This window comes from Ruegeria sp. HKCCE4148, assembly GCF_017872495.1.
GTDB lineage: Bacteria > Pseudomonadota > Alphaproteobacteria > Rhodobacterales > Rhodobacteraceae > Ruegeria.
Map to the genome: position 1 here is coordinate 111,823 of NZ_JAEDOS010000004.1, position 113,805 is coordinate 225,627.

Here is a 113,805-nt window from a genome sequence, read left to right on the forward strand (position 1 = left end):
AATGGCTCTGAGTGTTGCAGGTGCGGCGCAGGCGGCGGACATGGGCGCTGTGGATGAACCGATCAAACTGGCGATCAATGAATGGACCGGTCAGCACGTGACCACACATGTGGCGGGTGAGATGCTCAAGGCAGCTGGGTACAACGTCGAATATGTGACAGCGGGTATGATGAACCAGTTCCAGGCGCTGGCCGATGGCGACATCGACGCGACACTGGAAATCTGGTCGTCCAACGTGTCAGACGAATACGCCAAGAAGATCGACGAAGGCACCGTGGTTGAAATCGGTGATTTGGGCTTGGATGCCAAAGAGGGCATTGCGTACCCGGCACACGTGGCGGATCTGTGCCCGGGCCTGCCCGCGTGGGAGGCACTGAAGGATTGTGCGCAGGTTTTCGCAACCGCTGAAACTCTGCCCGGTGGCCGTCTTGTCGACTATCCGGCCGATTGGGGCACACCCGGCGCAGACCGCATGACCGGCCTGGAACTGCCGTTCAAAGCAGTTCCGGCGGGGTCCGAGGGTGCCCTGATCGCCGAACTGCGCGCCTCGACCGAGCGTAAATCACCGCTGCTGATCACCTTCTGGCAGCCGCATTGGGCGATGTCGGCCTACGACGTTCAGTTCGTCGACCTGCCTGCGGGAGAAGAGGCGTGCTTTAATGATCCGGCATGGGGCCCGAACCCCAATGCAGTGAATGACTGCGATTTCTCGCCGTCTCGCATCTTCAAGGCCAGCTGGAGCGGTATGGAAGACAAGTGGCCCGCCGCTTATGAAATCCTGTCAAACTATCAACTGGCGGTCGAAGACCAGCAACCGATGATGGGTGCGATCGACGTTGATGGCGGTCAGGTCGAAGAAGTTGTTGCTGCGTGGATGGCCGAAAACGAAGGCAAGTGGCGTCCGGTTGTTGACGCAGCGACGCAGTGAGCACGTAAGTGACTGACGCGACTATGCCAGCCATTGCCTGCCAGAACCTCTGGCAGGTCTTTGGCCCCGGCGCTGAAAAGGCCCTGACCGACGCGCTGTCTCGGTCAGGGAATGACGCTGATAAGGCCGCCTCCGATCTGCGGGAAAACGGATTCATCCCGGCGGTGCAGGATGCCAATTTCGAGGTCAAAGAAGGCGAACTGTTCGTCATCATGGGCCTGTCAGGCTCGGGTAAATCCACGTTGATCCGTTGTATCTCGCAACTGTTGCCCGGCACGGGAGGCGAGATTCGGGTCGACGGCGCAAATGTCATCGGAGCCTCAAAGAAGGCCTTGACCGAGTTGCGCCGCAAAAAGCTGGGTATGGTGTTCCAGCACTTTGGCCTGTTCCCGCACATGACCGTTGCCGAAAACGTCGCTTATCCGCTGCGCGTGCAAGGCGTGAGCAAAAAGGAACGTCTGGCAAGGGCGCAGGAAGTTATCTCACTCGTCGGTCTGGAAGGGCGCGAAGACAGCTTTCCTCGCCAGCTTTCAGGTGGTCAGCGTCAGCGAGTAGGCATCGCGCGGTCCTTGGCCGTGAACCCCGATATCTGGTTTCTGGACGAGCCATTTTCGGCCCTCGACCCGTTGATCCGTCGCCAGTTGCAGGACGAATTTCTGCGCATTCAGGCGACATTGAAGAAGTCTATCGTCTTCATCACCCACGATATTCAAGAGGCGCTGAAACTCGCTGACCGCATCGCGATCATGCGCGACGGCAAGATCGTTCAGATCGGTACCCCAACTGATATCGTGCTGCGACCGGTTGATGATTATGTGCGCGAGTTTTCCAAGGACGTGGCCAAGGGTCAGCACGCCAAGGTCGCTTCGGTCATGCGGAGCGAGGCGGAATGTGGTCCGGACGATCCCGGCCTGACCACTTCGATGACGCTGGATGCCGCCCTTGCGCATTGCATGGAACTGTACGAGCCCGTGCCGGTGCGGGATGCCAGCGGCAATGTCGTCGGCACGGTTCATCCCTCGGATCTGGCCTCCGCATTGCAGGTGGACGAAGCATGACCGCTGTCACTGATCTTCCGACGCAACACAGCGCGTACCTGACGGCGGGTGCGAAGGCTGCTTTGATCACGGTCATCGTCGGTGCGGTTTGCCTTGCGTTTGAGGGCATCGCCCCGTGGCTGGCCAAATGGCCTGCCGCATGGGAACTGCCTGCAACCCAATGGGTTGGGGCATTTCTTGACTGGTTTCTCAACCTGATCAAACCGGCGATGCGGCTGTTCTCGGACATGATGACCTATCCAATGAACTGGGCGAATTTCGTGTTAGGCAATACGCCATGGCCCATTCTGATCGGGATTGTGACCGCGCTGGGCTGGTATCTGGGCGGAATGCCCATGGCCGCGTTGGGTTTTCTGGGGCTCAGTTTTGTACTGGCGTCCGGCTATTGGGCTGAGAGCATGAATACGCTGGCCCTTGTTGCCGTGTCGGTCCCGGTGGCACTTATTTTGGGGGGTGGTATCGGCATCCTTGCCAATGAAGTGCCGAAGGTTAAAACCTTTGTTCAAGCCGTTCTGGATGTGATGCAGACGGTGCCGACCTTTGCGTATCTGACACCGCTTTTGCTGCTGTTCGGCTTTGGGCCTGTTGTTGGCCTGATCGCCTCGGCCATCTACGCTGCGCCGCCTATGGCGCGCAATGTGATGCTGGGGTTGGAGCGGGTCGAGCCCGAGATCAAAGAAGCCGCCATCATGTCTGGTGGCACTCGGTTCCAGCAATTGTTTCAGGTCGAAATCCCTGCTGCCACAACGCAGATCATGGTCGGTGTGAACCAATGTCTGATGGCCGCCTTGTCGATGGTCATCATTGCCGCCGTTATCGGAGGTTTCAACGATATCGGCTGGGAGGTTCTGCTGACCATGCGCAAGGCGCAGTTCGGTGAATCGCTGATGGCTGGTCTGGTCATCGTGGTCTTTGCCGTGGTGATCGACCGGATGAGCGGCACGCTGGCAACCGAGCGCAAGCGCTATGACAGCCGCGTTGTCTGGGCCATGCTGGGCTTTGCTATTATCTTCACGGCCGCCTTCTGGGCGTGGCTGCCGAACCCGTCCGAACTGACCCTTCTGGACCCCATGGCCGAAGCCGTAGACAGCGGCCTGACGGCGTTTACGCAAAACAATGGCCCCTGGCTGGATGCGCTGAAGAACAATTCGCTGTTCTATGTGCTGCTGCCTTTGCGGATCGGGCTGGATCAGGCAGTTCTGCCTTTCACCTGGGGCTTTCAGTGGACAGCGGGCATGAGCTACGGCCTGTTCACCGTTGGTGCTGTGATTACGCTGCTGATGGCATGGCGTGGGCGGCTGACGGGTGGCTTGATTGTTTTGATCCTGATCGGAATGCTGGAAACCGGCATCGCGAACCTGCCATGGCCTTTTGTCTTGACCGGAGCGGCTGCTCTGGGCTGGGTTGCGGGCGGTTGGCGTCTTGCCGCGCTATGCGTGGGTCTGCTGTGCACCATTCTTGTTTCAGGTCTTTGGGAAAGGGCGCTTCTGTCGCTCTACCTCAGTGGTGCAGCAGTGTTTTCCTGCGCAGTTGTCGGCGGTCTGATCGGCCTTGCCAGCGCGGTATGGGAGCCTGTGTGGAAAGTGGTCCGCCCGATCTGCGATATGCTGCAGACGATTCCATTGTTTGTGTTCCTGATCCCCGTGCTGATGGTGTTCCAGATCGGTGAGTTCTCGGCCTTTCTCGCAATCTGTGCCTACGCCATCGTCCCCATGATCCGCTATACGCGGCATGGGCTGGTCAACACGCCAGAAGAAATGATGGAGGCCGCTGTCTCCAGCGGTGCGACCGAGTGGCAGATCATGCGGGATGTACGTGCACCTTATGCTGCACCGACCATACTGCTGGGGCTGAACCAAACCATCCTTTATGCCTTTGCGATGCTGGTCATCGCGGCGTTGATCGGGACCACCGGCTTGGGTCAGTCGATCTATCTGGCGCTGGGTCAGGCGGATGTCGGGCTGGGAATTTCGGCCGGGGCCGCGATGGCGATTCTGGCACTGATCGCAGACCGCATCGTGCAGGGCTTTGCCGAAGAACGCCGCGCGGCACTTGGCTTGTAACACAGGGCAGGGGCGGCATGTCTGCCCCTGCGCAAAACTTGATTTCGGACAAGGAAGTCGCCGCCATCCTGATCTAGACCGATCCCAATACGTTCGGAGATCACCATGACCGGTTGGGTTCTATTTCTCGCAGCGCTTGTCACGTTCCTTCTCAGCCACGCAATTCCCGTGCGGCCGGCGGTGCGCGGGTGGCTAATCGGAACGCTGGGGCATCGCGGGTATTTTGCAGGGTATTCGATCCTGTCGCTGGCTGTGTTGGTCTGGCTGATCATTGCAGCCGCAAACGCACCTTATGTGGAGGTCATTCCACCGTTTCCAGTATTACGTTGGGTGCCAGTTCTGATCATGCCGGTCGTCTGTTGGCTGGCCCTTGCGGGGCTTGCCATTCAAAATCCGTTCTCGTTTGGCGGGTTAGGCAACCGGACCTTTGACCCAGAGCAGCCCGGTATCCTGCGCACCACCCGCCACCCGGTCCTTGCCGCGTTGATGTTGTGGGCATTGGCACATTTGCTGGCCAATGGCAGCCTGTCACATGTCATCCTGTTTGGCCTGTTTGCCGGTTTCGCAGCCATGGGCATGTCTTTGATCGACCGTCGCAAACTTAGCGAAATGGGGATTGAATGGGTCCGGTTGTCTCGAAATACTGCGCGCTTTTCACTCCGTGCGCCGCGCTCTTGGCCACGTCCCTGGGTATGGATGACCGCACTTGCCGCCTATGCGGTTCTTCTTCACCTGCACGCTCCTGTGATCGGTCTGTCTCCGTTTCCGTAGCTGGGGGAGTGGTCGGATACGCCTGAGCGTGCTATTTGAAATGTCGAAATGAAAAACAAGAGGTCCAAGATGAATCTGGCCTATGTCACCACTACCGATCGCGGCGCCACTGATCGCCTGTTAAGCGCTGTTGCAGAACACCTGCTGGCTTCGGGCGCGAAACTGGCGGGCGTTGTTCAGACCAACACCGAATGCGCGGACAGCAGCAAATGCGATATGGATGTGCGCGTGCTGCCAAAGGGTGAGACCATCCGCATTTCGCAATCTCTAGGAACACAGTCGCGCGGTTGCCGCCTGGACCCCGCAGCGCTGGAACAGGCGGTTGGGTATGTGACTGCTTCGCTTGAAAAAGCACCCCAGTTGCTGATCATCAACAAATTCGGCAAGCACGAATCGGATGGCCGAGGATTCCGCCCTGTGATCGGCGAAGCATTGGCGATGGACATCCCGGTGCTGGTCGGCGTGAACGGGTTGAACGAAGAAAAGTTTCAGGCGTTCGCGGACGGCGCTGCGGAAGCCCTCCCGGCGGACCTAGATGCAATCGAGGCGTGGTTCAACAAGGTTTCAGAACTGCGCACGGCGGCAGAGTAAGGTAGTAAACCCCTAAAAACAGGGTAAAAAAGGCGCCGAAGCGCATTCAGCGCCTTTTTTCGATATTGCAGGGGCTTCAGCCCGGAAAAAACCAGACAGACTTGGACTGCGTCTTACAGGCGGTGATGCTGTCGCGGCTTCAATACCCCTCTGGAAACGAAAATGATCAAGGGCACCGGGAAGTGCTTCGCAACAGTGTAATCAGATCAAACGGTTGGTTCTTAAACCTTGGTTTTTTTCAACCGCGCACAACGCCAACCAACCCGATCACAGCGTGCCAAAAACACACTCTGCACATCTTCACGCTCAGTTGGAAAGATGGTGGGCGACCCTGGAATCGAACCAGGCGTGCGTCTCCGCGAGGGAGTTACAGTCCCCTGCCACACCTTGCGGCCTGTCGCCCACTGTCAGGCGTTGCACCTGACGTGGAGGCGTGATTACTAGCGCACCAAAGGAGCGTCAACAGGAAAATTTCGCTTTGGCGCAGGAAACCGAATTCTCGGCCCGGAGGCCCATAAAATGAAGAAACCCAAATGGGTCGTCGAAAAGGAACAGGCGCGTAAAGCCGCTGCGGCCGAAACCGTCTGGCTGTTCGGCTTGCATGCGGTGCGGGATGCTTTGATGAACCCAAATCGTCAGAAATTGCGCCTGATCGTGACACGTAACGCCCGTGACAAGCTGGCGGAAGCCATTGAGTTTGCTGGGATTGAAGCCGAGATGGTTGATCCACGCAAGTTCACCGCGCCTATTGATGCTGGTTCGGTTCACCAGGGTGCTGCGCTTGAGGTCAAGCCTTTGGATTGGGGCGGTCTGGCCGAAAACTGTATCGGTCGGGAAAACCCGCGCGTCATCCTGCTGGATCGCGTGACCGATCCGCATAACGTCGGGGCGATTCTGCGCTCAGCCGAAGTTTTGGGGGCCAGCGCTGTGATAGGTACGCGGCATCACTCTGCACCTGAAACAGGGGCGCTGGCCAAAACCGCCAGCGGTGCGCTGGAACGCCAACCATATTTGCGGGTGCGCAACCTTGCAGACGCGATCATCGAGCTTCAGGGCATGGGGTTTCTGGTTCTTGGACTGGACGGCGAAGCCGATATGACGATCGAAGGTGCGTTGGTCGAGGGGCATGATCGCCCCGTGGCGCTTGTGCTTGGTGCCGAAGGCCCGGGCTTGCGGCAGAAGACCAAAGAAACCGTCGATCAGTTGGTGAAAATTGACGCAGCAGGCGGGTTTGGGTCACTGAATGTCTCAAACGCGGCGGCAATCGCCTTATATGCATCTCGTTCCTGAGCAAAGGAGAGCGCCATTTCCGGTCCATCCAAAATCGCCACCTGCTGTTATTGCGGCACTCGTGCGGCCCTGGTCCTGAAGGGAAAAGAGCGGCATGAGCTTAGCTGTTCAAGCTGCGGTGCTCCGCTACATGATCTCAAGATGATTCCAAAGCGTAAGGCCGTGAAAGAAAAACAGGCGCGACCTGCCGTGTCTCATATGGTGCATTCAAGGGCAAAACGTAAAAAGAAGAAAAAGAGCGTGTTCTCACGTGTGTTTGACGAAGCCTGGGACGTGATTGAGGATATTTTCGACTAGGCGCCCTTGCGTTGAAACTCGATCACATCCTTGTCAACGGGGCTTCCGTTACCGCCGAAAACTTGCATGTTGATACCTCAAGGCTCCAGATTCTGACGTGGCGATGCTGATCCAACGTTCCATCCTTGGCGCGCTAAGCGCTGTATTCCTTTCTTCTGCCGTTTCCGCGCAGGACAATCCCGTCTATTTCGCCACCGAAGGTGTGGCGATGGCCGGGTATGATCCCGTGACCTACTTCGAAGGCGCGACGCCCGTTATGGGTGCCCCGGAAAACGCTGTGATGTGGAAAGGGGCAAAATGGCATTTTTCATCTGCGGAAAACCGAGAGCGCTTTGAAAGCAACCCCCGGGCCTTTGCTCCGCAGTTTGGCGGGTATTGTTCTTACGCGATGGCCAAAGGGGTTCTGAAAAGCACCGATCCCAATGCGTGGCAGGTGGTCGATGGCCGCCTGTATCTGACGCACTCAAAGCAGATTGAGATGATGTGGCAGCAGGATAGGGCGGAATTCATTGAAATGGCAGAAGAAAACTGGCCGGTGATCTTGTACCACAACTAGGCAAGAATCAGCTAATTGTGAAAAGTCATCACAAAAATGCGCGCCCCCTCTTTTTTTTCACCAACTCATGCCTAAATGTCACAGTGACCGCGGAACGGAACTGCCGCGGGTCATTTCACTGTCCCTCGTTCCAACAACTGGCGCCCAAGCTGTCTTGGGCGCTTTTTTCTTTTGATAACCCTGTTAAGGATAGGGCATGTCAAATTATCCCGATCAGCACCTCAAGACCATTCTGCAACGCACCAAGACGGTTGCCGTTGTAGGAGTGTCGTTGAACCCTGTGCGACCCAGTTTCTACGTGGCGCGCTATCTAACCTTGAAGGGATTTGATGTGATCCCGGTCAATCCAGGCCATGCAGGCAAAGACCTATTCGGTCAGACAGTGCGAGGTAGTCTTTCGGACATAACCGAGCCTGTGGATATGGTGGATATTTTTCGGCGGTCCGAAGCTGTGCCGCCTATCGTTGACGAAGCTCTGGACGTTTTTCCCTCTCTCAGCACGATTTGGATGCAGATCGGGGTTGAACATGCCGAAGCGGAGGCAAAGGCCGAAGCACGGGGCGTTGACGTAGTGATGAACCGCTGTCCCAAGATCGAGTATCAGCGCCTGTTTGGCGAGCTGCGCATGGGCGGATTTTCGACCGGAATCATCTCGTCCAAACTTTAGGGCGTTGCTGGCTGATAGGGTTTCAGCCGGGCCACCTGTTCCTGTCGCCGCTTCTCTAGCACCACGTCGCGCGGCACCCATTCGTAACGGGTGTCCTCGACCAGCGGAGACCAGAACAACACCCCGCCATAGCGCCACGGGTCCAGTACGACACCGTCATACAACGATTCCCCCTTGCGGCTGATGATCGCTGTGGAGTGGTCGATTCTCAGCGGATTATCGGCATTGGCTATGGCGCGATGCATCTCAAGCGTTTGGAAATTTTCCTGCTTCAGACGACGCTCAATGTCCTCGGCCCAGTGCCAGCAGAGCCCGCGTGGGCGCACGCCTTTGTTGACCTTTGCGTTGTGGATCAATGGCGGGTCAGTGATCTGGTATTCATCGACCAGCTGTGCGGTGTAGGCGTAGGCAACCTGCGCCGCTCGTTGGGCTTCTTCGGGATCTATGTCAGGACCCAAACTTTGAATTTCAGTTGCCAGGCGTTGAACCTGGTCCCCGGTCGAGGGCGGTGGCGCAGAGCAGCCCGCGACGATGGCAAGCGTTGCCACAAGCATCAAAACTCGGATCATGTCGCGCCCTCGGCTGCCAATCTGACGTCCAAGTATAGCGGTCCAAACAGCGACGCGGAACCCAGGTGTTACCTCTTAGGGCGGGAAGCCTTTTCCGCGATACCGCTGACGCCCTGACGACGTGCCAGTTCGGTCAGGACATCATCCAGTGCCACGTTCCGCGAGGCCAGCATGACCAGAAGGTGATACAGAACATCAGCCGCCTCAGAGGTCAGCCTGGTTTTGTCATCCTTGACGGCCTCGATGATCGCCTCAACAGCTTCTTCGCCAAACTTCTCTGCACATTTCTCGGGACCTTTGGCCAGCAGCTTGGCTGTCCAACTGGAGTCCGGGTCTGCGTCTTTGCGGGCCTCAATCGTGAAGGCCAGATCGTGCAGGATGCTCATGTTAGCCTCATCGGAATGCGCGCAGCGGCCATGTGTTCCTTGGCTTCGCGGATGGTGTATTCGCCGAAATGAAAGATCGAGGCCGCCAGCACGGCGCTTGCGCCGCCTTTGGTGACACCTTCCACCAGATGGTCCAGATTGCCGACACCTCCGCTGGCGATCACCGGTACATTCACCGCGTCGGAAATGGCGCGGGTCAGGGGCAAGTTGAACCCGGCTTTTGTGCCGTCACGATCCATCGAGGTCAGAAGGATTTCTCCGGCCCCTTTGGCAACAACTGTTTTGGCAAAATCGACCGCATCAATACCGGTAGGCTTTCGCCCACCATGGGTGAAAATTTCCCACTTTCCGGGGCTGACGGTCTTGGCGTCTATGGCGCAAACGATGCATTGACTGCCAAACTGGTCAGCCGCTTCCGCGATCACGTTCGGGTTGGCGACGGCGGCCGAGTTGAAACTGACCTTGTCCGCCCCAGCCAGCAGCAGGGCGCGCACATCTTCCTTGGTGCGTACACCGCCACCCACTGTCAGTGGGACAAAGCACTGCTCAGCCGTGCGCTGCACCACATCAAACATCGTTCCGCGGTTTTCGTGGGTCGCATGGATGTCCAGAAAACATATCTCGTCAGCGCCGGCGGCGTCATAGGCCTTGGCCGATTCCACCGGGTCGCCCGCGTCGCGCAGGCCAACGAAATTCACGCCTTTGACCACGCGGCCATCGGCGACATCAAGACAGGGAATGATCCGGGTTTTCAGCATCTGGGTGTCCTTCGTTGCCGGACCTTTACCGGCAAAGCACCGCTGATGCCAGACTTGTGATTGTGATCCATCGTGAAGCCATGGAAATTAGGGGTGAAATTCATGAAAAGGATTATCGAGATGAAACATCTTCTTCTGGCTTCAATTCTAACATTCGGGGGCGCACTATCCGCCATGGCTGACGACATCATCAAAGTTCAAACAAGTAAATCCGTGGCTGAGGCGCTGGATGCGTTGGAAGCAGCAGTTGGCAATGCCGGGGCCACCGTGTTTGCGCGAATCGACCATGCGGCCGGAGCGGAAAAGGTCGGTACACCCATTCCTGCCAATCAGGTGCTGATTTTCGGTAACCCTGCGCTGGGCACGCCAGCCATGCAGATCGACCCGCGTGCTGGGTTGTTCCTGCCGCTCAAGGTGCAAGCCTATGAGGACGCCAGCGGTCAGGTCTGGCTGGCCTATGAAGACCCCAAGGAAACGATGGATGAGCTGGATGAGGTCGAAAAGTCACCCGTCATCGAAAAGATGCGCGGCGCTTTGGCGAAACTGACTGCCGCTGCCGCGCAGTAGCTCAGTTAAGGGCGCGAATGGCCTCGGCCAGGTCAATCGCGCCATCATACAGCGCCCGACCCGAGATCGCGCCGTCCAGTTCGACACCACAGTCGCGCAGGGCGATCAGGTCTTCCAAAGAGCTGACGCCACCCGACGCAATCACGGGGATAGAAACCGCCTGAGCGAGGGCTGCTGTCGCCTCGATGTTCGGGCCCTGCATCGCGCCATCACGGTTGATGTCAGTATAGATGATTGCGGCCACGCCTGCGTCTTCGAAACTGCGGGCCAGATCGGTGACCTGCACGTCAGTCTCTTCGGCCCAGCCTTTAGTCGCCACCATACCGTTGCGCGCATCAATGCCCACAGCGACTTTGCCGGGAAAAGCTTTCGCCGCTTCGCGCACCAGATCAGGGTTTTCGACCGCAACTGTGCCCAAAATGACCCGCGCCAAACCCTTGCCGATCCATGTTTCGATCGTGGCCATGTCGCGGATACCGCCACCCAACTGAGCGGGCACGTCGCAGGCTTTCAGTATCGCCTCGACCGGGGCGGCGTTAACCGGTTCACCCGCAAACGCGCCGTTCAGATCGACCAGATGAAGCCACTCGCATCCCGCCTCGACAAAGGCGCGGGCCTGTGCGGCAGGGTCTTCATTGAACACGGTGGCCTTGTCCATTTCACCGCGCAGCAGGCGTACGGCATTGCCGTCTTTGAGGTCGATGGCGGGGTAGAGGATCATGTCGGGCGGCCCTATATCTTTGTTACACGCGCGGGATATCGCACAGGCAGGGCAGGGGATGCAACGCGACGCTGGGTCATTCTTGCCCGTCGGTCCTTGGCGGGTCAGACTGCCCTCAAAACAGGGAGAAAATCATGAAGAAATTTACGTTTGCAGCGGGTTTGTCGCTTCTTGCGACCAGTGCTTTGGCAGCAGATCCTGTTGACGGGCTATGGAAGACTGCGCCGGGTGACACGGGTGGTTACCTGCATGTCACGATTTCCGAATGCGGGAGCGCGATTTGCGGCACAATCGACAGCGCCTTTGATGCGGATGGGAACCAGCAGCTGGAATACGAAAATCTGGGTAAACAGATCATCTGGGACATGGTGCCCGAAGGTAGCGGCAGCTATGACAGCGGCAAGATCTGGGCCCCGGACCGCGACAAGACCTACAATTCGAAAATGTCGCTGGACGGGCAGAACAAGCTGACCGTCAAGGGTTGTGTGGCGGGTGGTTTGATCTGTCGCGGCCAAACCTGGACGCGCGTCCAGTAACCCTCAGGGGTTCCAGGTCAGGAAGTTGCCCAGCATACGCAGCCCAACGTCCTGACTTTTCTCGGGGTGGAACTGCATCCCAACCATCGTGTCGCGGCCAATCACGGCCGTGACCTCTTGCCCATAATCAACGTAAGCCAGCCGCTGTGCTGGGTCGCTCACACGAAAATGGTAGGAGTGGACGAAATACGTGTGATCACCGGATTTCACCCCATCGAACACTGGATGATCGCTTTCCAGGACCAGATCATTCCAGCCCATATGGGGGACTTTTAGGGCTGCATCCGAAGGCTCAATTCGGACAACATCACCTGCAACCCAGCCCAAACCATCGGTTTCGCTGTATTCATGGCCCTTGGTGGCCATCAGTTGCATCCCAACGCAGATGCCCAGAAACGGTCGTCCCTTTTGCTCGACTGCCTCGACCATCGCATCATAGATACCTCTGTGTCCCCGCAGCTCGGCGGCACAGGCCGGAAAGGCCCCATCACCCGGCAACACCAAACGATCCGCACGCGCCACGACGTCTGCGTCCGAGGTCACAACAACCTCACCGGCATCCAATTCACGCGCCATGCGCTGAAAAGCCTTCTCGGCCGAGTGCAGATTGCCCGACTCATAATCAATGATCGCAGTCAACATGATACGGACCTGTTCTTCTTCTTGTTCCAAATACGGCGGGGTGAATTGGCCAAAGGCCAAGAGGGGCGGCGCCCCTTACCACCGCCTACAAAGCACCCTTGGTCGATGGAATCGCATCCGCCTTGCGTGGATCGGTTTCGACTGCATCACGCAAAGCGCGCGCGACAGCTTTGAAAGCCGCCTCGGCAATGTGATGGCTGTTGAAGCCGTGCAACTGGTCGATGTGCAGGGTGATGCCGCCATGTGTGCTGAGCGCCTGAAAAAACTCTCGCACAAGCTCTGTGTCGAACGTGCCGATCTTCTGCGTGGGCAAGTCTACATTCCAGATCAGGAACGGACGGCCCGACAAGTCCAGCGCGCAGCGCACTTGTGCGTCGTCCATAGGCAGATGACATTCGCCATAACGGCGGATGCCTTTCTTATCGCCCAGAGCCTGCGTCAGTGCCTGACCCAGCGCGATGCCGGTATCTTCGACCGTGTGATGGTCGTCGATGTGATAATCACCCTTGGCACTGATCGTCATGTCGATCAGCGAGTGGCGCGCCAGCTGATCCAGCATGTGGTCAAAGAAGCCAACACCGGTCTGGTTGTCATAGGTGCCGGTGCCATCCAGATTGACCTGAACCGTGATCTCGGTCTCGGCGGTCTTGCGGCTGATCGAAGCGCTGCGCATGGGCGAATTCCTTTTGCTACAGGCGCGCTTATAGACGGGGTTGGGCTGCCTTATCCAGACCATAGGTGGCATTCAGGCCAAACTGTTGCAGGGGATTGCACCCGGCTGTGCCCCGTGTCAGCTTGCAAGCAACACGAACCGATAGGGTCACACTATGTCCACCTGCGTTTTTATCCAGATCCGCTGCAAACCCGGCACCACTTATAAGGTGGCCGAAGAAATCGCCCTGCGCGAAATTCATTCCGAACTGTATTCCACCAGCGGCGAATATGACCTGCTTCTGAAGCTATATATCCCCGAGACCGAGGATGTGGGCCACTTCATCAACGAACACTTGCTAGTGATCCCTAACATCGAACGCTCGCTGACCACCATGACATTCAAGGCGTTCTAGCCCAGTTCGAACGTCGTCACGCCAAAGATTCGGTCCAGATCGATATCCGGCTGATGGCTGGAATACATCCGGGCGGTTTCAAACACTTTGTCCAGTCCAAGCGCGTCGGCCAAAGCGAAGGCTGATGTGTTGGGCTGTGGCATGTCCACAAAAACCTCATGCTCGTTGTGGTCTTCGGGAATCGCCGTCAGCAGAGCTGCTAACAGAGCCCTTGCAATGTCGGTATTGTCTGCAAACAGCGGACCAACCTTGTATCCGGTGATGCAAGGGCGCAGCGTTGCGTAGCCTTGGATTCTGCCATTGTCGGAATAGACCTTTGATACGTGATTGTAAGCGCTGAGCCAGCTTTCAAGGAACAGATCGCGTGCAGCGGGAAACATGTCGCGGTCATAGGCTTTCAATTCATCTGACGCACTGCTCAGATCCGCTACGCAATCATTCGAAGATGTACCCAGCTTCGCCAGCATCCGCGTTTTTGTTCCGGCAAATCGGTAGTTGTTATACGCGAAGGTAAAGCCGGATTTGCGATAATTTTCCTGCTGCTCGACAACGCCATCCAGACCCATGTTACGACTGCCGCAATGAGCAAGCGCATGTTGCGCTATCTCAAGCCCATGACCATGGTGCCGGAACTCGGGTTTAACGATGTAAAAGCCCAGAAACGCGAAATCGGCGTTGTAATTCACCGCCGAGACCGAGGAAATCATCTCTCCATCCAGAAATCCGCCCAGAAACCCGTCCGGGTCCGTTGGGCGAAAGCACTCGGCGTCGTGTACGCCGGGGTTCCATCCTTCGCGACCGGCCCAATCCACAGCGTGCTGGACTTCGGCAGCAGTGAGTGGGCGAATGATATAATCAGACATCGGGTAATCCTGCATTGCGTAATGCGACCAGAATGGCGCAACGCGCTGCAAAGAACCAGCATGTTCGGATCGGTTGGTATCTGGAGCGGGCGAGGCGATTCGAACGCCCGACCCTAACCTTGGCAAGGTTATGCTCTACCCCTGAGCTACGCCCGCATCAGATACATATGTGGTCCAAAGACCTCTCAATGGAGCGGGCGAGGCGATTCGAACGCCCGACCCTAACCTTGGCAAGGTTATGCTCTACCCCTGAGCTACGCCCGCGCCGTTGAGTGAGGAGGGATGTATAAATTCCCACGCGAGGCTGCAAGCGGAAAAACGCAAAAAAGAGGAAAAATCTTTCGACGGAAATCCGAGCCCAGCTCGTTGAAAATCTAGAGCGTGAAAAAATAAGAGGGGCTGAAGAATGAAAATGGCACGTATAGCTGATATGAAAATGGCGCTGTTGGCCGCGCTGATCATATTGACCACGATGCTATGCGCACGGGTTGAGGACAAGGTGGTCGAGGTCGACCCAGTCCTGATGCGCGCGCCACTGGTCGAAACGCTGGTGTTGGCGGGATAAACCCCGCCTACAGTCAGAGGGCCAGGACCAGATTCGCGATCGCGGTTACCAATATTGCTGTGAACGTCAGCCCCATTCCAAGCTGTCGCAGAATGACGATCTGCGGCGTTCTGCCAAAACCGTATGCGTGCAACAGACGCCCGGCCAACAGCATCAGGCCCAACACGTGTAACGTCAGGCTACCTGCGCCTTGCAACTCTACCATTGCGATCAGCAAAAGGCCGATGGGTGCGTATTCGGCGCAATTGGAATGCGTGCGTATCGCCTTGATCATAAGTTTGCTGCCGCCATCGCCGACCGAAATTTTGTCGCTACGGCGCTGTAGAATCACTTTGACGCTGAGCGCTACGTACAGGATTGCGATCAGGGCCGCGTAGATCGGTGTGATTGCAAGCATGGTCTGTCTCCGTTCCAGCATTGAAAAGGGCCGCACGGTTTCCCGCACGGCCCTTTGAACTTTAGCTGGTTCGACGGCTTATTCCAGTTCGACGAGCAGGTCTTTTGCGTCGATCTGGCCGCCTGGTTGCACGTGAACAGCTTTGACGGTTGCGTCGCGTTCGGCGTGGATGCCGGTTTCCATTTTCATCGCCTCGATGGTCAACAGCATGTCGCCTTCCTTGACCTCTTGTCCCGCAGTTACGGCAACCGTTGCCACGACCCCCGGCATTGGTGCGCCGACGTGATCGGGGTTGCCGGTTTCAGCCTTGGGCCGGGCCTGAGTGCTTGATGTGACCATCCGGTTCGGTACCCGGATGACACGGGGTTGGCCGTTCAGTTCAAAGAACACGCGGACTTCGCCGTTTTCATCGGTCTCGCCAATCGCCTGACAGCGGATCTCCAGCGTCTTGCCCGGGTCAATCTCGGCCGTGATCTCTTCGCTCGGCTCCATGCCGTAGAAGAAGGTGCGTGTAGGCAGAGTTCGGACAGGGCCATAGATCCGATGACGTCCCATGTAGTCCAGGAACACCTTGGGATACATCAGGTAGCCGTTCAGGTCCTCGTCATCGACGTCTTTGCCTTCCAGCTGCTTGGACAGTTCGGCGCGGGTGGCTTCCAGATCAACCGCAGGCACGTCCTTGCCGGGGCGTTCTGTGTTGGGGGCCTCGTCCTTCAGCACCTTCTTGATGATGGTGTCGGGGAACCCACCCGGAGGCTGACCCAGATTGCCACGCATCATGTCCACGACCGAGTCGGGGAAGGCGACGTCAGTTGCCGGGTCCTCGACCTGTTCGCGGGTCATGTTTTGGCTGACCATCATCAGCGCCATGTCGCCAACAACCTTCGACGACGGCGTCACTTTCACGATGTCACCGAACATCTGGTTTACGTCGGCATACATCTGGGCGACCTCGTGCCAGCGCTCTTCCAGACCCAGGCTACGCGCCTGCGCCTTGAGGTTGGTGAACTGACCCCCGGGCATCTCGTGCAGATAGACCTCGGACGCCGGGGCCTGCAGGCTGGATTCGAAGGCCGCATACTGACCGCGAACCGCTTCGAAGTAGTCGCTGATCTCGCGGATTGCCTTGATGTCCAGCCCGGTGTCGCGGTCGGTGTGGCGCAGGGCCTCGACCACGGTGCCCAGCGTTGCCTGTGACGTGTTGCCCGAGAAGCTGTCCATCGCGCAGTCCACGGCGTCCACACCCGCATCGGACGCGGCCAGAATGGTCGCGCTGGCGATACCGGCGGTGTCATGGGTGTGGAAATGGATCGGCAGGCCGACCTCTTCTTTCAGCGCGCGGATCAGGATCTTAGCCGAGGCTGGTTTCAACAGACCCGCCATGTCTTTCAGGCCAAGGATATGCGCACCTGCGTCGCGCAGCTCTTTCGCCATGCCGACATAATACTTCAGGTCGTACTTGGCCCGATCCGGGTCAAGGATGTCGCCCGTGTAGCAAACCGTGCCTTCGCAGATCTTGCCGTTCTCGACGACAGCGTCCATCGCCACACGCATGTTCTCAACCCAGTTCAGCGAGTCGAACACGCGGAAGACATCAATGTTCTTGGACGCCTGGCGTACGAATTCCTGCACCACGTTGTCGGGGTAGTTGGTGTAGCCGACCCCGTTTGCTCCACGCAGAAGCATCTGGGTCATCAGGTTCGGCATCGCTTCGCGCAGGTCGCGCAAACGCTGCCACGGGCATTCCTGCAGGAACCGATAGGCGACGTCGAACGTTGCGCCGCCCCAACATTCTACACTGAACAACTGCGGCAGGTTGGCCGCATAAGTCGGAGCAACCTTGATCATGTCGATCGACCGCATCCGGGTCGCCAGCAGTGACTGATGCCCGTCGCGCATGGTGGTGTCGGTGATCAGCAGTTGACGCTGCGCCTTCATCCAGTCGGCCACAGCCTGCGGGCCCTTTTGCTCCAGCAGGTTGCGGGTGCCCATTTGTGGTTCGGCCTTTTGCGCGGGGGGTTTGGCCTCTTTCAAGTCGGCGCGCGGTTCGGGGCGATCCTTGGTCTCGGGGTGCCCGTTCACCGTAATGTCCGCGATATAGGTCAGAACCTTGGTGCCCCGGTCGCGGCGGCGCTTGAACGCGAACAGATCGGGTGTCGTGTCGATGAACTTGGTGGTGTATTCATTCGACAGGAAAGTTGGGTGTTTCAGCAGGTTGATGACAAAGTCGATATTGGTGCTGACACCGCGAATGCGGAATTCACGCAGGGCGCGGTCCATGCGGGCAATTGCGGCCTCAGGCGTCGGGGCCTTGGCCGTCACCTTGGTCAGCAGCGAGTCGTAATACCGCGTGATCACCCCGCCCGCATAGGCGGTGCCGCCATCCAGACGAATGCCCATGCCGGTGGCCGAGCGATAGGCGGTGATGCGGCCATAGTCGGGGATGAAGTTGTTCTGTGGGTCTTCGGTCGTAATCCGGGTCTGCAGCGCATGGCCGTTCAGATGCACATCCGCCTGGCTGGCAGCGCCGGTGGCTTCGGCCAGGGTCTTGCCTTCAGCGATCAGAATCTGTGCTTGAACGATGTCGATACCGGTGACTTCCTCGGTGACAGTGTGTTCCACCTGCACGCGCGGGTTCACTTCGATGAAGTAGAACTTGCCGGTTTCCATATCCATCAGGAACTCGACAGTGCCCGCGCACTCATAGTTCACATGGGCGCAGATTTTGCGCCCCAGTTCACAGATCTCAGCGCGCTGCTCTTCGGACAGGTATGGGGCAGGGGCGCGTTCGACCACCTTCTGGTTGCGGCGCTGGACCGAGCAGTCACGCTCATAAAGGTGATAAATCTCACCATGCTTGTCGCCCAGTATCTGAACCTCGACGTGGCGGGCGCGGGTGATCATCTTTTCCAGATAGCCCTCACCATTGCCAAAGGCGGCTTCGGCCTCGCGACGGCCTTCCAGCACCTTTTCTTCCAATTCGTCCTCGGACTCAATCGGGCGCATACCCCGACCACCACCGCCCCAGCTGGCCTTGAGCATCAGCGGATAACCGATCTCGGCGGCCTCGGCCCGGATCGCGTCCATGTCATCACCTAACACTTCGGTTGCGGGGATGACCGGAACGCCAGCCTCAATCGCCACACGCCGCGCACTGGCTTTATCGCCCAGAGCGCGCATGGTTTCGGCTTTGGGGCCAATAAAGGTGATCCCGTTCTGCACACAGGCATCCACGAAATCCGGGTTCTCGGACAGCAGGCCATAGCCCGGATGGATCGCGTCCGCGCCACACTCCTTGGCCACGCGGATAATCTCGTCAATGCTCAGATATGCAGCAACCGGGCCCATGCCTTCGCCAATGCGATAGGCCTCATCGGCCTTGAAACGATGCAGGCCAAGCTTGTCCTCTTCGGCAAAGACAGCAACAGTGCGTTTGCCCATCTCGTTCGCTGCGCGCATAACGCGAATGGCAATCTCGCCGCGGTTGGCGATCAGGATCTTGGTGAAGTCTGTCATATTAAGTCCCGGTCTTTATGTGTTTGGGCGTGTTATTGGGCGAACAATACGCGCAGGTATATCCGTTCTTCTGGGTAGAACCGGCATGTTACCGCTCGCAAACGCCCTTTGGCCGCTGTAGCCTTATACGCATGCCGCGCTGCAGCATCAAATTATTAACATCATCTCTCAATTTGAGACAGTGCCGCCAGACCCATCTGACCCATATTTGCGTGCAGATCCTGTCTCAGAACATCGATGACATGCGCGGGGCCGCAAGGGCCAAGTGCCGCCAACCCGTACAAAAAAGCGCGCCCAAGCATGACAAAATCGGCGCCTAGGGAAAGCGCGCGCAGTACATCCAGGCCACTTTCGATACCGCTGTCAAATATTAGCGGTAAATTGGTGGCGTCGCGAATAGCTGGAAGAGCTTCAATGCTGGCCGGGGCTGCGTCAAATTGGCGACCTCCGTGATTCGAGACCCACAGGGCGTCCACACCCACCCGTTCCAGTCTGTCAGAATCTTCGGGACGCAAGATGCCTTTGACCACAAAGCCTCCGTCCCAATGATCGCGCAGCCACGATACATAGTCCAACCCCGGTGATGTCCTCAACAGGTACCCAATATGGGCCGTCGGCGGCAGATCGCCCGGATCTTCGATATACTTGTCCAGAGTGCGCATATGCGGCACGCCATTGCGCAGCATACCCATGGCCCAGGCGGGCTTTGTCGCAATCTGTGCCAGCAAACGCGGCGTCAGCTTTGGTGGCTGCCTCAGGCCCGAGCGGGTTTGTCGTTCCCTGCGTGAGGCTACTGGGACATCCACAGTCAGCACAAGGGTTCGAAACCCGGCCTGATGCGCCCGACCCAACATATCCTTGCGAATGTCTGGGTCGCGCGGCGGGTAAAGCTGAAACCAGGCGTTTGGTCCCAGGTGTGGTGCCAGGTCCTCAGGGCTTTGGCTGGCCACGGTGGACAGGGAATACGGAATCCCTTCCCGCGCGGCTGCCTGAGCCAACAGGCGCTCCGCGTCGGGCCAGACCAACCCCGACATCCCGATCGGCGCGATCCCAAAGGGCAAAGGGTAATCACGGCCCAGTAAGGTCCTCGATGTATCAAATTCCAGTTCGCCGTGCAGGATCGAGGGCGAAAGGCGGACGTCATCCAGCGCCTTTCGATTTCGTATCAGAGTCGTTTCTGCCCCTGTACCGCTTTCGACATATTCCCATACGAAATGCGGCAGGCGGCGGCGCGCGTGACGTTTCAAATCCGGTATGCCGGGAAAGGTGCTGTGCAGGTCCATGCACATTGATCCGACCCGCTGCGTGATTCGGCAAGGGTATTAGGCCGCGTCCGGGTGGGTCTGCTTGCCTTTGGCGAGGGGTCGCTTGACCTGATTCTGGGTTTCGCTGGCTACCTCAACCTGGTTGCGCCCTTTGTCCTTGGCCACATAAAGCGCATCGTCGGCCGCGCGCATCAGATCCTGTGGCATGGTTCCGTGCTTCGGGTAATGCGCCACCCCGACCGAGATGGTGATGCGGGGCAAGGCCTTTTCGCCATAGCGGACGGTGACGGCTTCGACTGCCTGTCTCAGCTGCTCTGCGCGGGTCACAGCGTCTTCGGGGGTGTTGTCGGGTAGGATCAACATAAATTCTTCACCGCCGATGCGGCAGGCCACCTCGTCGCGGTCGCAGCCCTGTTCCAGCGCGGCCCCAACCGCACGCAAGACCATGTCACCTGCGTCGTGCCCATGCGTGTCGTTGAACTTTTTGAAATGATCCACGTCCACGGCGATCAGACTCAGCGCCGCTCCGGTCTTTTGGCTGCGGCTGATCGACTTGCGTAGCGTTTCCGTCAAGTGACGACGATTGAATAGGCCAGTCAGAGGGTCGCGTACCGATTGGTCATGCAATTGATCGCGCATTCTGACGTTGGCAATGGCCATGCTGATCTGCTCGGCGCACAGCTGCGCGAGTTTACGACTTTTGTGAAAACATGCGTCACGCCCGGCAAGCGCCCTAAGATGCAGCAGGCCGACGGTTTCGCCATGCGCGAGGATGGGAAAACAGAAATAGGGTCGCCCATCATGCGGTTCGGCGTGTTCACAGACAAAGTCGATCTCGGATGCGCCGAATTCATAGGTGCGTCCACGCCGCAATCCCCAGCAGCCTTCGGGGTGAATATGCGACTTGTGCGTGCCGCCATTCCAGCTGGCGCAACCGTCCAGAACATCGCGAGAGTTGGAATAGACATAAACGCTGCCCTCTGCCTCGGGCAGGATGTGGGTCATGAAGCGTGACACCATATCGAACAGCTCATCCAGCGATCGACTGGATTGCAGCCATTCATTCAACTCACCCAGCAAGCGTACTTCGCGGGCCAAGCGCAGCTGTTCGTCCATCAATTCCCGCTCTTTCACGGCTCGTTTGCGAAGGTCGCGCACTTGACGCAGGTTGGTGCGGTGGACAATCAGGATCACAGTTGTCAGGGCCAGCAACGCCACTCCGCTGAGGATAGCCAGAGACAAGCGCACCCGAGTGATGAACAGATTCCTTAGGTCCGTGATGTCCGAATAGAATTCGATTGCCCCCAGAAACGTCGCATCTTTGATAATCGGTGTATAGACCTCGGCGACATGACGGCTGTTCAGCCCCTTATTCCCGCGGGGATCGGGGTCAAAGGAGTCAATTTCCGTGATAGGTTTCTCTTCGTGTTTGTAATAAAGGCCGCCGGCGGCAACGACAGACTTAAAGTAAGGTTTTGTGTTCACCGAGCCAACGTCACTGCTGCGGGTCGACCAAAATACGTTGCCTGATGCATCGAACAGTTTGAACCGGTAGATGTCCGAGGTTTCTGGCAACAGATTCAGAAAATCCTGGTCATGCGGGCTGAGCGAATGATCGCGGAATGTCGCCTCCAGACTGCTTAAATTGCTTTCGACCTGACGGCTCAGCCGCACGGCGCTTTTGCGCAGGTCTGCTTCCAGCATGCGATCCACCACCGGTGCCGGGACCGCGTAGATGCCCCAACCGGCTGCTACCGTCAGAACGACCAGCATCAGGCCCGCACCCACCATTTTCAAACGCGATGATCCTGTCGTCGGATTCGTCTGTTCCATCTTTCCCGCTCCCACAGCAATGGGATCAGCATCCGGCCCTGAGTTTGACAGTGGGTTAACTTTTGAGCGGCGATGGTCGTTTCTTTGTTTCGAATTAATGCAAAAAGAAGTGTTAAAAGCCTGTGAACAAGCCGTGAACAAACTCTTTCCCTTCGGGCTGATCCAGCGTAGTTTGGATCCATGAGCAGTTTTGACGAAATGGACGCCTTCGAGGGCGCATCGCTGTCGGCGCGGGCTATGGCTCGGTTTTCAGAGCCGAAAGGCGAGTACAAGAAGGGTCTTAACCCTGCACAGGGAGATGCGGTCGAAAAAGTCGACGGCCCCCTTTTGATATTGGCCGGTGCGGGTACAGGAAAAACAAGGACGTTGATGGCACGTGTTGCGCATCTGATAGAGCAACACGGGGTCAGGGCGAACGAGATTTTAGCAGTGACCTTCACCAACAAGGCCGCGAAAGAGATGCAAGTTCGTTTGGAGAATACTCCTTATTCGGTCCAAGAACCTGTGCGTTGGCTTGGTACTTTTCATTCAATTAGCGCTAAATTGCTTCGACGTCACGCAGAGTTGGTCGATCTTAAATCAAACTTCACTATTTTGGATGCGGACGACCAACTGCGGCTTATAAAGCAGTTGCTGAAAGTGAATAACATTGATGAGAAGCGTTGGCCGCCGCGGCACTTGCTGGGGATTATTGACGATTGGAAGAACCGCGCGCTGACACCGGACAAGGTGCCTTCTGCCGATGCTGGGGCCTACAACAATAAGGGTATCGAGCTTTACGCTCAGTACCAGACGCGCCTGCGACAGTTGAATGCGGTAGATTTCGGCGACCTTCTGCTGCATATGGTCACGATCTTCCAAACCCATCCGGACGTTTTGGAGCAATACCAACGCTGGTTCCGCTACATTCTGGTGGACGAGTATCAGGATACCAACGTCGCCCAATACCTTTGGCTGCGATTGCTGGCCGGTGGGCACAAAAATATATGTTGTGTGGGGGACGACGATCAGTCGATTTACGGCTGGCGCGGGGCCGAAGTGGGCAACATCTTGCGGTTCGAAAAGGATTTCCCGGGCGCTTATGTGGTGCGGCTGGAGCAGAACTACCGCTCGACCCCGCATATTCTAGCAGCTGCATCGAACGTCATTCGAGGCAACGAAAACCGGCTGGGCAAAGAGCTCTGGACCGATGCTGAGGAAGGTCACAAGGTCAACCTGATCGGCCATTGGGATGGCGAGGAAGAGGCCCGCTGGATTGGCGAGGAAATCGACGCAATGCAAGGCGGTACGCGCGGTATCCGCCCGGTGAACCTGGATGAAATCTCCATCCTCGTCCGCGCCTCGCACCAGATGCGCGCGTTCGAAGACCGCTTCCTGACCATTGGTCTGCCTTACAAAGTGATCGGCGGCCCGCGATTCTATGAACGGATGGAGATTCGCGATGCCATGGCCTATTTCCGGCTGGTGATCAGCCCCGAAGACGATCTGGCCTTTGAGCGTATAGTGAACACTCCAAAACGCGGCCTTGGCGACAAGGCGCAGCAGACCATTCAGATGACTGCACGTGAAAACGGTGTTTCTCTGGTTGATGGGGCACGGATCGCCGTCGACAATGGGCTGATCAAGGGGAAGGGTGGCAAAGCCCTGCGCGAGTTGATTGATGGGCTGGCGCGGTGGAACGCGATGACGCGCGGCCCGCGGATCGAGGTAGACGACGACTCGGTGATTGATGACGGATCACCCCTGCGGTTCGGTGCGCCCGAGCATACGCATATCGAACTGGCCCAGATCATCCTCGACGAATCCGGCTACACTGCTCATTGGCAGAACGACAAGACCCCTGAAGCGCCGGGGCGTTTGGAAAACCTTAAGGAACTGGTCAACCAACTGGACAATTTCGAAAACCTTCAGGGGTTTTTGGAACATGTCAGCCTTGTCATGGACAACGAACAGGATTCGGATGGGGCCAAGGTTTCGATCATGACCCTGCACGCCGCCAAGGGGCTCGAATTCCCGGTTGTTTTCCTGCCAGGATGGGAGGACGGGTTGTTCCCCTCACAGCGGTCGATGGACGAATCCGGGCTCAAGGGGCTCGAGGAAGAGCGTCGCCTGGCCTATGTCGGCATCACCCGCGCGGAAGAGGTTTGTACGATTTCCTTTGCCGCCAACCGGCGGGTTTTTGGGCAATGGCAGAACTCCATGCCTTCGCGTTTCATCGACGAATTGCCGGAAGAGCATGTAGAGGTTCTGACTCCTCCCGGCCTCTATGGCGGCGGGCACCAGACAGCGGGAATCGAATCCCGCGCAGCCGAAGCCAATGTCTATAACTCACCGGGCTGGAAACGGATGCAAGCGCGGCAGGGGCAATATGGCACGTCACAACCCCGCGAAAGTCGGAACACGGTGATCGACGCCACCGCCCTGGCCAGCTTTACGCTGGGTGAGCGCGTTTTCCACCAGAAATTCGGCTATGGCGCGATCATCGGTATCGAGGGCGATAAGGTCGAGGTCGATTTCGATAAGGCGGGCACCAAGAAAGTGGTGTCACGATTCCTGACCAACAAAGATGACGTTCCGTTCTAAGGCATCATAATCCTTCAACAAGAACCAGATTGGTCGATGCCGTGGCCTGTCGGATCGTTGCCAGTGCGATGTAGTCGGGGTCATCTTTCCAGGCTTTCGCTGCGGCAAGGTCCGGAAACTCCATCAGCACAATTCCACCTTCCGGCCAATCGCCTTCGATACGTTCGACCGGTTTGGAAGAAACGGTGAGCAAACGGCCGCCGTGGCGATCAAAGATCGGCATGAACCCCGCCAGATAATCCTGATACCCATCCGGGTCGTGGATGTCGATCTGCGCGATGAAATAGGCGGCCATGGCGTCCTCCGGATCAGAAATCAGAGGGCCATCTTACACCAGTGTCAGAAAAACAAAAAACGGCGGTTCCCAGGGAGGAGGAGGGAACCGCCGTCTTGTCAACATCAGAGCAGGGAGGAAGAGAGCCCTGATGTATACGAACCCGGGTTTGAGCCCGGTATGGGGAAGACGCGGCGACGTCAGGGAGGAGGACGACGTCGCCGCGCGCTTTCAACATCAAGGCAGGGAGGAGGAGAGCCTCGATGTATCACGTTCCGGCATCTTGAGGCCGGTATAGGGTGCGGCAACGTCAGGGAGGAGGAAAGACGTTGCCGCTGATTACAGACCCTAATGGGAGGAGGAAGGGCCTGATCTCGGTATCTCTGGTGCGCTTAACGCGCGGTGTTGTCTTCTGCCGCCTGCATTGCGACCCGGCGGATAATCGAACGGTGCAGGCCCAGGTCGGCCAGTTCGCGGTTCGACAGGCTGGACAGTTCATTCACAGTCTGACGGTACATGCGATAGCGTGCAAAGCGGGTCTTGGCGGTTTCGACCAGTGTGCTCAATCCGAACGCCGGTGCGCTCTTGGGGGCTGTATGTGTGCTTGCGATTGCCATTTTCATCATCCGTCTGTCTTGCGTTACCGATGTCATTCGGCGTTTGCTTGAGCCTGAAGATAGGCAAATGCTGCAATTGCACAATGGGTCACTTCATCAATGCTGCTATGCAGCAAATGCATAGATTGGTTTGGTTTTTCCCGACACAGAGATATACACCTTTAAAATATAGGTTTTACCATGGGGTGCCTTTGAAGGCCTGAAAAAGGCGCTGCTGTGGCCTGCCTTTGAATTGAGCGCATTCGGCGCGAATTTGTGCGACTTATATCGTGGACAGCCAGTGCCTGACGTTTCGGTGGATCCCTGGAATGACATTTAGCGAGGTGGCGACGTCTTGATGATTCCGGGTTTCTGGGGTGGAGCGGAACCCAAGCCCCGCTTCCTTGCTTGAGCTGGGTCAGCTTACGGGAATTTATGGGCGGTTCTGGTTTGAGCGGGGAATCGCGGCCTAAATCTCTAGTTTTTTTGAGTTACGATTCGATGTGACGACTGTCCGCAGCGAGCCAAAAAATCCAGCCTAAGCGAAAACTTCAGAAAAAACGGGAAAACGTGGGAAATTTTTTCCATCGAGCATTTGTCTATATATTGATGTTCAAAATTAAAATTTTCTATTTGTAGTGCCTTGGTGGCGAATCTTCCACATTTGGTCATGTCGAAGCCGTGTTTCATGCAACACGGTTGGAAAAATTCCTGTTGATTTCCATGAATTCCCATGGCATCCCTTGTACATCCGATGAGGACGAGGCAGCAGGGGCACCAAACGACCCCGAACCAAAAATACTAATCAGGTTTCATACAGGCATCTCGCTTTCATCAACCAAGAGATCCGGCGCGCGGGCGAGCAGACATCCCCCCAGGTGGCGCGTGCAGCTGGACATCCCGCAAAGCGGGTCAATGCGGCGGGTTGATCAGTGGCAGCAGATCAACTCGCCGTTTTTCATCGGGGGGAACGTGAATTTTGAGGTGGGGCGCAAGCGAAAGGGACAGTCGTCTTGGCGCGCAGGTTTAGAGGTGAAAGCCACCATAAGGTGGATACGAAGGGCAGGGTCTCGATCCCGGCCTCGTTTCGCCGTGTGCTTGAAGCGTCCGATCCCAACTGGCAGCCCGGTGACAATCCAGAGCTTGTGATCGTCTACGGCGACCACCGCCGCAAATACCTTGAATGTTATACGATGCAGGCGATTGACGAGGTTGACGCCAAAATCGACGCTCTGCCACGTGGGTCGATGGAGCGTAAGATGCTGCAACGCATGTTCCACGGTCAGTCCTTCCCGACAAACGTGGATGAAACCGGACGTCTGGTCTTGCCTGCCAAGCTGCGCAACAAGATTGACCTTGAGAATGAGGCCTTCTTTATCGCCGCGGGTGACACCTTCCAGATCTGGAAGCCCGAAACCTACAATGTTGAAGAACTGGCCAAGGCTGAAGAGTGGATGGACGATCTGCCCGACGATTTCGACCCGATGGTCTACCTCGATGGCATCGGGGACGCGTGACGGCATGTCCGGCGCTGTCCCTCCCTCCGATAAACCCCATATCCCTGTTCTGCTGCGCCCACTGCTGGCCGCAGTGTCTCCGGTATCGGGTGTTTGGCTGGATGGCACCTTTGGGGCAGGCGGATATACGCGCGGGTTGCTGGATGCAGGGGCAGACAAGGTGATTGGCGTCGACCGTGATCCGCTGGCCTTTGAAATGGCCGCTGATTGGGCAGGAGAGTATGGCGACCGGTTGGTGATGCAGCCCGGTGTGTTCTCGCGGATGGACGAATACGCGCAGGATCTGGATGGTGTGGTGCTGGATCTTGGTGTGTCTTCGATGCAGCTGGATCAGGCCGAGCGTGGGTTTTCTTTCATGAAAGACGGCCCCTTGGACATGCGCATGAGTCAGGAAGGCGAAAGCGCCGCCGATCTGGTGAATGAGGCGACCGAGGCGCAATTGGCGGATATTCTGTTCCATTTCGGTGAGGAACGCGCGAGCCGTCGGATCGCCAAGGCCATCGTGAAGGCGCGAAGCGAAGAACCAATCACTACGACCCTGCGTTTGGCCGAGATCATCGAGTCCTGCCTGCCGCGCCCCAAGCCCGGGCAATCGCACCCGGCGACACGCAGCTTTCAAGGGCTGCGGATCGCGGTCAATGCCGAATATGAAGAGCTGTTTCAGGGATTGATGGCCGCGGAAAGGGCATTAAAGCCTGGCGGGCAACTGGCCGTTGTGACCTTCCATTCCATCGAGGATCGGATGGTCAAGCGGTTCTTTCAATCCCGCGCGGGTAAGACAGGGCGTGCGAACCGTTACGCGCCTGAAATCGAGCAGGATCAGCCGCAATTCACGCTGAAGACCCGTAAGGCCGTAGGCCCGGATGAGCTGGAATTGCAGGAAAACCCGCGTGCGCGCTCGGCCAAACTGCGCGTGGCAATCCGAACTGAGGCACCGGCAGGGGAAATTGAGGCCCGCGCCATAGGGATGCCGCAACTGGGGGGAAGGGCAAAATGAAGAGTATTTTGTATGTGTTGACCGCTCTGTCCGTTTTTGGATTGGCGCTGTGGGCCTATCAGGAAAACTACCGCACCCAGCAGGTGGTTAAAGAAACGCAGAAACTCCAGCGCGAGATTGGCATGGCACAGGTTCGGCTGGCCGTTTTGAACGCGGAATGGGCCTATCTGAACCGTCCTGACCGACTGCGCGAATTGGCAGATTTGAACTTTGAGCGTCTGGGACTGTTGCCGCTGCGGGCGGAGCAGTTTGGGCGTGCCGATCAGATTGCCTATGCCGAAGACCCCGATCTGCCCATCGTTGATCCGATTGAGTTGCAGGCCATCACTGACATTAAGGCGTTGGGCGAGGTGCAGATTCCATGACACGCACGCCTCTGCGCCCCCTGGCCCGAATTCTTGATGCTCGCGCCCGAGGTGAAAATCCAAAGGCGATTGAACGGGAAAACATCCGCAAACGCCACGAGGATATGAAAGACCGCGCCCGCGCCCGCGCCGAAGGGCGCCTGTTGGTGCTGGGCTTCTTCTTCTTCTGCGCTTTCTCGGTTGTTGGTGCCCGCATGGGTATGCTGGCCACGTCCGAGGCGCAGGAGCCAGTAGCAAGTGCGCCGGGTGCGACCATTGCCATGCAGCGCGCCAATATCGTTGACCGCGAAGGGCGCATCCTGGCAACAAATCTGGACACCTATTCGGTATACGCGCAGCCGCCCCTGATGATCGACCCGATTGCCGCCGCAGATCAGTTGGTGGCAATCTTCCCGGATCTGGACAAAGAGCGTCTGGTCAAGGACTTCACGGGCAAGCGTAAGTTTCTGTGGATTAAAAAACGCATCTCACCCGAACAGAAGCAAGCCGTACACGACATCGGCGATCCGGGCATTCTGTTTGGCCCACGCGAAATGCGCCTTTATCCCAACGGCAAGCTTGCCGCGCATATTCTGGGCGGGTCCGGCTTTGGTCGTGAGGGCGTCAGTGCCGCCGAAGTAATTGGTGTTGCAGGTGTCGAGAAACAGTTCGACGACTATCTGCGTGACCCGGCCAACGGCAACAAGCCGCTGCAATTGTCGCTGGACCTGACCATTCAGGCGGCTGTGGAACAGGTGCTCTATGGCGGTATGAAGATCATGAACGCCAAGGGGGCCTCGGCCGTTCTGATGAACGCACACACGGGTGAGGTTGTCTCAGCCGCGTCGCTGCCCTCGTTTGATCCAAATGACCGCCCGCGCCCGCCGACCTCGGGGTTTGATCCATCAGACAGCCCACTGTTCAACCGCTATGTACAAGGTGTCTATGAACTGGGCTCGGTCTTCAAGATTTTCACTGCAGCGCAGGCCGTGCAACTGGGGCTTGTGAATTCCAATACCATCATCGACACGTCGGGCCCTATGAAGATCGGTCGTTTTCCGATCGGAGAGTTCAACGGCAAGAATTACGGCAAGATCAGCGTTGCGGACGTGATCGTACACAGCTCGAACCGGGGTACGGGCCGTTTGGCGTTGCAGATCGGTGCGCAGCGACAGCAGGATTTCCTGAACACGTTGGGCATGTTCGATCCAACACCGTTTGAAATTGTCGAGGCCAAAGGTGGCGTACCGCTCAAGCCCAAAAAATGGGGTGAACTGAGCACTGTAACCATTTCCTACGGTCATGGTCTGTCGACCAGCCCGATGCATCTGGCGGCCGGTTATGCGGCCATTGCCAATGGCGGGCATTATGTCAGCCCGACCATTCTGCGGAAAAACGGCCCGCAATACGGCCCTCGGGTCATGTCGGAAAACACCGCAAGCCAGGCCCAGAAAATGTTGCGTAAAGTGGTGACAGACGGCACCGCCAGCTTTGCTGAGGTCAAAGGCTATGACGTGGCTGGCAAAACCGGCACAGCGGACAAGCCAAAGCCGCGTGGCGGGTATTACGATGACAAGGTCATAGCGACCTTCGCGACGATCTTTCCGGCCTATGATCCGAAATACGTTCTGATCGTCACATTGGACGAACCTTCGATCCTGGCATATGGCGAAAAGCGCCGCACTGCGGGCTGGACCGCCGTGCCTGTTGCCGCCGAACTTATTGGTCGCGTCGCACCCTTGCTGGGCCTGCGTCCTCGGCTTGAGCCTGAGGCGGGCGCTGCTATAACGCTGACCTCAAACTAGGCTGTCCGGCAAGAGGTGGGTCATGGGCACAAGGACAAAGAAACTCAACCAACTGGCCCTGACCGCGCGCGGGGGCGCAAACCCCGACATCACAGGTTTGGCTGTTGACAGCCGTGAAGTGAAAGACGGCTTCCTGTTCGCGGCCCTTCCCGGCACGCGGGTGCATGGAGGGGAGTTCACCCAATACGCCCTTCGAATGGGAGCATCCGCGATCCTGACAGATGCCGAAGGGGCCCAGATCGCCGAAGCCGAGCTTTCTGAATCAGGCGCGGCACTTATTGTGGTCGAAGACCCGCGTCAGGCGCTGGCCGGTGCAGCCGCGTTGTGGTTTGGAGCACAACCGCAGACCATCGTCGCCGTCACCGGTACCAACGGCAAAACATCTGTTGCCACCTTTGTGCGCCAGATCTGGACTGAGCTGGGCCACGCCGCTGTCAACCTCGGTACGACCGGGGTCGAGGGTGCATGGACCGCACCGCTGGCCCACACCACCCCTGAACCAATCACCCTGCATCGCTGTCTGGCAGAGGCAGCTGAAAATAGTGTGACCCATGCCGCGATGGAAGCATCGTCCCACGGCCTGGAGCAACGCCGCCTGGATGGCGTGCACCTGACAGCCGCAGGGTTTTCAAACTTCACTCAGGACCATCTGGACTATCACGAAACCTTCGAGGCGTATTTTGCCGCCAAGGCTGGGCTGTTCGACCGCGTGTTGCCGCAAGACGGTACAGCGGTGATCAATCTGAGTGACCCTAAGGGCGCGCAGGTCCAGCGGATCGCAAAGTCGCGAGGCCAATCGGTGCTGACCGTTGGTCTTGGCGATGCCGATTTATGCCTAATCAATCAGCGGTTTGACGCCACAGGACAGGACCTGCGCTTTTCCTGGCGAGGCCGAACTTTCCAGACGCGTCTGAATCTGATCGGCGGGTTTCAGGCTGAAAATATCTTGCTGGCCTGCGGATTGGTCATCGCCGCCGGCGACAGCCCTGAGCGGGTTTTTGAAACTCTGCCGCATCTGACGACGGTACGGGGACGGATGCAACTGGCCGCAACACGCGACAACGGCGCAACGGTTTTTGTGGACTACGCGCATACGCCCGATGCGGTGGCTACTGCCCTCAAAGCGCTGCGCCCGCACGTGATGGGGCGTCTGATCGCCATCGTTGGAGCAGGCGGTGATCGCGACGCCACGAAACGCCCTCTGATGGGCAAGGCGGCGGCGAACCATGCTGATGTGGTGTTTATCACCGACGACAACCCACGCAGCGAAGACCCGGCCACTATCCGTGCGGCCGTCATGGCAGGTGCGCTTGAGGCCGCAGGTCAGGCCAGTGTGACCGAAGTCGGCGACCGTGCCGAAGCCATCCTGCGTGGCATCGACGCGTTGCAACCGGGCGATGCGCTGCTGATTGCTGGCAAGGGACACGAAACCGGCCAGATCGTCGGGGATCAGGTTCTGCCTTTTGATGACGTTGAACAGGCCAGTATTTCTGTGGCCGCGCTTGACGGGAGGGTTGCATGACACTCTGGACAGCATCCGAGGCCGTTGAAGCGACAGGCGGTCAGGTCACGCGTGACTGGATCGCAAATGGTGTATCGATCGACACTCGCACCCTTCAGCCCGGCGATCTGTTCGTGGCGCTTAAAGCCGCGCGGGACGGTCATGATTTTGTCGCGCAGGCGTTGGAAAAAGGCGCCGGGGCTGCGCTGGTTTCTCACATTCCCGAAGGTGTCCCCGAAGGAGCACCGTTGCTGGTCGTTGACGACGTGCAGGCAGGTCTCGAAGCCTTGGGGCAGGCGGCCCGTGCGCGAACGGATGCGCGCATAGTGGGTGTCACGGGCAGCGTCGGCAAGACCTCGACCAAAGAAATGCTGGCGAAAATTCTTGAAGCCCAAGGCAAGACCCATGCCAGCGTGGCCAGCTACAACAACCATTGGGGTGTACCGCTGACTTTGGCGCGGATGCCGCGCGATACTGAGTATGCCGTGATTGAGATCGGCATGAACCACCCGGGCGAGATTGCCCCTCTGGCCAAACAGGCCCGTCCGCACGTGGCGTTGGTCACGACTGTCGCGGCGGTGCATCTGGAAGCTTTTGCTTCGGTCGCAGGCATCGCCCATGAAAAAGCGGCGATCTTCGAAGGGTTGGAGCCCGGCGGGGCCGCGATTGTCAATGCAGACATCGAGCACGCTGAAATTCTGCGTCAAAGTGCACGGGACTGCGGGGCGGGGATCGTCGATTTTGGCCGCAAGGCTTCGGATTATCGTTTGACCGATGTGCAGCAAGCGTCCAACGCCGTGAACGCTCAGGCCACTGTTGGTGATCAACTCATCCGCTTTGAGATCAACTCTGCCGGCACCCATTTTGCCATGAACGCGCTTGGGGCTCTGGCGGCCTGCGTGGAGCTGGGTGTCGATCTGGATCAGGCGGTCGCGGGACTGCGAGCGTGGTCGCCGGTCAAGGGGCGCGGCGTACGCGAAAACTTGCCGTTGTCTGGTGGTGGCCAAATCGAACTATTGGACGACAGCTACAACGCCAATCCGACCTCGATGGAGGCCGCGCTGGACGTGTTGGCCGCCTCGCAAGGTACCCGCCGCATCGCGTTTTTGGGCGACATGAAGGAACTGGGCTCGCAGGAAGTGGCGATGCACGCCGAAATGGCGAATGTTGCAGCCATGGAGAAAATAAATCAGGTGCATTGCATCGGCCCCTTGATGCAAGCCCTGCACAAGGCGCTACCCGATGACAAGCGCGGGCTCTGGTTCGAAACCAGTGCTGAGATGGCCGAACACTTGCCCTCATTGATCTGCGATGGCGACACGGTGTTGGCAAAGGGCTCTCTCAGCATGGCGCTGGCTACGATTGTTGACGGTCTGCGCAAAATGGGGCAAGGGAGCGCGCTTGATGGGTGATCGCGCCCAGACGTCGCGTGTGAGAAAGGTATTGTCATGCTGTATTGGTTGACCGCCCTGTCGGACGGAGGGGATTTCTGGAACCTCTTCCGCTATATCACCTTCCGCGCGGGCGGTGCCTTTATGACGGCGCTGATCTTTGGGTTTCTGTTCGGAAAACCCCTGATCAATGTTCTGCGCAAGCGACAGGGCAAAGGTCAACCGATCCGCGATGACGGCCCCGAGGGACATTTTTCCAAGGCAGGCACGCCCACCATGGGTGGGTTGCTGATTGTAGGTGCCCTTGTGACGTCGACCCTGATCTGGGCACGGTGGGACAATCCCTATGTCTGGATGGTGTTGTTTGTGACTTTGGCCTATGCGGCCATCGGGTTCGCGGATGACTACGCCAAGGTGTCGAAGCAGAACACCAAGGGTGTTTCGGGCAAGATGCGTCTGGCGCTGGGCATTATCATTGCGGTTCTGGCCTCGCTCTGGGCATCTTTGCACCATCCCGAGGCGTTGCAGAACCAACTGGCGGTGCCAGTTTTCAAGGACACTCTGGTCAATCTTGGCCTGTTCTATATTCCGTTCGCGGTCGTTGTGATCGTTGGTGCTGCCAATGCAGTAAACCTGACAGACGGCCTGGATGGGCTGGCCATCATGCCCGCAATGATTGCCGCCACGACCCTTGGAATCATTGCCTATGCGGTCGGACGTGTGGACTTTACCGAGTATCTGGACGTGCACTACGTGCCCGGAACCGGTGAGATATTGATCTTTACGGCTGCTTTGTTCGGCGGCGGTTTGGGCTTTTTGTGGTACAACGCACCACCCGCGGCGGTCTTCATGGGTGACACCGGTTCATTGGCTCTAGGTGGTGCACTGGGTGCGATTGCCGTCGCCACCAAGCACGAGCTTGTTCTGGCCGTGGTTGGCGGTCTGTTCGTGGTCGAGGCGTTGAGCGTCATCATTCAGGTCCTCTACTTCAAACGCACCGGCAAGCGGGTTTTCCTCATGGCCCCAATCCATCACCACTATGAGAAAAAAGGCTGGGCTGAACCGACCATCGTCATCCGTTTCTGGATCATCTCGCTGATCCTGGCGATGATCGGACTGGCAACGCTGAAGGTACGGTGAGCAAACGTCGCATTGTGCTGTCAGGCTGTTCAGGAGGCGGTAAATCCACCCTCCTGCAAGAGATGGCGCGGCGCGGCTATGCGACTGTCATAGAATCCGGCCGCCGAGTCGTAATCGCGGAACAGCAGGTCGGTGGAACCGCCTTGCCCTGGTCAAATACCGAAGCGTTTTGCCGGAAAGTCATCGAGACGGCTTTCAACGACATGACCCAAGCCCCGGACGGTTTGGTTCTATTCGACCGATCGGCACTGGACGCCTTGATCTGGTTTGAGCGTACTGACACTGATCTGGACAAAGCCTTGAAAGATCGGATTGTCCGGCTTGACTATGACCGTCAGATTTTTCTGTTCCCGCCATGGCCTGAAATCTATGTGAAAGACAGTCAGCGTAAGCACGATCTGTTTGACGCTCTTGCGGAATATGAGGGTTTGTGCGACCGCTTGCCCAAACTTGGTTTCAAGACCACCCTTGTTCCAAAGCGGCCTGTCGAAGAACGGGCGGATTGGCTTGAGGCACAGCTAGACGAAGGAAATAAGACATGATCCCGGTCAAAGGCTTTTCAGGGCAGAAAGTTGCAGTTCTGGGGCTGGGCCGGTCGGGCTTGGCGACAGCACGCGCCTTGCGTGCTGGCAAGGCTGAGCCTGTGTGCTGGGACGACAACCCGGCAGCTCGTGAAACTGCCGAAGGCGAAGGGTTCACTTGCGCCGATCTGCATAAACACGGCGCGTTTGACGGCATTGCGTCGCTGATCGTCTCACCGGGGATTCCGCATCTTTATCCTGAACCGAACCCTGTGGTGGCCGCAGCTCTGGACGCTGGTGTGCCGGTGGACAACGATATCGGCCTGTTCTTCCGTTCCTTCGCGGGGTCGGAATGGAACAACTACGACACGCCGCCGCGCGTGATTGCGGTGACGGGATCGAACGGGAAATCCACCACAGCGGCGTTGATCCACCACATTCTGACCGAAGCCGGGCGCGAGGCGCAATTGGCAGGCAATATCGGGCGCGGGGTTCTGGATATCGATCCGGGTGGTGACGGTTCGGTCGTGGTGCTGGAACTCAGCAGCTATCAGACCGAGTTGGCCCGTGCGTTGACTCCCGACGTTGCTGTGTTCACCAACCTTTCGCCCGATCATCTGGACCGCCACGGCGGCATGGGCGGCTATTTCGCGGCCAAACGACGCCTGTTTGCCGAAGGCGGGCCAGACCGCGCAATCATTGGCATTGATGAGATCGAAGGTGCGTTTCTGGCCGGGCAACTGGCCGAAGGGCCAACGGATGACCGGGTGATCCGTATCTCGGTTGCGCGCAAACTGACAGGTCCGGGGTGGCAGGTGTTTGCTCGCAAAGGTTTCTTGTCGGAATACCGCAAGGGGCGTCAGGCAGGTTCCATCGACCTGCGCGCGATCAAAGGTCTGCCCGGTGCGCATAACCATCAAAACGCCTGCGCGGCCTACGCCGCCTGCCGGTCGCTGGGACTTGCCCCGCGCGTGATCGAGGATGCGCTGCAGTCCTATCCGGGCCTGCCGCACCGCAGCCAGATCATTGCCGAAGCGGGTGGGGTTACTTACGTCAACGATTCGAAGGCGACCAATATCGACAGTGCCTTGAAGGCGTTGAGCGCGTTCAAGAATATCCGCTGGATTTGCGGTGGACTTGAGAAAGAGGGCGGTATCGCAGCTCTGAACACGGCAGCGGATCAGGTGCGCAAAGCTTACGTGATCGGTCGCGAAGCGGCTGGTTTTGCGATGCAACTGGAAGCGGACGCCCTGGTTTGTACCACGATGGAGGCCGCCGTAGCGCAAGCTATCGAAGACGCGGAAGAGGGTGACACGGTGTTGTTGGCACCGGCGGCTGCCAGTTTCGATCAATATGACAATTTCGAGCGACGCGGCGATGACTTTACCGAACAAGTGCGTAAGCGGCTGACGTAAGGCGACGCTCTGCCGGTTGATCTGGACTTTTCCCAATCAGATTGACACTTTGTGGGAAGTAAGGTTGCGTCACCTTCAGTTCACAAAGAGGTAGAGGATATGTCTGCACGCAAAATTTTCTTCGCCCTTCCTGTCGTTGCGCTGGCCGGAGCCTGCGCCAATAGCGGGGCGAACTATGTCCCGATCATCGACGGGGCGGTAGGGCCTAATTATCAGTCCGATCTGGCCAATTGTCAGGCGCTGGCGCGATCTCAGCCGACGCTCGACAGCAACACTGCAGGCGCCGCTGCCATCGGCGCGGCCGGTGCTGCGGCAACCACTGCAATCATTGACAACAGCGCCAGTGATCTGGGTCGGGCAGCAGCAGCCGGTGCGCTGATCGGTGCTGGTGCAAGCGCGATCAACAACACTCAGAATCAGGAAGTGATCGTGCGAAACTGTATGCGCGGGCGCGGGTATAACGTCGTCGGTTAATCCTTGGCGGCAATGGCAACACCAGCGGCATGGCCTGACGACCATGCCCACTGGAAATTGTAGCCACCCAACCAGCCGGTGACATCCACCGCTTCGCCAATCGCGTAGAGGCCAGGGACATCCTTGGCCTCCATGGTTTTAGAAGACAAATCGTCGGTGTCGATCCCGCCCAGCGTGACTTCGGCTGTGCGATACCCTTCGGTTCCCGATGGCACCAGCAACCACTCGGATAAGGCTGTGGTCAGCTCAGAAAGTTTCGCATCTGACTGATCCGCAAGGTTCCCGGACATCGGAATGACCTTGCTCAGATAGTCTACCAACCGGGCCGGCAGATGGCGCGCCAGTTCGGTTGTTAAAGCCTTTCGCCCACCGCTCTGACGCTGTGTCCGCAACAGATCGAACAGCGGCAAATCGGGGATAAGGTTTACCCGGATCGCCTCTCCCTCGGACCAGTAGGATGATAACTGCAACACCGACGGCCCGCTAATCCCGCGATGCGTGAACAGCAGCGCCTCGTCAAAGCTGGTGCGGTCGTTCGACAGCCGAGCGGGCAGGGAAACACCGGACAAGTCCTTGAATCGACCATCCGAGAAGGTGAACGGTACCAGCGCGGCGCGCGTGTCGGTCACGCGCAAGCCGAATTGCCCGGCGATGTCATAGGCCAATCCGGTCGCACCCATTTTCGGGATCGACTTGCCGCCGGTGGCCAGCACCAGTTTGGCGCAGGTCAGGTGCTGACGCTGCCCGTCGTGTTCGACCTCCAGTGCAAACCCGCTTTCGGTCTTGCGCAGATCGCGCAGAGACGTTTGCACCCACAGCTCTGCTCCTGCATCGCGCATCTCGTCCAGCAGCATCTGTATGATCTGTTTCGATGACCCATCACAAAACAGCTGCCCCAGTGTTTTCTCGTGCCACGCGATGCCGTGCCGACCGACCAAATCGATGAAATCCCACTGGGTATAGCGCGCCAGTGCGGATTTGCAGAAATGCGGGTTCTGCGACAGAAAGTTACCCGGTCCTGCATACATGTTGGTGAAGTTGCAGCGCCCGCCGCCCGAAATGCGGATCTTTTCGCCCGCTGCCTTGGCGTGATCGATCACCAATACGCGCCCGCCGCAATGGGCTGCGCACATCATACCGGCCGCACCGGCCCCAAGGATGATCGTATCGAAGGTCATGGGCGGGGGATGGCGTTGTTTGGATAGGATAGCAAGTGGCGGAACAATCAATCGCTAAATTATTCTTAAGCTCCATCGTCTTTCCACTCTTGCCTGTGCGTGCCAACAGCTCATCAAATCGTGTTCCTTCTGGTTCTCTATTTCACGATTGGGCGCAGCCCAGGACCACGGAACCATTATTTGCTGCACAGATTTTCAAAGCTGCTCTTCATCCTACTAGCCCAAACGCCAAAATCCCTGTAGACTCTCAAACAGATCCCGAAAACGGGACGTGAACGAGGCAGAGAGTGGCGGTATCTCATGACTGAGATGGTGTATGGCGCGGTCCAGGACCAGCGCGGAGAACCGATTCTACCGAAGTGGTGGCGTACAATTGATCGCTGGACGATGTCCTGCGTTCTGATCCTTTTTACCATTGGGTTGCTGCTGGGCTTGGCCTCATCGCCGCCGCTGGCCGGACGCAACGGGTTCGATCCTTTCCATTATGTCGAACGTCAGGCCATCTTCGGCGGATTGGCGCTGATTGCGATGCTGCTGACATCGATGATGTCACCGACCTTGGTGCGGCGTCTGGCCGTTCTTGGGTTTTTGGTGTCATTTGTGGCGCTGGTTTTTCTGCCGGTCTTCGGAACCGATTTTGGCAAAGGTGCTGTCCGCTGGTATTCGTTGGGCTTTGCCTCTCTGCAACCGTCCGAATTCTTGAAGCCCGGTTTCATTGTCGTGGCCGCATGGTTGCTGGCGGCCTCGCAAGAGATCAATGGCCCTCCGGGGCGTATCTGGTCCTTTGCGCTGTGCATGTCGATCGTAGGGATGTTGGTGATGCAGCCCGATTTCGGTCAGGCCTGCCTGATCCTGTTCGGCTGGGGCGTGATGTATTTCGTGGCCGGTGCCCCGATGCTTTTACTGGTCGGAATGGCTGGCGCGGTGGTGTTGGCAGGTATGTTTGCCTATTCAAATTCCGAACACTTTGCCCGCCGCATCGATGGCTTTCTGAACCAAGAGGTCGATCCGACCACCCAGCTGGGCTATGCCACCAACGCCATTCGCGAAGGCGGGTTGTTCGGCGTTGGTGTCGGGGAAGGGCAGGTGAAATGGTCGCTTCCCGATGCCCATACCGATTTCATCATTGCTGTCGCGGCTGAGGAATACGGCCTGATCCTGGTGCTGATCATCATCGCGCTCTATGCGTTGATTGTCGTGCGCTCGTTGCTGCGGCTGATGCGCGAGCGGGACATGTTCATACGTCTGGCAGGAACCGGATTGGCCTGCATGTTTGGCGTTCAGGCGATGATCAACATGGGCGTCGCCGTGCGCCTGTTGCCCGCCAAGGGCATGACGTTGCCTTTCGTCAGCTATGGCGGGTCGTCCCTTATCGCGGGCGGTATTGCCATCGGCATGTTGCTGGCCTTTACCCGAACCCGTCCACAGGGCGAGCTTGGCGATATTCTGCGCGGAAGAGGATAATGGGGAACCCTTACCTGTTGATTGCGGCTGGCGGAACCGGGGGCCACATGTTCCCCGCTCAGGCCCTGGCCGAGGCATTGCTGCACAAGGGCTGGCGCGTGCGCCTGTCCACCGATGCACGCGGTGCGCGCTATACCGGCGCCTTCCCGGATGCGACCGAGATTACCGAGGTGTCCTCGGCCACCTTTGCGCGCGGCGGTTTAGCAGCCAAGGCGCTGGTCGGCCCCAAGATCGTGGGCGGCGTGACCAGCATGGCGTTCCAGATGATGCGTGATAAGCCCGACGTGGTTGTCGGGTTTGGTGGCTATCCGTCGATCCCGGCGCTGGGCGCGGCAACGCTGCTGAAAATCCCGCGCATGATCCATGAACAGAACGGTGTGTTGGGCCGTGTGAACAAGCTGTTCGCCACTCGCGTTGCACAGGTTGCATGCGGTGTCTGGCCAACCGATCTTCCCCAGGGCGCACAGGGCGTCCACACCGGCAATCCGGTACGCGCCGCCGTTCTGGACCGCGCCGCCGCGGGATACATTCCACCCGGCGATTATCCTATGTCGATTTTGGTCATGGGCGGCTCACAAGGCGCGCGTATCCTGAGCGATGTGGTGCCCGAGGCCCTTGCCGCCTTGCCTGAAAACATCCGTAACCACATCCGCGTTTCACATCAGGCCCGGGATGAGGACAGCGCGCGTGTGACAGCGTTCTACAATGATTATGGCATCCGCGCCGAAGTTCAGACCTTTTTTGCAGACGTGCCCCGTCGCATGTCGGACGCCCAATTGGTCATTTCGCGTTCGGGTGCATCCAGCGTGGCCGATATCTCGGTTATTGGGCGACCCTCGATCCTGGTCCCGTTTGCCGCCGCTGCCGGAGACCACCAAACCGCCAATGCGCGTGGATTGGTGCAGGCGGGCGGTGCGATCATGATCCCCGAAAATGCGCTTGACGTTCGCGCCTTGACGCAGCAAATCACCACGGTTCTGACCAACCCCGAAGCCGCACAGAAAATGGCCCATGCCGCCCTTTCGACCGGTGCCCCCGACGCGACCGAGCGTCTGGTGCACCTTGTCGAACAACTGGCGCAGAAGGAGACCGCATGAATCCTGCAACCAAACTGCCGCAAGACGTAGGACCGATCCACTTTGTAGGGATCGGAGGGATCGGGATGTCCGGGATCGCCGAGGTGCTTTTAAATCTCGGGTATCGGGTGCAGGGCTCGGACCTGAAGGCATCGAAGATCACTGATCGGCTGGCGGGTTTGGGGGCTGAAATCTTCGTCGAGCAGCGGGCTGAAAACCTTGAAAACGCTGCGGTTGTGGTTGTTTCGACTGCAATTAAACCCGGCAATCCGGAATTGGATGAGGCACGCGCAAAAGGGCTGCCCGTTGTCCGACGTGCTGACATGCTGGCCGAGTTGATGCGCCTGCGCTCGAACATCGCGATTGCGGGCACACATGGCAAGACCACCACGACCACGATGATGGCTGAGCTAATGGTGGCGGGTGATTTCGACCCGACCGTGATCAATGGCGGCATCATCCACGCCTATGGTTCGAATGCGCGCATGGGGCAGGGCGAATGGATGGTGGTTGAGGCGGATGAATCCGATGGCTCGTTCAATCGTCTGCCCGCGACCATCGCCATCGTTACCAATATCGACCCCGAGCATATGGAGCATTGGGGGGATTTCGACAAATTGCGTGATGGCTTTCACGAATTCGTCTCGAACCTGCCTTTCTATGGTCTGGCCGTTTGCTGCACGGATCATGCCGAGGTGCAGGCTTTGGTCGGGCGCATCACGGATCGCCGTGTGCGCACCTATGGCTTCAATGCTCAGGCAGACGTGCGGGCCGAGAATCTGACCTACAAAAGCGGCGTTGCGCATTTCGACATTCACCTGCAATACGAAGACAAAGTGATCGAAGGTTGCACCCTGCCGATGCCTGGCGACCATAACGTCTCGAACGCATTGTCCGCTGTGGCTGTTGCCCGCCATCTGGGTATGAAAGCGACTGAGATTCGCGACGCGCTTGCCAATTTTGGCGGCGTCAACCGCCGCTTCACCAAGGTCGGAGAAGTCGACGGTGTCACCATAATCGACGATTACGGCCATCACCCGGTCGAAATCGCTGCTGTCCTCAAGGCTGCGCGCCAAGCGACTGAAGGCCGCGTCATCGCTGTACACCAACCTCACCGCTACTCACGTCTGTCCAACCTGTTCGACGACTTCTGCACCTGCTTCAACGATGCGGATGTCGTGGCCATCGCCGAGGTTTTTGCCGCCGGTGAAGATCCGATTGAAGGGGCCAGCCGCGATGATCTGGTGCAGGGGCTGATCCGCCACGGCCACCGCCATGCCCGCGCGCTTTTTGACGAAAACGATTTGGAACGTCTGGTGCGCGAGCAGGCCCGCCCCGGCGACATGGTCGTCTGCCTTGGGGCAGGGACAATCAGTGCCTGGGCTAACGGGCTTCCAGAGCGGTTGCAGAGGAAACAAGCTGTTTGACATCTCAGCGTGTTAATGCGCAACCATAAGGTGTGTTGACGTAGTTGTTTCTATCGCCTGCCCTCGGAGGGGGAAATGGATTATTCCGTGATCATGGCTGCCTTATGGGTGATCTGCGCCACCGTTGTGGCGATGCTGCCGATGCGCCTGCAATTTCCGCCGGGGATCCTTTTGCTGATCTGTGCGCCGGGTTTGATCATATGGTTGGGCTATGTTCATGGTTGGGTTTGGTCGGTTTTGGCGTTGGGTGGGTTCGCTTCAATGTTTCGTAATCCGATCCGGTATTACTGGCGCAAATGGGTGCGTGGTGAGGTGATGGAATGAGTCTTTCTCTTGCCCTCGCGGCCCTCTGGGGGCTTACCGCCAATATTCTGGCAATGCTGCCCAGCAAGGACAACCATTGGACCCGCGCCTATTATCTAATCGCAGTGGGCATCCCCATTTTGGGTTTTGTCACATATGAAAACGGCCCCTGGATCGGGTTGCTTGTTCTTGTTGCAGGCATGTCGATGCTGCGCTGGCCGGTGATTTACCTCACCCGTTGGACAAAGGCGAAAATGCAGGGCATGAAGGCGGCCAACAAGTAACGGCCATTTTCAGGAGGCCCCATGGTCGACATCGCCACTTTTGCCTACTTACCGCTTATCTCGCTGGTCCTGGGCGCGGTTGCCGGATTCGTTGCCGGGCTCTGGATTGGGATTAAAGGGTTGCTCTGGCTCATCGGTCTGACTTCAGCTGTTGCGTTGGTCCTGATCGTGATGTTGGCAGGCGTCGGAACAGGTGAAGAAGAACAGGCATTCGGCCCGTTCATCTGGCTGACCGGCTCGGTTCTGCCCTTCCTTTTTGCTGTTATCGTAGGGGGTGTCGGCGGGCGTGGGCTGGCGGCAAAGTCGAACGCATGAGTGGTCTGCCCGAAGTTCGGGGCCGTCTGACCCCGGCACGCCCGCTGAACGACCTGACCTGGCTGCGTGTCGGCGGTCCGGCGGACCACCTGTTTCAACCCGCCGACCTCGAAGACCTGCAAGCGTTTTTGCGCGATCTTCCGTCAGATGTGCCAGTCTTCCCAATGGGAGTCGGTTCGAACTTGATCGTGCGGGATGGTGGCTTGCGCGCGGTGGTGATCCGTTTGGGGCGGGGGTTCAACGGTATCGAAGTCGCCGGCACCACTGTGATCGCCGGGGCTGCAGCGCTGGATGCTCATGTAGCACGAAAGGCGGCGGATGCTGGGGTTGACCTGACGTTTTTGCGAACCATTCCTGGTTCAATCGGCGGGGCTGTGCGGATGAACGCAGGGTGCTATGGCAGTTATACGGCGGATGTTTTGCGCAAAGCCACAATCGTCACGCGGCAAGGCCAGGTGCAGCACCTGACACCCGAAGACTTGAACTTTCGCTATCGTCAGTCCGATTTGCCCGAAGGCGCAGTTCTGGTTTCGGCGACGTTCCAAGGGCCTTCTGGCGACCCCGCAGAGCTTCACGCCCGCATGGAAGCGCAGCTTAAGAAGCGCGATGAAACTCAGCCGACCAAAGATCGCAGCGCCGGGTCGACTTTCCGCAACCCGGCAGGGTTTTCTTCGACAGGGCAGGCGGATGATGTGCATGACCTCAAGGCGTGGAAAGTGATCGATGACGCCGGAATGCGTGGCGCGACGCTGGGGGGTGCACAGATGAGCCCCAAGCACTCGAATTTCCTGATCAATACCGGTGCGGCCACCGCTGCTGACCTTGAAGGGTTGGGCGAAGAGGTGCGAAAAAAGGTTTACGAAACAAGCGGCATCACGTTAGAGTGGGAAATCATGCGGGTCGGTGATCCGCTGAAAGAATAAAGCCCCAACCGTCAGACCAATAACAGGCTAATTCAGGCGACGGATCAAAGGCATAAACGCAGTACGGACCACCACATAAGGTCCGGGGACATTGAGGCGCACGTTGGGAATGTCGAGCAGGACAAACCCCAAAGTGGCGGTATTGATGGGTGGACCCTCGGCGGAACGCGAGGTGTCTCTCAGCTCTGGGCGCGAATGCGCAGCCGCCCTTGTGGGAGAAGGCTTTGAAGTGGTCGAACTGGACGCAGGTCCCGACCTTTATGCGCGCCTTTTGGATGTTAAGCCGGATGTGGTTTTCAACGCCCTGCATGGCCGCTGGGGTGAAGATGGCTGTGTGCAGGGCCTGCTGGAATGGATGCGGATTCCGTACACGCATTCCGGCGTTCTGGCCTCGGCCCTTGCGATGGACAAACAACGCAGCAAAGAGATTTACCAGTCCGAAGGCCTGCCTGTTGTGCCCAGCGTGATCGCACCCAAGGTCGAGGTGATTGAGGTTCACGTGATGGAGCCGCCTTACGTTGCCAAGCCCAACAACGAAGGCTCCAGTGTTGGTATCTATATCGTCCATGAAGACGCAAATGGTCCGCCGCAGCTGGACGAGGCGATGCCCGACCATGTGATGATCGAGAAATATGTGCCAGGGCGCGAGTTGACGGTAACGGTGATGGGCGACCGCGCCCTGACTGTGACCGAGATCATGACCGACGATGGCTGGTACGACTATGACGCCAAGTACAAGCCGGGCGGATCGTGGCACGTGCTACCTGCTGACATCCCGCAGGACATCTTTGACCGCTGCATGGATCACGCTCTGCGCGCGCATGATGTTTTGGGTTGCAAGGGCGTCAGCCGTACGGATTTTCGCTGGGATGATAGCAAGGGACCGGACGGGCTGTTTCTGTTGGAAACCAACACCCAGCCTGGCATGACGCCAACCTCGCTGGCCCCCGAACAGGCCGCCCATCTAGGCATGACATTCGGCCAGCTTTGTGCCTGGATGGTGGAGGACGCCTCATGCGACCGTTGACCGCCAGCCGTTCGCTGGAAATCCATCGCAGTAAACCCCTTGCGGGGCCTGATGCTGATTTCGCATCGGCTGACACCGAAACACATGAAGCAGAGCCGCTTTTGCGGCTGCGTGGGGCGCGGGTGTTTTCCCGCACCGCGCGCCGCAGCGATCCTGCACCGTCGCGCCTGAGCTACCGACTTCAGCGCTGGATGCTTACGCCGGGCATTCGCATGGGCGTCAAGGTAGGTCTGCCAATCTGCGCCGCGGCAGCAGCTGTTGGGCTTTACTTCGCCTCGGAAGATCGGCGCGAGGCTGTCACTGCCTTTGTCGCTGACATTCGAACTTCTATTCAGGAACGCCCCGAGTTCATGGTCAACCTGATGGCCATTGATGGAGCGGGCACCAGTTTGTCCGAGGATATTCGCGAGGTCGCACCTTTGGATTTCCCGATCAGTTCCTGGGATCTGGATGTCGAACACATGCGCGACACGATTACCGGATTGGACCCGGTGAAATCCGCAACCGTGCGTATCCGACCGGGCGGCATTTTGCAGGTGGATGTGGTCGAACGACAACCCGTGATCGTTTGGCGCACCCGTGATGGGCTGGAGCTGCTTGATGAGACCGGCGCTCATGTCAAGGAAACGCCATCGCGCAAGGACCATATCGGTCTTCCGCTGATCGCGGGCAAGGGCGCTGATGTCCATGTGGCGGAAGCGCTTGAGCTTTTCCAAACCTCGCGCAGTCTGGGCAATCGCGTGCGCGGGCTTGTGCGCGTGGGCGAGCGGCGCTGGGATCTGGTTCTGGACCGCGGCCAGCGCATCATGCTGCCGACCGACCGGCCGGTGCGTGCGCTGGAACGCGTGCTGGCTGTCAACGAAGTGCAGGACCTTCTGGAGCGCGACGTGGCTGTGGTCGATATGCGCCTTGGCCAGCGTCCGACCATACGAATGAGCAAAGCCGCCAGTGAAGACTGGTGGAATACAAAAGTGAACGTGAGTAACGGGCAGTAACGACCATGATGACCGATCTTTATCAGTCCCAACGCGCCATGCGTCAGATGCGGCGGCAGGCATTGCAACGCGGTGTCATCGCAATTCTGGATGTAGGCAGCTCCAAGATTGCTTGCCTTGTTTTGCGTTTTGATGGCACGGGTCGGCTGAGTGAAGACAACACTATCGGCTCGATGGCCGGTCAAACCGGGTTCCGCGTCATTGGCGCGGCGACCACGCGCTCTCGCGGTGTGCAATTCGGTGAAGTCACCGCCATGCAGGAAACTGAACGCGCCATCCGTACCGCACTGCAGGCAGCGCAGAAGATGGCGGATATTCGTGTCGATCACGTCATTGCGTGTTTCTCGGGGGCCAACCCACGGTCTTACGGGTTGGACGCGCAGGTAGACCTTGACGGTCAGCTTGTGACCGAAGCCGAGGTCGGCCGCGTTTTGAATGCCTGTGACGTGCCCGATTACGGCGAAGGGCGCGAGGTGCTGCACGCGCAACCGGTGAACTTTGCGCTGGACAACCGTTCGGGCCTGATTGATCCGCGTGGGCAACTGGGCCAGAGCCTTGCGGTCGATATGCATATGCTGACCGTCGACGCGATGGCGATCCAGAACATTGTGCGTTGTATCAAGCGCTGTGATTTGGAGCTGGCGGGTATTGCCAACTCAGCCTATGTCTCGGGCATCTCGGCATTGGTTGAGGATGAGCAGGAACTGGGCGCGGCTTGTATCGACATGGGCGGTGGTACAACCAGCGTGTCGATCTTCATGAAGAAGCACATGATCTACGCGGATTGCGTCCGTATGGGTGGAGATCATGTAACCAGCGATATCTCGATGGGTCTGGGCGTTCCAGCAGCCGTGGCTGAACGGATCAAGACCTTTAATGGGGGCGTGCATGCAACCGGGGCCGATGACCGTGATATGATTGATATCGGTGGCGATACGGGCGACTGGGAACATGACCGTCGCACTGTCAGCCGGGCCGAACTGATCGGTATCATGCGCCCGCGCGTCGAAGAGATTCTGGAAGAGGTCCGCGTTCGTCTAGACGCCGCCGGGTTCGATCATATGCCAAGCCAACAGATTGTTCTGACCGGGGGCGGTAGCCAGATCATGGGGCTGGACGGGCTTGCCACCCGCATTCTTGGGCAGCGCGTGCGCCTGGGACGGCCTTTGCGTGTGCATGGCTTGCCGCAATCAGCGACAGGCCCTGCTTTCTCTTCTGCTGTGGGTCTCAGCCTGTTTGCGGCCCATCCTCAGGATGAGTGGTGGGATTTCGAGATCCCTGTCGACACCTATGCCGCGCGCCCGTTCAAACGCGCAGTGCGGTGGTTCCGTGACAACTGGTAAGCACTTGCGAAGGGCCGCGCTGTGCGCTGCCCTGCTGCCCGGTGGGGTCATGGCCCAAAACATCATCACACCGGACGCGTTTCTGGACGCTGCAGTCGGCAAAACGCTTACATTCTACGAGATTCGCAGCGGTGATCTTGTCGGGACCGAGCAATTTCTGAACCGCCGCGTCTCGGTCTGGCGTGAAGAAGGGCAGGGCTGTGTCTATGGACAGATTACCACGCCACACGGTCAAATCTGTTTTCTCTATGACAACGACCCGGATGGGATTCCTGTGTGTTGGTGGCCCTTTTTGCACGAAGGTCGCCTGATGGTCAGGCTCGCCTCGTTCGCTGACGGAGAAATCCAAGAGGTGGGCAGCATCACGGAAAGCAGCCTGAACTGTCCAAATGCCCCGACCAGTTGAAAAATCCGGTTGCGGTGCGCTGATTTATCCCTCAAGATATCCACAGGGCCCGTCAGAGGTCTCGCGGCAGGACCTGAGCAGTTTTCCGCAGTGTAATTGACGGCTAGTCAGAGCGTGAAGGGGGAATAAACCTTCGCGGCCTGCTGGGTGTCTTGTGATGGTCGCCAACGTTTTCGCTATATCTGGCACAGCCTGCGAAATGCCGCCGGTTGATGCCTTATTTCCTCCATATTTTGTGGCAAAACGCGATTTTTGACGTGACCTTTTCGCATCATCCGGCTAGAATCGACAAAGGATAGGTAAGAAAAACACCGCTTTGGCGGGACATAAATACAGGCGGACAGAGCATGACATTGAATCTTTCGATGCCCGGGCACGACGAACTGAAGCCTCGGATTACAGTATTTGGCGTTGGCGGCGCAGGCGGGAACGCCGTAAATAACATGATTGAGAAACAGCTGGACGGTGTCGACTTTGTGGTAGCCAACACCGACGCGCAAGCGCTGCAGCAAAGCCAATCGTCGGCACGCGTACAATTGGGCGTAAAGGTCACCGAAGGTCTGGGGGCAGGGGCTCGACCGACTGTAGGGGCCGCAGCCGCCGAAGAAAGCATCGAACAAATCGTCGATCATCTGGCGGGCGCGCATATGTGCTTTATCACCGCCGGCATGGGCGGGGGCACTGGCACCGGCGCCGCACCGATCATCGCACAAGCCGCCCGAGAGCTGGGCGTGCTGACGGTGGGTGTTGTCACCAAACCCTTCCAGTTCGAAGGGGCGAAGCGGATGCGTCAGGCCGAAGACGGTGTTGAAGCGCTGCAGCAGGTTGTCGACACGCTGATCATTATCCCCAACCAGAACCTGTTTCGCCTGGCCAATGAGAAAACCACCTTTACCGAGGCTTTCTCGATGGCAGACGACGTACTGTATCAAGGTGTTAAGGGCGTGACGGACCTGATGGTTCGTCCCGGCCTAATCAACCTCGATTTTGCCGACGTTCGCGCCGTGATGGACGAAATGGGCAAGGCGATGATGGGAACCGGCGAGGCAACCGGCGAAGATCGTGCGGTTCAAGCGGCAGAAAAAGCCATTGCAAACCCGCTGCTGGACGAAATCAGCCTCAAAGGTGCAAAGGGCGTGCTGATCAACATTACCGGCAGCCACGACCTGACCCTCTTCGAACTGGACGAAGCGGCCAACCGCATTCGCGAAGAGGTGGACCCCGAAGCGAACATCATCGTCGGGTCGACTTTGGACACTGCGATGGAAGGTGGAATGCGCGTATCGGTTGTTGCCACCGGCATCGACGCCAGCGAAAAGTCCGCAGATGTCCCGGTTGCGCGCCGCTCTATGTCCGAGCCGCTGACCCGCACCGTTTCGGCGGAAGAGCACGTTCAGGAAGAAGCGCCTGTTGCAGCCGAAGTAGCGGACGCCGCACCTCAGATGGAAGAAACCCGCGAACCTTCGCTGTTCGAGGCCGCAGAAGAGCCTGCGCAACCTCAGTTCCAACCGCGTGACGAACGCGAGGAGGACGACTTGCCGCCGCCAGCCTACCAGCCGCGCGTCGCTGAGTTCGAGCCGCAGCCCGAACATGTCGAACCCGCACCCGAAAGCTTTGTCGCCCCGCGTGGCCATGCCGCTGGTACTCCGTCGCCCGAGGCGCTGCAGCGTCTACAGGCGGCTGTACAAAAGGTTCCATCCGCACCGCAGCGTCCGGCTGCACCGCGTCAGCCCGAGGCTGTTTCGCAGCCTGAAACTGAAGAACGCTCGCGTTTTGGCTTCAATCGCCTGATCGACCGAATGACTGGCCATGCCTCGGATACACCGGCGCAAGCAGCGCGTCAGCAGCCCGTTATGCGTCAGTCCGAAGCCACCGCACCGGCCCAGGATGAGGCCGACCCGGAACAGGATCGCATTGAAATTCCTGCCTTCCTGCGCCGTCAAGCCAACTGATCGCGGTAACAAAATCCACTCACAGGGCCGCTTCTTAGCGGCCCTTTATCGTTTAAAAATAGTGGTTTACGAATATGTAAGCAGGGTTTTGCCGATCTGTTACATACATGTTTCATTCGGTTGCAAAGAGTGAGTTGAGCCTTGACGCAGGCTTCCTTAACTGAGTGTCCAACACAGCCCTCGCAGGCTGGACACTGCTCACTGAGGCCCATTTTGCAACATACGCTCAAATCTCCGGTCACGTTCAAAGGCGTTGGACTGCATGGCGGCCAACCTGCAACCATGGTTCTCAAACCTGCTGCGGCGGGGCATGGAATTTGGTTCAAGCGGACGGATATTCATCTGGGCGATGCAATGATCCCTGCAATCTACCATGCAGTCGAGCGTTCCCCGCTTTGCACTCGCCTTGTGAATGACTCAGGCGTATCAGTCTCGACTATCGAACATATCATGGCCGCATTGGCCGGATGTGGTGTTCATAACGCGTTGATCGAGATTGACGGTCCCGAAGTGCCGATCATGGACGGGTCTTCGATCGACTTCGTGCGCGGCATAATGGCAAAAGGCGTGCGCCGTCAGGCCAGCCCGGTTCTGGCCTATGAGGTTCTAAAGCCCGTGACCGCGTCGCGCGAAGGCGCGGATGCCAGCATCGTACCTGCGGACGGCCTGATCATCGACTTCCATATCGATTTTGAAGACACCGCTATCGGAAGCCAGACAAAAACGCTGGATATGCGCAACGGTTCTTTTGCACGCGAGCTCAGCGATTGCCGTACATTCTGCCGCCGCACGGATGTCGAAGCCATGCGTGCCAACGGGCTGGCCTTGGGCGGTACGCTGGACAATGCCGTTGTAGTTCAGGGCGACGAAGTTCTGACCCCGGGTGGTTTCCGCCGCGCCGACGAAGCTGTGCGTCACAAGATGCTGGATGCTCTGGGCGATCTCTATCTGGCAGGTGGTCCGATTCTGGGCCACTTCACTGGTAACAAGTCAGGCCATTCTTTGACCAACACCTTGCTGCGCAACCTGTTCGAAACGCCGGGTGCGGTGCGTCCGGTGCTGTGTACACCGCAACAAGCCGCGCGTTTGCCAGGGCAGGGGTTGATCGTAAACGAAATTCCCGAAGTCGCCTAGGCTGATCAACTCTGACGACATTTGCGCCAGATGTTGCATAAGGCGTTTTGCACCGGAATTTTCTGTGCTAGACCATGGCTCAATTCGGGGCGATCCCCATTAAGTAAGACGACAAGGATGGGCGGTATGGTTGGCAGCAAAGCGGCAGTCAGATTCGCAGGCGCGATTCTTCTGACAGCAGTTTTGGCGGCGTGTGGTAACGGGGGCGGCCTTTTCGGCAACAGGGGCGCTGACCGGAGCCAGAACCTTGAAGGGTTCACGCCGGAACAGATCTACACCCGTGGTGAATATGAACTGTCGCAGAATCGCTCGGACGATGCCGCGTGGTATTTCTCGGAAGTCGAACGCCTGTATCCTTATTCCGATTGGGCCAAACGCGCGCTGATCATGCAGGCGTTTTCCTTCCATACGGATAAGAACTATGAAGAAAGCCGGGCCGCTGCGCAGCGATATATCGACTTCTACCCCACGGATGAAGATGCAGCCTACGCGCAATACCTGCTGGCGCTCAGCTATTATGACCAAATCGATGAGGTTGGCCGCGATCAGGGTTTGACGTTCCAGGCGCTGCAATCCTTGCGCACTGTGATCGAGGTTTATCCTGACAGCGAATACGCCACATCGGCCGTTCTGAAGTTTGACCTTGCCTTCGACCATCTGGCAGGCAAAGAAATGGAGATCGGACGCTATTACCTGCGTCAGGATCATTACATCGCGGCAATCAACCGATTCCGTGTGGTCGTTGAAGACTTCCAGACCACCTCTCACACTGCCGAAGCACTCTATCGTCTAGTCGAAGCCTACCTGTCCCTTGGTCTGTTGGACGAAGCGCAGACGGCTGGTGCCATTCTTGGATACAACTACCAGTCTTCGGAATGGTATGACGACGCATATAAGCTGCTGACGTCTCGCGGTCTCGATCTCAAGAGCCGTGGTAACAACTGGCTCAGCACGATCTATCGTCAAACCATCAAGGGTGAGTGGTTGTAATCGCCATGGCTTCTGGCGTGGGATGTTAAAGACCCGATGCTGCGCGCCCTAGATATCCGCGACATGCTGATCATTGAACGGTTGGAACTGACATTCCAGCCGGGCCTGAATGCATTGACGGGGGAAACCGGGGCGGGCAAGTCGATCCTTCTGGACTCGTTGGGTTTCGTGTTGGGCTGGCGCGGACGGGCCGAATTGGTGCGGCAGGGTGCGGCACAGGGCGAGGTCGTCGCCGAGTTTGAACTATCCGCCGACCATCCCGCTCATGCGATTCTGGCCGAAGCTGGTTTGCCGGGCGGCGAAGACCTGATCTTGCGCCGGGTAAACACTGCTGAAGGGCGCAAGACAGCTTGGGTCAATGATCGGCGATGTTCAGGCGAAGTACTGCGCGCATTGTCCGAAACCCTGATCGAATTGCACGGCCAGCATGACGATCGTGGGTTGCTGAATCCGCGCGGCCATCGGGCGATGCTGGACGACTTCGCAGGGGTTTCGGTTCAACTGGCCAAAGTGCGTGCGGCCTGGACCGAGATGTCACGCACACGCAAGGCACTAGCCGAAACCGAGGCCGCACTGGCCGCTGTCCGCAGCGAAGAAGAATTCCTCCGCCATGCCGTGGCCGAATTGGACCAGCTTGATCCGCAACCGGGCGAGGACGCCGAACTGGATGCCCGTCGACGGATGATGCAAGGGGCCGAGCGTATCCGTGATGATGTCGCCCGCGCCTTTGAATTGCTGTCCAGCGATGGGGCCGAAGGGGCGATGTCCGACGCTATCCGCTGGCTGGAGGGCGTTTCCGACAACGCGGGTGGTCAATTGGAGAATCCGATTGCGGCACTGGGGCGGGCAATGATCGAACTGGGCGAGGCTCAGGATGGTGTGAATGCCTGCCTTCAGGCGCTGGATTTCAACCCGGCGGAACTGGAGCGGGCTGAAGAACGCCTGTTCGCCATCCGCGCACAGGCGCGAAAGCATGATGTATCGCCGGATGATCTTGGAACATTTGCCGACACTTTGCGCGACCGGTTGAATCGGCTGGAGGCGGGTGACGCCGATCTGGCGGACAAACGTGTAGCCGTGAACGCGGCGCAGGACGCTTATGACACCGCCGCTGCCGAGCTGAGCGCAGCCCGCAAGGCGGCTGCCGGGCGGCTTGATGCTGCCGTCATGACTGAGCTGGCCCCGCTCAAGATGGAACGCGCCGTGTTCCAAACCGAGCTCACTTTGGCAGAGCCGGGCCCCGAAGGAACTGACGCAGTGGCGTTCACTGTGGCCACCAATCCCGGCGCTCCGGCCGGTCCTTTGAACAAGATTGCATCGGGCGGTGAACTCAGCCGCTTTTTGCTGGCGCTCAAGGTTTGTCTAACTGGCGATGACAGCGCGCGCACGATGATCTTTGACGAGATTGACAGGGGTGTTGGCGGCGCCACAGCCGATGCGGTCGGGCGCAGGCTGGCGTCCTTGGCGCAGGGCGGGCAGGTGCTGGTTGTCACCCATTCCCCCCAAGTCGCCGCCCGTGCCGCGCATCATTGGCGCGTGCAGAAACAGGTGACAGAGGGACAAACACTATCCACTGTTATTCCCTTGGCCGAACCGGACCGAGTGGATGAGATCGCGCGCATGGTGGCAGGCGATACAATCACCGAGGAAGCCCGCGCCGCTGCCCGGGCTTTGCTGCAGGCTTAACACGCCTATGGCGCGAAACGGTGCTCACACTGTCGCTATCTCACTTTTATATGGACGCTCCGTGGCTTACTAAGGGTTAAGAGATGATCCCCGAGGGCCAATGACCCAATCGACCCGCACCGTTCTGCGCAACCAGTTCAATCAGGCTCTGGCCGCGATCAAGGATGCGTGGCGGGTGATGCTGCGCCGGGGGCCAAGCCAGATCCAGTTTTGGTTCATCGCACTGGCCATCGGTATCGCGGCAGGGTTCATGGCGCTTGGCTTCCGTAAAGCCATCCGGGCTTTGCAGGCTTACCTCTATGACACCGATGACATTCTGCTGCTGCACAGTCATGCCGAGAAACTTCCGTGGTTCATGGTTCTGATTATTCCCATCATCGGTGGTCTGGTTGTGGGTGTCATCCTGAACCGGTTCACCAATGACGGGCGTGTAAGGTCGGTGGCCGATGTGATCGAAGGCTCTGCGGTCACCGACGGACGGGTCGAGGTCAAGGCGGGCATCGCCTCGTTCTTCGCGTCGCTGATCACGCTCAGCTCGGGCGGATCAACGGGTCGCGAAGGTCCGGTGGTGCATATGGCCGGGGTGATTTCCACGTGGGTCAGCAATCGCATCCACGCCGATGGGATCACGGGTCGCGACCTGTTGGGCTGTGCCGTTGCCGCCGCTGTTTCAGCCAGCTTTAACGCCCCCATCGCCGGTGCTTTGTTCGCGCTTGAGGTTGTGTTGCGCCATTTCGCCGTGCACGCGTTTGCTCCGATCGTCATCGCCTCGGTCGCGGGGACTGTGATCAACCGGTTGGAATATGGCGATGTTACAGAGTTCACTCTGGATACGCCGGGGTCGCTGCAATTTTATGTCGAGCTTCCGGCTTTCCTGATCCTGGGCCTTATCTGCGGCTTTGTCGCATTGTTGCTGATGCGGTCGATCTTTTTTGCCGAGGATATCGGCAGCCATATTCAGAACCGTCTTTCCATTCCCGGTTGGCTGCGCCCAGCAGTATCTGGTGCGATGCTGGGTCTTTTGGCGATTTGGTTTCCGCACATCATCGGCGTGGGGTACGAAACCACGATCCGCGCGCTGACTGGTGATTTGGTTCTGACCACCGCGATACTGTTCGCCGTCCTGAAAACGGTGGCCGTCGCGATCACGATGGGTGGTCGTATGGGTGGGGGCGTGTTCTCACCTTCGTTGATGATTGGGGCGCTGACCGGGCTGGCTTTTGGTCTGATTGCCACCGGGTTGCTGCCGGATGTGTCTGGTACACACACGCTTTATGCCTTTGCGGGAATGGGGGCCGTGGCCGCGGCGGTATTGGGCGCGCCGATCTCGACCACCTTGATCGTCTTTGAACTGACCGGGGACTGGCAGATTGGTCTTGCAGTTATGGTAACTGTGTCCATGTCCACGGCATTGGCCTCGCGTCTGGTGGACCGGTCTTTCTTCCTTACACAGTTAGAGCGCCGTGATGTCCACCTTGCCGCCGGACCGCAGGCGTATCTTTTGGCAATGTTACGCGCCGGGGTCGTGATGCGCCCCATAGGCGACCCGCGCTCGATCACCAAGGAAGAGGCCCAAGGGCTGATTGAACAAGGCTTGTGCGTTCAGGCAAGCGCAACGCTGGAAGCTGCAATGCCTTATTTCGACCGCGACGACATCCCCTGCATTCCAGTCATTGTTCTGGAAGACGATGGCACTGAAACACCCGTCGGGGCGCTGTATCACGTTGACGCGCTCAAGGCTTACAACAGAGCGCTTGCCGCCACGGCCGCCGAGGAGCACTCCTAGGCGTTACCCGCCATAAATACTGGCAGCATCGCCCAGGTAGTTGTCCCATGCAAACCAGTACGAGATATGGCCTGCAACACGAGACAGGCGCTTGCCATCTGGTCCGATCAACGCGTCTTCAGTCACGGTCCAGCTTTGTCCTGCGCTATCCTGCAAACCGCTTTGTGTAGCTTTGAATGAATGGCTTTTTCGCTCATAGGCGCGCACGCTGCGTTCCTTTGGATCTCCGATCAGAACCAGCGGCGTTTGGGCGATGGCGTCGTTGATCACCGGTTTGCTCTTGAACGCACTCAGCGGCCAGGCCCGCGCTGCCCCGAACTGACGGACGGCAAAAATGTAGTCCTTTTGCCGATGTCTGGACTGGTCCACCACAGCCGGGAACATCAACTCGCTTGAGGCGAAGTAGTCTCGATAGACAACGCCCGACCCATAGTTGCGCCGATGCCCGGTGTTCAGCGAAAGGACGCGCGTTTTAGGGTGCGAGGTCTTCCAGCTGTCCCACGTAGTGATCACAACCGGGCGCTGTTTCAATGTGATCCCGCTATTTACCAAGGAACCCACAACAGGTTTGCCGGTATATTGGTTCCACAGCGAATGTGTCTCGCGGTCAAACATCAGCTTGTTCGACCGATAGAGGAACCCTGACGAACCGAAAATGAACGGCTTTCGCCGTCCCGCCACTTGCGTTTCAAAAAGAATGCCGGACCCGCAGAGCGTGCAATATGCCAGCGCTACGGGTACGCCACCGATCACTTCGTTAAACATCTCGTGCCAGCCCATGATCCGCAACGGATATGCGCGTTCATCCCCGTTGATGGCCACGCCAAACACAAGATCGTCGCCTTTCAGATACCCGGCATTCGATGCCGAGATCAGGGTAGGGTTGTCCAAAGATGGTATGCCATCCTTATGCACCCCGCCCCATGCGATTTCTTCCAACCGGATCTTCATCCGGTCGCGTTGCAGGTATTCTGGCTGTAGGAACACATCGAAATTCGGATCGATCCGCAGCAGCACCTCGCGTTTGAATGGGATCAGCGAAGGGTGGGGGACAATCTGCGGGTTCCGTTCTTGCCACAGCATCCACTCGAACCAGTCATTCCCAAATCTCTGCCCGGTCAGGGCCTCCATCACCTCGATAATCTCGTCCCGTCGGCGATCTGCATAGCGCATCGCGGTCAACAACCCAGGAACAACGTCCAGTTGGCCGCGATCCCTGAGGTAAGCCATCTGCGCCTCAAACGCGGTGCGGCGCCCATCTAGCGTGCTGCGCAATGCCTCAAGCACAGGATCCTCTTGCGCCCACACTGCAATGGGGGCGAACGCACCAGCCCCGATCATCCCTGCAAAACTGCGACGTGAAATCGACATGAAAGCCTCCGGCGATATCCGGTGGCCAGTGTGCCCGTTCTGCAGCTCACATGCATTCCACAGATGTGTGAGGTGGATCCAGTTGCAAGCCTCCTGGCTAAGTTCAAGCTGGTACCATCTTCTTTGATTGATGAGTTTTTTCATATTAAGCCACCGGGCAAATTGGCTTTAGTGCAACAACAGGTGCTGTTTTGTATTTAGGCAAATAGCCGTCAGGCTTTGGTGCCAACGTGTCATTCGCTGCTCAGTTAGATTGATTTTCGTTGACGCGGAGAATGCGGACAAGCGAGGTTTAAGGAGCAGTTCGGATCATCTGAGTGTGAGAATTCATGCGCGTACTCATCTTTGTTCTTCTTCCCATTCTGTTTGTTGGGTTGATTGCGTTTTTGATTCTTGGATTGAAACCACCCAGTAGCATTAGGCTTGCGGCCGGAGTTAACGGAGGGGGCTATTGGCAGATTGGGCAACTATATAAAGCAGAACTTGCACGCGACGACATTCAAATCGATTTGGTTGAGACCGCAGGTTCTGTAGAAAACATCGAAAAACTTGTTTCCGGTGAAGTCGACGTCGCGTTTGTTCAAGGTGGTCTGGATCTTCCTCAGGAAAGCGGCTTGCAATCATTGGGTGCCATTTTTCTTGAACCAATGGTGGTGTTTCAAGGAAAACCCGGCCCAATTGGCGGCAATGCAGGGGAATGGGACGGCATCCGACTTGCAGCAGGAACAGAGGGGTCCGGAACCCGTGCGGCTGCGATCGCCCTGATAGAAGCGGCGGGGCATAAAGATACCGGCATCACGCTAGTGGATGCAGGTGGCTTGGATGCCATCGATGCGCTCTACACCGGCAAAGCCGATGCCGCATTGTTTGTCGCGCCTCTTGATGCGCCTTATCTCATGGACGCGATTTTTGACCCCAATATAGAATTCGTCCCTATGACTTTAGTCGATGCGCTTGCACTGAAGCTAGAAGGGGCAAGTTCGGTGACCGTGCCTGCCGGGTCGATCACTCTTGACCCGCCAAGACCCCCAGAAGACGTAAAGATTTTGGCATTGAGAGCGTCAATGATTGGCGGCCCTGATCTGCATCCGGCAGTTGCAGATCGTTTGGTTGCTGCTGCAAAGATCATCCATGGTCAGCCCGGCATTCTGCAAGGTGCAAGCGAATACCCAAAAACCGAGTCTCCGCCCGCTCCGTTAAACAAAGTTGCTGAAGAATTGATAAATACCGGCCCAAATTTTTTGCATGCCGTTTTACCTTATTGGATTGCTGCTCAGTTTGGCCGTGTTCTTCTATTACTATTGCCCTTGCTTTTCCTTGCACCGCTTTTGCGGATCGTTCCATCTGGATATGTGTGGTTTCAGAAACGTCGTGTCTGGCGGTTTTATCAGCGGATTGCAGCGCTGGAAGAAGAATTGGCACAAGCCCGGACGCAAAGCGATTTAGACGCGGTGGCGAAAAGTATCGAGGAACTGGATGCAAACATTGCCAATCTCAACTTGCCGCTTGCTTACCGTCAAGGTGCGTATGACGCGCGACTGCATATAGGCTTAATTCGACAAGAGATCACGCGCCGCAGCGCTGCTGAACAAGAATCCGATCCGGTCGCGCGAAGCGAAAGCCCTTGATCGTTTGATTTGTCGCACAGGTTCAGATTTCTCGGCGTTAACAAAGGATTCTGAAAGTATCGTCGGTTGATTTTGCGTGATATAGTCTGCTTTCCGGATGCCAGAATCTGTTCAAAGTCAGCTAGTCTCCCGCCGAAGTCATCCCTAAAGCCAGCATTCGACCGCTGGCACCTCGCAACGCTCAGCGGGCTCTTCTAAATCTGTTCAACCTTCACGGAATCGACCGGATAAAACGCCAAATGGCCCTTGATTTCGGCCACGTCCGGGATCGGGTCCTCATAGCTCCAGACCGCGTTTTCAGTCACAGATGACTTGTTGACGATTGAGAAATGCGTCGCGTCGCCCTTGAGGGGGCAATGGGTCACCTTGTCGGTCTTATCCAAGAACGCCATCGCGATATCGCCACGCGGGAAGTAAATCACCGGATCCTTGTCGCCTTCGTGCAGTTCCAGAGCGTTATTCGTCTCGCCCAGAATCGCACCGCCCGAACGGACGCTCCATTTGCCCGGCGCTTTTTGGATCGTGATCTTAGTCATTCCTATTCCTTCCCTCGTCGTATTTGGGCCTCTCCTCTGCCCGTTCTATGTAACAGTCCTGTGTCAGACCGGTGCTGTTGCGGCATCCAACCACAGTTGCGCGTCATGTCCCAGCCTTGGGCGGATCTTTTCCGCCACGTCGCGGTGATAGGCATTCAGCCAGTCGCGTTCATCAGGCGTCAACATATCCACCAGGATCAACCTGCGGTCAATCGGCACAAAGGTCAGGGTGCGCCAGTTCAGCATTGCGCGCTCTGCGTCGCTGCCGGGCAGGGCTGGTGCCTCTTCTACCACGACAAGGTTTTCAATGCGGATGCCAAAGGCACCTTCGCGATAATATCCGGGCTCGTTCGATAGGATCATACCGGGCTTGAGCGGTACATGGCTTACTTTTGAAAGGCGTTGGGGTCCCTCGTGCACACTCAGATACGCACCGACCCCATGGCCGACCCCATGATTGAAGTCTTGACCCGCAGCCCATAGCGGTGTGCGGGCCACGCATTCTATGTCCCGGCCCGCAAGCCCAGCGGGCCAGCGCAGCATCGACATGGCGATCATGCCTTTCAGCACACGTGTGAAACAGATTTTCTCGTCTGCGCCGACGTTACCGATGGCAATGGTTCGCGTGATATCGGTGGTGCCGTCAAGATATTGTCCGCCGCTGTCCAACACCAGAATATGACCGTTTTCCAAACGGCTATCAGTTTCTTCGGTCACACGGTAATGCATGATCGCACCGTTCGGCCCGGTCCCTGCGATGGTGTCGAACGAGATATCCTGAAGCGCATTGTCCTTACGCCGGTTCTCTTCCAGACGCGTGACCACTTGCGCTTCGGTCACGCTGCCAGGGGACTGTCCGTCCAACCAGCACAAGGTCTCAATCACAGCCACCGCATCGCGCAAATGCGCCTCGGCGCTGCCAGCGATTTCGGCAGGGTTTTTGCAAGCCTTGGGCAGGGCGCAAGGATCGCCACCCTCTGTCATCGCGTCGCCCAACGTATCCGCCACGATCTGAGGCAGCGTGGCGTCATCCACCTGCACCGGTCCTTTCAATGCCGCTACAGCATCCAGGAAGGTGCGCGGGTCATGGATAGCGACGTTTGATCCCAGGTGATCGCGAACCTCCGCCAGCTTTTCCTCTGCCATGAACAGATCAACCCTGCCAACTGCGTGCAGCACAGCAAACCCATGGGCCACGGGGTTATAGGCAATGTCCGACCCGCGAATGTTCAGCAGCCACATGATCGAGTCTGGCAGAGTGGTCACTGACGCTAGGCTCCCGTCCCGATGCAACCCCGCGGCCAGACGAGAAATCTTGCTGTCGGCCGATTCCCCGGCGAACTCAATCGGATGCAACTTGACAGGGTTCATCGGCGGGGTGGGCTGATCTGCCCAGATCCGGTCCACAAGGTTGTCACACCGTACCAGTTCGATACCTGTGCCGTCTAATTCGCGCATCGTGCTAGAAATCTGCCCTACCGCGTGCAGCCAGGGGTCAAACCCAACTTTGCCGCCATCTGGCAGTTGCTCTTTCAACCAAGTGCTCAGACTGATCTCGGGCCAGGGCACCGGCGTGAAATCCTCGGCCACTTGCGCCTTGACCTGTGTACGATACCGACCGTCAATAAACACTCCCGCGACATCGCGCAGGGCGACGCAAAAACCGGCCGAGCCCGTAAAGCCTGTCAACCAAGCCAAACGTTCATCATGTGGCGCTACGTACTCCCCCTGATGTGCGTCCGCGCGCGGGATAAGAAACCCGTCCAAACCTGTCTGTGCGATCTCATCCCGCAGAGCTGCAAGTCGCGGAGGGCCCTGTTCCGGGCGAGCAGTCACTTGAAAGGATTGGAACATGAAGGGCCTCATTCGCTGCGTTTCCGGCAGACCCTGAGGGGCAATTGGAAAAATGTCCAGATCAGCGTCCCGGTACCTGATGGCCCATTGGCGCTTCATCTTTTGGAAAAACACGCCCGCCGGAGGCAAAGCCAGCCTCAGCTGGCCTTTCGCATCCCCATCACACGCGCCCGTGCACGCGGATCACTGTCGAACAGGGCCGCCAGTTGTTCGGTCATCGCACCTGCCAACTGCTCCACATCGGTGATTGTCACGGCGCGGTCATAATAGCGGGTCACGTCATGACCGATCCCGATTGCCAACAGCTCGACCATCTTGCGCTTTTCGACCATGGCGATCACGTCGCGCAGATGCTTTTCAAGATAGTTGGCCGGATTCACGCTCAGCGTGGAATCATCGACCGGAGCACCATCCGAAATGACCATAAGGATCTTGCGCGCCTCGCGCCGCGCCAGCATCCTACGATGCGCCCATTCCAAGGCCTCACCATCGATGTTTTCCTTCAGAAGCCCCTCTTTCATCATCAGGCCCAGATTTGGTCGTGCGCGCCGCCAGGGCGCATCCGCGCCCTTGTAGATGATGTGTCGAAGGTCATTCAGGCGTCCGGGTTGCTGCGGTCGACCATCGTTCAACCACGCTTCACGCGCCTGACCACCTTTCCACGCCCGCGTGGTAAAGCCCAGAATCTCGACTTTTACGTTGCAGCGCTCCAGCGTCCGCGCCAGTACATCCGCGCAGATTGCCGCTATGGAAATAGGACGCCCGCGCATTGATCCCGAGTTGTCCAACAGCAGCGTCACCACGGTGTCACGGAATTCGGTATCTTTCTCGACCTTGAAACTCAGCGGCGTGGTCGGGTTCGCCACAACACGCGCCAGGCGACCGGCATCCAGAATGCCTTCTTCGCGGTCGAACTCCCAAGATCGGTTCTGTTGTGCCTGAAGGCGGCGCTGCAGTTTGTTAGCCAGACGTGAAACCGCCCCTTTCAAAGGTTCGAGCTGCTGATCCAGATAGGCCCGCAACCGTTCCAATTCCGCTGGTTCTGCCAGATCCTCGGCTGCGATCTCTTCATCATGAGTGTCCAGATATACGCGGTAATCCGGGTCAGCTTCAGATGCAGGAGGCGGTGCAGGCGGCTCCAGCGGCGCTTCCCCTTCAGGCATCTCCGCCTCATCGCCCAACTCATCCTCGGCCATCTCGTCCATCGAGACCTGAGCCTGAGATTGATCCTGCTGCTCTTCCTGGCTTTGCTCAGGGGTCGCATCGGCGTCCTGCTCGTCCTGGGCATCCTGACCGGTACTGTCGGGATCGGGCTGTTCCTCGGCGTCTTCCTCGGCCTGATCTTCCTGTTCTTCATCCAGCTCATCGGGGTCATCCCCAAGCTGATCGCCATAGCCCAGATCCTTGATCACCTGACGGGCAAATTTGGCAAACTCGGCTTGGTCCGAAAGAATCTCGTCCAGATTCTCCAACGTGCCTCCGGCCTGTTCCTCGATGAAACCGCGCCAAAGGTTCATGATGTTCTCGGCCGCAGGCGGCAGATCGCGCCCGGTGGCCAAGTGCCGGATCAGATAGCCTGCTGCCACAGCCAGAGGTGCATCGGCAGGCTGCTTGCATTGGTCATAGCCGCGCCGGATCGCCTCATGTCCGATCTTGACGTCAATATTGCTGGCGGTGCCGGGCATATCCCGTGCGCCCATCGCTTCGCAGCGGGCGGTCTCCATCGCCTCATAGAGGTCACGCGCCATATCCCCCGGAGGCGCATAGCGCGCATGAGTGGCATCGTCGTGATATTTGCGCTGCAAGGCCAGAGCGTCGGCTGTGCCGCGTGCCAGAAGCACCTCTTCGCGCGTCATCCGGCGCGAAACCTGAGGCAAACGCATCGCCTCGCCGGACATGCCCGAAGGATCAACCGTATAGGTTACGGACAGCTCGGGGTCATCGGCCATGACCTTGGTTGCCTCGGCCAAAGCCTTCTTGAACGGATCAGCAGGGTTGTCGTTCTTCTGTGCCATGTCCCCAAGCCTTTCACATTGCAGATCCGATTTCTACCGACAGAGAAACCGGATCCGCCTTCATCTGGCTAAAAATACCTCCGCCGGAGGCATTGCGCCCGTTAACGGGCGAACTCCAGCGGATTACCCCAAGCTTACGCTTGCCGCGCTTTCCGGCAGCTCTTCGTCGAAGCAGCGCTGATAGAACTCGGCTACGGTCTGACGCTCCAGCTCGTCACACTTGTTCAGGAAGGACAGGCGGAAAGCATAGCCGACATCGCGGAAAATCTCGGCGTTCTGTGCCCAGTTGATTACCGTACGGGGGCTCATGACAGTCGACAGATCGCCATTCATAAACGCAGTCCGGGTCAGGTCGGCCACAGTGACCATCTGACTAACGGTTTTGCGACCTTCAGCCGTGTTATAGTGCGGCGCTTTCGACAGCACGATCATCGTTTCGGCATCGTGGCTGAGGTAGTTCAGTGTCGAGACCAGTGACCAACGGTCCATCTGGGCTTGGTTGATCTGCTGTGTGCCGTGATAGAGGCCCGTAGTATCGCCCAGACCAACGGTGTTGGCGGTGGCAAACAGGCGGAAGTTCGGGTTCGGCGTGATGATCTCGTTCTGGTCCAGCAAGGTCAGCTTGCCGTCATGCTCCAGAACACGCTGGATTACGAACATCACGTCCGCGCGACCCGCATCATATTCGTCGAACACGATGGCGACCGGATTGCGCAGCGCCCAGGGCAGGATACCTTCGTGGAATTCAGTCACCTGCTTGCCGTCACGCAGCTTGATTGCGTCTTTGCCGATTAGGTCGATCCGGCTGATATGGCTATCCAGGTTCACACGCACAGCAGGCCAGTTCAAACGCGCTGCAACCTGTTCGATATGGGTCGATTTGCCAGTGCCGTGATAGCCCTGGATCATTACACGACGGTTGTGGGAAAAGCCCGCCAAGATCGCCAAGGTCGTTTCAGGATCAAACTTATAGGTAGGGTCGATGGCCGGGACGCGGTCTGTGGCCTCGGCAAAGCCTTTGACCTTCATTTCCGTATCAATGCCGAATACGTCGCGGACCGAGATATCTTCGGTGGGTTTCGCGTTTACGTCGATCGATCCGTCAGCCATTCGTCTTGTCCTTATCCTGTGGCCCGTCTTGCTGGGTCTGAACCCGTGTGTGGTGCAACATATTGCGGGCAAGGGCAAGGGAAAGAGGCAGCGCGGAAACGCTGAGGGGATGTTTCTTTGAAACTGGCCTTATCGGCATAGCGCGCCGAGGCTCGTGACTTACGGCTCAAACCAAAAAAAGGGACGTTTTGCCTTTGAGGCGCGCAGCCGTAAAGCCACGAAACATATCAACATTGCAATAATAAAATATAATGGGTTAAATCGACGATATGTTGATGCATAATCGGCTCTCGGTGTTGGCTAACGGAAAAAAGCTCCAATGGCGCTAACAATTCTAGGCCCCTCTTCGATCGCAATCCCCACTGGGTCGTCTTCGGTTATGCAACAATACACCGCGACCAAGGCCGGAGCTTCATGGAATGTTGTTGTTACGGGGACAGGGGGATTGAACCCTTCAGATTATTCTGTTTCGATTTCGTCGAGCGGGGTTTTAACTGTTGACCTCACCCCCGGTGTCGTCATTCCTCCCAACACGCAGCTGACCGTCGAAATATTCGCGTCTACGGGTCCTGGTAATGGGAATAACGACTCTCTTATAGCGACCGTCGCGCTTCCGGCTGGAACTGTGCCGTGTTTCGTGAAGGGCACTATGATAGCGACCGAAAAAGGGTATTGCGCTGTCGAGGAACTGTCAGTTGGGGATAAAGTGCGCCTTTCCAGTGGTGATCTGCTGCCCATTGAGTGGATTGGAGAAAAGACCCTGAGCGCGGAGGATTTGAGGCGCAACCCTCAATTGCACCCCGTTTGTATCCAAAAGGGAGCGTTGGGAGAAGGCATTCCTCACCGCGATTTGTACGTATCTCCGCAACACAGAATTGTTCTGGAAGGATGGCGCGCAGAACTTCTGTACGGAGAGCCTAGAGTCTTTGCCGCAGCAATCCATCTGGTGAACGACAAAACCATTCGTCAGGTTCATTTCAATGAGCCGGTCACGTACTACCACATTGCTTGCTGTCGCCACGCAATACTGATGTCCAACGGTTTGCCAACTGAAAGTTTATTTCTGGGTGATATAGCGCTGAAATCCTTCCACCGCGAAGACGTAAAAGAGTTGCTAACGCTATTTTCGGAATTAAGTGATCGCTCGACAGTGCCCTCACAAACTCGCCTGAGTTGCTTGAAGCGTTGGGAAGCACTTGTAATAATAAGTTAAGCTTGCGGAGAAAGCCCTGCCATTTACTGATCTACACCGCGGTCAAGCAAGTTAGTGCAAAGTTTGCTTCTCTAGATCGACTACCATCAATTTGAAATGAGGGCGCCACATAAAGTACGTCACAGCACCGCGCGCAAACTTTAGCTTTGAAACGACGGTCACCTACTCATAGCGAAAACCAAAGCTCATCGTTACGAAAGCCGCCTTTCACGAGGCGATCCGCTTTCAAAACATCCGGAAACTCGTCCACCCAATCCCGAAACCGGTCATTTGTGATAATGCGTGCCTTGCTGTCCCGCGACGCTTGTAAAATCAAAGGATCCGCCGGCGTTCCTTTGGGTGCGATCATGACCTGCTTGGTACGCAGACCCAAAGCGCGGCTCAGCGCCCGGTCGTTCATGTATTCGCCGTCGAGCTTATAGCCGACATTTGCATCGAATACGACACCCGGTTTGAACCCGGCCGTCTTCAGCGCCGACAGCACCAGCCGCAATGTGCCCAGATCCGGCTTACCCTCTTTCCAATGGATCACGTTGGACCCGTCCACGATGATCCATGTGTTTGCTTTGCGCCACCTGAGCCACGCGCGGAGCCCCCAAATCAGGCTGATGACAATGAATAGCAGGCTCAGTTCTCGGGCGAACGCGAATTTAGGCGGAAGAAACGGGGCCGCGAAATAAACGCCCAGCGAAAAAAGCAAAAGGAGGTATGGCATACGCACAGCGGCTGCTCCGTTAATACCCGTGTTCAAACTCCACCACTATTGCGGGAATTGAACAAGGTTTCCAGTGAGCTTGATCGCAATCGGGCCGGGCAGTGTACACACAAAGCCACAGCTGTCGGGTCGCAGATTTATTTGAAGTTCCGGCTGTCCTTGATCTGGTCCCAGGCCCAGACGACCTCTTGCAGCTGTTCTTCTTGCGAGCGATCACCGCCATTCATGTCCGGGTGCAAAACCTTGATCAACTTCTTGTAGGCCTTGCGCACCTCTGCCTTGGACCAGCTGTCATTGGCTTCCAGAATCTCGATTGCTCGGCGTTCGGTGGGGGGCAGGCGCCGGCCACCACCACCCGAAGTGCGGCCTTTGTTCTGCGTGCTGTTGGCACCCAGCACCTGATGCGGGTCCTCAATGCCCAGACGGGCCCAGGCACGGGCCTCGGGGTCGCCCATCGGCTTGGTCTCACGTTCCCACACTTTGTCCTTTGATCGCTGCGCGTTCAGTTCGGCCTCGGTGGTACCGTCGAAGAAGTTCCACTTTTGGTTATATTCGCGCACATGCTGCTGGCAGAACCAGAAGAAATCATCCAGCACATCCGGTGCCTTGGGTGCGCGGAACTTGCCCGGCTCGTTGCAGCCCTCATGATCACAGATCCGGACTGACGTCTCGGACGCGCCTGACATGCCCCGGCGCCCGCGCGGGTTCTTTTTCTTGGCGCTGGAAACGGACATATCAAATCCGAAGGGGTCTGACTTCGCCATGCTCTCAATCCTCACGAACGCATCTTTTCGACTCGGAGGCAGCAGTTTAATCTAAGCAGCCGAAAGTAGAAGAGGGGGGCGGTAAAATTTTTACCGCTGAGCGAAAAAATGAGCGTGACTGACGAGATCCGAACCTGCCTGCAAGCTGCCTTTGACCCGCGCGAGCTTGAGGTGATCGATGACAGCGAAAGCCACCGCGGCCACGCGGGCTATCAGGATGGTGGTGAAAGCCACTTCAACGTCCGCATTCGCGCCGCCGCCTTCGAAGGGCAAAATCGTGTCGCCCGTCATCGTGCGGTTCACAAAGCCTTGGGCGATATCGTGCCCCGCATTCACGCGCTGGCACTGGATATCGATACCTGAACGCGCAGAACGTCAGTCTGCGCTCATCTGCGCTGAGGGCGTTGACGCCGAAATCGCATATTCTTCTTCTGTCATGTCGTCTTCGATGCCTTCGAACAAAGGGGTCGACAAATAACGCTCGCCAGTGTCCGGCAGCATGACCAGAAAAACGGATCCCTCTGGCGCGGATTCGGCCATCTTCATTGCGACGGCAAAGGTCGACCCGCCCGAGATTCCGGTAAAAATACCTTCTTCCGAGGCAAGTCGGCGTGACCACGCGATCCCTTCGGGTCCGGGCACAGGGGTCAGTTCGTCGTAATATTCGTTGTCTATGGCTTCCTGCAGGACCCAGGGAATGAAGTCCGGCGTCCATCCCTGAATCGGGTGCGGTTCGAAATTCGGGTGGCTCTCGGTCGGCTGATGATCCTCGTTGCGGGTGTTGGTGTACCCCGATGACACAATTGCGGCGTTGGCTGGTTCGGTCAGGATGATCTTTGTCTCCGGCCGTTCCTTCCGCAGGACGCGAGATACACCGGAAACCGTACCGCCGGTTCCGTATCCGGTCACCCAGTAATCCAGTCGCTGCCCTTCGAAATCTGCAAGAACTTCCCGCGCGGTCGTGTTCTCATGGATATCGGCATTGGCAGAGGTTTCGAACTGGCTGGCCAGAAACCACCCGTTTTCCTCGGCCAGTTCCTTGGCCTTGGTGTACATACCAAACCCTTTCTGCGCCTTGGGGGTCAGAACCACCTTGGCCCCCAGAAAGCGCATCAGCTTGCGCCGCTCGACCGAGAAACTTTCTGCCATCGTTACAACCAGCGGATAGCCCTTGGCCGCGCAAACCATGGCAAGGCCGATGCCGGTATTGCCCGAGGTTGCCTCGACAACTGTCTGACCCGGTTTCAATCGCCCGTCGCGTTCCGCTGCTTCGATGATATTCAGCGCTAGCCTGTCCTTGACCGAACCGGCGGGATTGAACGCTTCGAACTTCACATAGACGGTTACATGTTCTGGCACGATCCGATTGACCCGGATGCAAGGCGTGTCGCCCACGGTATCGAGAATGCTGTCATAAAGGCGTGCCCGCCCTTGCGTTTGCCGAATAGCCATTTTGATGTCCCTCCCGGTTATTCAGTTAACATGCCATATATTTTCGGGGGGCGTATCCCTTTTTCAAATGGCGTGTACCGCTTGTGTTCAAGTCGCTGCCATTTTTTAGTACTTCCGTTCTTTTTCGGGCGAGAATACGCGTTGAAAAGCGTCTGTTCTGATCATTCGCGATCGAAGCGGGCTGGATCCATCAAGGGATAAATCTAGACGCTGGTTGCGAAAAAAAATCCTTATTGAAGGGGTGGTAAATTTAAAAGACTTAGAGGTTTCTCAATATAGCAGGCAGTCAAGGGGCCTGATAAAGACACCAATCCCTGCTACAAAGATTAGGTTTTTGAGATTTCACCGGCCTCGGGTGTTTCATCAGACCGTTTCAAAGACAAGGGCGGTTCATCCGCTTCCGCCGCAATCGGTTTCGGCGCTTGAACCTCGTCAGGGCCCTGTACTGGCTGGGCCAACGGGGTGCTGTCCATATCTAGTGCTGTGCCGATTTCAGGTGCGTCAACGTCTTCTTCCACCACGCGCCGGAACACCAGCACGTTGCGCCAGTTTGTGGTCGATCCGGTCAGGCCCGCGCGTTCCTCGCTGGGCAGCAATTCGGCGCGTTGGTATTCCCAGCCGTCCTGACCCATTTGGTTCAGGACCTGTTCAACCGAGACCGCAAAGCGACCCTCAGCCGTTTTGACGCCCTTGGCTTTGACACCTTTTTGTGGGGCGGGGATCACCTTGTATTCGTAGCGCTGCATCAACTGTTCCTAAACACCTGTTCGCGATAAACTAACACGCTGATCCCCGAGGGAAAGAGCCGTTGCCCAACCGGCGGATTTCAGCCCTGATGATTGCCACCAGTCTGTGCTGCCTTGGTCACAACCGACAGGCACAGTTCGGTCGCCAGCGCCATGTCCTGCACCGAAATCCATTCCATCGGCCCGTGAATACACTGCATCCCAGTGAACAGATTGGGGCAGGGGGTGCCGAACTCGGTCAGGCGCGACCCGTCGGTGCCGCCACGGATCGGGACGGACAGAGGTTCGATCCCCAACTCGCGACAGGCATCCCGGGCCAGATCGACTGGCGTCATGTCGTTTTCCAGCCAATAGCGCATATTGCGATACTGATGGCTGATCTCGCAGGTGATGGTCGCGCGTGGTTCGGTGGCCTGTACGGCGGCACACACCTGACGCACGATGTTGCGCTGGGCTTCCAGTGCGTCCAGCTCGAAATCACGCAGGATCAGTTTGATCTCCATCTCGGAAGAGCCGCCATTCATGTCGGTGACATGGATGAACCCTTCGCGCCCATCGGTGGTTTCCGGGGTCATGGTGGCCTGAGGCAGCGTTTGAACGATCTTTGCAGCCAGATGTGCAGCGTTCACCATTTTGCCTTTCGCTAAACCGGGATGGATCGAAACGCCTTCGATCTTGATCACCGCACGGTCGGCTGAGAAGCTTTCATATTCGATCTCACCCACTTCCTGACCGTCCAGAGTATAGGCGAAATCCGCGCCCAGATCCTTGGGCAGCTGTTCGGTTACACCGCGCCCGATCTCTTCATCCGGGGTAAAGGCGATGCGGATCGGTCCGTGCGGAATATCCGGGTTTTCGATCAGGTGCCGCGCCATGGTCATCAGGATCGACACGCCCGCCTTGTCATCCGCACCCAGCAGGGTCGTGCCTGAAGCGGTGATCAGGTCATGCCCAATTTTCTCGGCCAGATAGGGGTTTTCTTCCGGCGACAGAACCAGATCAGGATCGTCGGGGAATGAGATGTCACCGCCATTGTATCCCTTGATGACACGCGGCTTGACGCCTGTGGCGTTGAACTGTGGGGCCGTATCCACATGCGCCAAAAAGCCCACTGTCGGCCCCTGAGCGTTTCCGGGAATGGTTGCAACCACCACGCTATCGCCTGTGATCTCGATATCCTGCGCGCCGATCTGGGCCAGCTCGTCGCGCAACAGGTTCAGCATGTCGAACTGGATTTGCGTGCTTGGGGTTGTAGGGGAAGTCTCGTCACTCTGACTGTCAATGGCCGCGTATCGCACCAGCCGGTCTTCGAGTTCCTGATCAAATCTGTTCTGCATGATACCTAACCTCTCTGGAGGCGAAGAAAGAGCGCGAACAGGGGGAAGTCAAGCCGATGGCTTGCCCCCCCCAGTCTTAAGATTTCGTGAGAATACGATGTGTACAAATCCACGCGTTGCCGCTGGCAGACCTGTACACATAAAACGGGTTACGACCCAAGCTTTTTGCTGACCAGTTCGTTCACGGCCTTCGGGTTCGCCTTGCCTCCGGTCGCCTTCATGACCTGACCGACAAACCAGCCCGCCAGCTTCGGGTTCACTTTGGCCTTTTCAACCTGCGCCGGGTTGGCGGCAATGATTTCATCCAGAGCAGCTTCGATGGCGCCGGTATCGGTCACCTGCTTCATGCCGCGGTCTTCGACGATCTGCGCCGGATCACCGCCTTCGGTATAGACGATCTCGAAAAGGTCCTTGGCGATCTTGCCCGAAATGGCATCCGACGAAATCAGATCGATGATCCCACCCAACTGCGCCGGAGAAACCGGCGAGTCGGTGATGTCGTGGTCTTCTTTTTTCAACCGGCCGAACAGTTCGTTGATGACCCAGTTCGCAGCCAGTTTCCCGTTACGGCCCTTGGCGACCTCTTCGAAATACGCAGCCGATTCCACTTCGGCGGTCAGAACCGATGCGTCATAGTCGGTCAGGCCGAATTCGCTGATAAAACGTGCCTTCTTCTCGTCGGGCAGTTCGGGCAGCTTCGCGGCGATGTCGTCGACCCACGCTTGTTCGATTTCCAGCGGCAGCAGATCAGGGTCGGGGAAGTAACGATAATCGTGCGCCTCTTCCTTGGACCGCATCGAGCGGGTCTCGCCCTTGTCCGGGTCATACAGGCGGGTTTCCTGTTCGACCTCACCGCCCCCTTCGACGATGGCGATCTGGCGGCGGGCTTCGACCTCGATCGCTTGCTGGATAAAGCGCATCGAGTTCATGTTCTTGATCTCACACCGCGTGCCAAGATGCGAGAAATCCTGCGTTTCCTGATACTTCTCATAGGCACCCGGCAAACAGATCGATACGTTCACGTCGGCGCGCAGGTTGCCGTTCTGCATGTTGCCATCGCAGGTGCCCAAGTAACGCATGATCTGGCGCAGTTTGGCGATATAGGCGGCGGCCTCTTCCGGCCCGCGAATATCGGGGCGGCTGACAATCTCCATCAGGCAAACGCCGGTCCGGTTCAGGTCAACAAAGGACATATGCGGGTCCATGTCGTGGATTGATTTGCCCGCGTCCTGCTCCATGTGGATGCGTTCGATGCGAACCATGCGCGCGGTGCCGTCACCCATCTCAACCAGCACTTCGCCTTCGCCCACGATGGGGTGGTACAGCTGCGAAATCTGATAGCCCTGCGGTAGGTCGGGGTAGAAATAGTTCTTGCGGTCGAACGCCGATTTCAAGTTGATGTCCGCCTTCAGGCCCAGCCCGGTGCGCACAGCCTGTTCAACGCAATATTCGTTGATCACAGGCAGCATTCCCGGCATCGCCGCGTCGACGAAGGCCACGTTCGAGTTCGGTTCGGCCCCGAATTGGGTCGACGCACCAGAAAACAGCTTGGCATTGGACGAGACCTGAGCGTGCACCTCCATCCCGATCACCAGTTCCCAGTCGTGCTTGGCCCCGGCAATGGTCTTGGGTTTGGGCATTTCGTATGTCAGATCGAGCATGGCGCGCCTCATTTCCGCAGAAGTCTAAGCCTGCGTATTAGGCCCGGCAGGGCCTAGGGGCAAGGGGGAATCCTGACGCGTTCAGTTCTGGGAAAACTGTAGGCCCGTTGGTGTGAAGGTCACATCCATACCGCTACGCAATTCGTCCCGGAACAGATCCGAGATTGCCCGCAATGCATCCCGCTGACCCCGCGCGGCAAACCGCTCGGGCGAGTTGATGCGGACAGAGTTGTTGAACCCTGCGGTCGCGTGGGCCCAGATCATGGGATGCAACTCGGTCAAGTGGTCGCGGATCAACCAGTTGGCGGTCTCGCGCATCTGTGCGCGGAACTGGTCGGCTTGTTCGTTCACTCCACGTCCGTTCTGGATGGTGATTGCACAATAGGCCGACAGCATATTGATCATTTGCTGGTCGGGCCGCAGCCGCACGATGTCGCGCAAACCGTCCAGGAAATACTCGGTATCGACACGCGCACAGGCTTCTTCATCCAATGCAATGGCGTCGAATTGGACCCAAGTGTAGCCGCCAGCACCCCATACGCCCTGGGTCCGAGCCGCAGTGCGCATCGCTTGCAATTCCAATTCATCGTAGCTTCCGAACCAACGGGGCAACAGATGGCTGCCCATGGCACGCATGTGCCGTTGGTTGCGCGGATCCAGCGTGATCAGACGCTCGTATTCGTCTGACACACGCGCATTGGATCTGCGCTGACCGGCCAAAAGCGCGCAGCTTGCCGCAGCAATCAGCGGGCTGTCCGGGGCATCAGCCCGGCATTTGGGCAAGATCGACGCGGCCCGGTCGAAATGCGCCGCACAGCGCGATCGGTGCAACGGCGGCAGTGCCGCGTCCGAGGCGGTTCCGCGCCACGCCCAGGCCAGATCGATATGGGCAAGGGCCACGACAGTAGCGATCATCGGATCATTGGGAAAGTCTGCCATTTCGCCTTCAAGCTCAGATATACCTCCCAACAGGTCATAGTCCGAAATGGCCTTTCCATCCGTCAGCGCATGTTCCGCAGCCAGCACCACATCCGATCTGGCCCCAAATGCCAGAAGGTCGGCAATCGGCATTCCGTCCGACACCGCAGCACGATCCTGATCCGCCGCGCGCATCTCCTTGGAAAGATCTTCCCAACGATCTTGTCTGGCAAGGTGACGGCCGTGCTCGATTGTGGAATGTCCGATCAGGTTTTCATCACCTGTTCGCGCAACAGGAATGTTGAGTTGCCCTTGATCCGGCAATGCAGCAGCCAAAGCAGACTGCGTTGCGCACAAATCTGGTGCGGTTGGGGCAGATGAGGCTGATTTCTGGGCAAACAACGCCCTAAACGACCGAAACATGGCAAAACTCGAAAACTGTAAAAACACTGAACTGCTTATAAATCTGGCGAGATATTGGGCTCAGATCAAGTCAAATGCTTAACAGTTTTCGACTTTAGTGTCCAATCCGGCGATCAAGGGGCCAGTGTTTCAGAAAACAGTGAAATGATGGCGCTCTACGCGAAAACCAGCCTGTGTCAGAACGGGTTCCAGTTCTCGGTGCGGCGGGAGCGACTCGTCCGGTAAACGGATTCGCTTGCCCGATTCCAAGACGATCGAGACGCGCACGGAAAAGTCCCAGCGGGTGTCAAAACGAAAGAAATCAATGTCGTTCAGCATGATTTCACCCTGGCGCTTGCCAGTGAACCAGCGAATGGCGGTCTGGTCGATCTGAACGCCTGCGCGCGTGTTCTGAACCACATCCCAAACTGCGGGCAGGGTGGCCAGTGCCAGCAGCCACACGATCCACCACGCTGCGTCAAACAACAGGACCAGAGTCATCAAACCTGCATAAACGCTGGCCAGGATGACCAAGGTGCGTGTGCTCCGGTTCTGTCGGGCAAAAGAGTAGTCAGTCATGCGCCAAGGATGCGCGACACCATTTCGCTGGTGTCACGCGACAGGTTTGGGGTTTCGGCAACGCGAGAAAGCTGCGCGCGCATTAGTTCCTGTCGATCTGCGTCATACCGTTTCCACGTTTGAAATGCAGAACACATCCGTGCAGTGGTTTGTGGGTTCACCGGATCCAGTCGGATCAGCCAATCGGCCAGCAGGGCATAGCCTGCCCCGTCAGGCTGATGGAACCCGGCGTGGTTCATGGCCAGTGCGCCCACTACTGCGCGGAAGCGATTGGGGTTCTTCCAGTTGAAGTCAGCGTGCTGCGTCAGAGATTGTGCCACACCGGGTGTTGCCTCGGGCCCGGCCATTGCCACCTGCAAACCAAACCACTTGTCCATGACAAGACGGTCATGCTGCCACTGTCTGTAGAACGCGGCCAATTCGGCCTCACCTTTGCGTGCGCGCAGCAGGCAGGACAAGGCGGTCAGTTGCAGGGTCATGTTATCTGCATTGCCATACGCCTCAGCCGCCATTGCTCCGCCATCCAGTCGGGTGGTCAGCGCCAGCGCGGCGCTGCCAAGGGCGCGCTTGCCGGATTGCGCAGCGTCCGGCGCATAGGGGCCATCCACCAAGGCTTCGCTGTGTAGCCGGGGCAACAGATCCTGTACATGCTGGGCTGTTGCCTGCCGCAGCGTCTCAATTGCCGTCCAGATCATCATCGGATCGGGGGTATGGCCGCGTTCAAAAAGGCTTGCCGCCAGTTCCGATTGCGTCGGTAGCCCCAGCATCAAGGCCCGGTACGCTGGATCCAAATCCACGTCGCGCAGCACAGCCAGCAACCCATCAAGGTAATCGGCATCTGGTGCGGCATCATCCAGGATCATTCGCAGCAAAGTATCTTGCGCCAAAGACCGCCCAGCCTGCCAGCGGTTAAACGGATCTGTATCGTGAGCCAGCAGAAAAGCGCGCTCGGCGTTGCTGACATCATGCTCAAGAATAACCGGCGCTGAGAAATCACGCAGGATCGACGGTGTGGGTTTTGCGGCGAGCCCGGTGAATTGAAAGCTTTGCTCAGCTTCAGTCAGTTCCAACACTTCGGTTTGGCGGACCTCATCCCCGTTGGCCCCCAACAGGCCCACGGCAACCGGGATTACCTGAGGCTGCTTTTCATTCTGTCCCGGCGTCGGCTCGGTGCGCTGATTCAACGTCAGGGTATAAATGCCGTCCGCCCAGTTTTCTGAAACGGTGACGCGTGGCGTGCCCGATTGGCTGTACCAGCGCTGGAATTGAGTCAGATCGCGGCCGGTGGTGTCTTCAAAGACCTTGATCCAGTCCTCGATGGTGCAGGCTTGGCCGTCATGGCGCTCAAAATACAGATCCAGCGCTTTGGCATAGGCGTCATCCCCGACCAAGCGTTTCAGCATTCCGATTACTTCGGCACCTTTCTCATAGACGGTCGCGGTGTAGAAGTTGTTGATCTCCTGAAAGCTCTCGGGGCGAACCGGGTGTGATAGGGGGCCGTTGTCTTCGGGGAACTGGCGCGCGCGCAGGTCTATGGCGTCGTGAATGCGTTTCACCGGCGCCGAGCGCATGTCGGATGTGAACTGCGCATCGCGGAATACTGTCAGCCCTTCTTTCAGACACAGCTGAAACCAGTCGCGGCAGGTGATGCGGTTTCCGGTCCAGTTGTGGAAATATTCATGCGCGATGATTGCTTCGATGCGTTCGAAGTTCGCATCGGTCGAGGTTTCGGGGCTGGCCAGAACAGCCGACGAGTTAAAGATGTTCAGACCCTTGTTTTCCATCGCGCCCATGTTGAAATCGTCCACGGCGACAATGTTGAATACGTCTAGATCGTATTCGCGGCCATAGACGTCTTCGTCCCATTTCATCGATTTTTTCAAGGCTTCCATGCCAAACGCGCATTTGCCTTCATCGCCGGGACGAACCCACAGGTTCAATTCCACGTCGCGGCCCGACTTGGTGGTGAATTGGCCGGGGTGGGCGATCAGGTCTCCTGCGACCAGTGCAAACAGATAGGCCGGTTTGGGCCATGGGTCGGTCCATTCGGCCCAGCCTTCACCCTTGCCCGACGGGTTGCCGTTGGACAACAATACCGGAAGGTCGCCGTTGATACGCACGGTAAAGGTGGACATCACGTCCGGGCGGTCGGGGTAATAGGTGATTTTGCGAAACCCCTCTGCCTCGCATTGCGTGCAGTACATGCCGTTCGACATGTAAAGCCCTTCCAGCGCGGTGTTATTGCCGGGATCGATCTCGACTTCGGCCTCCCAGATGAAGGGTTCATCCGGTACGTCGACTGTCAGGCCCTTGTCTGTCACATCCGGCGTGACTTCAGCGCCGTTGATCGAGGCGCTGATCAGCGCGAGGTCTTCCCCGTGCAGAAAGAAGGTCCGCTCCGTGGCATCGGGGTTTGGGCGGAAAGCGATGCGGGATGTGACGCGGGTGGCGTGGTCTGCAAGGTCAAAAGTCAGGTGCACGCTGTCCACCAGATAGCCAAACGGCGTGTAGTCTTTCAGGTAAATTGTTGTGGGTGCAGCGTCGCGCATCTGGGGCCTCGTATCCGTACGGGTTTGGCGCGACGTTAGGGGCTTCGGTCAGGGGCTGCAACTGGCCCGCTTCATTCGCTTGGTGATTTTGAAGCAGCCTCCGGGAAAACCAAACATTGCAAACCGCGCGTCAAAAGTTGCCTATCGGAAACTTTCCGCCTAAATGCATCAAAGCATACAGTGGCACACAATTGTGGGAGAGCGGTAACATGACTGGCAGACAGACTCTGAGCGGGCTGCAGATCGATCCGATATTGGCAGAGTTTATAGAGACGCAGGCGCTTCCAGGTACGGATGTGTCTCCTCAGCAGTTCTGGGCAGGTCTGGCACGGATGGTGAATGAGCTTGGGCCGAAGAACCGCGACCTTCTGGCGAAACGGTCCGAGATTCAAAGCCGTGTCGATGGCTGGCATATGGCCCGCAGGGGGCAGGAAATCGACCCGGCCGAATATCAGGCTTTCCTGAAAGAGATCGGTTATCTGGTTCCAGAAAAGGATCGCTTCCAGATCGAAACGGAAAATGTCGACCCCGAGATCGCCCTGACCCCAGGACCGCAGCTTGTGGTGCCGATCACAAATGCCCGTTTTGCCTTGAATGCTGCCAATGCCCGTTGGGGCAGTCTGTACGACGCGCTTTATGGAACCGACGCTATGGGTGATTTGCCGACAGGAGGTAGCTATGACGCCGCGCGTGGCGCGCGTGTGATCGCGTGGGCCAAAGCCTTTCTGGACGATGTTGTGCCGTTGGCATCTGGGTCTTGGGCGGATGTGTCCAGCCTGACTGTAAAGGACAAAGGGATTGTGCCGGCCCTGGCCAACCCCACGCAATTTGCCGGATTCGGTGGTGCGGCGGACACGCCGGAATTCGTACTGCTGATAAACAATGGTCTGCACATTCAGATCATGGTTGACCCTTCAAGCACCATTGGTGCAACCGACCCCGCCGGAATCGCAGACGTCCGGCTTGAATCAGCGTTGTCGACGATCATGGATTGCGAGGACTCGGTCGCCTGTGTCGATGCCGCCGACAAGGTGGTGGCCTATGGCAATTGGCTGGGTCTGATGAAAGGCGACCTGACCGAAGAGGTGACAAAAGGCGGCACCACGTTCACCCGCAAGCTGGCTGACGACCTGAGCTTCACTACACCGTCAGGCGGTCAGGCTACGCTGAAAGGACGGTCGCTGATGCTGGTGCGCAATGTAGGCCACCTGATGACCAACCCGGCTGTGCTGGACGCAGAGGGGCGCGAGATCGGTGAAGGGCTGATGGATGCACTGTGCACCACTTTGATCGCCATGCACGATCTGAAGCGCGAAGGCGGTAACTCGGTCGAAGGTTCGGTCTACGTCGTAAAGCCCAAGATGCACGGGCCCAAGGAAGTTGCGTTCTCGGTCGAGATTTTCGACATGGTCGAAGACATTCTTGGCTTGCCCCGCAATACCGTAAAACTGGGTATTATGGATGAGGAACGGCGCACATCAGTCAACCTGATGGAGTGCATTCGGGCGGCTAAATCACGTGTGGCTTTTATCAACACCGGGTTTTTGGACCGGACCGGGGATGAGATTCATACCTCGATGGAAGCCGGTCCGATGCTGCCCAAAGGCGATATCAAGAACACGCCTTGGATTGCGTCTTACGAGGACCGCAATGTCGACATCGGTCTGGCCTGCGGCTTGAAAGGCAAGGCACAGATTGGCAAGGGCATGTGGGCAATGCCGGATCGCATGGGCGACATGCTGGACGCCAAGATCGGGCACCCGATGTCTGGCGCAACCTGCGCCTGGGTGCCGTCGCCAACCGCCGCGACGCTGCACGCGACGCATTATCACAAGGTTGATGTGCTTGCGCGCCAGGATGAACTGGCTGCCGGAGGTGCGCGCGGTACGCTGGATGACCTGCTGACCATTCCACTGCTGGATGGTCGGAATTTAGGCGACGATGAAATCACTCGTGAGGTCGAAAACAACGCTCAGGGCATTCTCGGCTATGTGGTGCGCTGGGTCGATCAGGGCGTGGGCTGCTCCAAGGTGCCGGACATCAACGACATCGGCCTCATGGAAGACCGCGCAACCTGCCGGATTTCGTCTCAGGCGCTGGCCAATTGGCTGCACCATGGCATCGTGGACGAAGCACAGGTAATGGCCGCGATGCAGAAAATGGCCGCTGTTGTGGATCGTCAGAACGACAGCGACCCCAGCTATACGCCTATGGCACCAAGCTTTGACGGCATCGCCTTTCAGGCAGCCTGCGATCTGGTGTTCAAGGGGCGGGTGCAGCCTTCGGGCTATACTGAGCCGGTTCTGCACGCCCGTCGTCTGGAGTTGAAGGCAAGCCAGGCGTAAACGGTTTGGGTCGGGGCAAGGGGTAGTATCTACGCCTTGTTTTCCAAAGAAGATTTTATCCAAATGAAAGGGATCAGAGATGGCTATTTCTTTGCGCAAAGCGCGCACCATCATTCGTAAGGCTCTTGAGAAGGGGCGCGAGATGGAGTTGAAACCTCTGTCTGCCGTGGTTCTCGATGCGGGTGGTCATGTCATCGCCTTCGAACGTGAAGACGGTGCCGCCCCGGGTCGTTTCGCGATTGCGCATGGCAAGGCCTATGGCTCGGTCATGTTGGGCATGGCCGGGACTGCGCAGATGCAGCGCGCCGAGGCGCAGGCCTATTTCATGGCCGCAGTGAATGGCGTCTATGGCGGGCAGGTCGTGCCGGTTCCAGGTGGTGTTCTGCTGCGCGACCGGAAAGGCGCTGTGATCGGCGCTGTCGGAGTAACAGGTGACACTTCGGACAATGATGCGATTGCCGCAATGGCCGGAATTGAGGCAGCCGGTTTGGTCGGTGAGATTTAAGTCTCCGCTTGGTTTGTCCTGCCAATGCCAAAACTTTTGAATAATTTCCCGATTGAGGGAAATTATTGGGAAATAATTCTGTCTAAAGTATCTTTTGAGGGATTGTATTGTGCACCCCTGAACACGTCCCTGCGCTGTCATGCAGGGCGTGTATTCTTGCACGTCTGAGAGGCTGCCGCTAGCTTCCCTGTTAAGCGCTGAAAAAACAAGGAAAGCGGAATGTCTCGTCCTGTCGTCGGTATCATCGGCAACTCGTACCTCATGAATGACCAATACCCGACCCATGCCGGCGGGACGATGAACTCGGACGCGGTTGCCAATGTGTCAGGATGTCTGCCGCTGCTGATCCCGGCGGATCCGCGCTATGTGACGGTCGATGAGTTGCTGGAGGTCTGCGACGGCTTTCTGCTGACCGGCGGTCGCCCTAATGTGCATCCGGAAGAATACGGCGAACCTGAAACCGAAGCGCATGGAGAGTTCGACCGGGCACGCGACGCCATCACTCTGCCGCTGGTTCGCGCCTGTGTGGAACGTGGACAACCGTTTCTGGGCATCTGCCGCGGGTTTCAAGAGGTCAATGTGGCGATGGGTGGAACGCTTTATCCCGAGATCCGGGATTTGCCGGGGCGCATGAACCATCGAATGCCGCCCGACGGTACGCTGGAAGAGAAATTTGCGCTGCGGCATGTTGTGACACTGGATGAGGGCGGCGTGTTCCATGACCTGTTTGGTGCGGTCGAGGTCATGACCAACACGCTACACGGGCAGGGCATCAAGACCATTGGCGAACGCGTCGTCATTGACGGTCACGCGCCCGACGGCACGCCCGAGGCGATCTATATCCAGGACGCGCCTGGCTTTACGCTGTCCGTTCAGTGGCACCCCGAATGGGATGCCATAAACGACCCGGTGTCGCGCCCTCTGTTCGAGGCTTTTGGTGCAGCAGTGCAAGCCTGGTCCAAGGGTGCGCAGGTGTTCCAGAAAACCGCGTAGTTTTACGCCGGCGCGCCGAGGGGGCGGCGAGCCGACGTTTTCTGATCAAACCAGCAGGTTGAACTGATTGATCAGCGGCAGGCTGCGGGCGCGTTCTCCGGTCAGATCAAACAGGGCATTTCCGAGCGCGGGCATCGAGGGGGGCGTGCCGGGCTCTCCTGCGCCACCCATGTGGCGGTTGGTTTCGAGAACGCGCACCTCGACCTGCGGGGCCGTGTGCATGCGAATGGCGTCATAGTCAGGGAAATTGAACTGTTCCGCTTCGCCATCTGCAAAGGTGATTTCGCCATAGCACGCGGCGGACAGGCCATAGATCATGCCGCCGAACATCTGCGCCTTGACGTTGTCAGGATCCAGCGCAAGCCCCATGTCGCAGGCGATCCAAGCCTTGTTGATGCGGATGGTGCCGTCCTCGTCGACGACCTCGATCACTTGTGCTACGGGTGTGCCAAAGCTGTAGGTAAAGGCGACGCCGCGGCCTACGCCATCAGGCGTTTTGCCGGTCCAGCCCGACATCTCTTTCACCGCTTCAAGACACCCGGCAGAGGGGGCGTGTTCGGACTTCATCAACTCAAGTCGAAACTCCAGCGGGTCGCGCCCTGCGGCATGGGCCATTTCATCCATGAATGTCTCATGGAAAAAGCCATTGTGGCTGTTACCGACCGAGCGCCAAAAACCCACCGGGACGGCCAGATCCGCGATATGACCACTCATGCGATAGTTTGGCACTGCATAGGGCTGGTTGAAGAATCCTTCGACCAGCACCTTGTCGGGGCCGCCACCGGGGAAGCCGGTGTAGCGCTCGACTGCCTGCTGGGTCGGGGATTGCGAAGAAGCCTTGCCGTCGATCATAACGGCTTTGCCGTCGTGCACTGCACCACGCATCCGAGCGATTGCGCCGGGGCGGTAATAATCATGGCGCATGTCTTCTTCGCGGCTCCAGGTCGTCTGAACCGGCGTGCCGGGCATGGCCATGGCAACCTTGGTGGCGATCTCGCCAAAATCCAACTCGCCCCGGCGGCCAAATCCGCCCCCCAGATAGGTGGTGTGAATCTGCACCGCGTCCGTGTCCAGATTGGCGGTGTTCGCGACACGGAACTGAATCAGGGTCGGGGCCTGATTGCCACACCACAGCTCCAAAGCGTTTCCGGTATACAGTGCGGTGGCATTCATCGGCTCCATCGTGGCGTGGGCCAGATAGGGCACTTGGTATTCAGCGGTGATTTCCGTCGCGCCCTCGGGCGTCACGCTGACATCGCCGTCGTCGCGCATGGTCGAATTCGGCGCGTCGTCAAACGCCTCGGCTATCTTGGCAAAGATACCGTCGGTTTCCGGTGGATAGGGCGCGTCGCCCCAGTCAACGTCGATGGCCTCAACCGCTTGGTTTGCCAACCAGGTGTTGTTGGCGATCACGGCCACACCTGTACCCAGATCGACAATCTTCTCGACCCCTGGCATGGATTGGGCGGCACCGTCATCAAAGCCATTCATCGCGCCGCCCAATTTGGGGTTCATGCGTACGGCCGCGAATTTCATGCCCGGCAGGCGGACATCAACGCCGAACTCGGCCGTGCCGGTCACCTTGCCAACCATGTCCAGACGCGGTTGGGTCCGGCCCAGATAGCGCCACTCGGACGGATCGCGCAAAGGCACTTCGACCGGTTCCAATCCAGCTGCATCCTCGGCAAGCTCGGAATAGGCAATCTTGTCGCCGTTGGGCGCAATAACGTGGCCCGAGGCTGTTTGCAGCTCTAAAGGATCAACGCCTAACCGATCTGCGGCTGCGCGTTTCAGCGTTTCGCGCGCCGAAGCACCAGCTTGCCGCATCCGCTCGAACCCGTCTTTCATCGAGGTCGAACCACCAGTGACCTGCAGGCTCAGCGTCTTGCCCAAAACGCCCAGTGCTTCACCCAAATTGTGCTGGAAATTCGAGATGTCATAACCCTTGTTGGGCAGTCCTTCGCCCACCAGGGCCGAGTTGTAATAGGCCGCTGCCGCCGGGCCATGCAGAACGGTGATCTGATCCAGGTCGACGTCCAGTTCCTCGGCAATCAGCGCGGTCCAAGTGGTTTTCACGCCCTGACCCATTTCCGCGCGGGGGGCGAACAGGGTGACGCCATTTTGATCGATCAATACGAACGGGTTCAGCGCGGCCTGACCTTCACCGGGTTTTAGCGGGTTGGCGGCTGGGCGGGTGACGTAATATGCGCCAAAGGCCACACCGCCAACAATTGCAGCCGAACCGATCAGGAACGTGCGACGGAGGATTTTGACAACTTTACCCATAGCTTATGCCTCCTTCAGCTTGGACGCTGCGTCGTGGATTGCGGCCCGGATGCGGGGGTAGGTGCCACAGCGGCAAAGGTTGCCCTGCATTGCTTCATCGATGTCTGCATCGGTAGGTGCCGGGTTTTCTGCCAGCAAGGCAGTGGCCTGCATGATCTGTCCAGACTGGCAATATCCGCATTGCGCAACCTGATGATCGACCCAAGCTTGCTGGATGGCGGCTAGGGTGTCTGGTGCTCCGATGCCTTCAATTGTGGTCACGTCACCCCAAACATCCGACAACGCGACCTGACAGGACCGCACGGCCTCGCCGTCGATATGAACGGTGCATGCTCCGCAGGCGGCAACGCCGCAGCCGAATTTAGTGCCGGTCAATCCGACCTCATCCCGCAGAACCCAGAGCAGGGGGACGTCATCAGGCAGGTCTACCTGATGTTGCTTTCCATTGATCTTAAGGGCCGTCGCCATGGCGCACCTCTTCTTGCTGTGGCTGGTTTCTGACATATTTAGCGAAAAGTGTCATGCTGTCAATTGACAATTTAAACAAAAAATGTCAGTGCTTCGGTTATGAAAGACACGAATGACGATTCACGGCAAAAGGCGATCCTGAACTCGGCGTTTCAAGCCTTTTCCACCTACGGGTATCGAAAGACTTCGATGGACGATATTGCGCGTGGGGCGGGGATGTCGCGGCCAGCGGTCTATCTGCACTACAAGAACAAAGAGGCGATCGTCAGCAAGCTGACCGAATTGTACTACGCCGAAAAAAGCGTTGCGGTCGCCGAAGCACTGGCGACGCAAGGGTCGGTGCCCGAGGTTTTGACGCGTGCGGTGCAGGCGCAGACGGACGGGATGGCTAAAATCCTGGCCTCTCCACACGGGCTCGAGATGCTGGACAACACCAAATCCCTGTCTTCTGAAATCATCGCTGCGGGTGAGGCTAAACTGGCAGGGCTTTATGCGGTTTGGCTGACGCAACAGGAGCAGGAGGGACGGGTTCGCCTTCAGACGGACGCGGCAGAGACCGGTCGGACGATCACCACCACGCTCAAGGGGCTAAAGCTGATCGGCGCCGGGGCCGAAGTCTATGAACAGCAGGTGGCGCAGGTTGCCGCCCTTTTCGGTGCTGGGCTTGAGGTCAGGTAACGCGCTGGCGGATCTTGTATTCCGGCGCGTCCCACAACTTGTTCTGCATCACATCGGCCATAATCTCGGTTGCTCGGATTACGTCGGCCTCGTCGATGTAAAGCGGCGTAAAACCAAAGCGCATGATATCTGGCGCACGGAAATCGCCAATTACACCCCGTGCGATCAGGGCCTGCATCGCAGCGTAGCCTTCTGTGAAGCGGAATGAGACCTGGCTGCCACGCACCTCTGGCGTTCTTGGGCTGGCCAGTTGCAGTTCGGGGCAGGCGGCTTCGACGCGGGTTATGAAGAGCTCAGTCAATTCAATGGACTTTGCTCGGACATCTGCCATTTCGGCCATGTCCCAGATGTCCATGGCCGCGGCTAAAGCCGTCATTTGGATCACGGGTGGCGTGCCCACGCGCATCCGTTCGATCCCGCTGCCGGGGCGATAATCCAGATCAAACGCAAAGGGGGCTTCGTGCCCCAGCCAACCAGACAGGGCCGGACGCACCGTTTCAGCCAGTCGAGGTGCGACATAGATAAAGGCCGGTGCGCCAGGGCCGCCGTTGAGGTATTTATATGTGCAGCCTACAGCAAAGTCGGCATTGCAACCTTCCAGATCAACGGGAATTGCACCGGCGGAATGCGCAAGATCCCAGACCGTTATCACGCCGTTTGCATGTGCAAGTTCGGTCAGCGCTTTCATGTCATGCATCCGGCCCGAGCGGTAATCGACTTCGGTCAGCATCAAAACCGCGACCTCTTCTGTGATTGCTTCTGCCACATCCTCTGGGTCTACAATGCGCAGCTCATAGTCTTCGCCCAGCGAGCGTAGCAGGCCATCCGCCATGTACAGGTCTGACGGGAAGTTGCCGTTATCTGACAGCACAACCTTTCGGGACGGATTGAGTTCAAGCGCGGCAGCCACAGCCTGATACACCTTGATCGACAGGGTGTCGCCTGTGACGACGCTGCCTTGTTCGGCACCGATCAAGCGGCCGATGCGATCGCCCAGCCCAGTGGGCAGCCCCATCCAGCCCGCCTTGTTCCACCCGGTGATCAACATCTGACCCCATTCATCTGTCAGCATATCCTGCACACGCGAGGTCGCTGATTTAGGCAGGGGGCCCAGAGAGTTGCCATCCAGATAGATCACACCCTCGGGCAGGTCGAACATGGCTTTGGTTGCTGCGAAATCGGTCATGAAAGCTCGTTTTTTGTGTTTATCTGTCGCTGTTTACCCACCGGCGTATCTGATCCGCAGCAGCCTGTCCACTGATGCGACATCGTGGGTTTTGCTATTCTGACCTGAAAACGGTAGGACAGCGCCCAGAAACGACACGTATCCTTACGTGGCGTCACCCACGAAGGACAGACTATGCGCTGGATCGATGTTCCCCCTGTGTGGCTTGCGGGCTTTGTCCTGCTGGCTTGGCTACAGGGCCGATACATGGGGCTTGGCCTGTCGTTGGACGGTGGGCTGACCGACCTAATCAGCGGTGTCTTGATCGGCGGCGGCGTTCTTCTTGCGGTTCTTGCGGTTTTTGAGTTTCGCCGGCATCAGACCACTGTGATTCCACATGAAACGCCCAGTGCCATGGTACAGTCGGGCATTTACAGGCGCAGCCGCAATCCGATCTATCTGGGTGACGTTCTGATCCTAACCGGTCTGATCCTTCGGTTTGATGCAATCTTCTCGCTGGTGCTGGTGCCCATCTTTGTCTGGGTACTGGAGCGTCGGTTCATTGTGCCAGAAGAGGACCGGTTGCGCCGCACCTTCCGCGCGGATTTCGCCCGATATGAACGCAAAACGCGTCGCTGGGTTTAGGAGTGGGCACCTCCATGACACTACGTAACGGATGCTGCGCTTGCGAAATAAAGTTGCGCAAGATACATCTTTTCTTAACGAATCATACCCGAGGACCTGCTCGGCCTTAGAAATAGGGGGATTGCCAGTGAAAATAGGCACACCGAAGGAAATATTGGATGGCGAGAACCGGGTCGCGATGACGCCGGACTCCGCTGTGCAGTTGCAGAAACTGGGCTATGACTGCGCCATCGAGAAAGGCGCGGGTGCCGCTGCCGGGTTCTCGGATGCGGCTTATGAGGCGGTCGGTGTCGAGGTCGTCAAAACCGCCGCGTCTTTGTGGAAGAACTCGGACATCGTCGCAAAGGTTCGCATCCCAACCGAGACCGAGATGAAGCGTCTGACCAAAGGCAAGACGCTGATTTCATTCTTCAACCCAGCCGGGAACGAAGAGGGGATGGAGCTGGCCAAATCCAAAGGTGCCAACGTCATCGCGATGGAGATGGTTCCGCGTATCTCGCGCGCGCAGAAGATGGATGCGCTGTCTTCGATGGCCAATATCGCGGGCTACCGCGCGGTGATCGAGGCAGGCAACAACTTTGGACGTTTCTTCACCGGTCAGGTAACGGCTGCCGGTAAAGTGCCGCCTGCCAAGGTTTTGATCGTGGGCGCGGGCGTGGCGGGTCTGGCGGCCATCGGGACCTCGACCTCACTTGGCGCGATCACCTATGCGTTCGACGTGCGCCCGGAAGTGGCCGAACAGGTCGAATCCATGGGGGCTGAATTCGTCTATCTGGACTTCGAGGAAGAACAGCAGGACGGTGCGGCGACCGGTGGTTATGCCTCAGTTCAATCAGAGGAATTCCGCAACGCGCAGCTTGCCAAGTTCCGTGAGCTTGCGCCGGAAATGGACATCGTCATCACCACCGCCTTGATCCCGAACCGCCCGGCGCCGAAGCTGTGGCTGGAGGATATGGTCAAAGCGATGAAGCCGGGTTCGGTCATCGTTGACCTAGCAGCCGAGCGTGGCGGCAACGTCGAAGGCACCGTGCCGGACGAGAAGGTCGTGACCGACAATGGCGTGACCATCATCGGCTATACCGACTTCCCCAGCCGGATGGCGGCGCAGTCTTCGTCTCTGTACGCCACCAACATCCGCCACATGATGACCGACCTGACGCCTGAGAAGGACGGTCAGATCAATCACGACATGGAAGATGACGTGATCCGCGGCGCGACCGTGACCCATGAGGGTGAGATCACGTTCCCGCCGCCGCCGCCCAAGGTGCAGGCGATTGCGGCGCAGAAGAAGCCGGAAGTCAAAGAACTGACCCCGGAAGAGAAAAAAGCGCAAGAGATCGCGGCCTTCAAGGCACAGACCAAACAGCAGTTCACCCTGCTGGGTGTTGGCGGCGCACTGATGCTGCTGGTGGGGCTGGTGGCCCCGGCCAGCTTCATGCAGCACTTTATCGTGTTCGTGTTGGCCGTATTTGTAGGTTTCCAGGTAATCTGGGGCGTAGCACACAGCTTGCACACTCCGCTGATGGCGATCACAAACGCAATCTCGTCGATTATCATCGTCGGAGCCTTGATGCAGATCGGGTCGGGGTCGTTCCTGGTCATCCTGCTGGCGGCGCTGTCTGTCTTCATGGCCGGGATCAACATCTTCGGCGGCTTCCTCGTAACCCGGCGCATGCTCGCCATGTTCCAGAAATCTTAAGGAGGCCGGGTAGATGATTGGCTTCACTACTGCCGCTTACGTTGTTGCGGCTGTTCTGTTCATCCTGTCGCTGGGTGGTCTGTCGAACCAAGAAAGCGCTAAGCGCGCGGTCTGGTACGGCATCGTCGGTATGGCGCTGGCGGTCTTTGCCACTCTGGTTGGCCCTGGTTCCGGCCTGTGGCTGCTGTCGATCCTTCTGATCATTGGCGGCGGTCTGATCGGTCAATACGTGGCGCAACGCGTCCAGATGACCGAAATGCCCCAACTGGTGGCAGCAATGCACTCGCTGGTTGGTCTGGCAGCGGTCTTTGTGGGCTTCAATGCGCATTTTGAAATCGGCAACGTGGCGCAGGTCATGGCCATCGTTGACAGCGCCAAAGATGCGGACCTGTCCGATCTGGGGGCATTCGCCAAGCTGATTGCCAAGAAAACCCCGGCGGAACTTGCAATCCTGCACGTGGAACTGTTCCTGGGTATCTTCATCGGTGCGATCACCTTTACCGGCTCGGTTGTGGCCTATGGCAAACTGGCAGGTAAGGTAACGTCGGCGGCGACCAAACTGCCCGGCGGTCATGCATTGAACGCAGCGGCTGCGGGTCTCTCGCTGATCTGCCTGTTCTGGTATACCAGCACCGGTGGCTTCCTCCCGCTGTTTTTGATGACCCTGGCGGCGCTGTTCATCGGCTATCACCTGATCATGGGCATCGGCGGGGCCGACATGCCGGTGGTTGTGTCAATGCTGAACAGCTATTCGGGCTGGGCGGCTGCCGCGATCGGCTTCAGCCTGGGCAACGACCTTCTGATCGTCGTCGGTGCGCTGGTGGGCTCGTCCGGTGCGATCCTGTCTTACATCATGTGTAAGGCGATGAACCGGCATTTCGTCAGCGTGATCTTGGGCGGCTTTGGCGGCAGCTCGGGCCCGCAGATGGAGGTCGAAGGCGAGCAGGTGGCTATCGAGGCTGATGGTGTGGCTGCGGCTTTGAACGATGCGGACAGCGTTATCATCATCCCGGGTTACGGTATGGCCGTGGCGCAGGCGCAGCAGTCAGTCAGCGAGCTTGTTCGCAAGCTGCGTGCCAAGGGCAAGAATGTGCGCTTTGCGATCCACCCTGTTGCGGGTCGTCTGCCGGGTCACATGAACGTTCTACTGGCCGAGGCTAAGGTGCCATATGACATCGTGCTTGAGATGGACGAGATCAACGACGATTTCCCTGAAACGGATGTGGCCATCGTCATCGGTTCGAACGACATCGTGAACCCGGCCGCACAAGAAGATCCAAACAGCCCCATTGCTGGCATGCCGGTTCTGGAATGCTGGAAGGCCAAGCAGGTGTTTGTGTCGAAACGTGGTCAGGGCACCGGGTATTCGGGCATCGAAAACCCGCTGTTCTTCAAAGAAAACACCCGCATGTTCTACGGTGACGCAAAACAGTCGCTCGACAAGCTGCTGCCCATGATCGACTGATCAAAAGGCTTAATCCAATTGCAAAGGGCGCCTTTGGGCGCCCTTTTCTTTTTTGTATTGCAGGAGGCTTTGCCTCCTGACCTCCAAGGTATTTTTAGCCAGATGAAGCAGCGGATTGTGATAAAATGGCTTGGTCAGGAGGTTTGTGATGCAGAAGGTGAATGGCATAGGGGGCGTGTTCTTTCGGGCACGCGATCCAGAAGCTTTGAGTGCGTGGTACGCGGAACACCTGGGCGTCGATCATTACAATCCCGTGCCTTGGAAACAACGCGAAGGCTATACTGTCTTTGCTCCGTTTGCGCAGGACACCGAGTATTTCGGGCGGGAAGATCAGCAATGGATGATCAACTTCCGTGTCGATGATCTGGCGGCCATGACTCGGCAACTGGAGGCGGCTGGAATCGCCGTTGAAACGCATCCGGATTGGGACAGCGAGGTTGGGAAATTCGCACGCATCCACGATCCCGAGGGCAACTCGATCGAGCTGTGGCAACCAAATCAATGAGATAGCCGGCTTGTATACCTTTGTATCCCTGTAAGTATATGAAACAAAAAGAGAATTGAAGAAAGTCATATGTATCGTATAGTGCGCGTGACGAGGCGGAGCCCTGAATGACACCGATAGACGACCATCCCCTTCGATATGCGTTGGCGAATGAATTGCATGCGCGACCGTTTCCTGTCGCTTCGATGCCGTGTACGGTGGCCTTTCTGGCGATCAAAAAACCGGAGGCTGCCGTCGCCCGTGATCGGCGCGAGGATTTGGCCCATTTGATCAATCTTCTGGATCGCCATGGCGCGCAGCACCCTCAGCCTGATGCCACGCATTACGCCGGACAGATCGGTCGACATTGGCTGAAATGGGAGCAACACACAGAGTTTGTCACCTACACGGCAATCGCTCAGAACGTGAGCGACCGTGCGTTCAATCCGGCCGATTTCGAAGTCTTTCCACCCGATTGGCTGATGGCCAGTCCGGGCCAAAGGGTCACATCTGCGATGGTTCGTGTCGTAGAGCGCGAAAGTGACGATGTGATTAAGTCCAAATTGCTGGATTGGTTCGAGCCTGAAAGCCTGGCCGTGGCCAGGGTGTTGGACGATGCCGCTGTTTGCGCCAGCGATTTTCGCATCGATCCGGCAGGTCACATGCGTTTTGCTTTGTTTGTGGCTGAAGGTACCGGTCGGCGCCGTACGGGACGAATTGTCCAACGCCTCTGCGAAATTGAGACCTACAAGGCGATGTCCATGTTGGGCTTCGCGCGTGTCAAGCAGTTGATGCCGCGTATCGGAGAGTTGGATGGACAGTTGACACAATTGCTGGGACAGATGACCGATAACTCGGCTCAGCCTGACGCGCTGCTGCAGGATCTTTTGTCGACGTCGATTGAACTCGAAACACTGTCCGCCCGGTGTTCGTTCAGGTTCGGAGCCACGGGTGCTTACGAAGCTATTGTCAATCAGCGGATCGAAGTGTTGCGAGAAGAGCGGTTCCAGGGCGGTCAGAACTTTGCCGATTTTATGATGCGGCGCTATGATCCTGCGATCCGGACAGTTAAGTCCACCGAACGCCGCCTTCAGGCATTGTCCGACAGGGCCATCCGAGCTGGCGAGTTGTTGCGGACCAGGGTGGATGTGGAACGCAGTGCGCAGAACCAAGCGTTGTTGGAAAGCATGGACCGTCGGGCGGATCTGGCGTTACGGCTGCAACACACTGTCGAAGGCCTGTCCGTTGTTGCAATCAGCTACTACGCGGTTTCTTTGGTAAGCTATCTTTTGTATCCGCTAACGGCGTCGGGGATCAGCAAGGGTATGCTGACGGCGGCGGTAACGGTCCCGGTGGTGGCCGGAGTCTGGTTCGCAATTCGACGGATCCGCAAGCGGCTTGGTTGAGCGTCAATTGCCAAATTCGGCCGGACCTGTAGAACAGGGGACGTTTGGCGAGCGACGCGAGGGTTTTCGGTGATTACCATAATTGCAGCATGGCGAGCGGTTGCCGCCATGTTTATCCTGAATGGGGCACTGTTCGGAATATGGGCCTCGCGCATCCCTGCTGTGCGCGACAGGTTGGGTCTGTCGCATGAGGAACTGGGTTATGGGCTGCTGTTCATGGCGGCTGGTGCTGTTTGTTCTTTCCCCATCACCGGGCGGCTCACGGATCGGTTCGGGGCTGTTGCCATTACCCGTGTCATTGCGGTGCTTTATACTCTGTCGCTAATCCTGCTAGCCATGGCCGGTGGATTTTGGGGGTTGGCGGTCTTCCTGTTCATCTTTGGTGCCTTCCACGGCTCTATGGACGTGGCAATGAACGCTTGGGCGGCTGAGGTTGAACAGACCTTTGACAAACCTGTAATGTCCTCTTTCCATGCGATGTGGAGTCTGGGCGCGGGCCTTGGCGCGCTGAGCGGATATGTTGCTGTTCAGATGGGGCTGAGTGTTCTTGCGCACTTCCTGCTGGCGGGAGGACTCGTCGTGGCCTTTGCGCTCGCCTCTTCCTGGGTGCATTGGACTTCAAAACGTTCAGAGCGCGGCCAGGGATCCGTGTTTGCTCTGCCGTCCGGTATATTGGTTTTGGTTGGGTTTACCGCATTGTGCGGGGCCCTGGGGGAAGGCGCTGTCGCGGATTGGAGCGCGATCTATTTGCGCGACATCACAGATGCGACCGAAAGCGTTGCGGCCTTGGGTTACGCCGTTTTCTCAGTGACAATGGTGGCCTTTCGCCTAGCGGGCGCAGTTGTCATTACTCGCTTCGGCCCGGTTGCCACGGCGCGATTTGGCGGGTTGTGCGCTGCAGTTGGCGTGTTTGCCGTGGTATCAGCAGTGACACCTCTGCCCGTATTGGCCGGTTTTGCACTGATGGGTGTAGGCTATGCCGTGATTATGCCGCTGGCGTTCAGCCGGGCTGCAAGTGACCCGGAAGTGCCGCCGGGGCAGGCCATCGCCAGTGTTGCCACTTTGGGATATGGGGGGCTGTTGATCGGACCGCCATTGATCGGGTTTTTGGCCGAACTGTTTGGCTTGCGTTTGGCGTTTTCAGTGTTGCTGCCGCTGGCGGCCCTGATCATAGTTTTGGCCGGCGCGCTCAGGCGCGCCGACTGAGTTTGCTTAACGTCCGCGAATTCGCGGATCCAGCGCGTCGCGTAGGCCATCGCCCAGGTAATTCACGCTGAGCACGGTCAACGAGATTGCCAGTCCGGGCCAGAACACACGCTCAGGGTATTGCTGCAGATAGTCTACCCCGTCGAACAGTAGGCGGCCCCAGGTTGGAAAGTCGGGCGGGAAGCCCAATCCAAGGAAGGACAGCGCGCTTTCGGTAATGATCGCCGTGGCAATCCCAAGCGTCGCAGACACCATGATCGGTGACAGCACGTTCGGCAGGATATGCCGCGTGATGATTTGGCTGTTGCTGGTGCCGATAGAGCGCGCCGCCAGAACGAATTCTCGTTCCTTGATGGCCAGTACATCCCCCCGCACGATCCTCGCCGTGGGCATCCACGAGGTGATGCCGATGGCGCAGACGATCAGGATGAAGATGCCGCGCTCCAGTCCGAAGGCAGCCGATAAAGGCTCTCGGAACAGCAGCATCATGACCAGCAGCAAGGGCAGCAGGGGCAGGGCCAGGAAGAGATCGGTCAGGCGCATCAGCGGGCCGTCGAGCCGCCTGAAGAACCCGGCGAGAACACCAATGAAGGAGCCCAGGAAAAGGGCCAGCAACATCGCGGTGATGCCCACCGAGACCGAGGTCTGCCCGCCTGACATCATCCGCGCCAGAATATCCCGGCCCAACTGGTCGGTTCCAAACGGATGTGCCCAGCTTGGTCCCTGATTGCGCGAACGGATGTCTATCTGCGTTGGATCAATGCTCCACAGGTACGGTCCCAGATAGACGCCTGCAACGATGAAGAGGAACAGGATCGCACCAACCATCGCGCCCTTGTGGGTCTTGAACTGATCCCACACATCGCGCCATTGGCTGCGCGGAGGGGTTGCCAGTTCCTCCATAGCGCCTGCGCCCGGCACGGCGGTCGATGCGGCTGCCAGTCCTTCATCCGGGATCAGCGTGTCTGATTTGTCGGTATCAGTCATAGCGAATCCTCGGATCCAGAATGCCGTAAAGAACATCGGCGATCAGGTTGAACAGCACGATCAGCACGGCGAAGATGAAGGTCAGGGTTTGCACCATCGGCAGGTCGTTGGCCTGAATGGCACCGATCAGCAATTGGCCGATGCCGTTCACTTTGAACACCTGCTCGGTGATGATGGCGCCGCCGAATATGGCCGGAATACCCAGCGCAATCACGGTAACCACGGGGATCATCGAGTTGCGCAGGACGTGGACCATAACCACGGTGTATTCGCTAAGCCCCTTGGCGCGGGCGGTGCGGACGTAATCCTGATTGAGGTTGTCCAGCATCGAGGCGCGCATGAACCGGCTGAGCTGTGCGGTAATCTGCAAGGCCAGAACCATGACCGGCATGATCATCTGCTTCAGCTGTACGACAAAGCTGTCCCAGCTGTTGACCACATGAGTTGTGTCATAGATCGACGGGAACCAACCCAGCTGGACCGAGAAGATCACGATCACCAGAACGCCCGAGAAGAAGGGCGGGACCGAGAAACCAACCATCGACACGAATGTGCCCATCTGATCGAACCACGAATACTGGCGGTAGGCCGAATAGATGCCGATGGGCAGAGCGATCAGGATGGCGACCACATAGGCGGTGCCGACAACCCACAGGGTCTGGGGGATACGCTGAACGACGATGTCCATGACCGGCGAGCGGGTCTGCCACGAAATCACACGCAGGTCACCTTCGGAAAAGGTGGTGCCAAACATGTGGTCGATCAGAACCTGTGGTTCGATCCAGAAGAATTGCACGATCCATTTCCAGAACCGGATATGCATCGGCTGGCCTAGGCCAAGCGCTTCGCGCATTTTTTCTTTGACTTCAGGCGGAACGGTGAGCGGAACCTGCGCCATCGGATCGCCGGGGGCAAGCTCGAGCAGCAGGAAAATGACGAGGCTGATGAACAGCAGCGTGGGTACGGCCAGCACCAGTCGTCTGATTGTGAAATTGAGCATTAAGAGGCGCCTTTATATGCGTCTTCTTGTTGGGGTGGTGTGCAAATGACCGCGCCCCGATAACGATCGGGGCGCGGCTTTGCAAGATCAGTGCTTAGGAGCCGGTTTTGCGGTACCAGTCCGCAATGTTCCACAGCTCGCTGTCCCAAACGTTCAGGACAACGCCACCCAAGGTGTTCGCGTGCGCCGACAGACGACCACGGTGGACCAGCGGGATCATACCACCATTCTGAACCATGATGTCGTTCAGCTGCTTCGCGATCTCGGCGCGAGCTTCCAGACCAGCGGTCTCGGCCAGTTTGGCGTGCAGCGCGTCAAACTCTTCGTTGCAGAAGCGGGAGATGTTTTCACCCTGCCACTGGCTTTCCGGCTTCGGTGCTTTGTCGCACAGGCCGTTGCCCAGGTAAGACTGAGGGTCAGTGCCGTTGAAGGTGTTGGCGTACATCTCAACGTCAGCATAGAATTTCTGGAAGGTGTCAGGCGAACCCGGGTCACCACCAAAGAAGACCGACGCGTTGATGTTGCGCAGCTCGGTTTCGATGCCGATTTGGCTCCACCATTCTTTAATCAGCGCCTGGAAGTCCTGACGGACAGCGTTGGTCGAGGTTTGGTAAACCACTTTCAGCGCAACGCCGTCTTTCTCGCGAATGCCGTCGCCGTTGGTGTCAACGATTCCGGCCTCGTCCAGCAGCGCATTTGCACCTGCGATATCCTGCGTGTCACAGGTCATCGAAGTCGAGTTGAAGGCCGCAGGGGCGGGAACCCAGTTACATGTCACCTTACCGGCCTGACCATATCCGATCTCAACCAGAAGCGGACGGTCGATGGCCATGGACATGGCTTTGTAGACCGCCGGATCTTGCAGGAACGGGTGCGGATGAGCAGCCGTTGAACGCTCGCCTTCTGGCAGGTCGGGCGATGGGTTGGTCTGGTTCAGCATGATACGCTCGACCAGCGGGCCAAAGCCTGCAACCGGGGTACCTTTGCCGCCTTCCTGCATCTGCGCGATCACTTCGGGCGCCAGCTGAAGGTTCCAAGCGTAGTCGAATTCACCCGTTTCCATGACAGCACGACCCGCGGCCGTTGCATCGCCACCGCCCTTGAAGGTCACGCTCGCAAAGGCAGGTTTTGCCGGGTCACGATAATTGTCGTTGGCTGCGAAAGTGATGACGTCGTTCGGTTTGAACTCGGTTACAACAAACGGGCCGGTTCCGATCGGGTTAAAGTTCTGGTCGGTGCATTCGGGGGCTTTCGCGCCAAGGCAGTCCGCGAACTGAGCCGCCTGAATGATCGGGCTTTCACCACCCACGAACGGGCCATAGGGGAAGGGGGTCGGCTTGTCGAATGTGACTTTGACGGTCAGGTCATCCACCGCCTCGACCGAGGTGACGCCCTCGAACTTGGTGACCTGCGCGCAGCCGCCTTCGGGATGCATGCAGTAGTCAGCAGTGAATTTCACGTCAGCCGAGGTGAATGGAGAACCGTCCGACCAAGTGATTCCGGGCGCGATCTTCCATGTGATCGATGTCAGGTCTTCGCTGACGCCACCATTTTCCACGGTCGGGATTTCCGATGCCAGATAAGGCACCATGTTGCCGTCTTGGTCGTAACGCGCGAGCGGCTCAATCACCAATGAGGCTGATTCCACATCTTTCGTACCACCGGATAGAAACGGGTTCAGGATCGACGGCGCTTGCCAATAAATGATGCTGACATTGCCGTCCGATCCGCGCTCGGCAAAGGCCATCGGAGCCATTGCCGTGCTCGCAATCGCACCAAGCAAAAGGGTTTTGATTTTCATAATTTACTCCCGAATTGGACACGTTTGTGTCTCGATTTTTTCCGCAATGCCTGCGGACTTGGCGTTGCTGCCTTGGGACAAGGTTTTGATCGGTAACGATAATAGCGCTAACGTTTTGCAGCGCGCGCTCTCCCCAAAGCAGTTACGTGGGGTATCGAAACAGAACTTAAGAAAAATGCAAGTGGTGCCGTCGCGAAAATGTGTATTGCGTTTGACTTTTCCCGGTAGCCCGCCGTAGCGTTCGGCACTCAGAACAAAAATGACAACGTCAGGGGAGCGTGCGCGTGCTGGATCAGCCTATTGCACAGATCAAAAAACTGCGGGTGGAATTTCAGACCAAGGATGGCCCTGTCGTCGGCGTCGAGGACGTCTCGTTCGAGGTCAATCCGGGCGAAACCGTTTGTATCGTTGGCGAATCGGGCTCTGGAAAGTCGGTATCATCGCTGTCTCTGATGCGGTTGGTTGAATTCGGCGGGGGCGAGATTGCAGGCGGCCAGCTGCTGTTTGATCGGCGTGATGGCGAAGAGATGGACCTGTCCAAAGCCGACCAGGATCTGATGAAACAGATTCGCGGAAACGAGATCGGGATGATCTTTCAGGAGCCGATGACCGCCCTGAACCCCGTTTTCACTGTCGGTCGCCAGTTGACTGAAGGGTTGCGAATCCACAAGGACATGTCGAAATCCCAGGCCGAAGAACGGGCCTTGGAACTGTTGCGCCAGGTACGGATCCCTGAACCCGAGCGCCGTTTGCAGCAGTATCCGCACGAGCTGTCGGGAGGTATGCGTCAGCGTGTTGTCATTGCGATGGCCATGGCGTGCGAACCGCGTCTGTTGATCGCGGATGAACCAACGACGGCCTTGGACGTGACCATTCAGGCCGAGATTTTGGCTTTGATGGACCGTCTCAAGCGGGAAACCGGCACAGCAGTGATGTTCATCACCCATGACATGGCAGTCGTTGCCCAGATGGCCGACCGAGTGGTGGTCATGTTCCGCGGCAACAAGGTCGAAGAGGGCACTGTTAAAGAGATTTTCGAAAACCCGCAGCATGACTATACCAAGGCCCTTCTGGCCGCGGTCCCAAAGCTGGGTGAGATGCGCGGGAAATCCGCGCCTGAACCTATGAAACTGTTGGGTGTGGAAGGACAAAACATTGCCCCCATCCCCGGCACGGAAGATGTACTGCTGACCGTCAAGAATCTGACGACGCGTTTTCCGGTCAAGGGTGGGTTGTTGCGGCGCACGATTTCGAACGTCCACGCAGTTGAAGACGTCTCATTCACGCTGAACAAAGGTCAAACACTCAGCCTTGTGGGCGAATCCGGTTGTGGCAAGTCCTCGGCTGGGCGCTCGATCCTGCGACTGGTTGAGCCGATGGCGGGTGAGGTCAATCTGGATGGCGTGGACATCATGAAACTGGATCAGTCCGGGCTGCGCAAGGCGCGGTTGGACATGCAGATGATCTTTCAGGATCCCTTCGCGTCGCTGAACCCGCAAATGCAGTTGCTGGATCAGGTGGCTGAACCAATGCGCAACTATGGGGTTGCATCTGGATCAGAACTGCAAGACCGCGTCGCACAGCTGTTCGATAAGGTTCAACTGCCTCGCAGTTTCATGCGTCGTTTCCCGCATGAAATGTCAGGCGGTCAGCGTCAGCGGATCGCCATTGCACGGGCTCTTGCCCTCAACCCAAAGCTGATTATTGCGGATGAAGCCGTTTCGGCCCTCGACGTGTCGGTGCAGGCACAGGTACTGAACCTAATGATGGAACTGCAATCCGAGCTGGGCCTGTCCTATTTGTTCATCAGTCACGATATGGCTGTGGTTGAACGGGTCAGCCACTATGTTGGGGTCATGTATCTGGGCCGCATTGTCGAGCTTGGCCCGCGCGCTCGGGTCTTCGAGAACCCGCAACACGCCTATACGCAGGCGCTGATGAAGGCGGTTCCAATTGCGGATCCGAACAAGCGGAAGTCCGAAAAAGATCTGAACTTCAAACCGATTCCGTCTCCTATTCATCCGGTTGGCCACAAGCCTGAACCTTCGCATTATCAAGAGGTTGAGCCGGGTCACTTCATCCTAACGACGGATAGCGGATATTAATACCAATGGCAAAACGCCTGACGCCGCTTGAGATCATGACCAAGCTGATCTCTTTCCCGACCGTAAGCCGTGAAACCAATCTGCCGCTGGTGGATTGGGTTGAGGAATATCTTCAAAGCCACGGAATCGAACCGCATTGTTGGCCCGACCCGGATCAACCGCACAAGGCCGCGATCTTCGCGCATGTTGGTCCGAACGAAGAAGGCGCGGTGGTTTTATCCGGTCACACCGATGTTGTGCCAGTGGATGGGCAACCGTGGGATACGGACCCTTTCACCGTGATCGAGAAAGACGGTAAGTATTTCGGCCGGGGCACCTGCGACATGAAGGGCTTCGATGCGCTGGCCATTTGGGCCCTTGTCGAGGCACATCACGCTGGGGTCAAGAGGCCATTGCAGCTTGCCCTCAGCTTTGATGAAGAGGTCGGCTGCACTGGTGCGCCGCCCATGATCGAAGCGATGCAGGAAGTTCTGCCCAAAGGATCCGCCGTGATCGTGGGTGAACCATCCATGATGCAGGCCGTGACGGGGCACAAAGGTGGTTTCGGCTTTGACACCCACATCACGGGATTCGAAGTTCATAGCTCGATCATGCACACAGGCGTCAACGCGATCATGGAGGCCGCGCCTCTGATCGATTGGGCGAACCAACAGAATGCTAAGAACACGGCTGCAGAACCCACCCCGGTTGCCGCGGTGTTTGATCCGCCGTGGACAACATGTCATGTCGGGATGATCGAAGGTGGCACAGCCCACAACATTACGGCCAAGGATTGCCGGTTTATGATGGATTTCCGAACCGTGCCGGATGAATCCAAGGCGCAATGGCAGGATGCGTATTTTCAACAGGTCCGCGCGATTGAGGCCAGGATGCAAGCAGTGCACCCGGACGCCCGTATTGAGCTGTCTGAAAACTTCTCGATTCCAGGGCTTGTGCCTGAACAGGACGGTGAGGCAGAAACTCTGGTGCGTGCCTTGACCGGCGACAATGCCAGCCATGTTGTCAGCTACGGAACCGAGGCGGGCCAGTTTCAGGAAGCTGGTTATTCGGCAGTTATTTGTGGCCCCGGCGATATTGCGCAGGCGCATCAGCCGAACGAGTTCATCTCGGTTGCGCAGTTCGAAGCCGGTCACAAATTCATGCAGCGCTTGGTTGAAAAGCTGAGCACTTGATCAGACGTAAAGCGGCGACGGCAGCCGAGAGGGAGATCTTAAGATGCCCGTTAAAAACAGACTTGCGGAAATGCATGGCGAGATTACCAAGTGGCGCCGACACCTGCACGCCCATCCCGAGCTGATGTATGACGTCCACGAAACTGCAGCATTTGTTGCGGACCGCCTGAAAGAGTTTGGCGTTGACGAAATTACACCCGGCATCGGCAAAACCGGTGTTGTAGGGGTGATCAAGGGGCGTTCGGACACACATGGGCGCGTCATCGGATTGCGGGCTGACATGGATGCGCTCCCGATTGAAGAGGCAACGGGGCTGGAGTATGCCTCAACTGTTTCGGGCAAGATGCATGCTTGCGGGCACGACGGGCATACGTCAATGCTGCTGGGGGCGGCGCAATATCTGGCCGAGACGCGCAATTTCGACGGCACCGTGGTTCTGATCTTTCAGCCAGCCGAAGAAGGCGGTGCAGGTGGATTGGCCATGTGTCAGGACGGGCTGATGGACCGCTGGGGTATTCAGGAAGTTTACGGAATGCACAACATGCCCGGTCTTCCTGTGGGTGAGTTTGCCATTCGGCCCGGTGCGCTGCTGGCCTCATCCGATGAGTTCAAAATTACCGTAACCGGCAAAGGCGGGCACGCTGCCGCACCTCATGACGCTGTGGATACGACGCTTGTGGCTTCACATATCGTTGTTGCCTTGCAATCCGTGGTCTCGCGCACGGTTGACCCGATCAAACGCGTTGTGTTGACAGTTGGAACCTTTGAAACGGACAGTGTAGCGTCAAACGTGATTGCGCATACCGTGCGTCTACAGGGAACCGTCCGGACGCTGGATCCTGAATACCGCGCAATCGCGGAAGAGCGGGTGCGCCGGATTGCCGTGGATACGGCGTCGGCCTTTGGAGCCAAGGCCGAGGTCGATTGGAAGCCGGGATACCCTGTGACAGTGAACTCTGAGGCCGAAACAACATACGCGGCCGAAGCGGCGGCGGCTGTCGCGGGCAAAATCAATGACGGAACGGATCCGATCATGCCGTCCGAAGATTTCGCCTATATGCTTGAAGAACGGCCAGGAGCCTACATCTTTATCGGGAACGGGGACACGGCCATGTGCCATCACCCCGAGTATAATTTTGATGACGACGCAATTCCCGCCGGCTGCAGTTGGTTTGCCGAGCTTGTGGAACGACGATTGCCCGTCGCTTAAATCTGGGAGAATGACATGCCGATCAAAAACCGCCTTGCAGAGATGCACGATGAAATCACAGGTTGGCGGCGTGACATTCACCAACATCCGGAAATTCTGTATGACACCCACCGCACCAGCGCGTTGGTCGCCGAAAAGCTGAAGGAATTCGGCTGCGACGAGGTTGTAACCGGCATCGGCCGTACCGGAGTGGTCGGCGTTATTCGCGGCAAAAGCGACACGCAGGGCCGCGTGATCGGGCTGCGTGCGGACATGGATGCCCTGCCGATGCAGGAACAAACCGGGCTGGAATATGCCTCGAATACCCCGGGCGCGATGCATGCCTGCGGCCACGATGGGCATACTGCTATGGTCTTGGGGGCAGCGAAATACCTGTCTGAGACGCGCAATTTTGATGGAACGGCGGTCGTAATCTTCCAGCCTGCCGAGGAAGGCGGTAATGGGGCTGAAGCCATGTGTAAGGACGGTCTGATGGACCGGTTCGGCATTCAAGAAGTCTATGCGATGCACAACGTGCCTGGTGTTCCAACCGGGCAGTTTGCCATTCGTTCTGGCCCGTTGCTGGCTGCGGCGGACGAGTTTGACATCCACCTCGAAGGGCGCGGTGGTCACGCGGCAAAACCGCATGAGACAGTTGATACCACTGTGATGTTGTCGCAATTGATCGTGGCGTTGCAAACGATTGTGTCGCGCAACGCGGACCCGATCCTGCAAGCCGTGCTGTCTGTTACTTCGGTCGAGACGTCGTCAAAAGCGTTCAACGTGATTCCGCAATCGGCACAGATACGCGGCACGGTCCGGACACATTCCAATGAGATGCGGGACCTGATCGAACAGCGCCTGAAAGAGGTCGCGAAGGGGATCGCCGCGACATTCGGCGGATCTGTGAATGTCGAGTATACGCGCGGTGTACCCGTGACGATCAATGCTGAAACACAGACCGGATATGCCGAGGAAGCCGCCGTTTCGGTGGGAGGCAGCTGTATCGAAGCGCCGATGGTGATGGGCGGTGAGGATTTCTCGTTCATGCTTGAAGAACGACCCGGAGCCTTCATTGTGCTGGGCAACGGTGACAGCGCCGGGTTGCACCACCCCGAATACAACTTCAACGACGAGATTATCCCAATCGGATGCTCGTGGTTTGCAGAAATGGTCGAGCGCCGGATGCCGGCTGCTTGAATTAGGAGAGAGAAGATATGCCAGTTAAAAACCGCTTTGCCGAATTGCAGGATGAGATCACAGCATGGCGACGGGATCTGCACGAGAACCCGGAAATCCTGTTTGAAACCCACCGCACCAGCGCAGTTGTGGCCGAAAAGTTGAAAGAGTTCGGTTGTGATGACGTCGTCACAGGAATTGGGCGCACAGGTGTTGTGGGCGTAATCAAGGGGAAGTCGGACAGCAAAGGCAAAGTGATTGGCTTGCGCGCGGATATGGATGCGCTGCCGATCCACGAGGCGACCGGGCTGGATTATGCCTCAAAGACGCCGGGGGCCATGCATGCCTGTGGCCACGATGGACATACAGCGATGTTGCTGGGCGCGGCGAAATACCTGTCTGAAACCCGTAATTTCGATGGCACCGTTGTTGTGATTTTCCAGCCCGCCGAAGAAGGCGGCGGCGGTGGTCGTGAGATGTGCGAAGACGGCATGATGGATCGCTGGAACATTCAGGAAGTCTATGGAATGCATAACTGGCCGGGGCAGCCTGTCGGCAAGTTCGCGATCCGTCCGGGCTCGTTCTTTGCTGCGACCGACCAGTTCGACATCACCTTTGAAGGACGTGGTGGTCACGCGGCCAAGCCACATGAGACGGTCGATACGACCGTCCTGGCCGCGCAGGCGGTTTTGGCGCTGCAAACTATTTCCTCGCGCAATGCGGACCCGATTGATCAGGTGGTTGTGTCTGTGACGTCGTTTGAAACCTCGTCAAAAGCCTTCAACGTGATTCCGCAGACGGTGCAGATCAAAGGAACCGTGCGGACGATGAGCAAGGATATGCGCGATCTGGCAGAAATGCGGATCAACGAGATTTGCAGCGGAGTTGCCGCGACCTTCGGAGGCACCGCAGACGTGACCTATATCCGCGGTTATCCGGTAATGGTGAACAGCGACGAACAGACGGAGTTTGCCGCAGATGTCGCCCGTTCGGTTTCCGGGGATTGCGACGATGCGCCTTTGGTCATGGGGGGCGAGGATTTTGCGTTCATGCTGGAAGAACGTCCTGGCGCATATATCCTGGTGGGTAATGGCGACACGGCCATGGTTCATCACCCGGAATACAATTTCAACGACGAAGCCATTCCGGCTGGATGCAGCTGGTGGGCTGAGATTGTTGAACAAAGAATGCCGGCGGCTTGATGGAGGCGGTGGGGGCTCTGCCCCCACACCCCCGAGGTATTTCTAGCCAGATGAAGAAGGATCCTGTGTGTACAGATTAAGTTCTGAACACAAGGTATTGATGACCGATTCCAAAGCATCTGACTGCGTGTTTACACAAGATTGTGCAGCTTCCTGTGCGACTTGCAGAGCGTTTTGATCTGACAACCAGTGCGCCACGATCTTGGAAAGGTCAGTGGAGTTTTGAACTTCGACAGCGCCACCGGTTGCGATCAGCGGGGAAAATGTTTCGCCAAAGTTGAAATACCCCGGACCAGTAATCACGGCGGCCCCGGCCTGAGCTGGTTCAAAGGGATTGTGACCTCCGATTTCTTTTAGCGAACCGCCAAGAAAAACAATGGGACAAAGCGCGTACCAAGTTCCGGTCTCTCCCAATGTATCTGCCACATAGATCTGGGTGTTTTCCCCGATCGTTTCGTTATTGGAGCGGAAAGATGCCGTCATCCCAGCGTCATTGATCAGCGTGGCGATATCGCCTCGGCGTTCGGGGTGGCGGGGTATCAAGAGTAAGAGCAGGTCGGGCCACCGCTCGAGCAAGGTCTTGTGTGCGGCAAGAACGATTTCTTCTTCGCCTTCGTGGGTCGAGCTTGCGATCCAGACGGGGCGGTTCGCGATCTGTGCTTGGATGTCTTGCAAAGTGGCTTGATCCACGGGCAACGGATCAGACATTGCTTTGAGGTTGGTGCCCGGTAGTACGCGGTCCGGCGCTGCGCCAATGTTGACCAGATTGGTTGCCGTTTTGTCATTCTGGGTCAGGAACAGGCTGAATCTGGACAAGATGAAGCGTGCGGTGTCCGGGCGTTTTTTCCAGCCTTTGACGGATTTTTCAGACAATCGTGCGTTCAAGAGCGCGAGTGGTATATTCCGCTGATGACTCTCCACGATCAGACGGGGCCAGATTTCGCTTTCGACAAATACGCCCGCATCTGGACTCCAATGATCGAGGAAGCGTTTCACCGGACCTGCAGTATCCAGCGGCGGATATTGATGACGTGTTCGTGGAGGCAGGCGTTTGGCAATCAGGGCAGCTGATGTGGGTGTGCCAGAGGTGATGAGGAACGCGGCATCCGGCAGACTTTCTGCCAGCCGATTGATCAAGCTGAGAACTGAAAGGCTTTCGCCAACGCTGGCGGCGTGAAACCAGATCAGGCGACCGCTGGGTCGGGGAAGGCTGGCGTAGCCAAGTCTTTCCCTCTGACGGTTTTCGGGTACATCTGCGGCGCGCAGCTTCTTGCGCACGGTAAGCCAAGCCAAGGGTTGGGCCATAGCAGTGAAGCCGCAGTACAACCGGTACAGCAGCGTCGGGCGGTCGTTTGCGCCGGGCATGTCAGCCGCCTGTGTGGCTCATGTGGCGGGTCATCTGGCCATCAACAGCCTGACGGGAATAGTCGAAATCGTGACCTTTGGGCTTTAGGTTGATCGCGGCGCGGATCGCGTCTTCCAGAGATTCTTCGCTGTCCGGGTGATCGCGCAGCGGGGCGCGCAGATCAGCCATATCTTCCTGTCCCAGGCACATATAAAGCTCACCGGTGCAGGTCAGGCGCACGCGGTTGCAGCTTTCGCAAAAGTTATGAGACAGCGGTGTGATGAACCCGATCTTTTGGCCTGTTTCCTCAAGGCGCACATAGCGGGCGGGGCCACCGGTGCGTTCGGCCAGATCGGTGACGGTATAGTGGTTTTCGTATTCCTTACGCACGTCCTTGAGCGACCAATATTGATCCAGACGGTCTTCGTTGCCGATGTCGCCCATGGGCATGACCTCGATCCAGGTCAGGTCCATGTCGCGTTCGGCGCACCACTCGGTGATTTTTGGCAGTTCGGGTTCGTTGAAACCTTTCAACGCGACCGCGTTGATCTTGATCCGCAAGCCTGCTTTTTGCGCGGCGTCGATACCGTTCAGGACTTGTTTCAAGCGCCCCCAGCGCGTGACTTTGGCGAATTTGTCATCGTCCAACGTATCCAGAGAGACATTCACCCGCCGCACACCTGCGGCATAGAGGTCCTCTGAGAAGCGATGCAATTGCGAACCGTTTGTGGTCAGTGTGAGTTCTTTCAGCGCGCCGCTGTCCAAGTGACGGGTCATTGCGTTGAAAAAGGTCATGATATTGCGGCGGACCAAGGGCTCTCCGCCCGTGATGCGCAGTTTCTCCACACCCATCTTCACAAAGGTCGAACACATCCGATCCAGCTCTTCCAGCGTTAGCAGGTCTTTCTTGGGCAGAAAGGTCATGTTCTCGGACATGCAATACACGCAGCGAAAATCGCAGCGGTCCGTGACTGAAACGCGGAGATATGTGATGGCGCGGGCAAACGGGTCGATAAGCGGAGCTGTCATGGCGTAATAGGTAAAGCCGGAACCGGGTCCCGACAAGGGTGAACTGTGCTTTGCGCTGGTACAGATGCGCGCAGGGCTGTAGGATTTGGGCATGAAGAAAATGCTTTTGTTACTGTGCGTGCTGGTCGCTGGCTGCGACGCGGTCCGGTCCACGACTGACCGCGTTTTCGGAAGAGACGATGCGCCTGCGCAGACCGTTACCGAAACGGAGTCCACGACATCGGTTTCAGAAGAAGTGTTGGAGCCCGAGCCTGTATCTGCGCGCCCCACCTGGGCCGGGGCAAAAACCAGTATCGCCGGGCTGGGTGATCCAACCACGCCCGGGCGATGGATGCAGACACCTTTGGTCAAAAGCGAGGTAACGGCGCGCGTTGTGGTGCCAAGAACCGGGGCGCAGGCTTACATCACTCTGGTTCCGATCCCGGGCCCAGCCAGCGGTGGCAGCCGGTTGTCGCTGGACGCCATGCGGGCTTTGTTGGTGCCGCTGGATGAACTGGTCGAGGTCGAGGTCTACGCCAACTGATCCTTCAGGTATTTGCCAGCTTCACGGCGGGCAAATGGCTTCATCGCGTTGCCGTATTCTTCCAGAAATGCAATCACGCGATCTGGGTCATGTTTGGACAGCTCACGCAGCCACCAAGCTATGGACTTCTGAATGAACCAGTCGCGATCCGGGACATATCCGGCAGCCCAGCTTAGAATACGGTCGCGGCGCAGTATGTCTTCGGGCTTGGGGTGGTTCTGCTTGGTCCAAGGCAGGGTCGCAACCATCGCCGCGCGGCGGGTCCACATGTGGTTGGATTGGGTCCAGCCTTCAACCTCTTCCAACCGTTCGGGGCTGGCCGTCAGGCGCTTTTGCATCGCCACGCTGGCATGATCGGCAATGGCCCAGGCGTCGAAATCCGGCAACCAACTTTGCAGCAAGGCCCAAACTTCTTGGTCGGGGCGGATACGGGCTTGGGTCAGCAGTTTGGCCGCTGCAATCCGGCCTTCGTGAATATTGGTTTGCCACAGTGCGCCAGCGAGGTCGACGCGTTTGAATACGTCCAGCTCTTGCCGCCACGCTTTGGTCAAGTCGTTGAGCACTGGGTTTCCAACGCCCAGATATGGGCGGTCGGTCTTGTGATAGGCCGCCATCTGCTGGGCGCGTTCGGGGTCGGCATGGGCCTGCAGCGCGGCCAGCGCTTCGTCCATTGTCATTGTTCCAGCTTATGGAGCAGATGCGCGTGCACTGTAGGCCATTCCGCGGCAACGATCGAATATACTGCCGTGTCGCGCAGCGTGCCGTTGGACATCACCATATGGGCCCGAAGGATGCCATCCAGCTGCGCGCCGAGCCGCACTATGGCCCGTCGCGACTGAAAGTTCATCCGATGGGTTCGGAACTCGACCGCATTGCAAGAAAGATCCTCGAAGGCGTGGCGCAGCATCAAGAACTTCGCTTCGGTGTTCAGCGGGGTGCGCTGGACAGCGCGCCCGATCCAGGTCGACCCGATTTCGACACGCCGGTTGACCTCATCCGTGTTCATGAAGGTGGTCATGCCCACCGGAGTGCGGTCGGGGGTCATCACGGTAAAGGGCTGCATGTCGTGCAACCCGATGCGGCGGGTAATTTCAGCCTCCATCCCTTTGACAGTAGGAATAGAGGTATACCAAAGTTGTCCCAAATCTGCCGCCGAAGCCTTCAGCGCTTCGGCATGTGCAATATTCAGCGGCTCCAGCCGAACGTGATCTCCGGCAAGGGTGACAGGGGCAGGCCAGGTCATTCCACTGTGACCGACTTGGCCAGATTGCGAGGTTGATCCACGTCTGTGCCTTTGGCAACGGCCGTGTGATAGGCAAGCAGTTGCGCGGGAACGGAATACAGAATAGGCGCAAGGCTGCTGTGAACGTGGGGCATTCGGATGGTGCTCCAAACACCGTCACCAGCTTCCGTTATACCGTCATCATCTGACACCAGGATCACTTTGCCTTTTCGGGCCATCACTTCCTGCATGTTCGACACGGTCTTGTCGAAGACAGTGTCACGCGGGGCCATGACCACCACGGGCATATGTTTGTCGATCAGGGCAATGGGCCCATGTTTCAGCTCACCCGATGCATAACCTTCGGCGTGGATATAGCTGATTTCCTTGAGCTTCAGCGCGCCTTCCATTGCAAGCGGATACATCAGGCCACGGCCCAGAAACAGCACATCGCGGGCTTCAGACAACCTTTGGGCGGCTTTACGGATCGCCCGGTTCTGATCCAGCGCCGCGTTCAAAATAGTCGGTAATCCACGCAGTGCCGCGGCATGATCGGCGATTTCTTCATCGGTCAACGTGCCCCGGTCAGCAGCAGCCTTGAGTGCCAGCATCAGCAGTACACTGAGCTGACAGGTAAAGGCCTTTGTCGAGGCAACGCCGATTTCAACACCTGCATGAATCGGCAGGGCAATATCGCTTTCGCGGGCAATCGAGCTTTCCGGCACGTTTACAACCGAAACAATCTTGTCAGCTTTACCTTCGCAATAGCGCAATGCGGCCAGCGTATCGGCGGTTTCTCCTGACTGGCTGACGAACAGCGCCAGGGTGCGCCCGGTGATCGGAGGCTCGCGGTAACGGAACTCGCTGGCGATATCGACCTCGACCGGCATCTTGGCCAGTTGTTCGAACCAGTATTTCGCGGTCAGACAGGCGTAAAACGCCGTGCCGCAGGCCACCATGGTCAGACGGTCCAGCTTGGTGAAATCCAGCTCGGTGTCCGGCAGCACAACGCGGTCACCGCCGGTGGGCAAGTAAGATCGGATAGCCTCGGCCACGACGATGGGCTGTTCGGCAATTTCCTTGGCCATGAAGTGCTTGTGCTCGCCCTTGTCAGCGCGTGCGTGATCCAGCTTGATCTTGCGCTTTTCACGGTTGGCTAGCTCACCGGCCTCATTGCGGATTTCCAAAGAGGTGCGGGTCAGAACCGCGCGGTCTCCTTCTTCAAGATACGTGATCTGATTGGTCAATGGCGCTAAGGCAATGGCGTCAGACCCGACATACATCTCACCATCCCCGTGGCCGATGGCCAGCGGCGACCCCTTGCGGGCAGCAACGATCAGGTCGTCCTCTCCGTCGAACAAAAACGCCAACGCAAAAGCGCCTTCGAGTTGATCGATCGTTTTGAATGCGGCTTCAACCGGCGACATGCCCGAGTTGAGGTGATGCTCGGTCATCAAGGCAACGGTTTCGGTATCCGTTTCGGTCTGAAAATCGACGCCATGCTGGGCCAGTTCGGCCCTTAGGTCGCGGTAGTTTTCGACGATGCCGTTATGAACCACGGCCACAGGACCTGCTTTGTGCGGATGCGCGTTGTTGACCGAGGGCGCGCCGTGTGTGGCCCAACGGGTATGACCGATACCGGACTTTCCGGGCAGCGGCTCGTGCACCAACAGGTCGCTGAGGTTGACCAGCTTGCCGACCGCGCGCCTGCGGCCCAGCGCGCCATCATTCACAGTAGCAATTCCGGCACTGTCATAGCCGCGATATTCCAGCCGTTTCAGGGCCTCTACCAGAATAGGGGCCGCCTCGTGCTGCCCCAAAACACCTACTATTCCACACATATCTCAGGCCTCTTTATCGCGGCGAGCCTTCTTCGCCTTTAACATATCAAACAATTTACGCGCATATCCGGGCTTGTTTTCCTGCTTGGCGCGAGCCACAGCCAACGCGTCAGGTTCCACATTCTTGGTCACGACAGTGCCCGTTGCTGTCATTCCGCCGTCGCCTACGGTTACGGGGGCGACAAGCATGGTGTTCGACCCGATAAACACGTTCTCACCAATGGTGGTCTTGTGCTTCATCACGCCGTCATAGTTGCAGGTGATTGTTCCTGCGCCGATATTTGTTGCAGCACCCACAGTCGCATCGCCGATATAGCTGAGGTGGTTGACCTTGGCACCTTCGGCGATTTCAGCGTTCTTGATTTCGACGAAGTTTCCAACCCGCGTGTTTTCGGCCAACTCGGCGCCGGGGCGCAAACGGGCATAGGGCCCAATGATCGCGCCGCGACTGACATGGCACCCTTCCAGATGCGAAAACGCCCGGATCGTCGCGCCGCTTTCAACCGTGACGCCGGGACCAAACACCACATTGGGTTCGATCACTGTATCGCGCCCGATCACAGTGTCAGCGGCCAGATAAACCGTCTCAGGGGCCATCAAGGTGACACCCATGTCTAAAAGCTCAGCACGTGCGCGGGCCTGGTACACGGCATCCGCGGCGGCAAGATCCGTGCGCGAGTTCACCCCCAGTGTCTGGGACTCGTCACAGGCGACGGCGGTCACGTCCAAACCACGGTTGCGGGCAATTTCCACCACGTCAGTCAGGTAGTATTCATCGGAAGCGTTGTCGTTTCCGACAGCATCGATCAGCGAAAACAATAGTTTTGCGCTACAGGCAAGAAGTCCGGAATTACAGAAGGTTACAGCACGCTCTTCATCAGTGGCGTCCTTGAATTCGACGATGCGTTCCAGGCTGTCGCCCTTCATCACCAACCGGCCATAACGTGCTGGGTCGGCGGCTTCGAACCCCAGAATGACCAGATCGTTTGTCGACCGTGCCTCGATCATCCGTTCCAGCGTGTCGGGTTGCAGAAACGGGGTGTCGCCATAAAGGACGACAACATCGCCATCGAACCCCTCTAGCGCTTGTCGGGCCTGCGCGACTGCGTGGGCAGTGCCCTGCTGTTCTTCCTGAACTGCGATCTGCGCCTCTTCGTCTTCGCCCTGTGCCGCCTTAGCCACAGCTTCCGACCCGTGGCCGGTGACGATCACGGTGCGGTCGGGCGACAGAACGGACCCGGCGCGCATCGCGTGGACAAGCATCGGCACTTGGGCGATGGGGTGCAGGACTTTGGGAATATCCGAATTCATCCTGGTGCCTTTTCCGGCGGCAAGGATGACAAGGGCAATGCTCATGAAATCGTTTTCTCTTTGTGTTTTGTTGCCGACCGTTTTATCCGCTGAGGGCAAAGGCGCAAGCCGTTCGGCCATCAAACAAGATTGCCGATTGAAACAGGACACGGCGAAAACCTGCCGAATAAGGAGGCGATATGCGCACCGTCATATTCGATTTGGACGGCACATTGGCGGACACGTCAGGCGATTTGCTGGCCGCAGCGAACCATTGTTTTCGCGAAATGGGGCACGGCGATGTGCTGGTCCATGGACAGGATGCTGGTATAGCGCTGCGCGGTGGCCGCATGATGTTGACCCACGGTTTAAAACGCGTGGGTGCCTTTGATGAGAATACGGTCCACGCCTATTACCCGGTTCTGCTTGAAGCCTATGCGCAGGACATCGACACCCACACCAGTTTTTATCCCGGCGCGTTGCAAGCGGTCGAGATGCTGAGCAAGGCGGGGTACGGTGTTGGCATTTGCACCAACAAACCTGAACATCTGGCCGAATTGTTGCTGAACCGCATGGGTGTACGAGACCGCTTTGCCTCATTGGTCGGTGCCGACACGCTGCCGGTGCGCAAACCTGATCCGGCGCCACTCCGCGAAGCTGCGCGTCGCGCCGGGGGCGACCCTGATTGGTGCGTGCTGATCGGAGACTCGGATACAGACCGCAACACCGCCAAAGCCGCAGGGGTTCCATCTGTTTTGGTGACATTCGGACCGTCAGGGGATGACATGGCGGCATTGGAACCCGAAGCCCTGTTGCACCACTTCGACGATTTGCCGGACCTCGTGCCCGATCTGATAGGTGCGGCAGCCTGAAACCTTGACCGGACTCACTCGGAGCCCCAGAAAAAGACCATGACCGAAACATTTACTGGCAATTTCACGCAGCAGGAACCCCTTCCCGAGGACGCGATAGAGGCGGCTCTGGCCGTTCTGCGCCACGGGCGTCTGCATCGCTATAACGTGGCGGCGGGCGAATTGGGGGAAACGGCTCTGCTGGAGCAGGAATTTGCGGCGCAGATGGGGGCGAAATACTGTCTGGCTGTGTCATCTGGCGGATATGCTCTGGCCACCGCCCTTCGCGCGGTTGGAGTTCAGCCCGGTGATCCTGTCCTGACCAACGCCTTCACGTTGGCCCCGGTGCCGGGGTCGATTGCTTCGGTTGGGGGGCGGGCCATCTTTGTGGGCGTGACCGAAAATCTTACCATCGATTTGGATGATCTTGAGCGCAAACTGGATCAGGCGCGCGTGCTCATGCTCAGCCATATGCGGGGCCACCTGTGCGACATGGACCGACTGATGCAGATGTGCGATGCCGCCGGGGTGATCGTGATCGAAGACTGCGCGCATACTATGGGTGCAGCCTGGCGGGGCCAGTTGTCAGGGCGGCAGGGCGTGATCGGCTGTTATTCGTGCCAGACTTACAAGCACGTGAATTCGGGCGAGGGCGGTTTGCTTGTCACCGATGACGAGGAGTTGGCGGCCAAAGCCACAATGCTGTCGGGATCCTACATGCTGTATGAGCGCCATCTGGCCGCACCGGGGCCCGAGGTGTTCGAGCGGATCAAATACACGACGCCGAATGTCTCTGGCCGGATGGACAATTTGCGTGCTGCAATTCTTCGCCCGCAATTGCGCGATCTGGACCGTCAGGTGGAGCGTTGGAATGAGCGCTATCGCGAGATCGAAACCGGTTTGCGCGGAACGCCGGGCCTGACCATAGTTGAGCGGCCCGAGGAGGAAACCTATGTCGGATCTTCGATCCAGTTTCTGCTGCTGGACTGGTCGTCCGAGGGGGTTGCCGACGTGATCAGCCGTTGTGCGGCGCGAGGGGTCGAGTTGAAATGGTTCGGAGGGGCCGAGCCAACCGGGTTCACATCACGCTATGACAGTTGGCGTTATTTCGACAGTGAGCGTATGCCAGAAAGCGATCGTGTTCTGGCTGGCGTCATGGACATGCGTGTACCCCTGACGTTTTCACTGGAAGATTGCCAGATGATTGCGCGGATAATCCGGACCGAGGTGGGCGCGGTCTATCTGTCGTAACCATGCGGAGTGCGCCTGCGGCGCACGCTCAATCTTTTGCAACGCCGCCCTTGTTGGGCGGCGTTTTGCTTTGGGGTGCTCACAAAGATTGACCGGGCACGAATTCGCTGATAAGGATTTATTGAACACTTGTTCATTAACGCGGAGGGAGGACGCAGATGTTCATGGCCACGATGAAGTTCGATCTGGGTGAGGATGTGAATGCCCTGCGCGAAATGGTGCATCGCTGGGCGCAGGAACGGGTCAAGCCCATGGCGGCTGAGATTGACCTGAACAACGCTTTTCCGAATGAGTTGTGGAAAGAGATGGGCGAACTTGGCCTTTTGGGCGTCACCGTGCCCGAAGAATATGGCGGTGCAGGTATGTCCTATCTGGCGCATACGATCGCGGTCGAAGAAGTCGCGCGTGCCTCGGCATCGGTTTCCCTGTCATACGGGGCGCATTCGAACCTCTGCGTGAACCAGATCAAGCTGAACGGCAGTGAGGAGCAGAAGCAGAAATACCTGCCGCGCCTGATCTCGGGTGAGCATGTCGGCGCGCTGGCCATGTCGGAACCGTCAGCTGGATCGGACGTTGTGTCGATGAAGTTGCGGGCGGAGAAGCGGAACGATCATTACCGTTTGAATGGCAATAAATACTGGATCACCAACGGACCGGACGCGGATACACTGGTGGTCTATGCGAAGACAGATCCGGATGCCGGGTCAAAGGGGATCACGGCCTTTCTGATCGAGAAGGAAATGAAAGGGTTCTCGACCTCACCTCATTTCGACAAGCTAGGGATGCGCGGGTCGAACACGGCTGAACTAATCTTTGAAGACGTTGAAGTGCCGTTCGAGAACGTGTTGGGCGAAGAGGGTAAAGGCGTGGCCGTGCTCATGTCGGGGCTGGACTATGAACGTGTGGTTCTAGCCGGGATCGGCACCGGCATCATGGCCGCCTGTCTGGACGAAGTGATGCCCTATCTGGCCGAGCGCAAACAGTTCGGCAAACCCATCGGAAGCTTCCAGTTGATGCAGGGCAAGATCGCCGACATGTACACGGCGATGAACTCGGCTCGGGCTTATGTTTATGAGGTCGCCAAGGCCTGTGATCGGGGCGACGTGACGCGTCAGGACGCGGCGGCGTGCTGTCTGTATGCCTCGGAACAGGCGATGGTGCAGGCGCATCAGGCGGTTCAGGCGCTGGGCGGGGCCGGGTTCTTGTCGGATTCGCCGGTCAGCCGGATTTTCCGGGATGCCAAGCTGATGGAGATCGGCGCTGGCACTAGCGAGATTCGCCGGATGCTGATCGGCCGTGAAATGATGAGCGAAATGCTCTGAGAAAAGACGCCCCGCAGACGAGGTCACTGCGGGGCGCTTTTGAGATGGGATTAGAATTTATGGACGTAGGAAATGCCGACCAGGAACGGATCGATTTCTGCGGTGCCGATATTGGTACCGTTCAGCGATACGTCCGAGTCGATGTCGAACCAGCGTACGTTCAAACGGACTGCGCCGTTATCGCTGACCATGTAGTCCAAACCGGCCTGCAGCGAGACACCGAAGGAGTCATCGACCTTGAGATTGCCCAAAGCGGTCTGTTCATCGAAGAAGATGGTATAGTTCAGACCGGCACCCACATAGGGTTTCCAAGCGCTGTTGGTCGGGAAGTGGTAGTTCAACGACAGTGTGGGCGGCAGGTGCTTGACTGTGGCCGCATCAACACCGCCAAGGGCGATGGTGTGTTTGAACGGAGTTGCGGCCAGCAGTTCGATGCCCAGGTTGTCACGGATGAAATATTCAGCGGTGAAGATCGGGCGTGTATCTGCGTCAATCGTCGCAGGTGCGCCAGCGATCGTGCCGTTGTCGGATTTCGGGTCCAAATAACCCACACCGATGCCGACGGTCCAATCTCCTTGCGATTGGGCGAATGCAGGGGCGGCCATCGCCACAAGGGCGGTGGACAGGGTCAATGCGGCGAGTTTCTTGGTCATATTCTTGCCTTTGGTTCTGTTGATGGGACTGGAGTCGCAGACTGGCGTCCGGGTCGCCCTGATCTGCATCAAATTCCGGTGACTGCGGGACCGGATGAAATCTGGTTAAGTGCAAGAGAAACAAGGGAGTTTCACGGTGCTAAACGCTGAGCGCATACCGGGTTTGCGCCCAGGGGGTGGCTGGGACGTGCCTGCGCAATTGAACATGGCGTGGCAATGCCTGCGCCATGCTGATGATCAGGTGGCGTTGATTGATTTGACCGGTACGGATGCACGCCAAGTCACCTGCGGACAGCTGGCTAATATGTCGGATGATCTGTCCCGCGCCCTGCTGCGCCGTGTGCAGCCCGGAGACCGCGTCGGCGTGCTGCTGAGCCAGTCCGCCTGGTGCGCCGCAGCCCATCTGGCCATCTGGAAGATCGGAGCGATCTCTGTCCCGCTGTTTAAATTGTTCAAGCAGGATGCCCTGAGGTCGCGGGTCGGAGATGCGGGCGCCAAAATTGTGCTGACCGATGCCGAAGGGGCTGCACTGCTGGGCGATTTGGCCGAAGCTCTGATTGCATCAGAAATTGGTGAGGCTGGCGCACCCGTTCCATTCGCCGACACCGGTCCCGAGGACCCAGCGGTGCTGATCTATACCTCAGGTACCACAGGAAGCCCAAAGGGCGCGCTGCATGGGCATCGTGTGCTGACCGGGCATTTGCCGGGTGTCTCGATCAGTCATAACCATTTGCGTGAGGGCGATTGCCTGTGGACACCGGCGGATTGGGCATGGATCGGCGGTTTGTTCGATGTGCTAATGCCGGGCCTGGCGCTTGGTATTCCCGTGGTCGCGGCGCGGCTTGAGAAATTCACGCCCGAAGCCTGCGCCGATATTGTCGCGCGCGGCGGAGTG

The 113,805-nt window shown here is 57.8% G+C and carries 104 protein-coding genes and 3 tRNA genes (2 of these 107 cut by a window edge); 63 read left to right on the top strand and 44 right to left on the bottom strand.

The features are described 5' to 3' along the window. The 5 genes from I9187_RS13905 to I9187_RS13925 form a co-directional block, all read left to right on the top strand. Positions 1–928, top strand: partial view of an ABC transporter substrate-binding protein gene (locus tag I9187_RS13905; RefSeq protein WP_171237229.1) — the 3' portion only. 23 nt of this gene lie to the left of the window's left edge; the window shows 928 of its 951 coding nt (coding positions 24–951); the start codon falls outside the window, past its left edge; it ends in the stop codon at positions 926–928. Between the two features lie 8 nt (positions 929–936). Continuing rightward, positions 937–1,986: a betaine/proline/choline family ABC transporter ATP-binding protein gene (locus I9187_RS13910; RefSeq protein WP_171175391.1), complete on the top strand. Its 1,050-nt coding sequence runs from the start codon at positions 937–939 to the stop codon at positions 1,984–1,986. Further along, positions 1,983–4,049, top strand: a complete 2,067-nt coding sequence (locus tag I9187_RS13915) for an ABC transporter permease subunit (protein WP_171175390.1) — start codon at positions 1,983–1,985, stop codon at positions 4,047–4,049. Before I9187_RS13910 ends, I9187_RS13915 begins: the two co-directional genes overlap by 4 nt. A 105-nt stretch (positions 4,050–4,154) precedes the next feature. Beyond that, positions 4,155–4,820, top strand: coding sequence for an NnrU family protein (locus I9187_RS13920; protein WP_171175388.1), 666 nt, complete (start codon positions 4,155–4,157; stop codon positions 4,818–4,820). A 69-nt stretch (positions 4,821–4,889) separates the two neighbouring features. Further along, on the top strand, positions 4,890–5,411 hold the full coding sequence (locus tag I9187_RS13925) for a DUF2478 domain-containing protein (RefSeq protein WP_171175386.1): 522 nt from the start codon (positions 4,890–4,892) through the stop codon (positions 5,409–5,411). A 319-nt stretch (positions 5,412–5,730) separates the two neighbouring features. Here the strand turns inward: I9187_RS13925 and I9187_RS13930 are convergent. After that, positions 5,731–5,814: transfer RNA gene (locus I9187_RS13930), tRNA-Tyr, on the bottom strand. A gap of 116 nt (positions 5,815–5,930) precedes the next feature. On the opposite strand from I9187_RS13930, the gene rlmB reads away from it, so the two are divergent. From rlmB to I9187_RS13950, 4 genes are all read left to right on the top strand, one after another. Then, on the top strand, positions 5,931–6,701 hold the full coding sequence (gene rlmB, locus I9187_RS13935; RefSeq protein WP_171175384.1) for a 23S rRNA (guanosine(2251)-2'-O)-methyltransferase RlmB: 771 nt from the start codon (positions 5,931–5,933) through the stop codon (positions 6,699–6,701). Between the two features lie 141 nt (positions 6,702–6,842). Continuing rightward, entirely contained in the window at positions 6,843–6,998 is a 156-nt protein-coding gene (locus tag I9187_RS13940; RefSeq protein ID WP_348540108.1) for a hypothetical protein, read from the top strand. Positions 6,999–7,101: 103 nt separating this feature from the next. Continuing rightward, on the top strand, positions 7,102–7,554 hold the full coding sequence (locus I9187_RS13945) for a YHS domain-containing (seleno)protein (RefSeq protein WP_174836676.1): 453 nt from the start codon (positions 7,102–7,104) through the stop codon (positions 7,552–7,554). 196 nt (positions 7,555–7,750) lie between these two features. Continuing rightward, positions 7,751–8,221, top strand: coding sequence for a CoA-binding protein (locus I9187_RS13950; RefSeq protein WP_171175380.1), 471 nt, complete (start codon positions 7,751–7,753; stop codon positions 8,219–8,221). On the opposite strand, the gene I9187_RS13955 is transcribed toward I9187_RS13950, so the two are convergent. The 3 genes from I9187_RS13955 to hisF all read right to left on the bottom strand — a co-directional run bounded on the left by I9187_RS13955 (position 8,218) and on the right by hisF (position 9,934). Next, positions 8,218–8,790, bottom strand: a complete 573-nt coding sequence (locus tag I9187_RS13955; protein ID WP_171175378.1) for a hypothetical protein — start codon at positions 8,788–8,790, stop codon at positions 8,218–8,220. The two genes, I9187_RS13950 and I9187_RS13955, sit on opposite strands and share 4 nt — an antisense overlap. A 68-nt stretch (positions 8,791–8,858) precedes the next feature. After that, on the bottom strand, positions 8,859–9,176 hold the full coding sequence (locus I9187_RS13960; protein ID WP_171175376.1) for a phosphoribosyl-ATP diphosphatase: 318 nt from the start codon (positions 9,174–9,176) through the stop codon (positions 8,859–8,861). Beyond that, positions 9,173–9,934, bottom strand: a complete 762-nt coding sequence (hisF, locus tag I9187_RS13965; RefSeq protein ID WP_171175374.1) for an imidazole glycerol phosphate synthase subunit HisF — start codon at positions 9,932–9,934, stop codon at positions 9,173–9,175. The genes I9187_RS13960 and hisF overlap by 4 nt, the downstream gene beginning before the upstream one ends. A gap of 120 nt (positions 9,935–10,054) precedes the next feature. On the opposite strand from hisF, the gene I9187_RS13970 reads away from it, so the two are divergent. Beyond that, on the top strand, positions 10,055–10,501 hold the full coding sequence (locus I9187_RS13970; RefSeq protein ID WP_245223227.1) for a DUF302 domain-containing protein: 447 nt from the start codon (positions 10,055–10,057) through the stop codon (positions 10,499–10,501). Position 10,502: 1 nt separating this feature from the next. Here I9187_RS13970 and hisA read toward each other — a convergent pair whose 3' ends face one another. Continuing rightward, positions 10,503–11,222 carry a 1-(5-phosphoribosyl)-5-[(5-phosphoribosylamino)methylideneamino]imidazole-4-carboxamide isomerase gene (gene hisA / locus I9187_RS13975; protein ID WP_171175372.1) on the bottom strand — a complete coding sequence of 240 codons (720 nt, stop codon included), beginning with the start codon at positions 11,220–11,222 and terminating at the stop codon, positions 10,503–10,505. Positions 11,223–11,356: 134 nt separating this feature from the next. Here hisA and I9187_RS13980 point away from each other — a divergent pair, with 134 nt between their 5' ends. Next, complete coding sequence (locus I9187_RS13980; RefSeq protein ID WP_171175370.1) at positions 11,357–11,758, top strand: DUF2147 domain-containing protein; 402 nt, start codon at positions 11,357–11,359, stop codon at positions 11,756–11,758. Between the two features lie 3 nt (positions 11,759–11,761). Here I9187_RS13980 and hisH read toward each other — a convergent pair whose 3' ends face one another. After that, positions 11,762–12,400 (bottom strand): imidazole glycerol phosphate synthase subunit HisH, encoded by a 639-nt coding sequence (gene hisH, locus I9187_RS13985; RefSeq protein ID WP_171175368.1) that lies wholly within the window; start codon positions 12,398–12,400, stop codon positions 11,762–11,764. A gap of 85 nt (positions 12,401–12,485) precedes the next feature. Continuing rightward, a complete protein-coding gene (gene hisB, locus I9187_RS13990) occupies positions 12,486–13,073 on the bottom strand; it encodes an imidazoleglycerol-phosphate dehydratase HisB (RefSeq protein WP_171175366.1) in 588 nt (195 codons plus the stop codon). Between the two features lie 154 nt (positions 13,074–13,227). Here hisB and I9187_RS13995 point away from each other — a divergent pair, with 154 nt between their 5' ends. Continuing rightward, complete coding sequence (locus tag I9187_RS13995; RefSeq protein WP_050602861.1) at positions 13,228–13,467, top strand: Lrp/AsnC ligand binding domain-containing protein; 240 nt, start codon at positions 13,228–13,230, stop codon at positions 13,465–13,467. Here I9187_RS13995 and I9187_RS14000 read toward each other — a convergent pair. From I9187_RS14000 to I9187_RS14010, 3 genes are all read right to left on the bottom strand, one after another. Further along, the gene (locus tag I9187_RS14000) at positions 13,464–14,330 is read right to left on the bottom strand and encodes a GNAT family N-acetyltransferase (RefSeq protein ID WP_209509441.1); all 867 of its coding nucleotides are present in this window, start codon (positions 14,328–14,330) and stop codon (positions 13,464–13,466) included. The genes I9187_RS13995 and I9187_RS14000 overlap by 4 nt on opposite strands. A gap of 81 nt (positions 14,331–14,411) precedes the next feature. After that, positions 14,412–14,486: transfer RNA gene (locus I9187_RS14005), tRNA-Gly, on the bottom strand. A 33-nt stretch (positions 14,487–14,519) separates the two neighbouring features. Further along, positions 14,520–14,594: transfer RNA gene (locus I9187_RS14010), tRNA-Gly, on the bottom strand. Positions 14,595–14,742: 148 nt separating this feature from the next. On the opposite strand from I9187_RS14010, the gene I9187_RS14015 reads away from it, so the two are divergent. After that, positions 14,743–14,895, top strand: coding sequence for a hypothetical protein (locus I9187_RS14015; RefSeq protein ID WP_171175362.1), 153 nt, complete (start codon positions 14,743–14,745; stop codon positions 14,893–14,895). Positions 14,896–14,908: 13 nt separating this feature from the next. Here I9187_RS14015 and I9187_RS14020 read toward each other — a convergent pair whose 3' ends face one another. The 4 genes from I9187_RS14020 to I9187_RS14035 all read right to left on the bottom strand — a co-directional run bounded on the left by I9187_RS14020 (position 14,909) and on the right by I9187_RS14035 (position 21,906). Continuing rightward, positions 14,909–15,292 carry an MAPEG family protein gene (locus I9187_RS14020; protein ID WP_171175360.1) on the bottom strand — a complete coding sequence of 128 codons (384 nt, stop codon included), beginning with the start codon at positions 15,290–15,292 and terminating at the stop codon, positions 14,909–14,911. A gap of 78 nt (positions 15,293–15,370) precedes the next feature. After that, complete coding sequence (locus tag I9187_RS14025; protein ID WP_171175358.1) at positions 15,371–18,808, bottom strand: pyruvate carboxylase; 3,438 nt, start codon at positions 18,806–18,808, stop codon at positions 15,371–15,373. 161 nt (positions 18,809–18,969) lie between these two features. Continuing rightward, positions 18,970–20,091: an alpha-hydroxy acid oxidase gene (locus I9187_RS14030; protein ID WP_171175356.1), complete on the bottom strand. Its 1,122-nt coding sequence runs from the start codon at positions 20,089–20,091 to the stop codon at positions 18,970–18,972. Between the two features lie 39 nt (positions 20,092–20,130). After that, on the bottom strand, positions 20,131–21,906 hold the full coding sequence (locus I9187_RS14035; protein WP_171727830.1) for a diguanylate cyclase: 1,776 nt from the start codon (positions 21,904–21,906) through the stop codon (positions 20,131–20,133). 180 nt (positions 21,907–22,086) lie between these two features. Here I9187_RS14035 and I9187_RS14040 point away from each other — a divergent pair, with 180 nt between their 5' ends. Next, positions 22,087–24,489, top strand: coding sequence for a UvrD-helicase domain-containing protein (locus tag I9187_RS14040; RefSeq protein ID WP_171175346.1), 2,403 nt, complete (start codon positions 22,087–22,089; stop codon positions 24,487–24,489). A gap of 4 nt (positions 24,490–24,493) precedes the next feature. Here I9187_RS14040 and I9187_RS14045 read toward each other — a convergent pair whose 3' ends face one another. Next, positions 24,494–24,784 carry a DUF1330 domain-containing protein gene (locus I9187_RS14045; protein ID WP_171175344.1) on the bottom strand — a complete coding sequence of 97 codons (291 nt, stop codon included), beginning with the start codon at positions 24,782–24,784 and terminating at the stop codon, positions 24,494–24,496. A 371-nt stretch (positions 24,785–25,155) separates the two neighbouring features. After that, positions 25,156–25,380 carry a DUF1127 domain-containing protein gene (locus I9187_RS14050; protein WP_171175342.1) on the bottom strand — a complete coding sequence of 75 codons (225 nt, stop codon included), beginning with the start codon at positions 25,378–25,380 and terminating at the stop codon, positions 25,156–25,158. Positions 25,381–26,372: 992 nt separating this feature from the next. Between I9187_RS14050 and mraZ the strand changes: the two genes are divergently transcribed. The 10 genes from mraZ (at position 26,373) to I9187_RS14100 (ending at position 36,464) form a co-directional block, all read left to right on the top strand. Continuing rightward, positions 26,373–26,876 (top strand): division/cell wall cluster transcriptional repressor MraZ, encoded by a 504-nt coding sequence (gene mraZ, locus I9187_RS14055; protein ID WP_171175340.1) that lies wholly within the window; start codon positions 26,373–26,375, stop codon positions 26,874–26,876. Between the two features lie 4 nt (positions 26,877–26,880). Next, the gene (gene rsmH, locus I9187_RS14060; protein ID WP_171176228.1) at positions 26,881–27,873 is read left to right on the top strand and encodes a 16S rRNA (cytosine(1402)-N(4))-methyltransferase RsmH; all 993 of its coding nucleotides are present in this window, start codon (positions 26,881–26,883) and stop codon (positions 27,871–27,873) included. Next, on the top strand, positions 27,870–28,238 hold the full coding sequence (locus I9187_RS14065; RefSeq protein ID WP_171175337.1) for a cell division protein FtsL: 369 nt from the start codon (positions 27,870–27,872) through the stop codon (positions 28,236–28,238). Before rsmH ends, I9187_RS14065 begins: the two co-directional genes overlap by 4 nt. Continuing rightward, on the top strand, positions 28,235–30,022 hold the full coding sequence (locus tag I9187_RS14070; RefSeq protein ID WP_171175334.1) for a penicillin-binding protein 2: 1,788 nt from the start codon (positions 28,235–28,237) through the stop codon (positions 30,020–30,022). The genes I9187_RS14065 and I9187_RS14070 overlap by 4 nt, the downstream gene beginning before the upstream one ends. Positions 30,023–30,044: 22 nt before the next feature. Next, positions 30,045–31,544: a UDP-N-acetylmuramoyl-L-alanyl-D-glutamate--2,6-diaminopimelate ligase gene (locus I9187_RS14075; RefSeq protein ID WP_171620615.1), complete on the top strand. Its 1,500-nt coding sequence runs from the start codon at positions 30,045–30,047 to the stop codon at positions 31,542–31,544. After that, on the top strand, positions 31,541–32,935 hold the full coding sequence (murF, locus tag I9187_RS14080) for a UDP-N-acetylmuramoyl-tripeptide--D-alanyl-D-alanine ligase (protein WP_171175330.1): 1,395 nt from the start codon (positions 31,541–31,543) through the stop codon (positions 32,933–32,935). Before I9187_RS14075 ends, murF begins: the two co-directional genes overlap by 4 nt. Positions 32,936–32,971: 36 nt before the next feature. After that, on the top strand, positions 32,972–34,054 hold the full coding sequence (gene mraY, locus I9187_RS14085; RefSeq protein ID WP_171175328.1) for a phospho-N-acetylmuramoyl-pentapeptide-transferase: 1,083 nt from the start codon (positions 32,972–32,974) through the stop codon (positions 34,052–34,054). Further along, the gene (locus tag I9187_RS14090; RefSeq protein ID WP_171175326.1) at positions 34,051–34,596 is read left to right on the top strand and encodes an AAA family ATPase; all 546 of its coding nucleotides are present in this window, start codon (positions 34,051–34,053) and stop codon (positions 34,594–34,596) included. Before mraY ends, I9187_RS14090 begins: the two co-directional genes overlap by 4 nt. Next, positions 34,593–35,990 (top strand): UDP-N-acetylmuramoyl-L-alanine--D-glutamate ligase, encoded by a 1,398-nt coding sequence (murD, locus tag I9187_RS14095; protein WP_171175324.1) that lies wholly within the window; start codon positions 34,593–34,595, stop codon positions 35,988–35,990. Before I9187_RS14090 ends, murD begins: the two co-directional genes overlap by 4 nt. Before the next feature lie 99 nt (positions 35,991–36,089). Then, entirely contained in the window at positions 36,090–36,464 is a 375-nt protein-coding gene (locus tag I9187_RS14100; protein WP_171092324.1) for a glycine zipper family protein, read from the top strand. Here I9187_RS14100 and I9187_RS14105 read toward each other — a convergent pair. Then, complete coding sequence (locus I9187_RS14105; protein WP_171175322.1) at positions 36,461–37,642, bottom strand: NAD(P)/FAD-dependent oxidoreductase; 1,182 nt, start codon at positions 37,640–37,642, stop codon at positions 36,461–36,463. The two genes, I9187_RS14100 and I9187_RS14105, sit on opposite strands and share 4 nt — an antisense overlap. Positions 37,643–37,942: 300 nt before the next feature. On the opposite strand from I9187_RS14105, the gene ftsW reads away from it, so the two are divergent. From ftsW to I9187_RS14185, 16 genes are all read left to right on the top strand, one after another. Then, entirely contained in the window at positions 37,943–39,106 is a 1,164-nt protein-coding gene (ftsW, locus tag I9187_RS14110; protein WP_171175320.1) for a putative lipid II flippase FtsW, read from the top strand. Continuing rightward, positions 39,106–40,203 carry a UDP-N-acetylglucosamine--N-acetylmuramyl-(pentapeptide) pyrophosphoryl-undecaprenol N-acetylglucosamine transferase gene (locus I9187_RS14115; RefSeq protein WP_171175318.1) on the top strand — a complete coding sequence of 366 codons (1,098 nt, stop codon included), beginning with the start codon at positions 39,106–39,108 and terminating at the stop codon, positions 40,201–40,203. Before ftsW ends, I9187_RS14115 begins: the two co-directional genes overlap by 1 nt. Next, the gene (gene murC / locus I9187_RS14120; RefSeq protein ID WP_209509440.1) at positions 40,200–41,609 is read left to right on the top strand and encodes a UDP-N-acetylmuramate--L-alanine ligase; all 1,410 of its coding nucleotides are present in this window, start codon (positions 40,200–40,202) and stop codon (positions 41,607–41,609) included. Before I9187_RS14115 ends, murC begins: the two co-directional genes overlap by 4 nt. A gap of 75 nt (positions 41,610–41,684) precedes the next feature. After that, positions 41,685–41,933, top strand: coding sequence for a DUF2484 family protein (locus I9187_RS14125; protein ID WP_171175314.1), 249 nt, complete (start codon positions 41,685–41,687; stop codon positions 41,931–41,933). Beyond that, the gene (locus tag I9187_RS14130; protein WP_171175312.1) at positions 41,930–42,196 is read left to right on the top strand and encodes a DUF2484 family protein; all 267 of its coding nucleotides are present in this window, start codon (positions 41,930–41,932) and stop codon (positions 42,194–42,196) included. The genes I9187_RS14125 and I9187_RS14130 overlap by 4 nt, the downstream gene beginning before the upstream one ends. 21 nt (positions 42,197–42,217) lie before the next feature. Then, positions 42,218–42,511: a hypothetical protein gene (locus I9187_RS14135; protein WP_209509439.1), complete on the top strand. Its 294-nt coding sequence runs from the start codon at positions 42,218–42,220 to the stop codon at positions 42,509–42,511. Continuing rightward, complete coding sequence (gene murB / locus I9187_RS14140; RefSeq protein WP_171175303.1) at positions 42,508–43,434, top strand: UDP-N-acetylmuramate dehydrogenase; 927 nt, start codon at positions 42,508–42,510, stop codon at positions 43,432–43,434. The genes I9187_RS14135 and murB overlap by 4 nt, the downstream gene beginning before the upstream one ends. Before the next feature lie 109 nt (positions 43,435–43,543). Continuing rightward, positions 43,544–44,461, top strand: coding sequence for a D-alanine--D-alanine ligase (locus I9187_RS14145; protein WP_209940223.1), 918 nt, complete (start codon positions 43,544–43,546; stop codon positions 44,459–44,461). Continuing rightward, on the top strand, positions 44,449–45,456 hold the full coding sequence (locus tag I9187_RS14150; protein ID WP_171175299.1) for a cell division protein FtsQ/DivIB: 1,008 nt from the start codon (positions 44,449–44,451) through the stop codon (positions 45,454–45,456). Before I9187_RS14145 ends, I9187_RS14150 begins: the two co-directional genes overlap by 13 nt. 8 nt (positions 45,457–45,464) lie before the next feature. Further along, positions 45,465–46,799 carry a cell division protein FtsA gene (ftsA, locus tag I9187_RS14155; RefSeq protein WP_171176226.1) on the top strand — a complete coding sequence of 445 codons (1,335 nt, stop codon included), beginning with the start codon at positions 45,465–45,467 and terminating at the stop codon, positions 46,797–46,799. Continuing rightward, positions 46,786–47,205: a hypothetical protein gene (locus I9187_RS14160; protein ID WP_171175298.1), complete on the top strand. Its 420-nt coding sequence runs from the start codon at positions 46,786–46,788 to the stop codon at positions 47,203–47,205. Before ftsA ends, I9187_RS14160 begins: the two co-directional genes overlap by 14 nt. Before the next feature lie 347 nt (positions 47,206–47,552). After that, complete coding sequence (gene ftsZ / locus I9187_RS14165) at positions 47,553–49,157, top strand: cell division protein FtsZ (RefSeq protein WP_171175296.1); 1,605 nt, start codon at positions 47,553–47,555, stop codon at positions 49,155–49,157. A gap of 213 nt (positions 49,158–49,370) precedes the next feature. After that, positions 49,371–50,291, top strand: coding sequence for a UDP-3-O-acyl-N-acetylglucosamine deacetylase (gene lpxC / locus I9187_RS14170; protein ID WP_171175294.1), 921 nt, complete (start codon positions 49,371–49,373; stop codon positions 50,289–50,291). A gap of 126 nt (positions 50,292–50,417) precedes the next feature. After that, positions 50,418–51,281 (top strand): outer membrane protein assembly factor BamD, encoded by an 864-nt coding sequence (locus I9187_RS14175; protein ID WP_171175292.1) that lies wholly within the window; start codon positions 50,418–50,420, stop codon positions 51,279–51,281. A 36-nt stretch (positions 51,282–51,317) separates the two neighbouring features. Further along, positions 51,318–52,967, top strand: a complete 1,650-nt coding sequence (gene recN / locus I9187_RS14180; RefSeq protein WP_171175290.1) for a DNA repair protein RecN — start codon at positions 51,318–51,320, stop codon at positions 52,965–52,967. 100 nt (positions 52,968–53,067) lie between these two features. Beyond that, positions 53,068–54,753 (top strand): chloride channel protein, encoded by a 1,686-nt coding sequence (locus I9187_RS14185; RefSeq protein ID WP_171175288.1) that lies wholly within the window; start codon positions 53,068–53,070, stop codon positions 54,751–54,753. 3 nt (positions 54,754–54,756) lie between these two features. Here I9187_RS14185 and I9187_RS14190 read toward each other — a convergent pair whose 3' ends face one another. Continuing rightward, positions 54,757–56,124 (bottom strand): DUF3179 domain-containing protein, encoded by a 1,368-nt coding sequence (locus I9187_RS14190; RefSeq protein ID WP_171727828.1) that lies wholly within the window; start codon positions 56,122–56,124, stop codon positions 54,757–54,759. Between the two features lie 329 nt (positions 56,125–56,453). Here I9187_RS14190 and I9187_RS14195 point away from each other — a divergent pair, with 329 nt between their 5' ends. After that, positions 56,454–57,752 carry a TAXI family TRAP transporter solute-binding subunit gene (locus I9187_RS14195; RefSeq protein WP_209509438.1) on the top strand — a complete coding sequence of 433 codons (1,299 nt, stop codon included), beginning with the start codon at positions 56,454–56,456 and terminating at the stop codon, positions 57,750–57,752. A gap of 194 nt (positions 57,753–57,946) precedes the next feature. Here the strand turns inward: I9187_RS14195 and I9187_RS14200 are convergent, their stop codons facing one another. From I9187_RS14200 to cobS, 4 genes are all read right to left on the bottom strand, one after another. Next, a complete protein-coding gene (locus I9187_RS14200) occupies positions 57,947–58,288 on the bottom strand; it encodes a DUF427 domain-containing protein (RefSeq protein ID WP_171175282.1) in 342 nt (113 codons plus the stop codon). 63 nt (positions 58,289–58,351) lie between these two features. Beyond that, complete coding sequence (locus tag I9187_RS14205) at positions 58,352–60,142, bottom strand: aminopeptidase P family protein (RefSeq protein ID WP_171175280.1); 1,791 nt, start codon at positions 60,140–60,142, stop codon at positions 58,352–58,354. A gap of 137 nt (positions 60,143–60,279) precedes the next feature. Next, entirely contained in the window at positions 60,280–62,157 is a 1,878-nt protein-coding gene (gene cobT, locus I9187_RS14210) for a cobaltochelatase subunit CobT (RefSeq protein ID WP_209940224.1), read from the bottom strand. Positions 62,158–62,280: 123 nt separating this feature from the next. Next, positions 62,281–63,267, bottom strand: a complete 987-nt coding sequence (gene cobS / locus I9187_RS14215; protein WP_171175278.1) for a cobaltochelatase subunit CobS — start codon at positions 63,265–63,267, stop codon at positions 62,281–62,283. Between the two features lie 379 nt (positions 63,268–63,646). On the opposite strand from cobS, the gene I9187_RS14220 reads away from it, so the two are divergent. After that, on the top strand, positions 63,647–64,480 hold the full coding sequence (locus I9187_RS14220) for a Hint domain-containing protein (protein WP_171235538.1): 834 nt from the start codon (positions 63,647–63,649) through the stop codon (positions 64,478–64,480). A 166-nt stretch (positions 64,481–64,646) separates the two neighbouring features. Here the strand turns inward: I9187_RS14220 and I9187_RS14225 are convergent, their stop codons facing one another. Next, on the bottom strand, positions 64,647–65,195 hold the full coding sequence (locus I9187_RS14225) for a hypothetical protein (protein ID WP_209940225.1): 549 nt from the start codon (positions 65,193–65,195) through the stop codon (positions 64,647–64,649). Positions 65,196–65,332: 137 nt separating this feature from the next. Further along, positions 65,333–65,959 (bottom strand): J domain-containing protein, encoded by a 627-nt coding sequence (locus tag I9187_RS14230; RefSeq protein WP_171175272.1) that lies wholly within the window; start codon positions 65,957–65,959, stop codon positions 65,333–65,335. A 108-nt stretch (positions 65,960–66,067) separates the two neighbouring features. Here I9187_RS14230 and I9187_RS14235 point away from each other — a divergent pair, with 108 nt between their 5' ends. Continuing rightward, positions 66,068–66,322, top strand: a complete 255-nt coding sequence (locus I9187_RS14235) for a BolA family protein (RefSeq protein ID WP_171175265.1) — start codon at positions 66,068–66,070, stop codon at positions 66,320–66,322. Positions 66,323–66,334: 12 nt separating this feature from the next. On the opposite strand, the gene I9187_RS14240 is transcribed toward I9187_RS14235, so the two are convergent. The 7 genes from I9187_RS14240 to pepN all read right to left on the bottom strand — a co-directional run bounded on the left by I9187_RS14240 (position 66,335) and on the right by pepN (position 75,603). Then, on the bottom strand, positions 66,335–67,411 hold the full coding sequence (locus I9187_RS14240) for a pyridoxal-phosphate dependent enzyme (protein WP_171175263.1): 1,077 nt from the start codon (positions 67,409–67,411) through the stop codon (positions 66,335–66,337). 326 nt (positions 67,412–67,737) lie between these two features. Next, entirely contained in the window at positions 67,738–68,157 is a 420-nt protein-coding gene (locus tag I9187_RS14245) for a DUF4177 domain-containing protein (RefSeq protein WP_171175261.1), read from the bottom strand. 80 nt (positions 68,158–68,237) lie between these two features. After that, positions 68,238–69,494, bottom strand: coding sequence for a peptidase T (gene pepT, locus I9187_RS14250; protein WP_171175259.1), 1,257 nt, complete (start codon positions 69,492–69,494; stop codon positions 68,238–68,240). Between the two features lie 149 nt (positions 69,495–69,643). Beyond that, a complete protein-coding gene (gatB, locus tag I9187_RS14255) occupies positions 69,644–71,155 on the bottom strand; it encodes an Asp-tRNA(Asn)/Glu-tRNA(Gln) amidotransferase subunit GatB (RefSeq protein ID WP_171175256.1) in 1,512 nt (503 codons plus the stop codon). 81 nt (positions 71,156–71,236) lie between these two features. Further along, a complete protein-coding gene (locus I9187_RS14260; protein ID WP_171175254.1) occupies positions 71,237–72,496 on the bottom strand; it encodes a hypothetical protein in 1,260 nt (419 codons plus the stop codon). 129 nt (positions 72,497–72,625) lie between these two features. After that, a complete protein-coding gene (locus I9187_RS14265) occupies positions 72,626–73,054 on the bottom strand; it encodes a hypothetical protein (RefSeq protein WP_171175252.1) in 429 nt (142 codons plus the stop codon). Next, positions 73,051–75,603, bottom strand: a complete 2,553-nt coding sequence (gene pepN / locus I9187_RS14270; protein ID WP_171727826.1) for an aminopeptidase N — start codon at positions 75,601–75,603, stop codon at positions 73,051–73,053. The genes I9187_RS14265 and pepN overlap by 4 nt, the downstream gene beginning before the upstream one ends. A 209-nt stretch (positions 75,604–75,812) precedes the next feature. Here pepN and I9187_RS14275 point away from each other — a divergent pair, with 209 nt between their 5' ends. From I9187_RS14275 to I9187_RS14285, 3 genes are all read left to right on the top strand, one after another. After that, positions 75,813–77,948 (top strand): malate synthase G, encoded by a 2,136-nt coding sequence (locus I9187_RS14275; protein ID WP_171175247.1) that lies wholly within the window; start codon positions 75,813–75,815, stop codon positions 77,946–77,948. Between the two features lie 79 nt (positions 77,949–78,027). After that, positions 78,028–78,453, top strand: coding sequence for a heme-binding protein (locus I9187_RS14280; RefSeq protein WP_171175245.1), 426 nt, complete (start codon positions 78,028–78,030; stop codon positions 78,451–78,453). A gap of 219 nt (positions 78,454–78,672) precedes the next feature. Continuing rightward, the gene (locus I9187_RS14285; RefSeq protein ID WP_209940226.1) at positions 78,673–79,446 is read left to right on the top strand and encodes a gamma-glutamyl-gamma-aminobutyrate hydrolase family protein; all 774 of its coding nucleotides are present in this window, start codon (positions 78,673–78,675) and stop codon (positions 79,444–79,446) included. A gap of 45 nt (positions 79,447–79,491) precedes the next feature. Here the strand turns inward: I9187_RS14285 and I9187_RS14290 are convergent, their stop codons facing one another. After that, positions 79,492–81,732 (bottom strand): molybdopterin cofactor-binding domain-containing protein, encoded by a 2,241-nt coding sequence (locus I9187_RS14290; protein WP_209509436.1) that lies wholly within the window; start codon positions 81,730–81,732, stop codon positions 79,492–79,494. A 3-nt stretch (positions 81,733–81,735) separates the two neighbouring features. Next, positions 81,736–82,200 (bottom strand): (2Fe-2S)-binding protein, encoded by a 465-nt coding sequence (locus I9187_RS14295; protein WP_171175239.1) that lies wholly within the window; start codon positions 82,198–82,200, stop codon positions 81,736–81,738. Positions 82,201–82,299: 99 nt separating this feature from the next. Here I9187_RS14295 and I9187_RS14300 point away from each other — a divergent pair, with 99 nt between their 5' ends. Continuing rightward, a complete protein-coding gene (locus I9187_RS14300) occupies positions 82,300–82,878 on the top strand; it encodes a TetR/AcrR family transcriptional regulator (protein WP_171620645.1) in 579 nt (192 codons plus the stop codon). Here the strand turns inward: I9187_RS14300 and kynU are convergent. Then, entirely contained in the window at positions 82,871–84,064 is a 1,194-nt protein-coding gene (kynU, locus tag I9187_RS14305; protein WP_171175235.1) for a kynureninase, read from the bottom strand. The two genes, I9187_RS14300 and kynU, sit on opposite strands and share 8 nt — an antisense overlap. A 174-nt stretch (positions 84,065–84,238) precedes the next feature. Here kynU and I9187_RS14310 point away from each other — a divergent pair, with 174 nt between their 5' ends. The 6 genes from I9187_RS14310 (at position 84,239) to I9187_RS14335 (ending at position 90,948) form a co-directional block, all read left to right on the top strand. Next, positions 84,239–84,688: an isoprenylcysteine carboxylmethyltransferase family protein gene (locus tag I9187_RS14310; protein WP_171175233.1), complete on the top strand. Its 450-nt coding sequence runs from the start codon at positions 84,239–84,241 to the stop codon at positions 84,686–84,688. Positions 84,689–84,815: 127 nt separating this feature from the next. Next, the gene (locus tag I9187_RS14315; protein WP_171175231.1) at positions 84,816–86,387 is read left to right on the top strand and encodes a Re/Si-specific NAD(P)(+) transhydrogenase subunit alpha; all 1,572 of its coding nucleotides are present in this window, start codon (positions 84,816–84,818) and stop codon (positions 86,385–86,387) included. Positions 86,388–86,400: 13 nt separating this feature from the next. Continuing rightward, positions 86,401–87,852 (top strand): NAD(P)(+) transhydrogenase (Re/Si-specific) subunit beta, encoded by a 1,452-nt coding sequence (locus I9187_RS14320; protein ID WP_171175229.1) that lies wholly within the window; start codon positions 86,401–86,403, stop codon positions 87,850–87,852. Between the two features lie 148 nt (positions 87,853–88,000). Beyond that, on the top strand, positions 88,001–88,357 hold the full coding sequence (locus I9187_RS14325; protein WP_171175227.1) for a VOC family protein: 357 nt from the start codon (positions 88,001–88,003) through the stop codon (positions 88,355–88,357). Between the two features lie 107 nt (positions 88,358–88,464). Next, a complete protein-coding gene (locus I9187_RS14330; protein ID WP_171175225.1) occupies positions 88,465–89,742 on the top strand; it encodes a DUF3422 domain-containing protein in 1,278 nt (425 codons plus the stop codon). A 108-nt stretch (positions 89,743–89,850) separates the two neighbouring features. Then, on the top strand, positions 89,851–90,948 hold the full coding sequence (locus I9187_RS14335) for an MFS transporter (RefSeq protein WP_209509435.1): 1,098 nt from the start codon (positions 89,851–89,853) through the stop codon (positions 90,946–90,948). Between the two features lie 6 nt (positions 90,949–90,954). On the opposite strand, the gene I9187_RS14340 is transcribed toward I9187_RS14335, so the two are convergent. The 3 genes from I9187_RS14340 to I9187_RS14350 form a co-directional block, all read right to left on the bottom strand. After that, the gene (locus I9187_RS14340; RefSeq protein ID WP_171175221.1) at positions 90,955–91,935 is read right to left on the bottom strand and encodes an ABC transporter permease; all 981 of its coding nucleotides are present in this window, start codon (positions 91,933–91,935) and stop codon (positions 90,955–90,957) included. Then, positions 91,928–92,935, bottom strand: a complete 1,008-nt coding sequence (locus I9187_RS14345) for an ABC transporter permease (protein ID WP_170375080.1) — start codon at positions 92,933–92,935, stop codon at positions 91,928–91,930. Before I9187_RS14345 ends, I9187_RS14340 begins: the two co-directional genes overlap by 8 nt. A 94-nt stretch (positions 92,936–93,029) precedes the next feature. Further along, the gene (locus tag I9187_RS14350) at positions 93,030–94,736 is read right to left on the bottom strand and encodes a peptide ABC transporter substrate-binding protein (RefSeq protein ID WP_171175219.1); all 1,707 of its coding nucleotides are present in this window, start codon (positions 94,734–94,736) and stop codon (positions 93,030–93,032) included. Between the two features lie 284 nt (positions 94,737–95,020). On the opposite strand from I9187_RS14350, the gene I9187_RS14355 reads away from it, so the two are divergent. The 5 genes from I9187_RS14355 to I9187_RS14375 are packed head-to-tail and all read left to right on the top strand — an operon-like array spanning position 95,021 to position 101,583. Continuing rightward, positions 95,021–96,841 (top strand): ABC transporter ATP-binding protein, encoded by a 1,821-nt coding sequence (locus I9187_RS14355; RefSeq protein ID WP_171175217.1) that lies wholly within the window; start codon positions 95,021–95,023, stop codon positions 96,839–96,841. Between the two features lie 5 nt (positions 96,842–96,846). Further along, positions 96,847–98,013 carry an acetylornithine deacetylase gene (argE, locus tag I9187_RS14360; RefSeq protein ID WP_209509434.1) on the top strand — a complete coding sequence of 389 codons (1,167 nt, stop codon included), beginning with the start codon at positions 96,847–96,849 and terminating at the stop codon, positions 98,011–98,013. Between the two features lie 43 nt (positions 98,014–98,056). After that, positions 98,057–99,223 (top strand): M20 aminoacylase family protein, encoded by a 1,167-nt coding sequence (locus I9187_RS14365; RefSeq protein WP_171175213.1) that lies wholly within the window; start codon positions 98,057–98,059, stop codon positions 99,221–99,223. A 15-nt stretch (positions 99,224–99,238) separates the two neighbouring features. Further along, positions 99,239–100,402 carry a M20 aminoacylase family protein gene (locus I9187_RS14370; RefSeq protein WP_171175211.1) on the top strand — a complete coding sequence of 388 codons (1,164 nt, stop codon included), beginning with the start codon at positions 99,239–99,241 and terminating at the stop codon, positions 100,400–100,402. A 17-nt stretch (positions 100,403–100,419) separates the two neighbouring features. Further along, entirely contained in the window at positions 100,420–101,583 is a 1,164-nt protein-coding gene (locus I9187_RS14375; protein ID WP_171175209.1) for a M20 aminoacylase family protein, read from the top strand. A gap of 42 nt (positions 101,584–101,625) precedes the next feature. Here I9187_RS14375 and I9187_RS14380 read toward each other — a convergent pair whose 3' ends face one another. Then, a complete protein-coding gene (locus tag I9187_RS14380; RefSeq protein WP_171620659.1) occupies positions 101,626–102,948 on the bottom strand; it encodes a 3-deoxy-D-manno-octulosonic acid transferase in 1,323 nt (440 codons plus the stop codon). Position 102,949: 1 nt separating this feature from the next. Then, positions 102,950–103,957, bottom strand: a complete 1,008-nt coding sequence (moaA, locus tag I9187_RS14385; RefSeq protein WP_171176224.1) for a GTP 3',8-cyclase MoaA — start codon at positions 103,955–103,957, stop codon at positions 102,950–102,952. Positions 103,958–104,048: 91 nt separating this feature from the next. Between moaA and I9187_RS14390 the strand changes: the two genes are divergently transcribed. Further along, the gene (locus I9187_RS14390; RefSeq protein ID WP_171235559.1) at positions 104,049–104,480 is read left to right on the top strand and encodes a hypothetical protein; all 432 of its coding nucleotides are present in this window, start codon (positions 104,049–104,051) and stop codon (positions 104,478–104,480) included. Here the strand turns inward: I9187_RS14390 and I9187_RS14395 are convergent. From I9187_RS14395 to glmU, 4 genes are read right to left on the bottom strand one after another with little or no spacing between them, the layout of a single operon-like run. Continuing rightward, positions 104,468–105,157: a DNA alkylation repair protein gene (locus I9187_RS14395; protein ID WP_171175204.1), complete on the bottom strand. Its 690-nt coding sequence runs from the start codon at positions 105,155–105,157 to the stop codon at positions 104,468–104,470. The two genes, I9187_RS14390 and I9187_RS14395, sit on opposite strands and share 13 nt — an antisense overlap. Then, positions 105,154–105,723, bottom strand: a complete 570-nt coding sequence (locus I9187_RS14400) for a GNAT family protein (protein ID WP_171175202.1) — start codon at positions 105,721–105,723, stop codon at positions 105,154–105,156. Before I9187_RS14400 ends, I9187_RS14395 begins: the two co-directional genes overlap by 4 nt. After that, positions 105,720–107,543 (bottom strand): glutamine--fructose-6-phosphate transaminase (isomerizing), encoded by a 1,824-nt coding sequence (gene glmS / locus I9187_RS14405; protein ID WP_171175200.1) that lies wholly within the window; start codon positions 107,541–107,543, stop codon positions 105,720–105,722. The genes I9187_RS14400 and glmS overlap by 4 nt, the downstream gene beginning before the upstream one ends. A gap of 3 nt (positions 107,544–107,546) precedes the next feature. Then, a complete protein-coding gene (gene glmU / locus I9187_RS14410; RefSeq protein ID WP_171175198.1) occupies positions 107,547–108,899 on the bottom strand; it encodes a bifunctional UDP-N-acetylglucosamine diphosphorylase/glucosamine-1-phosphate N-acetyltransferase GlmU in 1,353 nt (450 codons plus the stop codon). 134 nt (positions 108,900–109,033) lie between these two features. Here glmU and I9187_RS14415 point away from each other — a divergent pair, with 134 nt between their 5' ends. The 3 genes from I9187_RS14415 (at position 109,034) to I9187_RS14425 (ending at position 112,257) form a co-directional block, all read left to right on the top strand. Then, positions 109,034–109,705: an HAD-IA family hydrolase gene (locus tag I9187_RS14415; protein WP_171237278.1), complete on the top strand. Its 672-nt coding sequence runs from the start codon at positions 109,034–109,036 to the stop codon at positions 109,703–109,705. Positions 109,706–109,744: 39 nt separating this feature from the next. Beyond that, positions 109,745–110,935 (top strand): aminotransferase class I/II-fold pyridoxal phosphate-dependent enzyme, encoded by a 1,191-nt coding sequence (locus tag I9187_RS14420; RefSeq protein ID WP_171175193.1) that lies wholly within the window; start codon positions 109,745–109,747, stop codon positions 110,933–110,935. Between the two features lie 158 nt (positions 110,936–111,093). Further along, positions 111,094–112,257: an isovaleryl-CoA dehydrogenase gene (locus tag I9187_RS14425; protein WP_171175191.1), complete on the top strand. Its 1,164-nt coding sequence runs from the start codon at positions 111,094–111,096 to the stop codon at positions 112,255–112,257. Positions 112,258–112,307: 50 nt separating this feature from the next. Here the strand turns inward: I9187_RS14425 and I9187_RS14430 are convergent, their stop codons facing one another. Further along, entirely contained in the window at positions 112,308–112,910 is a 603-nt protein-coding gene (locus I9187_RS14430) for an OmpW family outer membrane protein (protein ID WP_171175189.1), read from the bottom strand. A gap of 136 nt (positions 112,911–113,046) precedes the next feature. Here I9187_RS14430 and I9187_RS14435 point away from each other — a divergent pair, with 136 nt between their 5' ends. Beyond that, positions 113,047–113,805 carry the 5' portion of an AMP-binding protein gene (locus tag I9187_RS14435; protein ID WP_171620663.1) on the top strand. 771 nt of this gene lie beyond the right edge of the window, so 759 of the gene's 1,530 nt are visible here — the first part of the coding sequence; the start codon lies at positions 113,047–113,049; the stop codon falls past the right edge of the window.

What these genes read in the sequence shown, in the direction of transcription:
- I9187_RS14330 (WP_171175225.1), top strand. Translation starts at nt 88,465, where the DNA reads ATGACACCGATAGACGACCATCCCCTTCGATATGCGTTGGCGAATGAA.
- I9187_RS14025 (WP_171175358.1), bottom strand. Translation starts at nt 18,808, where the DNA reads ATGACAGACTTCACCAAGATCCTGATCGCCAACCGCGGCGAGATTGCC.
- I9187_RS14130 (WP_171175312.1), top strand. Translation starts at nt 41,930, where the DNA reads ATGAGTCTTTCTCTTGCCCTCGCGGCCCTCTGGGGGCTTACCGCCAAT.
- rsmH (WP_171176228.1), top strand. Translation starts at nt 26,881, where the DNA reads ATGTCCGGCGCTGTCCCTCCCTCCGATAAACCCCATATCCCTGTTCTG.
- I9187_RS14290 (WP_209509436.1), bottom strand. Translation starts at nt 81,732, where the DNA reads ATGGGTAAAGTTGTCAAAATCCTCCGTCGCACGTTCCTGATCGGTTCG.
- I9187_RS13960 (WP_171175376.1), bottom strand. Translation starts at nt 9,176, where the DNA reads ATGAGCATCCTGCACGATCTGGCCTTCACGATTGAGGCCCGCAAAGAC.
- moaA (WP_171176224.1), bottom strand. Translation starts at nt 103,957, where the DNA reads ATGACAGCTCCGCTTATCGACCCGTTTGCCCGCGCCATCACATATCTC.
- I9187_RS14415 (WP_171237278.1), top strand. Translation starts at nt 109,034, where the DNA reads ATGCGCACCGTCATATTCGATTTGGACGGCACATTGGCGGACACGTCA.
- I9187_RS14195 (WP_209509438.1), top strand. Translation starts at nt 56,454, where the DNA reads ATGCGCGTACTCATCTTTGTTCTTCTTCCCATTCTGTTTGTTGGGTTG.
- I9187_RS13980 (WP_171175370.1), top strand. Translation starts at nt 11,357, where the DNA reads ATGAAGAAATTTACGTTTGCAGCGGGTTTGTCGCTTCTTGCGACCAGT.
- I9187_RS14145 (WP_209940223.1), top strand. Translation starts at nt 43,544, where the DNA reads ATGTCGAGCAGGACAAACCCCAAAGTGGCGGTATTGATGGGTGGACCC.
- hisB (WP_171175366.1), bottom strand. Translation starts at nt 13,073, where the DNA reads ATGCGCAGCGCTTCGATCAGCCGCAAGACCGCCGAGACCGAGATCACG.
- I9187_RS14220 (WP_171235538.1), top strand. Translation starts at nt 63,647, where the DNA reads ATGCAACAATACACCGCGACCAAGGCCGGAGCTTCATGGAATGTTGTT.
- ftsZ (WP_171175296.1), top strand. Translation starts at nt 47,553, where the DNA reads ATGACATTGAATCTTTCGATGCCCGGGCACGACGAACTGAAGCCTCGG.
- I9187_RS14420 (WP_171175193.1), top strand. Translation starts at nt 109,745, where the DNA reads ATGACCGAAACATTTACTGGCAATTTCACGCAGCAGGAACCCCTTCCC.
- I9187_RS14425 (WP_171175191.1), top strand. Translation starts at nt 111,094, where the DNA reads ATGTTCATGGCCACGATGAAGTTCGATCTGGGTGAGGATGTGAATGCC.
- I9187_RS14030 (WP_171175356.1), bottom strand. Translation starts at nt 20,091, where the DNA reads ATGGACCTGCACAGCACCTTTCCCGGCATACCGGATTTGAAACGTCAC.
- I9187_RS13995 (WP_050602861.1), top strand. Translation starts at nt 13,228, where the DNA reads ATGTCCACCTGCGTTTTTATCCAGATCCGCTGCAAACCCGGCACCACT.
- I9187_RS14345 (WP_170375080.1), bottom strand. Translation starts at nt 92,935, where the DNA reads ATGCTCAATTTCACAATCAGACGACTGGTGCTGGCCGTACCCACGCTG.
- glmS (WP_171175200.1), bottom strand. Translation starts at nt 107,543, where the DNA reads ATGTGTGGAATAGTAGGTGTTTTGGGGCAGCACGAGGCGGCCCCTATT.
- I9187_RS13920 (WP_171175388.1), top strand. Translation starts at nt 4,155, where the DNA reads ATGACCGGTTGGGTTCTATTTCTCGCAGCGCTTGTCACGTTCCTTCTC.
- recN (WP_171175290.1), top strand. Translation starts at nt 51,318, where the DNA reads ATGCTGCGCGCCCTAGATATCCGCGACATGCTGATCATTGAACGGTTG.
- I9187_RS14285 (WP_209940226.1), top strand. Translation starts at nt 78,673, where the DNA reads ATGTCTCGTCCTGTCGTCGGTATCATCGGCAACTCGTACCTCATGAAT.
- I9187_RS13945 (WP_174836676.1), top strand. Translation starts at nt 7,102, where the DNA reads ATGCTGATCCAACGTTCCATCCTTGGCGCGCTAAGCGCTGTATTCCTT.
- I9187_RS14035 (WP_171727830.1), bottom strand. Translation starts at nt 21,906, where the DNA reads ATGGAACAGACGAATCCGACGACAGGATCATCGCGTTTGAAAATGGTG.
- cobS (WP_171175278.1), bottom strand. Translation starts at nt 63,267, where the DNA reads ATGGCTGACGGATCGATCGACGTAAACGCGAAACCCACCGAAGATATC.
- hisA (WP_171175372.1), bottom strand. Translation starts at nt 11,222, where the DNA reads ATGATCCTCTACCCCGCCATCGACCTCAAAGACGGCAATGCCGTACGC.
- I9187_RS14150 (WP_171175299.1), top strand. Translation starts at nt 44,449, where the DNA reads ATGCGACCGTTGACCGCCAGCCGTTCGCTGGAAATCCATCGCAGTAAA.
- kynU (WP_171175235.1), bottom strand. Translation starts at nt 84,064, where the DNA reads ATGACCGATTTCGCAGCAACCAAAGCCATGTTCGACCTGCCCGAGGGT.
- I9187_RS14225 (WP_209940225.1), bottom strand. Translation starts at nt 65,195, where the DNA reads ATGCCATACCTCCTTTTGCTTTTTTCGCTGGGCGTTTATTTCGCGGCC.
- I9187_RS14375 (WP_171175209.1), top strand. Translation starts at nt 100,420, where the DNA reads ATGCCAGTTAAAAACCGCTTTGCCGAATTGCAGGATGAGATCACAGCA.
- I9187_RS14065 (WP_171175337.1), top strand. Translation starts at nt 27,870, where the DNA reads ATGAAGAGTATTTTGTATGTGTTGACCGCTCTGTCCGTTTTTGGATTG.
- I9187_RS14070 (WP_171175334.1), top strand. Translation starts at nt 28,235, where the DNA reads ATGACACGCACGCCTCTGCGCCCCCTGGCCCGAATTCTTGATGCTCGC.
- rlmB (WP_171175384.1), top strand. Translation starts at nt 5,931, where the DNA reads ATGAAGAAACCCAAATGGGTCGTCGAAAAGGAACAGGCGCGTAAAGCC.
- pepN (WP_171727826.1), bottom strand. Translation starts at nt 75,603, where the DNA reads ATGCGCGACGCTGCACCCACAACAATTTACCTGAAAGACTACACGCCG.
- I9187_RS14245 (WP_171175261.1), bottom strand. Translation starts at nt 68,157, where the DNA reads ATGCAGCGCTACGAATACAAGGTGATCCCCGCCCCACAAAAAGGTGTC.
- argE (WP_209509434.1), top strand. Translation starts at nt 96,847, where the DNA reads ATGGCAAAACGCCTGACGCCGCTTGAGATCATGACCAAGCTGATCTCT.
- I9187_RS14015 (WP_171175362.1), top strand. Translation starts at nt 14,743, where the DNA reads ATGGCACGTATAGCTGATATGAAAATGGCGCTGTTGGCCGCGCTGATC.
- I9187_RS14020 (WP_171175360.1), bottom strand. Translation starts at nt 15,292, where the DNA reads ATGCTTGCAATCACACCGATCTACGCGGCCCTGATCGCAATCCTGTAC.
- I9187_RS14365 (WP_171175213.1), top strand. Translation starts at nt 98,057, where the DNA reads ATGCCCGTTAAAAACAGACTTGCGGAAATGCATGGCGAGATTACCAAG.
- I9187_RS14380 (WP_171620659.1), bottom strand. Translation starts at nt 102,948, where the DNA reads ATGCCCGGCGCAAACGACCGCCCGACGCTGCTGTACCGGTTGTACTGC.
- I9187_RS14175 (WP_171175292.1), top strand. Translation starts at nt 50,418, where the DNA reads ATGGTTGGCAGCAAAGCGGCAGTCAGATTCGCAGGCGCGATTCTTCTG.
- I9187_RS14335 (WP_209509435.1), top strand. Translation starts at nt 89,851, where the DNA reads ATGTTTATCCTGAATGGGGCACTGTTCGGAATATGGGCCTCGCGCATC.
- I9187_RS14390 (WP_171235559.1), top strand. Translation starts at nt 104,049, where the DNA reads ATGAAGAAAATGCTTTTGTTACTGTGCGTGCTGGTCGCTGGCTGCGAC.
- I9187_RS13915 (WP_171175390.1), top strand. Translation starts at nt 1,983, where the DNA reads ATGACCGCTGTCACTGATCTTCCGACGCAACACAGCGCGTACCTGACG.
- I9187_RS14430 (WP_171175189.1), bottom strand. Translation starts at nt 112,910, where the DNA reads ATGACCAAGAAACTCGCCGCATTGACCCTGTCCACCGCCCTTGTGGCG.
- I9187_RS14320 (WP_171175229.1), top strand. Translation starts at nt 86,401, where the DNA reads ATGATTGGCTTCACTACTGCCGCTTACGTTGTTGCGGCTGTTCTGTTC.
- I9187_RS14265 (WP_171175252.1), bottom strand. Translation starts at nt 73,054, where the DNA reads ATGACTGACTACTCTTTTGCCCGACAGAACCGGAGCACACGCACCTTG.
- I9187_RS14040 (WP_171175346.1), top strand. Translation starts at nt 22,087, where the DNA reads ATGAGCAGTTTTGACGAAATGGACGCCTTCGAGGGCGCATCGCTGTCG.
- I9187_RS14115 (WP_171175318.1), top strand. Translation starts at nt 39,106, where the DNA reads ATGGGGAACCCTTACCTGTTGATTGCGGCTGGCGGAACCGGGGGCCAC.
- I9187_RS14125 (WP_171175314.1), top strand. Translation starts at nt 41,685, where the DNA reads ATGGATTATTCCGTGATCATGGCTGCCTTATGGGTGATCTGCGCCACC.
- I9187_RS14400 (WP_171175202.1), bottom strand. Translation starts at nt 105,723, where the DNA reads ATGACCTGGCCTGCCCCTGTCACCCTTGCCGGAGATCACGTTCGGCTG.
- ftsW (WP_171175320.1), top strand. Translation starts at nt 37,943, where the DNA reads ATGACTGAGATGGTGTATGGCGCGGTCCAGGACCAGCGCGGAGAACCG.
- I9187_RS14300 (WP_171620645.1), top strand. Translation starts at nt 82,300, where the DNA reads ATGAAAGACACGAATGACGATTCACGGCAAAAGGCGATCCTGAACTCG.
- gatB (WP_171175256.1), bottom strand. Translation starts at nt 71,155, where the DNA reads ATGCTCGATCTGACATACGAAATGCCCAAACCCAAGACCATTGCCGGG.
- I9187_RS14235 (WP_171175265.1), top strand. Translation starts at nt 66,068, where the DNA reads ATGAGCGTGACTGACGAGATCCGAACCTGCCTGCAAGCTGCCTTTGAC.
- I9187_RS13955 (WP_171175378.1), bottom strand. Translation starts at nt 8,790, where the DNA reads ATGATCCGAGTTTTGATGCTTGTGGCAACGCTTGCCATCGTCGCGGGC.
- I9187_RS14050 (WP_171175342.1), bottom strand. Translation starts at nt 25,380, where the DNA reads ATGGCAATCGCAAGCACACATACAGCCCCCAAGAGCGCACCGGCGTTC.
- I9187_RS14350 (WP_171175219.1), bottom strand. Translation starts at nt 94,736, where the DNA reads ATGAAAATCAAAACCCTTTTGCTTGGTGCGATTGCGAGCACGGCAATG.
- I9187_RS14045 (WP_171175344.1), bottom strand. Translation starts at nt 24,784, where the DNA reads ATGGCCGCCTATTTCATCGCGCAGATCGACATCCACGACCCGGATGGG.
- I9187_RS14135 (WP_209509439.1), top strand. Translation starts at nt 42,218, where the DNA reads ATGGTCGACATCGCCACTTTTGCCTACTTACCGCTTATCTCGCTGGTC.
- glmU (WP_171175198.1), bottom strand. Translation starts at nt 108,899, where the DNA reads ATGAGCATTGCCCTTGTCATCCTTGCCGCCGGAAAAGGCACCAGGATG.
- I9187_RS14200 (WP_171175282.1), bottom strand. Translation starts at nt 58,288, where the DNA reads ATGACTAAGATCACGATCCAAAAAGCGCCGGGCAAATGGAGCGTCCGT.
- I9187_RS14230 (WP_171175272.1), bottom strand. Translation starts at nt 65,959, where the DNA reads ATGGCGAAGTCAGACCCCTTCGGATTTGATATGTCCGTTTCCAGCGCC.
- I9187_RS14295 (WP_171175239.1), bottom strand. Translation starts at nt 82,200, where the DNA reads ATGGCGACGGCCCTTAAGATCAATGGAAAGCAACATCAGGTAGACCTG.
- I9187_RS14185 (WP_171175288.1), top strand. Translation starts at nt 53,068, where the DNA reads ATGACCCAATCGACCCGCACCGTTCTGCGCAACCAGTTCAATCAGGCT.
- murB (WP_171175303.1), top strand. Translation starts at nt 42,508, where the DNA reads ATGAGTGGTCTGCCCGAAGTTCGGGGCCGTCTGACCCCGGCACGCCCG.
- I9187_RS13925 (WP_171175386.1), top strand. Translation starts at nt 4,890, where the DNA reads ATGAATCTGGCCTATGTCACCACTACCGATCGCGGCGCCACTGATCGC.
- I9187_RS14370 (WP_171175211.1), top strand. Translation starts at nt 99,239, where the DNA reads ATGCCGATCAAAAACCGCCTTGCAGAGATGCACGATGAAATCACAGGT.
- I9187_RS14100 (WP_171092324.1), top strand. Translation starts at nt 36,090, where the DNA reads ATGTCTGCACGCAAAATTTTCTTCGCCCTTCCTGTCGTTGCGCTGGCC.
- I9187_RS13970 (WP_245223227.1), top strand. Translation starts at nt 10,055, where the DNA reads ATGAAACATCTTCTTCTGGCTTCAATTCTAACATTCGGGGGCGCACTA.
- I9187_RS14260 (WP_171175254.1), bottom strand. Translation starts at nt 72,496, where the DNA reads ATGTTTCGGTCGTTTAGGGCGTTGTTTGCCCAGAAATCAGCCTCATCT.
- I9187_RS14000 (WP_209509441.1), bottom strand. Translation starts at nt 14,330, where the DNA reads ATGTCTGATTATATCATTCGCCCACTCACTGCTGCCGAAGTCCAGCAC.
- I9187_RS14325 (WP_171175227.1), top strand. Translation starts at nt 88,001, where the DNA reads ATGCAGAAGGTGAATGGCATAGGGGGCGTGTTCTTTCGGGCACGCGAT.
- I9187_RS14240 (WP_171175263.1), bottom strand. Translation starts at nt 67,411, where the DNA reads ATGGCTATTCGGCAAACGCAAGGGCGGGCACGCCTTTATGACAGCATT.
- hisH (WP_171175368.1), bottom strand. Translation starts at nt 12,400, where the DNA reads ATGTTGACTGCGATCATTGATTATGAGTCGGGCAATCTGCACTCGGCC.
- I9187_RS14275 (WP_171175247.1), top strand. Translation starts at nt 75,813, where the DNA reads ATGACTGGCAGACAGACTCTGAGCGGGCTGCAGATCGATCCGATATTG.
- I9187_RS14205 (WP_171175280.1), bottom strand. Translation starts at nt 60,142, where the DNA reads ATGTTCCAATCCTTTCAAGTGACTGCTCGCCCGGAACAGGGCCCTCCG.
- ftsA (WP_171176226.1), top strand. Translation starts at nt 45,465, where the DNA reads ATGACCGATCTTTATCAGTCCCAACGCGCCATGCGTCAGATGCGGCGG.
- I9187_RS13940 (WP_348540108.1), top strand. Translation starts at nt 6,843, where the DNA reads ATGATTCCAAAGCGTAAGGCCGTGAAAGAAAAACAGGCGCGACCTGCC.
- I9187_RS14395 (WP_171175204.1), bottom strand. Translation starts at nt 105,157, where the DNA reads ATGACAATGGACGAAGCGCTGGCCGCGCTGCAGGCCCATGCCGACCCC.
- murF (WP_171175330.1), top strand. Translation starts at nt 31,541, where the DNA reads ATGACACTCTGGACAGCATCCGAGGCCGTTGAAGCGACAGGCGGTCAG.
- I9187_RS14280 (WP_171175245.1), top strand. Translation starts at nt 78,028, where the DNA reads ATGGCTATTTCTTTGCGCAAAGCGCGCACCATCATTCGTAAGGCTCTT.
- I9187_RS14075 (WP_171620615.1), top strand. Translation starts at nt 30,045, where the DNA reads ATGGGCACAAGGACAAAGAAACTCAACCAACTGGCCCTGACCGCGCGC.
- I9187_RS14190 (WP_171727828.1), bottom strand. Translation starts at nt 56,124, where the DNA reads ATGTCGATTTCACGTCGCAGTTTTGCAGGGATGATCGGGGCTGGTGCG.
- cobT (WP_209940224.1), bottom strand. Translation starts at nt 62,157, where the DNA reads ATGGCACAGAAGAACGACAACCCTGCTGATCCGTTCAAGAAGGCTTTG.
- hisF (WP_171175374.1), bottom strand. Translation starts at nt 9,934, where the DNA reads ATGCTGAAAACCCGGATCATTCCCTGTCTTGATGTCGCCGATGGCCGC.
- I9187_RS14310 (WP_171175233.1), top strand. Translation starts at nt 84,239, where the DNA reads ATGCGCTGGATCGATGTTCCCCCTGTGTGGCTTGCGGGCTTTGTCCTG.
- murC (WP_209509440.1), top strand. Translation starts at nt 40,200, where the DNA reads ATGAATCCTGCAACCAAACTGCCGCAAGACGTAGGACCGATCCACTTT.
- I9187_RS14105 (WP_171175322.1), bottom strand. Translation starts at nt 37,642, where the DNA reads ATGACCTTCGATACGATCATCCTTGGGGCCGGTGCGGCCGGTATGATG.
- I9187_RS13950 (WP_171175380.1), top strand. Translation starts at nt 7,751, where the DNA reads ATGTCAAATTATCCCGATCAGCACCTCAAGACCATTCTGCAACGCACC.
- mraY (WP_171175328.1), top strand. Translation starts at nt 32,972, where the DNA reads ATGCTGTATTGGTTGACCGCCCTGTCGGACGGAGGGGATTTCTGGAAC.
- I9187_RS14340 (WP_171175221.1), bottom strand. Translation starts at nt 91,935, where the DNA reads ATGACTGATACCGACAAATCAGACACGCTGATCCCGGATGAAGGACTG.
- murD (WP_171175324.1), top strand. Translation starts at nt 34,593, where the DNA reads ATGATCCCGGTCAAAGGCTTTTCAGGGCAGAAAGTTGCAGTTCTGGGG.
- pepT (WP_171175259.1), bottom strand. Translation starts at nt 69,494, where the DNA reads ATGCAGAACAGATTTGATCAGGAACTCGAAGACCGGCTGGTGCGATAC.